The organism is Xanthomonas sp. SI, assembly GCF_014236855.1.
In the GTDB taxonomy this organism is placed as follows: Bacteria; Pseudomonadota; Gammaproteobacteria; order Xanthomonadales; family Xanthomonadaceae; genus Xanthomonas_A.
This window is the reverse complement of the sequence record NZ_CP051261.1, coordinates 3,496,979-3,612,321: the sequence shown is the minus strand read 5'-3', so window position 1 is coordinate 3,612,321 and position 115,343 is coordinate 3,496,979. Positions and strand designations below refer to the sequence as shown.

General features: G+C 68.9%; 91 protein-coding genes (2 of these 91 running past the window's edge). 63 read left to right on the top strand and 28 right to left on the bottom strand.

Going from position 1 to position 115,343, the window contains the following annotated elements; translation table 11 throughout:
* The 3 genes from HEP75_RS15060 to HEP75_RS15050 form a co-directional block, all read right to left on the bottom strand.
* Positions 1–1,312, bottom strand: partial view of a TonB-dependent receptor gene (locus HEP75_RS15060; protein WP_185824067.1) — the 5' portion only. It extends 932 nt beyond the left edge of the window; only the first 1,312 of its 2,244 coding nucleotides appear in the window; it begins with the start codon at positions 1,310–1,312; the stop codon falls past the left edge of the window.
* 81 nt (positions 1,313–1,393) lie between these two features.
* Positions 1,394–2,908 (bottom strand): peptidase S10, encoded by a 1,515-nt coding sequence (locus HEP75_RS15055; RefSeq protein ID WP_185824066.1) that lies wholly within the window; start codon positions 2,906–2,908, stop codon positions 1,394–1,396.
* Positions 2,909–2,911: 3 nt separating this feature from the next.
* Positions 2,912–4,513, bottom strand: coding sequence for a hypothetical protein (locus tag HEP75_RS15050; RefSeq protein ID WP_221899270.1), 1,602 nt, complete (start codon positions 4,511–4,513; stop codon positions 2,912–2,914).
* A 272-nt stretch (positions 4,514–4,785) separates the two neighbouring features.
* Between HEP75_RS15050 and HEP75_RS15045 the strand changes: the two genes are divergently transcribed.
* From HEP75_RS15045 to HEP75_RS15000, 10 genes are all read left to right on the top strand, one after another.
* Positions 4,786–5,589 carry a PAS domain-containing protein gene (locus tag HEP75_RS15045; protein WP_185824064.1) on the top strand — a complete coding sequence of 268 codons (804 nt, stop codon included), beginning with the start codon at positions 4,786–4,788 and terminating at the stop codon, positions 5,587–5,589.
* 388 nt (positions 5,590–5,977) lie between these two features.
* Positions 5,978–6,919, top strand: coding sequence for a ubiquinol oxidase subunit II (gene cyoA / locus HEP75_RS15040; protein ID WP_185813496.1), 942 nt, complete (start codon positions 5,978–5,980; stop codon positions 6,917–6,919).
* Positions 6,919–8,919, top strand: coding sequence for a cytochrome o ubiquinol oxidase subunit I (gene cyoB / locus HEP75_RS15035; protein ID WP_185820663.1), 2,001 nt, complete (start codon positions 6,919–6,921; stop codon positions 8,917–8,919). The genes cyoA and cyoB overlap by 1 nt, the downstream gene beginning before the upstream one ends.
* A 3-nt stretch (positions 8,920–8,922) precedes the next feature.
* Positions 8,923–9,546: a cytochrome o ubiquinol oxidase subunit III gene (gene cyoC / locus HEP75_RS15030; RefSeq protein ID WP_185824063.1), complete on the top strand. Its 624-nt coding sequence runs from the start codon at positions 8,923–8,925 to the stop codon at positions 9,544–9,546.
* On the top strand, positions 9,546–9,881 hold the full coding sequence (gene cyoD / locus HEP75_RS15025) for a cytochrome o ubiquinol oxidase subunit IV (protein WP_185813493.1): 336 nt from the start codon (positions 9,546–9,548) through the stop codon (positions 9,879–9,881). Before cyoC ends, cyoD begins: the two co-directional genes overlap by 1 nt.
* Before the next feature lie 192 nt (positions 9,882–10,073).
* Positions 10,074–11,963, top strand: coding sequence for a tetratricopeptide repeat protein (locus HEP75_RS15020; RefSeq protein WP_185824062.1), 1,890 nt, complete (start codon positions 10,074–10,076; stop codon positions 11,961–11,963).
* A 191-nt stretch (positions 11,964–12,154) separates the two neighbouring features.
* Positions 12,155–12,853 (top strand): hypothetical protein, encoded by a 699-nt coding sequence (locus tag HEP75_RS15015; protein ID WP_221899269.1) that lies wholly within the window; start codon positions 12,155–12,157, stop codon positions 12,851–12,853.
* 300 nt (positions 12,854–13,153) lie between these two features.
* Positions 13,154–14,539, top strand: a complete 1,386-nt coding sequence (gene radA / locus HEP75_RS15010; RefSeq protein WP_185824060.1) for a DNA repair protein RadA — start codon at positions 13,154–13,156, stop codon at positions 14,537–14,539.
* Positions 14,540–14,622: 83 nt separating this feature from the next.
* A complete protein-coding gene (locus HEP75_RS15005) occupies positions 14,623–15,009 on the top strand; it encodes a DUF805 domain-containing protein (RefSeq protein WP_185813489.1) in 387 nt (128 codons plus the stop codon).
* A gap of 188 nt (positions 15,010–15,197) precedes the next feature.
* The gene (locus tag HEP75_RS15000; RefSeq protein WP_185824059.1) at positions 15,198–15,809 is read left to right on the top strand and encodes a hypothetical protein; all 612 of its coding nucleotides are present in this window, start codon (positions 15,198–15,200) and stop codon (positions 15,807–15,809) included.
* A gap of 160 nt (positions 15,810–15,969) precedes the next feature.
* Here the strand turns inward: HEP75_RS15000 and HEP75_RS14995 are convergent, their stop codons facing one another.
* From HEP75_RS14995 to HEP75_RS14970, 6 genes are all read right to left on the bottom strand, one after another.
* Positions 15,970–17,274 (bottom strand): jacalin-like lectin, encoded by a 1,305-nt coding sequence (locus HEP75_RS14995; protein WP_185824058.1) that lies wholly within the window; start codon positions 17,272–17,274, stop codon positions 15,970–15,972.
* A gap of 131 nt (positions 17,275–17,405) precedes the next feature.
* A complete protein-coding gene (locus HEP75_RS14990; RefSeq protein ID WP_185824057.1) occupies positions 17,406–18,710 on the bottom strand; it encodes a histidine-type phosphatase in 1,305 nt (434 codons plus the stop codon).
* A gap of 151 nt (positions 18,711–18,861) precedes the next feature.
* Positions 18,862–21,756, bottom strand: a complete 2,895-nt coding sequence (locus HEP75_RS14985; protein ID WP_185824056.1) for a TonB-dependent receptor — start codon at positions 21,754–21,756, stop codon at positions 18,862–18,864.
* Positions 21,757–22,111: 355 nt separating this feature from the next.
* Positions 22,112–23,122, bottom strand: a complete 1,011-nt coding sequence (locus tag HEP75_RS14980; RefSeq protein WP_185826621.1) for a FecR domain-containing protein — start codon at positions 23,120–23,122, stop codon at positions 22,112–22,114.
* Between the two features lie 65 nt (positions 23,123–23,187).
* A complete protein-coding gene (locus HEP75_RS14975; RefSeq protein ID WP_179570823.1) occupies positions 23,188–23,712 on the bottom strand; it encodes an RNA polymerase sigma factor in 525 nt (174 codons plus the stop codon).
* A 223-nt stretch (positions 23,713–23,935) separates the two neighbouring features.
* A complete protein-coding gene (locus HEP75_RS14970; protein ID WP_185824055.1) occupies positions 23,936–25,660 on the bottom strand; it encodes an IlvD/Edd family dehydratase in 1,725 nt (574 codons plus the stop codon).
* A gap of 174 nt (positions 25,661–25,834) precedes the next feature.
* Between HEP75_RS14970 and HEP75_RS14965 the strand changes: the two genes are divergently transcribed.
* Positions 25,835–26,632: an SDR family oxidoreductase gene (locus HEP75_RS14965; RefSeq protein WP_185824054.1), complete on the top strand. Its 798-nt coding sequence runs from the start codon at positions 25,835–25,837 to the stop codon at positions 26,630–26,632.
* A 269-nt stretch (positions 26,633–26,901) separates the two neighbouring features.
* Here HEP75_RS14965 and HEP75_RS14960 read toward each other — a convergent pair whose 3' ends face one another.
* The gene (locus HEP75_RS14960) at positions 26,902–27,903 is read right to left on the bottom strand and encodes a LysR substrate-binding domain-containing protein (protein WP_185826620.1); all 1,002 of its coding nucleotides are present in this window, start codon (positions 27,901–27,903) and stop codon (positions 26,902–26,904) included.
* A 151-nt stretch (positions 27,904–28,054) separates the two neighbouring features.
* Between HEP75_RS14960 and araD1 the strand changes: the two genes are divergently transcribed.
* The 10 genes from araD1 to HEP75_RS14910 all read left to right on the top strand — a co-directional run bounded on the left by araD1 (position 28,055) and on the right by HEP75_RS14910 (position 40,782).
* Complete coding sequence (araD1, locus tag HEP75_RS14955; protein ID WP_185824053.1) at positions 28,055–29,062, top strand: AraD1 family protein; 1,008 nt, start codon at positions 28,055–28,057, stop codon at positions 29,060–29,062.
* A gap of 19 nt (positions 29,063–29,081) precedes the next feature.
* A complete protein-coding gene (locus tag HEP75_RS14950; RefSeq protein WP_185824052.1) occupies positions 29,082–30,521 on the top strand; it encodes an aldehyde dehydrogenase family protein in 1,440 nt (479 codons plus the stop codon).
* Positions 30,522–30,618: 97 nt separating this feature from the next.
* On the top strand, positions 30,619–31,611 hold the full coding sequence (locus tag HEP75_RS14945) for an ABC transporter substrate-binding protein (RefSeq protein WP_185813480.1): 993 nt from the start codon (positions 30,619–30,621) through the stop codon (positions 31,609–31,611).
* A gap of 12 nt (positions 31,612–31,623) precedes the next feature.
* Entirely contained in the window at positions 31,624–33,138 is a 1,515-nt protein-coding gene (locus tag HEP75_RS14940) for a sugar ABC transporter ATP-binding protein (RefSeq protein WP_185824051.1), read from the top strand.
* The gene (locus HEP75_RS14935) at positions 33,135–34,190 is read left to right on the top strand and encodes an ABC transporter permease (protein WP_058195661.1); all 1,056 of its coding nucleotides are present in this window, start codon (positions 33,135–33,137) and stop codon (positions 34,188–34,190) included. Before HEP75_RS14940 ends, HEP75_RS14935 begins: the two co-directional genes overlap by 4 nt.
* On the top strand, positions 34,187–35,215 hold the full coding sequence (yjfF, locus tag HEP75_RS14930) for a galactofuranose ABC transporter, permease protein YjfF (protein WP_185824050.1): 1,029 nt from the start codon (positions 34,187–34,189) through the stop codon (positions 35,213–35,215). Before HEP75_RS14935 ends, yjfF begins: the two co-directional genes overlap by 4 nt.
* Entirely contained in the window at positions 35,212–37,167 is a 1,956-nt protein-coding gene (locus tag HEP75_RS14925) for a glycoside hydrolase family 127 protein (protein WP_185824049.1), read from the top strand. The genes yjfF and HEP75_RS14925 overlap by 4 nt, the downstream gene beginning before the upstream one ends.
* A complete protein-coding gene (locus HEP75_RS14920) occupies positions 37,143–39,134 on the top strand; it encodes a glycoside hydrolase family 97 protein (RefSeq protein WP_185824048.1) in 1,992 nt (663 codons plus the stop codon). Before HEP75_RS14925 ends, HEP75_RS14920 begins: the two co-directional genes overlap by 25 nt.
* Before the next feature lie 209 nt (positions 39,135–39,343).
* The gene (locus HEP75_RS14915) at positions 39,344–39,964 is read left to right on the top strand and encodes a glutathione S-transferase family protein (protein ID WP_185820641.1); all 621 of its coding nucleotides are present in this window, start codon (positions 39,344–39,346) and stop codon (positions 39,962–39,964) included.
* Positions 39,965–40,062: 98 nt separating this feature from the next.
* Positions 40,063–40,782, top strand: coding sequence for a hypothetical protein (locus tag HEP75_RS14910; protein WP_185824047.1), 720 nt, complete (start codon positions 40,063–40,065; stop codon positions 40,780–40,782).
* Between the two features lie 97 nt (positions 40,783–40,879).
* Here HEP75_RS14910 and HEP75_RS14905 read toward each other — a convergent pair whose 3' ends face one another.
* Positions 40,880–41,146 (bottom strand): DUF2798 domain-containing protein, encoded by a 267-nt coding sequence (locus tag HEP75_RS14905; protein ID WP_185820639.1) that lies wholly within the window; start codon positions 41,144–41,146, stop codon positions 40,880–40,882.
* Positions 41,147–41,286: 140 nt separating this feature from the next.
* Between HEP75_RS14905 and HEP75_RS14900 the strand changes: the two genes are divergently transcribed.
* Entirely contained in the window at positions 41,287–42,216 is a 930-nt protein-coding gene (locus tag HEP75_RS14900) for a LysR family transcriptional regulator (RefSeq protein WP_185824046.1), read from the top strand.
* A 21-nt stretch (positions 42,217–42,237) separates the two neighbouring features.
* On the opposite strand, the gene HEP75_RS14895 is transcribed toward HEP75_RS14900, so the two are convergent.
* Positions 42,238–43,506, bottom strand: a complete 1,269-nt coding sequence (locus HEP75_RS14895; protein ID WP_185824045.1) for a cation:proton antiporter — start codon at positions 43,504–43,506, stop codon at positions 42,238–42,240.
* Between the two features lie 221 nt (positions 43,507–43,727).
* Here HEP75_RS14895 and HEP75_RS14890 point away from each other — a divergent pair, with 221 nt between their 5' ends.
* Positions 43,728–44,891, top strand: coding sequence for a membrane dipeptidase (locus tag HEP75_RS14890; protein WP_185824044.1), 1,164 nt, complete (start codon positions 43,728–43,730; stop codon positions 44,889–44,891).
* Positions 44,892–44,943: 52 nt separating this feature from the next.
* Here HEP75_RS14890 and HEP75_RS14885 read toward each other — a convergent pair whose 3' ends face one another.
* Positions 44,944–45,933, bottom strand: coding sequence for a DJ-1/PfpI family protein (locus HEP75_RS14885; protein ID WP_255423869.1), 990 nt, complete (start codon positions 45,931–45,933; stop codon positions 44,944–44,946).
* 169 nt (positions 45,934–46,102) lie between these two features.
* Complete coding sequence (locus HEP75_RS14880; RefSeq protein ID WP_185824042.1) at positions 46,103–47,239, bottom strand: DJ-1/PfpI family protein; 1,137 nt, start codon at positions 47,237–47,239, stop codon at positions 46,103–46,105.
* Between the two features lie 564 nt (positions 47,240–47,803).
* Here HEP75_RS14880 and fusA point away from each other — a divergent pair.
* Together fusA and HEP75_RS14870 are read left to right on the top strand one after the other, a co-directional pair.
* Positions 47,804–49,867: an elongation factor G gene (gene fusA, locus HEP75_RS14875; RefSeq protein ID WP_185824041.1), complete on the top strand. Its 2,064-nt coding sequence runs from the start codon at positions 47,804–47,806 to the stop codon at positions 49,865–49,867.
* A 128-nt stretch (positions 49,868–49,995) separates the two neighbouring features.
* A complete protein-coding gene (locus tag HEP75_RS14870) occupies positions 49,996–50,469 on the top strand; it encodes a hypothetical protein (protein WP_185824040.1) in 474 nt (157 codons plus the stop codon).
* A gap of 85 nt (positions 50,470–50,554) precedes the next feature.
* Here the strand turns inward: HEP75_RS14870 and HEP75_RS14865 are convergent, their stop codons facing one another.
* Positions 50,555–52,147 carry an alpha-L-arabinofuranosidase C-terminal domain-containing protein gene (locus tag HEP75_RS14865; RefSeq protein WP_185824039.1) on the bottom strand — a complete coding sequence of 531 codons (1,593 nt, stop codon included), beginning with the start codon at positions 52,145–52,147 and terminating at the stop codon, positions 50,555–50,557.
* 619 nt (positions 52,148–52,766) lie between these two features.
* Between HEP75_RS14865 and HEP75_RS14860 the strand changes: the two genes are divergently transcribed.
* On the top strand, positions 52,767–53,819 hold the full coding sequence (locus tag HEP75_RS14860; protein ID WP_185824038.1) for an aldose epimerase family protein: 1,053 nt from the start codon (positions 52,767–52,769) through the stop codon (positions 53,817–53,819).
* A 161-nt stretch (positions 53,820–53,980) separates the two neighbouring features.
* On the opposite strand, the gene ccsA is transcribed toward HEP75_RS14860, so the two are convergent.
* Complete coding sequence (gene ccsA, locus HEP75_RS14855) at positions 53,981–54,775, bottom strand: cytochrome c biogenesis protein CcsA (RefSeq protein WP_185820630.1); 795 nt, start codon at positions 54,773–54,775, stop codon at positions 53,981–53,983.
* Positions 54,776–55,030: 255 nt separating this feature from the next.
* Here ccsA and ffh point away from each other — a divergent pair, with 255 nt between their 5' ends.
* The 7 genes from ffh to rplS all read left to right on the top strand — a co-directional run bounded on the left by ffh (position 55,031) and on the right by rplS (position 61,029).
* Positions 55,031–56,410 (top strand): signal recognition particle protein, encoded by a 1,380-nt coding sequence (gene ffh / locus HEP75_RS14850; protein WP_185824037.1) that lies wholly within the window; start codon positions 55,031–55,033, stop codon positions 56,408–56,410.
* 430 nt (positions 56,411–56,840) lie between these two features.
* On the top strand, positions 56,841–57,911 hold the full coding sequence (locus HEP75_RS14845) for a nitronate monooxygenase (protein ID WP_185824036.1): 1,071 nt from the start codon (positions 56,841–56,843) through the stop codon (positions 57,909–57,911).
* Positions 57,908–58,711, top strand: a complete 804-nt coding sequence (locus HEP75_RS14840; RefSeq protein WP_185824035.1) for an aminotransferase class IV family protein — start codon at positions 57,908–57,910, stop codon at positions 58,709–58,711. Before HEP75_RS14845 ends, HEP75_RS14840 begins: the two co-directional genes overlap by 4 nt.
* A gap of 95 nt (positions 58,712–58,806) precedes the next feature.
* Entirely contained in the window at positions 58,807–59,064 is a 258-nt protein-coding gene (gene rpsP / locus HEP75_RS14835) for a 30S ribosomal protein S16 (RefSeq protein ID WP_046977266.1), read from the top strand.
* A gap of 44 nt (positions 59,065–59,108) precedes the next feature.
* The gene (rimM, locus tag HEP75_RS14830) at positions 59,109–59,621 is read left to right on the top strand and encodes a ribosome maturation factor RimM (protein ID WP_185813458.1); all 513 of its coding nucleotides are present in this window, start codon (positions 59,109–59,111) and stop codon (positions 59,619–59,621) included.
* Between the two features lie 77 nt (positions 59,622–59,698).
* A complete protein-coding gene (gene trmD, locus HEP75_RS14825) occupies positions 59,699–60,481 on the top strand; it encodes a tRNA (guanosine(37)-N1)-methyltransferase TrmD (RefSeq protein ID WP_179570853.1) in 783 nt (260 codons plus the stop codon).
* A 131-nt stretch (positions 60,482–60,612) separates the two neighbouring features.
* Complete coding sequence (gene rplS / locus HEP75_RS14820; protein WP_003470862.1) at positions 60,613–61,029, top strand: 50S ribosomal protein L19; 417 nt, start codon at positions 60,613–60,615, stop codon at positions 61,027–61,029.
* Positions 61,030–61,474: 445 nt separating this feature from the next.
* On the opposite strand, the gene HEP75_RS14815 is transcribed toward rplS, so the two are convergent.
* The gene (locus tag HEP75_RS14815) at positions 61,475–62,935 is read right to left on the bottom strand and encodes an MATE family efflux transporter (protein WP_185824034.1); all 1,461 of its coding nucleotides are present in this window, start codon (positions 62,933–62,935) and stop codon (positions 61,475–61,477) included.
* 184 nt (positions 62,936–63,119) lie between these two features.
* Here HEP75_RS14815 and HEP75_RS14810 point away from each other — a divergent pair, with 184 nt between their 5' ends.
* Complete coding sequence (locus HEP75_RS14810; protein WP_185820625.1) at positions 63,120–63,404, top strand: hypothetical protein; 285 nt, start codon at positions 63,120–63,122, stop codon at positions 63,402–63,404.
* Complete coding sequence (locus HEP75_RS14805; RefSeq protein WP_185820624.1) at positions 63,397–63,804, top strand: RNA-binding S4 domain-containing protein; 408 nt, start codon at positions 63,397–63,399, stop codon at positions 63,802–63,804. Before HEP75_RS14810 ends, HEP75_RS14805 begins: the two co-directional genes overlap by 8 nt.
* A gap of 782 nt (positions 63,805–64,586) precedes the next feature.
* Here the strand turns inward: HEP75_RS14805 and katG are convergent.
* Positions 64,587–66,836 carry a catalase/peroxidase HPI gene (gene katG / locus HEP75_RS14800; protein ID WP_185824033.1) on the bottom strand — a complete coding sequence of 750 codons (2,250 nt, stop codon included), beginning with the start codon at positions 66,834–66,836 and terminating at the stop codon, positions 64,587–64,589.
* Positions 66,837–67,262: 426 nt separating this feature from the next.
* On the opposite strand from katG, the gene HEP75_RS14795 reads away from it, so the two are divergent.
* Together HEP75_RS14795 and HEP75_RS14790 are read left to right on the top strand one after the other, a co-directional pair.
* Positions 67,263–67,958 (top strand): YafY family protein, encoded by a 696-nt coding sequence (locus HEP75_RS14795; RefSeq protein ID WP_185824032.1) that lies wholly within the window; start codon positions 67,263–67,265, stop codon positions 67,956–67,958.
* A gap of 58 nt (positions 67,959–68,016) precedes the next feature.
* Positions 68,017–68,673 (top strand): glutathione S-transferase family protein, encoded by a 657-nt coding sequence (locus HEP75_RS14790; protein WP_185824031.1) that lies wholly within the window; start codon positions 68,017–68,019, stop codon positions 68,671–68,673.
* 383 nt (positions 68,674–69,056) lie between these two features.
* Here the strand turns inward: HEP75_RS14790 and mutS are convergent, their stop codons facing one another.
* On the bottom strand, positions 69,057–71,669 hold the full coding sequence (gene mutS, locus HEP75_RS14785) for a DNA mismatch repair protein MutS (protein ID WP_185824030.1): 2,613 nt from the start codon (positions 71,667–71,669) through the stop codon (positions 69,057–69,059).
* A 448-nt stretch (positions 71,670–72,117) separates the two neighbouring features.
* Between mutS and HEP75_RS14780 the strand changes: the two genes are divergently transcribed.
* The 5 genes from HEP75_RS14780 to HEP75_RS14760 all read left to right on the top strand — a co-directional run bounded on the left by HEP75_RS14780 (position 72,118) and on the right by HEP75_RS14760 (position 80,469).
* The gene (locus HEP75_RS14780; RefSeq protein ID WP_185826619.1) at positions 72,118–74,046 is read left to right on the top strand and encodes an alpha-L-fucosidase; all 1,929 of its coding nucleotides are present in this window, start codon (positions 72,118–72,120) and stop codon (positions 74,044–74,046) included.
* A 194-nt stretch (positions 74,047–74,240) separates the two neighbouring features.
* Positions 74,241–74,756, top strand: a complete 516-nt coding sequence (locus tag HEP75_RS14775) for an RNA polymerase sigma factor (RefSeq protein WP_185826618.1) — start codon at positions 74,241–74,243, stop codon at positions 74,754–74,756.
* Positions 74,757–74,776: 20 nt separating this feature from the next.
* Entirely contained in the window at positions 74,777–75,790 is a 1,014-nt protein-coding gene (locus HEP75_RS14770; protein WP_255423868.1) for a FecR domain-containing protein, read from the top strand.
* Between the two features lie 139 nt (positions 75,791–75,929).
* The gene (locus HEP75_RS14765) at positions 75,930–78,863 is read left to right on the top strand and encodes a TonB-dependent receptor (protein ID WP_185824028.1); all 2,934 of its coding nucleotides are present in this window, start codon (positions 75,930–75,932) and stop codon (positions 78,861–78,863) included.
* 10 nt (positions 78,864–78,873) lie between these two features.
* Positions 78,874–80,469, top strand: a complete 1,596-nt coding sequence (locus HEP75_RS14760; RefSeq protein ID WP_185824027.1) for an alkaline phosphatase D family protein — start codon at positions 78,874–78,876, stop codon at positions 80,467–80,469.
* Between the two features lie 137 nt (positions 80,470–80,606).
* On the opposite strand, the gene galA is transcribed toward HEP75_RS14760, so the two are convergent.
* From galA to HEP75_RS14740, 4 genes are all read right to left on the bottom strand, one after another.
* Positions 80,607–83,162 (bottom strand): beta-galactosidase GalA, encoded by a 2,556-nt coding sequence (gene galA / locus HEP75_RS14755; protein ID WP_185824026.1) that lies wholly within the window; start codon positions 83,160–83,162, stop codon positions 80,607–80,609.
* Positions 83,159–84,340, bottom strand: coding sequence for an arabinogalactan endo-1,4-beta-galactosidase (locus tag HEP75_RS14750; protein ID WP_185824025.1), 1,182 nt, complete (start codon positions 84,338–84,340; stop codon positions 83,159–83,161). The genes galA and HEP75_RS14750 overlap by 4 nt, the downstream gene beginning before the upstream one ends.
* Before the next feature lie 22 nt (positions 84,341–84,362).
* Positions 84,363–87,050 (bottom strand): TonB-dependent receptor, encoded by a 2,688-nt coding sequence (locus HEP75_RS14745; protein WP_185824024.1) that lies wholly within the window; start codon positions 87,048–87,050, stop codon positions 84,363–84,365.
* Between the two features lie 463 nt (positions 87,051–87,513).
* A complete protein-coding gene (locus HEP75_RS14740) occupies positions 87,514–88,410 on the bottom strand; it encodes a LysR family transcriptional regulator (protein WP_185824023.1) in 897 nt (298 codons plus the stop codon).
* A gap of 102 nt (positions 88,411–88,512) precedes the next feature.
* On the opposite strand from HEP75_RS14740, the gene HEP75_RS14735 reads away from it, so the two are divergent.
* Positions 88,513–89,520, top strand: coding sequence for a putative sulfate exporter family transporter (locus HEP75_RS14735; protein ID WP_185824022.1), 1,008 nt, complete (start codon positions 88,513–88,515; stop codon positions 89,518–89,520).
* A gap of 22 nt (positions 89,521–89,542) precedes the next feature.
* Here HEP75_RS14735 and HEP75_RS14730 read toward each other — a convergent pair whose 3' ends face one another.
* A complete protein-coding gene (locus HEP75_RS14730) occupies positions 89,543–90,424 on the bottom strand; it encodes an SDR family oxidoreductase (protein WP_185824021.1) in 882 nt (293 codons plus the stop codon).
* A gap of 254 nt (positions 90,425–90,678) precedes the next feature.
* Between HEP75_RS14730 and HEP75_RS14725 the strand changes: the two genes are divergently transcribed.
* The 3 genes from HEP75_RS14725 (at position 90,679) to HEP75_RS14715 (ending at position 93,334) form a co-directional block, all read left to right on the top strand.
* A complete protein-coding gene (locus tag HEP75_RS14725) occupies positions 90,679–91,056 on the top strand; it encodes a hypothetical protein (protein WP_185824020.1) in 378 nt (125 codons plus the stop codon).
* Between the two features lie 13 nt (positions 91,057–91,069).
* Entirely contained in the window at positions 91,070–92,269 is a 1,200-nt protein-coding gene (locus tag HEP75_RS14720) for a zinc-dependent alcohol dehydrogenase (RefSeq protein ID WP_185824019.1), read from the top strand.
* Positions 92,270–92,332: 63 nt separating this feature from the next.
* A complete protein-coding gene (locus tag HEP75_RS14715; RefSeq protein ID WP_185820607.1) occupies positions 92,333–93,334 on the top strand; it encodes a cation diffusion facilitator family transporter in 1,002 nt (333 codons plus the stop codon).
* Positions 93,335–93,452: 118 nt separating this feature from the next.
* Here HEP75_RS14715 and HEP75_RS14710 read toward each other — a convergent pair whose 3' ends face one another.
* The gene (locus tag HEP75_RS14710) at positions 93,453–95,516 is read right to left on the bottom strand and encodes a 3-hydroxyacyl-CoA dehydrogenase NAD-binding domain-containing protein (protein WP_185824018.1); all 2,064 of its coding nucleotides are present in this window, start codon (positions 95,514–95,516) and stop codon (positions 93,453–93,455) included.
* A 238-nt stretch (positions 95,517–95,754) separates the two neighbouring features.
* On the opposite strand from HEP75_RS14710, the gene rpoE reads away from it, so the two are divergent.
* The 9 genes from rpoE to recO all read left to right on the top strand — a co-directional run bounded on the left by rpoE (position 95,755) and on the right by recO (position 105,020).
* Positions 95,755–96,375 (top strand): RNA polymerase sigma factor RpoE, encoded by a 621-nt coding sequence (gene rpoE / locus HEP75_RS14705; protein ID WP_053835168.1) that lies wholly within the window; start codon positions 95,755–95,757, stop codon positions 96,373–96,375.
* Positions 96,372–97,334 (top strand): sigma-E factor negative regulatory protein, encoded by a 963-nt coding sequence (locus HEP75_RS14700; RefSeq protein WP_185824017.1) that lies wholly within the window; start codon positions 96,372–96,374, stop codon positions 97,332–97,334. Before rpoE ends, HEP75_RS14700 begins: the two co-directional genes overlap by 4 nt.
* A 100-nt stretch (positions 97,335–97,434) precedes the next feature.
* Positions 97,435–98,991 carry a DegQ family serine endoprotease gene (locus tag HEP75_RS14695; protein WP_185824016.1) on the top strand — a complete coding sequence of 519 codons (1,557 nt, stop codon included), beginning with the start codon at positions 97,435–97,437 and terminating at the stop codon, positions 98,989–98,991.
* Positions 98,992–99,205: 214 nt separating this feature from the next.
* Positions 99,206–100,996: a translation elongation factor 4 gene (gene lepA, locus HEP75_RS14690; RefSeq protein ID WP_179565498.1), complete on the top strand. Its 1,791-nt coding sequence runs from the start codon at positions 99,206–99,208 to the stop codon at positions 100,994–100,996.
* A gap of 103 nt (positions 100,997–101,099) precedes the next feature.
* Positions 101,100–101,900 (top strand): signal peptidase I, encoded by an 801-nt coding sequence (gene lepB / locus HEP75_RS14685; protein ID WP_185824015.1) that lies wholly within the window; start codon positions 101,100–101,102, stop codon positions 101,898–101,900.
* Between the two features lie 23 nt (positions 101,901–101,923).
* The gene (locus HEP75_RS14680) at positions 101,924–102,301 is read left to right on the top strand and encodes a DUF4845 domain-containing protein (RefSeq protein WP_179563682.1); all 378 of its coding nucleotides are present in this window, start codon (positions 101,924–101,926) and stop codon (positions 102,299–102,301) included.
* A complete protein-coding gene (gene rnc, locus HEP75_RS14675) occupies positions 102,291–102,971 on the top strand; it encodes a ribonuclease III (protein WP_185824014.1) in 681 nt (226 codons plus the stop codon). Before HEP75_RS14680 ends, rnc begins: the two co-directional genes overlap by 11 nt.
* Positions 102,968–103,870 (top strand): GTPase Era, encoded by a 903-nt coding sequence (gene era / locus HEP75_RS14670; RefSeq protein WP_185813435.1) that lies wholly within the window; start codon positions 102,968–102,970, stop codon positions 103,868–103,870. Before rnc ends, era begins: the two co-directional genes overlap by 4 nt.
* A gap of 349 nt (positions 103,871–104,219) precedes the next feature.
* Complete coding sequence (gene recO / locus HEP75_RS14665; RefSeq protein ID WP_185824013.1) at positions 104,220–105,020, top strand: DNA repair protein RecO; 801 nt, start codon at positions 104,220–104,222, stop codon at positions 105,018–105,020.
* Positions 105,021–105,225: 205 nt separating this feature from the next.
* Here the strand turns inward: recO and HEP75_RS14660 are convergent, their stop codons facing one another.
* The gene (locus tag HEP75_RS14660; protein WP_185824012.1) at positions 105,226–105,936 is read right to left on the bottom strand and encodes a response regulator; all 711 of its coding nucleotides are present in this window, start codon (positions 105,934–105,936) and stop codon (positions 105,226–105,228) included.
* Between the two features lie 288 nt (positions 105,937–106,224).
* Between HEP75_RS14660 and rlmD the strand changes: the two genes are divergently transcribed.
* The 8 genes from rlmD (at position 106,225) to HEP75_RS14620 (ending at position 113,190) form a co-directional block, all read left to right on the top strand.
* Positions 106,225–107,577, top strand: coding sequence for a 23S rRNA (uracil(1939)-C(5))-methyltransferase RlmD (gene rlmD / locus HEP75_RS14655; protein ID WP_185824011.1), 1,353 nt, complete (start codon positions 106,225–106,227; stop codon positions 107,575–107,577).
* A gap of 103 nt (positions 107,578–107,680) precedes the next feature.
* The gene (locus HEP75_RS14650) at positions 107,681–108,187 is read left to right on the top strand and encodes a CYTH domain-containing protein (RefSeq protein WP_185824010.1); all 507 of its coding nucleotides are present in this window, start codon (positions 107,681–107,683) and stop codon (positions 108,185–108,187) included.
* A 121-nt stretch (positions 108,188–108,308) separates the two neighbouring features.
* A complete protein-coding gene (locus HEP75_RS14645) occupies positions 108,309–108,986 on the top strand; it encodes a DsbA family oxidoreductase (RefSeq protein ID WP_185824009.1) in 678 nt (225 codons plus the stop codon).
* Between the two features lie 151 nt (positions 108,987–109,137).
* Positions 109,138–110,145 carry a beta-N-acetylhexosaminidase gene (gene nagZ / locus HEP75_RS14640; protein WP_185824008.1) on the top strand — a complete coding sequence of 336 codons (1,008 nt, stop codon included), beginning with the start codon at positions 109,138–109,140 and terminating at the stop codon, positions 110,143–110,145.
* Positions 110,145–110,699, top strand: coding sequence for a hypoxanthine-guanine phosphoribosyltransferase (locus HEP75_RS14635; RefSeq protein WP_185813428.1), 555 nt, complete (start codon positions 110,145–110,147; stop codon positions 110,697–110,699). Before nagZ ends, HEP75_RS14635 begins: the two co-directional genes overlap by 1 nt.
* A gap of 67 nt (positions 110,700–110,766) precedes the next feature.
* Positions 110,767–111,519, top strand: coding sequence for an S-methyl-5'-thioinosine phosphorylase (locus HEP75_RS14630; RefSeq protein ID WP_185823440.1), 753 nt, complete (start codon positions 110,767–110,769; stop codon positions 111,517–111,519).
* Between the two features lie 89 nt (positions 111,520–111,608).
* Complete coding sequence (locus HEP75_RS14625; RefSeq protein ID WP_003488188.1) at positions 111,609–111,815, top strand: cold-shock protein; 207 nt, start codon at positions 111,609–111,611, stop codon at positions 111,813–111,815.
* A gap of 97 nt (positions 111,816–111,912) precedes the next feature.
* Positions 111,913–113,190: an NAD(P)/FAD-dependent oxidoreductase gene (locus HEP75_RS14620; protein ID WP_185824007.1), complete on the top strand. Its 1,278-nt coding sequence runs from the start codon at positions 111,913–111,915 to the stop codon at positions 113,188–113,190.
* Between the two features lie 179 nt (positions 113,191–113,369).
* Here the strand turns inward: HEP75_RS14620 and pdeM are convergent, their stop codons facing one another.
* Entirely contained in the window at positions 113,370–114,020 is a 651-nt protein-coding gene (pdeM, locus tag HEP75_RS14615; protein WP_185824006.1) for a ligase-associated DNA damage response endonuclease PdeM, read from the bottom strand.
* Positions 114,010–115,343: the 3' portion of a ligase-associated DNA damage response DEXH box helicase gene (locus tag HEP75_RS14610; RefSeq protein WP_185824005.1), read on the bottom strand. It continues 1,207 nt past the right edge of the window; 1,334 of the gene's 2,541 nt are visible here — the last part of the coding sequence; its start codon lies beyond the right edge, outside the window — the gene reads right to left on this strand; its stop codon occupies positions 114,010–114,012. The genes pdeM and HEP75_RS14610 overlap by 11 nt, the downstream gene beginning before the upstream one ends.

Below are 115,343 nucleotides of genomic sequence, written 5' to 3'. Positions count from 1 at the left end.
CGGCGTACACCGCCTTCTCGCGGTAGCTGCTGTCGCCCAGCGAGACCAGCAGCGGGAAGTCGCGGTAGATGGTGCCGCTGGTCTTGTCGGCGATGTAGAAGTTCTGCGTGCTCTTGGCTTCCTCGTCGCTGTAGAACGCGCCGACCTGCCAGTCCAGCGCATGCTCGCCCTGCGAGACCAGGCGCACTTCCTGGGTGGTGCGGTCGGTGTTGTAGCGGTTGTCGATCAGCGAACTGGGGTTGTCGCTGTCCAGGCCGAAGATGCCGGCGAACACCGGCGCGAGCCGGCCGATGGTGGTGTAGCCCACGTCCTGGTAGGCGCGGCTGCGGTGCTGGGCGTAGCCGCTGATGCTGTCCAGCATCGCCCAGCCCAGATCCCAGCTGACCTTGGTGGTGTAGAAGCGCACCTGGCCCTTGAAGGTGTCGCCGCCGCTGATGCGGTCGTGGCCGTACTGGCCGTACAGCGGATGCAGGTCGGGATCGGTGTCGACCACCGAGCTGGAGCCGGTCTCGGTGTCCTGGAACAGCGCCGAGGAACGCACGGTCACCGTGTCGCTGACGTTCCACAGCGCCGAGACGCGGCCGCCGCGCACCTGGCTGTCGTTCTCGTCGCCGCTGTTGGTGTTGTGCACGAAGGCCGGGTCCTGGCGCTGGAACAGGCTGACCCGCAGCGCGAAGCGGTCGGAGAACGGCAGGTTCACCGAGGTGCGCGCGTTGTAGCCGGAACCGCCGTGCGCGGCCGTGGAGCCGCCGGCCTCGACCCGGCCGAAGGTCGCGCTGGTGTCCGGATCGGTCATCACGTACTTGATCAGCCCGCCCATGCTGCTGGCGCCGTACAGCGTGCCCTGCGGGCCGCGCAGCACTTCGATCTGCTGCAGGTCGGACGGATCGAGATCGGGGATCGCGCCGGTGCTGAGCGCCGACCCGTAAGGCACGTCGTCGATGACGATGCCCGAGGTCGGACGGCTACCGAGGCCGGAATCGGTGGCGATGCCGCGCAGCACGATGTTGCTGCTCATCGGCGACTGGATGTAGGACAGGCCGGGCAACTGCGCGAAATAGTCGGCCAGCTTGTAGCTGCCTTCGCTGCTCATCTTCTCGGTGTTGAGTACCTGGATCGACATCGGCACGTCCTGCAGCCGCTCGCTGCGCTTCTGCGCGGTCACGGTGATGGTGTCCAGCTGCTTGGCCGCTGTGGCGCCGTCGTCTTGGGCGAGCGCGATGGACGGCAGCAGCAGGAGCGCGCTGGCCGGGCAGCACAGGGCGCGCGAAATGAACTGGGAGAGACGGTTGCGGCGGGCTACGGATGACATGGGCGGGACTCGTCTGGCGGGCGGTGGGCGGGATGGGTGGAGCGCGAACCACGGGTGCTGCGGGGACTGCGGAATGTCATGTCACCAGGTGCGGCGGACCATCTGCCGGATGTCGTCGGCGAGGCCGGCGGCGGTGTGCTCGACCGTGTACATCATGTGTCCGCCCTCGTAGTAGCGAGTGCGCACCTGCTGCATCGGAAAGCCCGACTGCGCGGCGAGATAATCCATCGCGCCGATCGTGGTCTGGCTGTCGTAGTAGCCATTGCCGACCAGCAGCCGGCACTTCGGATTGGCTACCAGCAGCTGGCGCAGTTGTCCGACCCACGGGTAGTCGCCGAACGGCGATTTGTTGGCGTCCCAGTCCCAGGCGTTGAAGTCGCTGGAGGTCGGCAGCGCGGTGGAGTAGTGGCCCGCCTGCGCGGGGACGTTCAGTACTTGCCGGTAGTAGCGTTCGGCGACGGCGTTGTAGTCGGGCACGCTGCCGGAATTGCCCTGCGCGTCGAGCAGGTAGCGACCATCGCTGGACGCCAGGATCCGGCCCGGGAACAGCTGGCGCGCGTAGGCGACCTTGGACAGCTTCAGGTCGGCCTTGAGCCATGCGTCCGCCGACAGGCCGGTGAAGGACTGCAACGCCTGCGCCACCTCTTCGCGTTGCTGCGCGCTGGCGCGGTTGCCGAGGAACAAGGTACTCAGGTAGCGCTCGCGGCCGTAGGCGGCGGCTTCATCGACGAACTGGGCGAGGCTGCGGCCTTTGCGATCGACCTTGCCGTGGTACCAGCCGAGCGCGGCCAGGGTCGGCAGCGACACCGCGTAGCTGACGATGTTGTCGCGCCGCTGCGCGTATTCCAGGATGTTGGCGGCCTGACCGAGCAGGACGATGCCGTCCACGCCGATGCCGGCGACCTGCAGTTGCGTGGCCGCTTCCGGCGCGCGCAGCGTGCCGTAGCTTTCGCCCAGCAGGTACACCGGCGAGCCGCGCCGGCCGTGCCGGTCCAGCCACGCCGCCACCAGTTGCGCGAGCTGGCGCGCGTCGGCGCGGGTGGAGAACTGGCTGGCCGGCGCCACGCCCTTGGCGACGCGGCTGTAGCCGGTGCTGGCCGGATCGAAGATGACGATGTCGGCAACGTCCAGCGGCGAATAGCGGTTGTCCACCAGCTTGAAGCCGGCGGCGTTGGCCTGCAGGTCGTCGGGCACGGCCAACCGCTGCGGACCGAGCAGGCCGAAATGCAGCGGCGTGCTGGCGGCGATCGGGCCGCCGTTGAAGGCGAAGATCAGCGGCCGCGCGCCGGCGGCGGACTTTGCGACGTAGGCGGTGGAGACCAGGCGTGCCGCCGGGTGCCCCTCGGCGTCAGTAGTGGCATAGGTTTCCACCGTCGCGGCGTAGGCGATGCGCTGGCCGTTGAACACGCCGCGGTGCTGGGTGGTGACCGGCGTGGGCAACGACACCTGGTCCAGCGTGGTTGGATCGACGAAGCCCAGCTCGGCGGCGTGCACGTTGCCGGCAGGCGAGGCCAGCGCCAGGGCCAGCGCCAGCAGCGGCTGCAGCAATCGGGTCTTCGGCGGCACAGGGCCGGGGCGTGCGGTCGTGGAGCGCATGGGCTAGTCCGTGCTGGGAAGCGAGGGAGAGGCGTCGAGGAAGGCCTCGAACGCGCGGCGGCCCTGGGCACGGCTGGCGCGTTCGGAGTACCACATGTGTCCGCCCTGCAGGCACAGGTTGGTCACCCGCGCGGCGTAGCGCGGGCCGGCGGCGCGGGCGGTCTCCACCGAGCTTTCGCAGGGCCAGCCGTCGTAGCGGCCGCGCAGGCTCAGCACGCGCAGCTGCGGGTCCTGGTCCATCGCCTTGCGCAGCGGCGCGTCGGCGCCTTCGGGAAGCTTCTGCGAGAAATCCCACAGTTGCGCCATCCAGTCGTCCGGCATGCCGGACTTCGGGTCGGTGTAGCGCGGCAGCGGGTGGAACGCATTACCGAACGGGCCGCGATACAGCAGGTCGCTCTCGAAGCCGAGCTGCTGGCGCAGATAGCGGTTGAACACGCGCGAGGTGCCGTTCATCAGGCCGGCCATCGGCAGCAGGCTCGGGTCGATGCCCGGCATCCACGGGGCGTCCTTGGCGCGCCGCAGCGCGGTCATGCGCAGGTCGTAGCGGCCCAGCTCGAGGCCCTGGTCGGCGAGCAGGCGGTCGGCGAAATCGGCGGTGGAGATGGTCAGTTGCTTGGCATCGATGTCCTGCGCGCGCAGGCCGCTGAAGCGCGCCAGTGCAGCCAGAATCCGGCGCCGCGATTCCAGCGTCTGCGCCGCCGGCGCGGACAGGAACGGCAGGTAGTCCTGCTGCATCCACGCCTGCGCCTGGGCGACCGCGGCCGTTTCGTCCAGCGCCTGCAGCATGGCGTCGAGGCGATGGTGGTAGTGCGCCGCGGCGGTGAACTGCGGCACGTTCAACGCGTCTTCCGGGTAGGCTGCCGGCGGCGTACCCAGGTCGAAGTTGTAGGACACCAGCACCACGCCGCGTACCGGCATGCCGCGTCGCTGCAACGCTGCGGCGACCAGCATTGCGCGGGTCACGCCATAGCTTTCGCCGGCCAGGTACAGCGGGCGGTCCCAGGCGTCGTGGCGGGTGAGATAGACCCGGATCGCTTCGGCGATGGTTTCGGCATCGCCATGCGAGGTGTACAGCGTCGGCAGGTCCTTGGCGTCGACCGCGCGGCTGTAGCCGGTACCCAGCGGATCGACGAATACCAGATCGCTCGCGCCCAGCCAGCTGTCGGCGTTTTCGACCAGCGGCCGCTCGCTCTGCGCCGGTGCCCAGTCCGGCAGGCGATCTGCGGTATCCAGGCGCCGCGGACCCGCGCCCATGTGCAGCTGCGCGGCATTGGAGCCGGGGCCGCCGTTCCACAGGAAGGTGAGCGGCCGCGTTGCGCCGGCACTGGCCGGGACGCTGTAGCCGACGAAGAACACCGACGCCAGCAGCCGCCCGGTCGGATCGTCGTGGATCGGCAGCAACCCGGCCTCGGCGGCGTAGCGCAGCGTGCCATGGCCCTCGACGGCGACGCTGCCGGCCGAACGCACCTGCACGTCGGCATGCGCCGGCACCACCGCCGCGGCGCTGGCCAAGCCGGCCAGCCACAGCGCCGCCGCAACTGCGAACGGACGCAGCCAGGCAGTGGCGCGACAGCACGATCTGGCGGACGGCATGGACGTCGACATGGTCTGCTTGGTTGTCCCCGGTGCAGCGTGGCGCGGCGCCCGATGCGAGGGCGCGACTGTGGTTGGCTGGCCCGCGTCACCCCCTGGCGCCGCGAGCTCGGTGTTGCTTCAACAGTTTGTTGATATACAAAAATAATTTGTATGTCAAGACCGCGTCACATCGTTCCTGTGCGGAGCTGTGCCGTTGCGCTGCCGTCTCGACGCCCGCCGGCGCAGCCGGCAAGATGGCCGGTGCGCATGCGCCGGGCACTCCTCTGGGACGGAACGATTCGATGGCAACAGCGAAAAAGGGCGGGGCGCCGCACAAGGGCGGGGCACCCGCCGCCAAGCGCAAGCCTGGCAAGGCGCTACCTGCTCCCGCACCTGCGCAAGGGCTGGGCGCGGGGGTGCAGGTGCGCGACCTGTTCGAACTGCTCAAGCCGGTGGTGGCCCTGCTCGGCGGGGTGATCGGCGAGAACATCGAAGTGGTGCTGCACGACCTGTCCGTGCCCGGGGCCTCAGTGCTGGCGATCGCCAACGGCCATGTGTCCGGGCGCAACCTCGGCGACCCGATCCTCAGCGGCCCGCGCGAGGACGCCGGTTTCAGCGAGCTCTACCGCGATGTGGCGGGCACCGGCACGATCAGCTGGGCGATCGTCGACGAGTACCAGACCACCAATGCCGCCGGCCGCCATCTGCGTTCGGCCACGCTGCTGTTCCGCGACGGCGCCGGCCAGCCGGTGGCCGCGCTGTGCCTCAACGCCGACATGACCGTGTTCGAGATGGCCCATGGCTGGCTGGAGCAGATGCTGCACCGGAAGGCCAAGCCGCCGCGCAGCGAGGCGCCCGCCGGCGAGGTCGGGCTGGAGGCGATGATGCAGGAGATCATCGACGACGCGGTCAAGCGCTTCATGAAGCCGCCGGCGCTGATGAACAAGGAAGAGAAGATGTACGCGGTGGAGGCGATGATGCATCGCGGCCTGTTCCTGATCCGCAACAGCGTGGAGCAGGTGGCGGCGGCGTTGGGGGTCAGCCGCTTCACCATCTACAACTACATCGAGCAGATCAAGCAGAAGAAGGCGGCGGCGCGGCCGTAGCGCCGGAGCGGGCAGGGACGCGGCGCCGCTCACGCCGTGGCCGGTCGGGATGCCGACCCTCGTTGAACGAAGAAACGCCGTGCCGAAGCGGCGCCGGCCGCGCCCGATGTCATCTCAAATGTGACGAGATCGGAGTCGCCGGCTGCGCGTCGCGGGCGGGCTGCGGCGATCCGTCGCACGCAGGTGCGGCAATGTGTCGCACGCAAAAACACGCCTGTGCGCACGCTCGGCCTTGTCAATGGCTTTCGGAGATGCCGCACGGCAGCATAAAATGCGTGGTCGATCGCGCATGCCGGCCAGGATGCCGCAGGAAACGCGGAAACGCCCGTCCGGGCCGCTCCCGTTTGCCGTTGCGCGTTCCGCATCCCCTACGCAATTGGATCGTTCGATGATTCCGTTGAAACAACTCCGGCGCTCGCTGCGCTCCGGTCTGTTGCTCCTGCCCGCGCTGCTGCTGGCCGGGTGCGACGCGGCCATTCTCAACCCCAAGGGGCAGATCGGCCACGACGAAAAGACGTTGCTGATCACCTCGGTGGTGTTGATGCTGCTGGTGGTGGTCCCGGTCATCGTGATGACCCTGGCCTTCGCCTGGCGCTACCGCGCGTCCAATACCAAGGCCCGCTACGAGCCGAACTGGTCGCATTCCACCGCGATCGAGGTGGTGGTGTGGTCGATCCCGTGCATGATCATCCTGGTGCTGGCGGTGCTGACCTGGCGCTCCTCGCACGAGCTGGATCCGTACAAGCCGCTGGACTCCAAGGTCAAGCCGATCGTCATCGAGGCGGTGGCGCTGGACTGGAAGTGGATGTTCATCTATCCGGAGCAGGGCATCGCCACGGTCAACGAGATCGCGTTCCCGGTGGATACGCCGCTGAACTTCAAGATCACCTCAGATACGGTGATGAACTCGTTCTTCATCCCGCACCTGGGCACGCAGATCTACGCGATGGCCGGCATGGAGACCAAGCTGCACCTGATCGCCAACGAGCCGGGCGACTATTTCGGCCTGTCGGCGAACTACAGCGGCCACGGCTTCTCGAAGATGGGCTTCACCGCGCACGCCACCGATCGGGCCGGGTTCGACGCCTGGGTGGCCAAGGTCAAGGCCGCGCCGAAGGCGCTGGACCAGGCCGAGTTCCAGATCCTTGCGGCCAACCGCAACGACAAGGCGCAGTACCCGGTGACCTACTACTCGTCGGTGCAGGACGGCATGTTCAAGTCGTTGCTCGACAAATACATGATGGGCAAGGGCCACCACATGGAAGGCCACGACGACCATCCGGCATCGGCTGCTGAGCCGGTCGCCATGTGCACTTCTGGAGACAAGTGATGCTAGGCAAACTCACGCTCGAGGCGGTTCCGTACCACGAGCCGATCATCATGGCCGCCCTCGGCGGCGCCGGCCTGCTCGGCCTGCTGGTGGTCGCAGCGGTCACCAAGTACAAGCTGTGGGGCTATCTCTGGAAGGAGTGGTTCACCTCGGTCGACCACAAGCGCATCGGCGTGATGTACATCCTGGTGGCGCTGGTCATGCTGCTGCGCGGCTTCGCCGATGCGGCGATGATGCGCACCCAGCAGGCGATCGCGCACGGCGGCAACGAGGGCATCTTTCCGCCGCACCACTACGACCAGATCTTCACCGCGCACGGCGTGATCATGATCTTCTTCATGGCCATGCCGTTCATGACCGGCCTGCTGAACCTGATCGTGCCGCTGCAGATCGGCGCGCGCGACGTGGCGTTCCCGTTCCTGAACTCGCTGAGCTTCTGGCTGTTCGTAGCCGGCGCGGCGCTGGTCAACATCTCGCTGGGCGTGGGCGAATTCGCCCAGACCGGCTGGCTGGCGTATCCGCCGCTGTCGGGGCTGGAATACAGTCCAGGGGTCGGCGTCGACTACTACATCTGGGCCTTGCAGATATCGGGTCTAGGCACATTGCTGACCGGCATCAACTTCTTCGTGACGATCATGCGCATGCGCACGCCGGGCATGACCCTGATGCGCATGCCGATCTTCACCTGGACCGCGCTGATCACCAACATCCTGATCATCGCCGCGTTCCCGATCCTGACCGTGGCGCTGGCGCTGCTGGGTGCCGACCGCTACCTGGGCACGCACTTCTTCACCAACGACGGTGGCGGCAACGCCATGATGTACGTCAACCTGATCTGGATCTGGGGCCACCCGGAAGTCTATATCCTGATCCTGCCGGCGTTCGGCATCTTCTCCGAGCTGATCGCCACCTTCAGCAGCAAGCGCCTGTTCGGCTACACCTCGATGGTCTACGCGACCTCGGCGATCGGCGTGCTGTCGTTCATCGTGTGGCTGCATCACTTCTTCACGATGGGCTCGGGCGCCAACGTCAACGCCTTCTTCGGCATCACCACGATGATCATCTCCATCCCCACCGGGGTGAAGATCTTCAACTGGCTGTTCACCATGTTCCGCGGCCGGGTGCGCATGACCGCGCCGGTGCTGTGGACGATCGGCTTCATCATCACCTTCACCATCGGCGGCATGACCGGGGTGATGCTGGCGATCCCGGCCGTGGACTTCGTGCTGCACAACAGCCTGTTCCTGATCGCGCACTTCCATAACGTGATCATCGGCGGCGTGGTGTTCGGCTACCTGGCCGGCCTGACCTACTGGTTCCCGAAGGCGTTCGGCTTCAAGCTCAACGAGACGCTGGGCAAGGCTTCGTTCTGGTGCTGGATCGTCGGCTTCTTCGTCGCCTTCATGCCGCTGTACGTGCTCGGCTTCATGGGCATGACCCGGCGCATGAACAGCTACAACCACCCGGAGTGGGCGCCGTGGCTGATGGTGGCCGCGGCCGGCGCGGCGATCATCGGCATCGGCATCTTCCTGAACCTGGTGCAGATCGGCTACAGCGTCTGGAAGCGCAAGGACAACCTGGACCTGACCGGCGACCCGTGGGGCGGCCGCACGCTGGAGTGGGCCACGTCCTCGCCGCCGCCGTTCTACAACTTCGCCGTGCTGCCGCACATCGACGACCGCGACCAGTTCTGGGAAGACAAGGTCAAGGGCAAGGCCTGGACGCGTCCTGACAAGTACGAACCGATCCACATGCCGCGCAACACCGCGGCCGGGGTCTGGATCGGGGCCTTCAGCGTGGTGCTGGGCTTCGGTTTGATCTGGCACATCTGGTGGATGGCGATCATCGGCCTGGTCGGCATGATCGGCAGCTTCATCGCGCGCACGTTCGACGACGACGTCGATTACTGGGTGCCGGCAGAGGAAGTGGAGCGCATCGAGAACGCGCGTTTCGCCCTGCTGGAACAGCAACAGGCGGCACATGCCGCAAAGGCGGTCTGAACCATGTCCACGACGCTCGACAACCACCACGCCGTGCACGCAGACGGCCACGACGACCACGCCCACCACGACAGCGGCGGCAACACCGTGTTCGGGTTCTGGGTCTACCTGATGAGCGACTGCCTGCTCTTCGCCGGCCTGTTCGCGACCTACGCGGTGCTGGCCGGCGCGACGGTGGACGGCCCCACCGCCAAGGAACTGTTCGACCTGAAGTTCGTGCTGGTGGAAACCTTCCTGCTGCTGTTCAGTAGCCTGAGCTTCGGTCTGGCGATGATCTCCGCGCACAAGCGCAGCCTGGGCGGCCTGTACGGCTGGCTGGCGGTCACCGCGGCGCTGGGCCTGGGCTTCCTGGGCATGGAAATCTACGAGTTCCATCACCTGATCGAAGAGGGCGCCGGCCCCGGCCGCAGTGCGTTCCTGTCCGCGTTCTTCACCCTGGTCGGCACCCACGGTCTGCACGTGGCCTCGGGCCTGCTGTGGATGGCGGTGCTGGTGATCCAGGTCGCCAAGAACGGCCTGACCCCGCGCAACACCACCCGCCTGGCGTGCCTGAGCCTGTTCTGGCACTTCCTGGACGTGATCTGGATCGGCGTGTTCACCATCGTCTACCTGCTGGGAGCGCTGTAATGGCCAACCACTCTTCTTCCGACGCACACGCCGAGTCGCACGGCAGCGGCCTGAAGTCCTACCTGATCGGCTTCGTGATGGCGGTGGTGCTCACCGTGATCCCGTTCGGCATGGTGATGAGCGGCGCGTTCCCCAAGGGCGTGACCGTCATCGTCATCGCGGTGCTGGCCGCGGTGCAGATGCTGGTGCACCTGATCTACTTCCTGCACATGGACCGCTCCGCCGAGCAGCGCTCCAACGTGCACGTGGGCCTGTTCTCGCTGCTGATCATCGGCATCGTGGTGATCGGCTCGCTGTGGGTCATGCACAATCTCAACGTCAACATGATGCATTGAGGGCGCGCAAGCGCCACAACGCAAAAGGCCGCCTCCGGGCGGCCTTTTGCGTTGTGGCGCTCGCCTCGGCGCGAATATTGGCCCGGCGTTGCCGGCAATGGCGCCGATCCATGACCAATGGCATGGAACGCCGCGGCGCAGGCGGCATAGCATCGACGGGTTGTCCGTTCGCCGCACCCCACTGGAGACCCCATGACCAAGTCCACCGCCTGGATGGCGCCGCTGCTGCTGGCCGCCACCGCCGCCTTCCAGGCCTCGGCGCAGACCGCGCCGCCGCAGGACGTGCCGTTCGCCGGCACCCTGAAGATCGACGTCGACGCCACCGACCTGGCGCACCGCATCTTCCGCGTGCGCACCACGATGCCGGCCACGCCGGGTCCGATGACCCTGCTGTATCCGCAGTGGATCCCGGGCAACCACTCGCCGACCGGGCCGATCGACAAGCTGGCCGGGTTGGTGATCAAGGCCAACGGCCAGGTGCTGCCGTGGAAGCGCGACCAGTTCGACGTGTACGCGTTCAAGGTCGAGGTGCCGCAGGGCGCCAGCGAGATCGTCGCCGAGTACCAGTTCCTGTCCTCGCAGGGCGACGGCCAGGGCCGGGTGATGATGACCCCGGAGCTGCTCAACCTGCAGTGGAACACCACCGCGCTGTACCCGGCCGGCTACTACGCGCGCAACATCAAGGCCCAGGCCAGCGTGACCCTGCCACCGGGCTGGAGCTACGCCACCGCGCTGGAGACCGCCACCCGCGTCGGCGACACGGTGACGTTCAAGCCGATCGACTTCGACGACCTGGTCGATTCGCCGATGTTCGCCGGCAAGTACTACAAGCGCATCGCGCTGGACGCCGGCGGCAAGGCGCCGGTGTACCTGAACGTGTTCGCCGACGAGGCCAAGTCGCTGGAGGCCAAGCCCGAGCAGATCAAGGCGCACGCGGCGCTGGTGCAGCAGATGGACAAGCTGTACGGCGCGCGTCATTTCGACCACTACGAATTCCTGCTGGCCCTGACCGAAAAGCTCGGCGGCATCGGCCTGGAGCATCACCGCTCCAGCGAGAACAGCGGCCCGCTCAACTACTTCACCGAGTGGGACAAGAGCTGGGACCGGCGCGACCTGCTTCCGCACGAGTTCAACCATTCCTGGAACGGCAAGTACCGCCGCGGCGTCGATCTGGCCACGCCGAACTTCAACGTGCCGATGGGCGACAGCCTGCTGTGGCTGTACGAAGGCCAGACCCAGTTCTGGGGCGAAGTGCTGTCCGCGCGTTCCGGCCTGTGGACGCAGAGCCAGGCGCGCGACGCGCTCGCCGACGTCGCCGCCACCTACCAGCGCGGCCGCCCCGGCCTGGCCTGGCGCGCGCTGCAGGACACCACCAACGATCCGACCATGTCGCTGCGCCGGCCGCGCGCCTACCGCAGTTACCAGATGAGCGAGGACTACTATTCCGGCGGGCAGATGCTGTGGCTGGAAACCGATGCCAAGCTGCGCGAGCTCAGCGGCAACAAGCGCTCGATCGACGACTTCGCCAAGGCCTTCTTCGGCATGCACGACGGCGCCTGGGACGTGAGTCCGTATACCTTCGAGGACATCGTCGCCACGCTCGACGGCGTGGCCAAGTACGACTGGGCGACGTTCCTGCGCAGCCGCGTCGATGGCCACGGTTCGCTGGTCGGCGGCATCGAGGCCAGCGGCTGGAAGCTGGTCTACAGCGATCAGCCGAACGAGGCGATCAAGACCTACGAAGCGACCAAGAAGGGCGTCGGTCTGACCTATTCGCTGGGCCTGAGCCTGGACGACAAGGGCAGCGTGCAGGACGTGCTGTGGGACGGCCCGGCGTTCGATGCCGGCATCATCGCCGGCAACAGCGTGGTCGCGGTCAACGGCCGCGAGTTCAGCGCCGACACGATCAAGGAGGCGATCACCGCGGCCAAGGGCGGCACCGCGCCGATCGAACTGCTGGTCAAGCGCGGCAACCGCTACGACACGCTGCGCATCGCCTACCACGGCGGCCTGCAGTATCCGCACCTGGAGCGTATCGCCGGCAAGCCGGATCGGTTGAGCGAGCTGTACAAGGCGCGCTGAGCGCTGCGTGCATTCAATGACGCCGACGTTGAATGATGTGGAGAGCGAATGCACATGAAAGCGCGCAGCGGCAAGGGGCGGTCTCGAATCACGCTGAGCGCCCCAGTCGATGATTTCGTCTGGCCGCCGAACGCCAGGGTCCAGATCATGCCGGCACCACAGTTGCCGGCGATTGCCCGGATGTATGCATTGTGCAAAAGATCGCTCAGGAGAAGCCCGTGACAACCATGTTCGTTAATTCCAGCCACAAGGCCATCGCCGGCTCCGTCAAAGGCAGCGTGAGGGGCCTTCTCAGTAGGAGTCAGAGCATCAATTCTTGTGGATGGGCGCTGAGCCTGATTGTTCTGGTAGCAGCCTCAGCGGCGTCAGCCGCGCCAGGCGATGCGCACGCCTTGCAGGTGATGTTACAGGCGTCGTCGCCTGGCTCTGCCGTGGCCTGCACCCGTGACACGCACGGCAACACTGCCTGCACCATTGACGGCACGGCGATCGACGCCGGTGACGACTGCACCTCGAACCTGTCGTTCGGCGCTGTTGGAGCAGAAAACGGCGTCACGCTCAAGGACAGTTTCAAACCAGCCGCAGGCAAGGCCGTCGCCCATGTCGGAGTGAACCAGCTGCTGTGCCTGCGGGCGGCGCAACGCAAGGACGGGGTTTTGGTGCGTGCCCTGGTCATGGCGATTCCAACCCGTACCGTGAAGCTCTGCAAGGGCAACGCGATGTGCAAGGGCGCCGACGCGCCGACCGAATGGAAACGCCCGACAACGGGCATCGCCTGCACACGCAAGCCGGATGGTCACTACGCTGGCGACTGCGCCAGCGGTTGGGTCGATGGCAAGGATATCGAGGAATACTCGATGGGCCTTAAGCCCGAGGACACTGGCGCCTGAGGCACCGACGTCGTGACGGCCTTTCAAGCTGCCAGAGCCGCAGCGACACCCGCCAGTCAAGCGGCGCTGCCAACTGCGCAGCGCCATTGGGTTCGTTACGTACGTGATGTGTGCGTGGCTACAGTTGCAGTTCGCCGATGTTTTGCCGCCGATACGCACGGTTTGTGGCCGATTAGCTTGCCGCCGCCATCGATAGACGCGGCGCCGTCGCGGGCATCGGCGGCGGTCCATGTGCCCAGTCGCGCAACCTGAGACCGCCAGCGCCTATGCTGGTGCCTCCTGGCAGCGGACAAGAGCGAGATGGCAAAAGCGAAAACGGCCTATGTGTGCGGCGACTGCGGCGCCGAGTACACCAAATGGCAAGGCCAGTGCACCGAGTGCGGGGCGTGGAATTCGCTGAGCGAGATCGTGCTGGAAAGCGCGTCGGCGGCGAAGGCGCCGGCCGCGGCGCGGCGCAGCGGCTGGGCCGGCAAGACCGAGGCGCCGAAGATCACCGCGCTCAAGGACGTGGAGCATCGCGACCAGGCGCGCGTGTCCACCGGCATCGGCGAGTTCGACCGGGTGCTTGGCGGCGGCCTGGTCGAAGGCGCGGTGGTGCTGATCGGCGGCGACCCGGGCATCGGCAAGTCGACCCTGCTGCTGCAGGCGCTGGCCAAGATGGCCAGCACGCTGCCGGTGCTGTACGTGACCGGCGAGGAATCGCTCGCCCAGGTCGCCGGCCGCGCGGTGCGCCTGGACCTGCCGCTGGACGGCCTCAACGCGCTGGCCGAGACCGGCATCGAACAGATCTTACAGCAGGCCAGCGCGGCCCAGCCCAAGCTGATCGTGGCCGACTCGGTGCAGACCCTGTGGACCGAATCGTTGACCGCCGCGCCCGGCTCGGTCAGCCAGGTGCGCGAGAGCGCGGCGCGGCTGGTGCGCTATGCCAAGGAGACCGGCACCGCGGTGTTCCTGGTCGGCCACGTGACCAAGGAAGGCGGCATCGCCGGGCCGCGCGTGCTCGAGCACATGGTCGATGCGGTGCTGTATTTCGAGGGCGAGAGCGGCAGCCGTTTCCGCCTGCTGCGCGCGTTCAAGAACCGCTTCGGCGCGGTCAACGAACTGGGCGTGTTCGCGATGGGCGAGAAGGGACTGAAGGAAGTGTCCAATCCGTCGGCGATCTTCCTGTCCGGCAGCAGCACCAACCAGCCCGGCAGCTGCGTGATGGTGACGCGCGAAGGCACGCGGCCGCTGATGGTGGAAGTGCAGGCGCTGGTCGATGCCTCGCCGCTGTCCAATCCGCGGCGGGTGGCGGTGGGCCTGGAGCAGAACCGCCTGGCGATGCTGCTGGCGGTGCTGCATCGGCACGGCGGCATCCTGGTCGGCGACCAGGACGTGTTCGTCAACGTGGTCGGCGGCATCCGCGTGCAGGAGACCGCGGCCGATCTGCCGGTGCTGTTGGCGGTGCTGTCCTCGCTGCGCGACAAGCCGCTGGCGGAGAAGACCATCGCCTTCGGCGAGGTCGGCCTGTCCGGCGAGATCCGCCCGGTGCCCAACGGCGAGGACCGGCTGCGCGAAGCGGCCACGCACGGTTTCAAGCGCGCCATCGTGCCCAAGGCCAATGCGCCCAAGACCGGCGTGGTCAAGGGCATGGAAGTGATCGCGGTGGAGCGCCTGTCGCAGGCGCTGGAGGCGGCGAGCGAGTAGCCGCAAGCGTTTCCCTGCGGCGGCGTTTATGCCACCATGCCGCCCGCTGCAGTGAGGCAGCGGTTCGAAAAAAGGGAAACACAATGGAATGGATGTTGATGCCGCTCAAGCGCTACGCGGATTTTTCCGGGCGTTCGCGGCGCAAGGAGTACTGGATGTTCACGCTGTTGAACATCGTGGTGATCACCGTGCTGATGGTGTTGATGGGAATCGGCGGCGGCGTCGGCGGCCAGAACGGCACCAGCATGCTGTCGCTGGTGGCGGTCGTGTTGCTGGGCCTGTATTCGCTCGCCGTGCTGGTGCCGTCGATCGCGGTGCAGGTGCGCCGTTTCCACGATCAGGGCAAGTCCGGCTGGTACGTGCTGCTGGGCCTGATTCCCTGGCTGGGCGGCGTGGTGATCCTGGTCTTCATGTTCATGGAAGGGGTCAAGGGCGCCAACGCCTACGGCCCGGATCCGAAGCAGGCCTGAGCCGCGTCCGATCCTGCAGCGGCCGGGTCCTGCGGCCCGGTCGCTGCTGCCGGATTGGCGCGCATGCGGCGCGCGTGCCATGGTCGGCCCTGCATCCCGCTGCGGCAGCTGCCACGCCTGCTTGCCGCGGCGCCCGGCGCTGCCGGCATTTCGATTGCAACACTCTCTAAAGGACTGGAACGATGCGCATGATCGTGCGACCGCTGCTGCGGATGGGCCTGTACGCCCTGTTGTGCGTGACCGCTGCGGCCGCCGCCGCAGGGCAGCAGACGAAGGATTATCTGACGGTGCCCGGCCCGTTGCAGTTGGCAGGCGCCGCCTACCATCTGGCCTGGAGCAGCCATCCGCGCCCGGATTTCTACAAGCACGAATACGTGCCGCAGGGGCAGAACGTCGAGCGCTACCAGTCGATGCTGATGCTGGATCTGCTGGACGATCGGTCGGCCACGCCCGAGCAACTGATGGGAATCAAGGTGGCCGAACTGGAGCGGCGCAAGGCGACCGATCCGGTGGTGCACTACACCCCGCTGCTCAGCGAATCCAAGGACCAGGCGCTGCTCGACTTCGTGCTGTCGGCCACCGATGCCGAGGGCAACACGATCGTCGAATGGAATGCGTATCGCTACGTGCCCAGCCCCGCCGGCCACGGCGTGTTGATGATCGGCCTGAGCCGCCGCGCTTACGGCGATACCGAGATCCGTGCGTTGTTCGCGCAGCTCAAGGCCGCGCGTGCGCGCGACATCGAGGCGTTGGCGGCGATGCCGGTGCCGGCGCTGAAACTGCGCGCCGAGACGCCATGATCCGGTCGCACGCGCTGTCGCGACCTGTCCGCTACCGGCGTGCTGGCGTTGGCGCCCTGTCGGATGCGCAGCGGCAAACCCCGCGGCCTGGCGAACGGCGCTCGCCGTAACGAGCGCCATTGCCGTTTGCGCGCGGGCGTGTGGCGTCCCGCCGTCCCTGTCAGTTCTTCCGGTACACCACGCCGAGCTTGTCGATCGCGTCGCCGGCGCGGCCGGTGAAGCCGGCGATGTGCCAGCCGCTGGGCGCGGTCAGCGTGTAGGTCTCGCTGGTCTGCTTGCCCACCTGCACGCTGCGGCCGATGCTGGTGCGCAGGCTCAGCGAGAACACGCGGGTCGTGTCGTTGTACTTGCCGACGCTGACGGTGGCCGAGGTCAGCGTCTCGTTGGCGCCCAGCGACAGAGTGGTCGCCTGTCCGCCAGTGCCGCCGTGCGCGAGCAGCTTGCCGGTGTCCAGGATCACGCCGACGTTATCCAGGCGCTCGGCGCCGCGCAGGGTCACGCCGCTGAGCGGACGCGCGCTGGCGCTGTCGGCCAGATCGTTGAACGGCATGCCGTGCGGGCCGCCGAACTGGTCGCTGGTGCGCACGGCGGTGCCGACCGCCCAGCCGAACTGCGCGTACAGCGGGTAGTGGTCGGACAGCGGCTTGCCGGCGCTGTCGTAGAACTTACCCGGATCGAGCTGGTAGCGGTTGGCGACCAGGGTCAGCTGCGGCGCATCGCGGTACAGGATCTTGTCGACCACTTCGCAGGCGTTGGTCGGCGGCGTGCCGCACAGCAGCGGCTCCGCACCGGCGGCCGGTGCGCTGCCCTTGACCAGTTCCACCCACGGATCAGTCAGCCCGTTGGATGCGATCAGCGTGCGGATGTTGTCGTCGGCGCGGGTGTAGCGGGTGTTGGAATCCATCATCACCAGTACCGCGTTGCCGGCCGACCAGGTCTGGATGAACTGCGAGAGCTGGCCGATATTGGCGCGGCGTGCGGACAGGTCGCTGGCTTCAGTGCCGGCATTGGGATGGGCGTTGTACACGTCCAGCAGCACGCCGTCGGCCAGGCGCACGCGCATGTAGCTGAAGCCCTTCGGGGTCAGGCAGTCGGTGCCGTTGCACTGGTTCCATTTGACCCGGGTGAAGTCGCTGAAGGGATAGTTGCTCAGCGTGTTGAGGCCGTCGCCGATCGCGGCGCCGCCGCTGGTCGGGGTGCGGTAGGGATGCGTGTCGCCGGCATACAGGGTGGCGTGGTAGTTGAAGTCCTCCTGCACGTGGACCAGGCCGTACGGCGCCAGTTTCGGCGCCAGCTGCGCGGTGTTGGCGGACGGGTTGCTGCTGGAGATGCCCTCGGGCAGTCCGGCGACGTTGTAGCTGAGCACGTCGAGCACGCCGGTGTCCGATTGCGCGTGCGCCACGCCGGCACAGGCCATGCTCAGTCCGATGCCGAAGCTCACGAGGGTGCGTAGATGCTGGATCATGAATCGCCTCTTGCGGTGGTGGGGAACAGCGGCTGGCGCGATGGCCAGGGAAGCGGCGCGGAATGCGCCAAACGGCGCCGGATGCGCCGATGCGGCAGCCACGTCGTCGGCCAACGGCCGGAGGCATGGCGTCATTCGCTCAGGAACTGTGGGTCGATCGCCGCGCCGATCAGCGTGGCCAGTGTCGGTAATGGGCAGTCGTAGCCCGGCGTGGCGCTGCTGCAGCCGGGAATGAACACCGGCGCTGACGGCGGTGGCGCCTGCAGCGTCAGCGCACGCCGTTCGCGCAGCTGCGCCAGGCTCTGCGCGGTGTAGCGCAGGCGGATCACGCGCTGCCCATCGGCGCGGCGCCAGCGCTCGAACACCAGCGCGCCGCCGGGCACGGTCTGGTCGGGCTGGTAGCCGGGCAACTGCCAGTGCAGATCGAGCATGCCGGCCAGCAGAGTCAGCGTGCCGTCGTGTCCGGACAGCACCACCAGCCGCGCATCGCCGCCGATCGGTGCGATATGCGCGACGCTGTCGCTGCCTTGCTGCAGCGTGGCCAGTACGCGCGCGGCCAGCGGCGAACTGGCCATGCGCGCCACCGTGGGCGCGCGCAGGCGCAGCGCGAACTCGGCCTGGTGCGGGGCGAACGCGCGCAGCAGGCTGGCTTCGTCCAGGCCTTGCCAGCCCAGCGCGGCGAAGTCCTGGCCGTTGGCCCAGCCCATCAGCAGGCTTTCGCTGATGCCGGAGGCGGCCGACGCCGGACCTTCGACGCCGGGAATCCCGTCGTCGGTATCGCTCATCTGCGCGGCCACCGCGTCCAGGCGCTGCTTGCCGGCACCCGCGTCGGCCGGGCACGGCCGCTGCGCGCACTGCAACAGCAACTGCTGCAGCGTGTCGATCGCATCGCGCTGCGCCGCGTTCCAGGCGTCGGCGTCGCCGCCGATGCGGCCGGCGATGGCCGCGCGCATCAGCGCGGCGGCGGCGGGCGTGCGCAAGGCCGGCGCGCCGTCGAACAGCGGATCGGAGGCGCCGTCGGCGACGCTGTGCACAACGTTCGCGCAACCTGGCGTCAGCGTGCTCGCCAACGCCTGCGCCGAGGCGATGGTGCGCTGGGTGCGATTGGCCCAGTAGTAGGCGCTGGCGCAGGCGTCGCCGGCGAACAATCCCTGCGCTGCATAGAGCGCGTGGTAGTAGGCGCCGAACAACTGCTCCAGGCGCGCGCCGTTCTCGGTCAGGTATCCGGCCGGCACGCCGAAGCGCGGCCATGGGTGCGCCGAATAGCGGCCCAGTTGTTCCGGACTGGACATCGCCGAGCGCACGCCATGGCGTTTGAGGATCAGCACTTTTTCCAGGGTGTCCTGCGGCGCTGCGACTGCGGCGTGCGCGGCGGCGAACGGCAGCAGGGCGAGGACGAGCAGCGCGGCGGCGGCGAGGCGAGGGATCAAGGGCATCGGCATGTTCCGAAAGAGGCGGTACGGCAGAGCGCGGTATGCCGCTGGCCGTGGTACCGGCCGGGAAGACGGGTCGGCGGACAGCGCCGCAGTGGGCGCTGTCGCCATCGCGCGCGACGCCGCACCACGGCGGCGATTGCGCGGGCACGGCTCAGAAACGTGCGCGCAGGCCGACCGACCAGGTGCGGCCGTAGTCGGTGTAGCCGCCGAACAGGTGGTCGCCGACGTACTGGCGCTGCACCTCGCCGGTGAGATTGATCGCGTTGACGAACAGCGACAGGTTGTCGTTGACCTTGTAGGCCAGGTTCGCATCCAGGCTGCCGAACTTGTCGCTGTTGAGCGTGGCGACGTTGGCGGTGCCGACCGCGTTGAGGATGTCGTCGCTCCAGCCGTAGCTGACCCGCGCCATCAGCGGTCCCTTCTCGTAGAACAGCACCGCGTTGTAGGTGTTTTTGGCCACTCCTTCCAGGCTGTCGGTGAAGGTGCCGGTGCCGTCGCGGTAGGTCGCCTCGCTGTCGGTCCAGGTGTAGTTGAGCTGCATGCCCAAGCCATCCAGCGGCGCCGGCAGGCCAGCGAACACCTGCTGGTAGGCCACTTCCGCACCCTTGACCTTGGCCTCGCTGCCGTTGGTCTTGGACGACAGCAGATAGGTCTGGCCCTGGTAGTCCAGGTTCGACATCTGGGTCTGGATGAAGCTGGAGATGTCCTTGTAGAACACGCCGCCGGTCAACGCCGAGGTGCCGTCGATGTACCACTCGAAGGTCAAGTCGTACTGCCACGCTTCGAACGGCTTGAGCCCGGGATTGCCGCCGCTGGCGGTGAGGATCTCGCCGCTGGAGTTGAAGGTGAGCTTGGACGACAGGTCGGTGAGGTCGGGGCGGGTGATGACCTTGGCCGCAGAAGTGCGCAGCACCATGTCCTCGCGCACGTCCCAGGCGGCGTTGAACGAGGGCAGTACGTTGTTGTAGCTGCGCTCGAAATGCACCGGCTGCGCGGTGCCGTCGACGTCGGCATGGCCGTCGGTGGTCTGCTCGGTGCGCACCAGGCGCACGCCGAGATTGCCGCGCAGTGCGCGGCCGGCAAGTTCGCTGCCGAAATCGGCCATCGCATAGGCCGAGCCGATCTTTTCCTTCACTTCATAGGAGTTCTGCAGGTCGGCGCTGTTGGGCGTGTTGGTCAGATCCGCGGCGGTCGGCCAGTTGCCCCAGAAGGTGGATTCGACCGGCGCCAGCCATTGCCGCGGCAGGGTGCCGTTGGCGTCGGCGAGCATGTCGTCCACCGGCAGCGCGGTGAAGTTGCCGGCCGGGAAACGCACGCCGGCGATGCTGTTGAGCAGCAGGTCGGCGCGGTCGTAGCTGCGCGAGCGCTGGCGGTATTTGGCGCCGATCTTGAGGTCGCGGAAGAAGTCGCCGTCGAGCGCGCGCTTGGCGTCGAACTGCAGCGCGTCCTCCTTGTCGCGCGCATCGATCTCGCGCCACTCCAGGCGGCGCCCGGCCACGGTGGCCGGGTTGTTCGGATCGAAGCCGTTGGTGAACGCCCAGTCGGGCACGTTGTCGTCGTCGGCCTGCGGCATCTCCACGCGCATCGACAGATTCGTGCCGCTGCGCAGGCGTGTGCGGCGGATCGGGTCCGAATCGTAGCTGTGCGCCTGCGAGTGGAACGCCACCGCGCCCAGCGTCCAGCGATCGCCGCTCCAGGTGCTGGACAGGCGCGCGCTGCGGTTGTCGTCGGTGATGCCGGAGGTCTCGCGCGAGATCTGCACCTGGCCGTTGCGGTAGTCGAAGCCGGTGATGCCGCCGTGCTCGACGCGAATGTTGCTCAGCTTGGCCAGGCTGTCGAAGCCCACGCCCATGCTGTATTCGTCGTAGTGCACGGTCTGTTTGGCGTACAGCAGGTCCAGGTTGGTCTCCCACGCCGCGCTCGGCTTCCACTGCAGCGAGGCGGCCACGCCGGTGCGCTCGCGTTGCTCCAGTTCCAGCGTCGGGCGCAAGCCGGTCGGCGCGTAGTAGGCGCCGGGCGCGCCCGGCACGCCATTGGGGTAGTAGTCCCAGCTCACTTCGTTGACCCGGTCCTGGCGCAGGCTGCGCTGCGCGTAGGCGCCGGAGATCAGCATGCCGAAGCTGCCATCGGCGTTGACCCAGTTGAACAGGCCGGACACGCGCGGATCGTTGGCGTGGGTGCGCTGCGCCTGGCTCGATTCCAGCGACAGGTTGGTCAGGGTCTTGCCCAGTTCCAGCGGGCGGAACGTGCGCACGTTGACGATGCCGCCGATCGCGCCTTCGTCCAGGTCGGCGGTGGGGCTCTTGATCACTTCCAGGCCGGACACCAGTTCGGCGGGCAGCGTGTCGTAGCGGAACTGGCGGCCGGTCTGCCCGGAGGTGCGCACGTTCTCGTTGACCGCCATGGTCTGGCCGTTGAGCGTGGTGACCTGGAAGTTCGGGCCCAGGCCGCGCACGCGCACGTACACGCCTTCGCCGCGGTCGCGCACGATCGACACGCCGGGCACGCGCTGCAGCGCTTCGGCCACGTTCTGCGCCGGCAGCTTGCCGATGTCCTCGGCGGCGATCACGTCGACCACGCTGTCGGCGTAGCGCTTCTCGCGCAATGCGGCGCTGAGGCTGCCGGCGTAGCTGCCGAGGACCTGGATGCGGTCCAATTCCTTCACCGGTGCGTCGGCCGCGGGTGCGGCGGCCGGCATGGCGGCGGCGGACGCGGCCGGCACCGCCTGCGGGGCGTCGCTCGCCGCGCCTGCGGCTTCGATCGTCACCGTGGTCGGGTTGAGATAGCGGTAGCGCAGGCCGGTGCCGTCGAGCAGTTGCCGCAAGGCCTGCTCCGGCGTGGCGCCGGCGCGGGTGCCGCGGGTCTGCGGATCGCCGGCCACGCCCGCGGCATAGACGAATTGCAATCCGCTCTGCCGCGACAGGGTGTTGAGCGCGCGCGCCAGCGGCTGCGCGGGAATCGCATCGACCGCGGCGGGCGTGGTCTGGGCGCCGGCGGTGCCGGCATGCAGGGCGAGGGCGATGGAAAGGAACAGGGTGCGGCGCATCGTCGTTGTCCAGTGGGAGCGGAAGGTGGGGACGCAGCGCCGCCGCGAAGGGCGAAATGCTGCGTTGTACCTGGACTACGAGGATCGACAGCGACGATCGGGCACCGGTTTTCGATGAATTTTCTGTGACACGTGCGAGGAGGCGAGGGCGAGCCGCTGCTTTCTCATCTGGTTGCGCGCGTGCGCGTGCGCGTGCGAGCGAGCGAACGAACGAACGCTCGTGGCATGACTGGATGCGCGCTAGGCGGTGATGCGTGGTGCGCCTGCGGGCGTGGTGCCGCGGCACTCGCGGTTGCGCACCGATCTCGCCATGCGCGCGGGAATCGGTCGCCGCGGTCGGCGACCGAGGCCTCGATTAGCGTGCGACCGGCTGCGGCGCCGCACGGCTGCCGACCCGGATCCCGTCGGCGCTGGCGGTGACGCGCAACGTCGGCTGGTCGGCGAGGAAGGCGCGCAGCGAGGCGATGTCGTCGCCGCGCAGGTTGCCGGTCAGGCGCATCGCACCGGCGGCGGCATCGTCGATCAGCAGGCGGGTGCGGTTGAGCCGGTTGAAATCCTCGGCCACGTTGGCCAGCGGCTCGTCGCGGAACACGATGCGGCGCTGCCACCAGGCATGCATCGCGGCGACGTCCTCGCTGGCCAGTTCGACGGTGCCACTGGCGTCGTCGATGCGCGCGCTCTGCCCGGCGCGCAGATCGGCCAGCATCGGCTGCCGCGGGCGATCGGCGCGCCAGACGTGCACGCGGCCCTCGGCCACCTCGATGCGTGCCTGTTGCCGGTACAGGGCGATATCGAAGGTGGTGCCGATGTCCTCGACCCGCAGCACGCCGGCCAGCACCTGCAACGGGCGCCGATCCGGCGCGACCACGAAGCTGGCCTGGCCATGCAGCAGCTGCAGGCGCCGGCTCCATGGGGTCATGGTCGCGCGCAGGGCGCTTTGCGCATTGAGGTGTACCACGCTGCGGTCGGCCAGCTGCACGCTGCGCTGCTCGCCGTGCGCGGTGCTGTAGGTCTCAGTGCGCGGCCAAGCCCAGCCGGCCAGCACCGCCACACCGCACAGCGCCGCGGCCAGGCCCATGCCCCAGCCGCGCAGGCGCGCACGCCGGTCTTTCGTGTGGGGAATCTGCGGGGCAGGGCGTTGCGGCCGTTGCGGCAGCGGCAGCGCGATCACGTTGCGCGGCGCCGCGTTGGTGTCGGCGCGACGGTCGGCGTCGAGCAGCGCGTCCACGTCCAGGTCCATGCCGCGCATGGCCTCGCCCAGTTCGCCGGCCACGCGCAGCACCGCCATGTATTCGCGCAGGTGCAGCGGCGATGCGGTCAGCCAGTCCATGAGCTGCGCCTGCTGGGTCGCGTCCAGCGCCTGCATGCGTTGCAGGGCATGCCAGTGCGCGGCCTCGGCAGTGGCGCTGCGCGGCGGGAAGGCGGCCTCGTTCACCAGCTTTCTCCGCTCTCGGCCAGCGCCCGCCGGCACGCCGACAGCCCGCGCACCACGTGCTTCTTGACCATGTGCGCGGACACGCCCATGCGTTCGGCGATCTGCTTATAGCTGAGGCCGTCGCGGTACTGCATCACCAGCACCGCACGGGTGCGTTCGGGCAAGCCGGCCAGCAGGGCCTGCAGGCGCTGTTGCCGCTGCTGTCGCTGTGCCGTGTCTTCCACGTCGTCCCCTGCGGCCAGCAATTGCGAAAACTGCTCCATCTCGTCGATGCGCAGCGGCGCCTGCTTGCGCCGCGCGGCCTGTTCGCGCGCCAGGTTCAGCGCCACCGTGTACAGGTAGGCCTCGGGATTGGCGATCGCCTCGCCCTGGTGCTGATGCGCGCGCAGCAGGCGCAGATAGGTTTCCTGCACCATGTCCTCGGCGTCCTCGTTGGCGCCGCGGCGCACGAAGAAGCCGCGCAGCACCGGACCGTGTTCCGCGAACATGCGCGCCCACGCGCGCTTGGGATGTGCCGCCACCGACCTGCCTTGCCCCTTGGATGCGGCGCAGGCTAGAGGCGGTCGATGACGTTTCGGTGACGCGGCGCGTATCCGGTCCTGTGCAGGGCTTTCGTGCAGGACGCCGATTGCATGCGGCCATGGCCGCATTGAATGCCTGGTTGTAGGAGCGGCTTCAGCCGCGACAGGCGTTACCGATAGATCCTGTCGCGGCTGAAGCCGCTCCTACAACAACGGCGCGCCGCTAATGCGAATCGCGCGCCACGTCGGCGCCGCTGCCGCTGACCAGGAAATCCAGGTCCGCGCCCAGGTGCGCCTGCTGCACGTGCTCCACGTACAGCTTGCTCCAGCCGCGCAGCGGCGTCGGCAGCGGGGTCCATTCGCTGCGCCGGCGCAGCAGTTCCTCGTCGCTGACCTCCAGGTGCAGCGAGCGCCCGGGCACGTCCAGTTCGATGATGTCGCCGTCGCGCACCAGCGCCAGGGTGCCGCCGGTGGCGGCCTCGGGCGAGGCGTGCAGGACCACGGTGCCGTAGGCGGTGCCGCTCATGCGCGCATCGGAGATGCGCACCATGTCGGTGACGCCGGCGCGCAGCAGCTTCGGCGGCAGCGGCATGTTGCCGACCTCGGCCATGCCGGGGTAACCGCGCGGGCCGCAGTTCTTCAGCACCATGATGCAGTCGGCGTCGATGTCCAGCGCCTCGTCGTCGATGCGCGCCTTCATGTCCTCGATGCTTTCGAACACCACCGCGCGGCCGCGGTGCCGCAACAGGTGCGGGGATGCCGCGGAAGGCTTGATCACCGCGCCGTCCGGGGCCAGGTTGCCGCGCAGCACGGCGATGCCGGCCTGTTCGCGGAACGGCGTGTCCAGCGCATGGATCACCTCGCGGTTCCAGCACGGCGCGTCGGCCACGTTCTCGCCCAGGGTGCGGCCGTTGACGGTGAGCGCGTCCAGTTCCAGTTCGGCGCCGAGTTCGCGCATCACCGCCGGCAATCCGCCGGCGTAGTAGAAATCTTCCATCAGGTACTGGCCGGACGGTTTCAGGTTGACCAGGCACGGCAGCCGCGATCCCAACTGGTCCCAATCGTCCAGGCTCAGCGGCACGCCCAGGCGCCCGGCGATCGCCAGCAGGTGGATCACCGCATTGGTGGAGCCGCCGATCGCCGCATTGACCTTGATCGCGTTGGCGAACGCGGAGCGGGTCAGCACCTGCGACATGCGCAGGTCGTCCTCGACCATCTGTACGATGCGCCGGCCGCTGAGTCGCGCCAGCCGCGCGCGGCGCGAATCCACCGCCGGGATCGCCGCGTTTTCCGGCAGCGAGATGCCCAGCGCCTCGACCATGCTGGCCATCGTCGAGGCGGTGCCCATGGTCATGCAGCTGCCCTTGGAGCGCTGCATGCAGGCCTCGGCCTCGACGAACTCGTCCTGGCTCAGGGTGCCGGCGCGGACCATCTCCGACATCTGGATCACCCCGGTGCCCGAACCCAGCGGCTGCCCGCGCCAGTTGCCGGACAGCGACGGGCCGCCGGATAAACCGATCGTCGGCAGGTCCACGCTGGCCGCGCCCATCAGCAGCGACGGGGTGGTCTTGTCGCAGCCCATCAGCAGCACCACGCCGTCCAGCGGATTGGCGCGGATCGATTCCTCCACGTCCATGCTGGCCAGATTGCGGAACAGCATGGCGGTGGGCAGCATCTGCGTCTCGCCCAGCGACATCACCGGGAATTCCAGCGGGAAGCCGCCGGCCTCGTAGACGCCGCGTTTGACGTGCTCGGCCAGCTCGCGCAGGTGGCCGTTGCACGGGGTCAGTTCCGACCAGGTGTTGCAGATGCCGATCACGGGGCGCCCGTCGAACATGTCGTGCGGATGGCCGGCGCTCTTGAGCCAGCTGCGGTAGTAGAAACCCTGCTTGCCTTCGCGACCGAACCACGCCTGGCTGCGGCGGACCGGTTTGGTGGGTGAGCCCATGCTGGCGGAATCCTCGAGACCTGATCGGCCCGGATCGGTGCCTGCGCGGCGTCGCCCGGGGTGCTTTACGTCGGCGATGCTAGCGGGCATATTGATACATGAAAAATAACAAATATCTGACTATGGATATTTGTTTTCATATATCAAAATCTCATCCACCTAGAGCGAAACGGCATGGACAACACGGCAAGCGCGGCGTCTCCCGGCACCGGCAACGCAACCTACGGCAGCCTGCACGGGCGCCGGGTCTTCATCACCGGCGGCGGGTCGGGCATCGGCGCGGCGCTGGTCGAGGCCTTCGCCGGGCAGGGCGCGCAGGTCGCCTTCGTCGACGTGGCCGCCGAGGCCAGCGAAGCGTTGGCCGAGCGCCTGGCCGCGGCCGGCCTGGCCAGGCCGTGGTGGCGCCGCTGCGACGTCACCGACGTGGCCGCGCTGCAGGCGGCGCTGGGCGAGGCCGCCGCCGAGCTGGGCGATTTCCATGTGCTGCTCAACAACGTCGGCAGCGACGACCGCCACGCGCTGGACGCGGTGACCCCGGAGTACTGGGAGCGCTGCGTGGCGATCAATCAGCGCGCCGCGTTCTTCGCGATCCAGGCGCTGGTGCCGGGCATGAAGCGGCTCGGTGGCGGTTCGATCGTCAACCTCGGTTCCACCGGCTGGCAGACCAAGACCGGCGGCTATCCGGTCTACGCCACCGCCAAGTCGTCGGTGAACGGGCTGACCCGTGGCCTGGCGCGCGAACTGGGCGCGGCGCGGATCCGGGTCAACGTGCTGACCCCGGGTTGGGTGATGACCGAGCGCCAGGTCACGCTGTGGCTGGACGAGGCCGGCGAGCGCGAACTGGCGCGCAACCAGTGCCTGCCGGACAAGGTGATGCCGGAAGACATCGCGCGCATGGCGCTGTTCCTGGCCTCGGACGAGTCGCGCGCGATCACCGCGCAGGAATTCGTGGTGGATGCGGGCTGGACCTGAGCGGCGGATGCATTGCCGTCGGGTAGGAGGGGCTTCGGCCCCGACGGTGTCCGCAGGCGGAATGTTGACCGCTGCGTTCGGTCGCGGCTGAAGCCGCTCCTACAGGACTTGCGGCGAGCCGGCTGGGTGCACTGTGGGAGGGGCTTCAGCCCCGATGGTGACCGAAGACGGAATGCTTGCCGCTGCGTTCGGTCGCGGCTGAAGCCGCTCCTACAGGGGCTTGCGGCAAGCTGTCTGGGTGCACTGTAGGAGGGGCTTCAGCCCCGACCTCATCCTTCGGTTGGCGCGTCCGCATCCGCCGGTGCCGGCGCTTCCTCTGCCGGCGCGACGTAGCCGTACACCGGCCCGGCCGCGGCCTGCAGCGCCTCCAGCATGATTCGCGCGCCCGGCGACAGCAGCCAGTCGGTGCGGGTGATGATGCCGAACGCGTCCATCCGGCACGACAGTTCCACCGGCACGATCGCCACGCTGCCGTGGTCGGCGAAATGCCTGGCCACGTCCATCGGCACCACCGCCAGGTAGTCGCTTTGGCGCAGCAGCTGCGGCAGCACCACCAACGCCGAGGTCTCCACCACCCGCTTCGGCGGCTCCAGCCCGGCGTTCTGGAACATCAACTCGAAGCGATGGCGCAGCACGCTGCCGTCCGGCGGCACGATCCAGCCGGTCGCGGCCAGTTCGCGCAGCGCCGGTTGCGGCATTGCCAGGATCGGGTGGCCGGGACGGGCGATGGCGCACACCTCTTCCTCGGCCAGCGCCTGGTAGTGCAGGTTGCGCTTGTCGTGGCGCGCGAACAGCCGCGCCACCACGATGTCGAGCTTGTTCTGCGCCAGTTGCTCCAGCAGCACGTCGCTGCCGTCAACGCGCAGCGCCACGCGCAGCAGCGGATGCTGTTCGGTGACCTGGGCCAGCGCGGCCGGCAGCAGGGTCATCGCCGGCCCGGCGATGGCGCCGACGCTGACGCTGCCGAAATAGCCGGCCTTCAGCGCCTCGATCTCGGCGCCGGCCTCGCCCAGGCTGGACAGGGCGATGCGCGCGTGGCGGATCATCGCCTCGCCATACCAGGTCGGGCGCATGCCGCGCGGCAGGCGTTCGAACAGCGGCACCTCCATCATGTCCTCCAGGTCCTTGAGCAGCTTGGACGCGGCCGGCTGCGACATGTTCAAGGTCTCGGCGGCGCGGTGGATGTTGCCTTCCTCCTCGATCGCCAGCAGCAGCATCAGCTGCCGGGTCTTCAGGCGGGCGCGGACGAACCAGGGCGTGGCGGCAGGCATGGCGGCCCAATGCATATGAATGTTCGTATACATTAAGCCAAAAACGATATTTGTTGCATATAGGTCATCCGGCCAGAATAGAACCGCATCCGCGGCACCGGCGGTCTGTGCTGCCGCGCCGCTCTTTCGTATTCCGACAGGCGACCGATTCATGCGATTGATCCAACTGCTCGACGAGTCCGGCATCCCCAGCGTGGGCGCCGTAGAGGCGAACGGCACCCAGGTGCGCCTGCTGCGCGAAGTCGGTTCGACCTATGCGCTGGCCAACGCCGCGCTCGCCGCCGGCCTCGGCCTGGACGACTACGCCACGCATCAGCTCGGCGACATCGTGCTCGACTATGCCGAACTGTTGGCCAACCACCGCGTGCTGTCGCCGCTGACCCACCCGGACCCGGCGCACTGCCGCGTCACCGGCACCGGCCTGACCCACCTGGGCAGCGCCGCCACCCGCGACGCGATGCACCAGAACCTGCAGCAGCAGGCCGACCAGGGCACGCTCACCGATTCGATGAAGATCTTCCAGCTCGGCGTGGAAGGCGGCATCCCGCGCGACGGCCAGCCCGGCGCGCAGCCGGAATGGTTCTACAAGGGCGACGGCAGCATCCTGGTCGCGCCGGGCGCGCCGTTGCCGTCGCCGGACTTCGCGCTGGACGGCGGCGAGGAGCCGGAACTGGTCGGGCTGTACGTGATCGGCGCCGATGGGGTGCCGTACCGGCTCGGCTTCGCGCTCGGCAACGAGTTCTCCGACCACGTCACCGAACGCCAGAACTATCTGTACCTGGCCCATTCCAAGCTGCGCGCCTGCGCGGTGGGGCCGGAGCTGCGCAGCGGCGAACTGCCGCGCGACCTGCGCGGCAGCAGCCGCATCCGCCGCGGCGATGCGGTGATCTGGGAAAAACCCTTCGTCACTGGCGAGGCCAACATGTGCCACTCGCTGGCCAACCTGGAATACCACCACTTCAAGTACGCCGCGCATCGCGTGCCCGGCGACGTGCACCTGCATTTCTTCGGCACCGCCACGCTGAGCTTCGCCGACGGCGTGCAGGCCGAGCCGGGCGACCGCTTCGAGATCGAACTGCCGGAACTGGGCGCGGCGCTGGTCAATCCGCTGCAGCGGGTGTCGGCCGGGTTCGAACTGGGCGGCGTGCGCGCGCTGTAACCGAGCAAGGGAGGACGACATGAGTCAGCGTTTCCAGAGCTATATCGACGGGCAGTGGCTGGCCGGCGGCGACCTCGCGGCGGACGAGAATCCGTCCGACCTGTCCGCGCCGGTCGGCGAGGTCGGCAGCGTCGATGCCGACGCGGTGCGCGGCGCGATCGCCGCGGCCAACGCGGCGCAGGCCAAGTGGGCGGCGAGCACGCCGCAGCAGCGCGCCGACGCGCTGGACTTCGTCGGCAGCGAGATCCTGGCGCGCAAGCAGGAGCTGGGCACGCTGCTGGCGTCCGAAGAAGGCAAGACCCTGCCGGAGAGCATCGGCGAGGCCGCGCGCGCCGGGCAGATCTTCAAGTTCTTCGCCGGCGAGGCGCTGCGCATTCCCGGCGAAAAGCTCGCCTCCACCCGCCCCGGCGTGGACGTGGAGATCACCCGCGAGCCGGTCGGCACGGTCGGTATCATCGCGCCGTGGAATTTCCCGCTGGCGATCCCGGCGTGGAAGATCGCCCCGGCGCTGGCCTACGGCAACACCGTGGTGTTCAAGCCGGCCGAGATCGTGCCCGGCTGTGCCTGGGCGCTGGCCGAAATCCTCAGCCGCGCCGGCCTGCCCAGCGGCGCGTTCAACCTGGTGATCGGCAGCGGCCGCACCGTCGGCCAGGCGCTGGTCGAGGACCCCGGCATCGATGCGTTGAGCTTCACCGGCTCGGTGCCCACCGGCAACCATCTGCTCAAGCAGGCCGCCGCGCGCGGGCTGAAGATCCAGCTGGAAATGGGCGGCAAGAATCCGCTGGTGGTGCTGGCCGATGCCGACCTGGACCTGGCGGTGGAGATCGCGGTCAACGGCGCGTACTTCTCCACCGGCCAGCGTTGCACCGCCTCCAGCCGCTTGATCGTAGAGCGTGCGGTATACGACGAGTTCGTCGCGCGGGTCAGCAAGCGCCTGGCCACGCTGAAGATCGGCCATGCGCTGACCCCCGGCATCGACATCGGCCCGGTCGCCAGCGCCAGCCAGTTCGCGCAGGACCGCGACTACGTGCGTATCGCCCAGAAAGAAGGCGCCGAGCTGGTGTACGGCGGCGAGGCGCTGGAATGCGAGCACCAGGGCCACTACATGCGCCCGGCGCTGATCGCCGCGCAGCCGCAGCACCGCATCGCGCGCGAGGAAGTGTTCGGCCCGGTTGCGGCGGTGATGCCGGCCGACGATTACGAACACGCGCTGGCGCTGGCCAACGATACCGAATTCGGCCTGTGCGCCGGCATCGCCACGCGCTCGCTGAAGCACGCCACGCATTTCAAGCGGCATGCGCAGGCCGGCATGGTGATGGTCAACCTGCCCACCGCCGGGGTCGATCCGCACGTGCCGTTCGGCGGGCGCAAGGCCTCCAGCTACGGCCCGCGCGAGCAGGGCCGCTATGCGGTGGAGTTCTATACGACGGTCAAGACGGCCTATACATTCGCGGGATGAATTGATCGATCCATTCGCGCGCCTGCCTGGGAGGGTGGGCGGCCGCCGCGGCACGAACGCCGCGCGACCGCCAGCGTGCAACGAACGAGGAGGGGTTATGCAGAAGTCAGGTGTGCGTGCGGCGGTGCTGGGAATGGCGGTACTGCTGGGTGCGGCGTTGAGCGCGTGTTCCGGCGGCGGCAAGGACGCGGCCGGCAAGTCGGGCCAGATCACGGTCGGCTTCAGCCAGGTCGGCGCCGAGAGCGAGTGGCGCACTGCCAATACCGCCTCGGTCAAGCAGGCGATCGAGCAGGCGGGGATGAAGCTGAAGTTCTCCGACGCGCAGCAGAAACAGGAAAACCAGATCAAGGCGCTGCGCTCGTTCATCGCCCAGCGCGTGGACGTGATCGCGTTCTCGCCGGTGGTCGAATCCGGCTGGGAAACCGTGCTGCGCGAAGCCAAGACGGCGAACATCCCGGTGGTGCTGACCGACCGCGCGGTCAAGGTGTCCGACGACAGCCTGTACACCACACTGATCGGCTCGGACTTCGTCGAGGAAGGGCGCAAGGCCGGGCGCTGGCTGCTCGAGCAGTCGCCGCTGAAGGACGGCGACAAGCCGGTGCGCATCGTCGAGCTGCAGGGCACCGTGGGTTCGGCACCGGCGATCGACCGCATGAAGGGCTTCAAGGAAATCATCGCGGCCAACCCGCGCTTCCAGGTGGTGCGCTCGCAGAGCGGCGACTTCACCCGCGCCAAGGGCAAGGAAGTGATGGAGGCGTTCCTGAAGTCGGAAGGGCGCAACATCGACGTGCTGTACGCGCACAACGACGATATGGCGATCGGCGCGATCCAGGCGATCGAGGAAGCCGGGCTGAAGCCGGGCAAGGACATCCTGGTGATCTCCATCGACGGGGTGAAGGGCGCGTTCGAGGCGATGCAGGCCGGCAAGCTCAACGTCACCGTGGAATGCAATCCGCTGCTCGGCCCGCAGCTGGTGCAGGCGATCCGCGACGCCAAGGCCGGCAAGCCGCTGCCCAAGCGCATCGTGGTCGAGGAATCGGTGTACACCCAGGAGCAGGCCGCCGCCGAGCTGCCCAAGCGCAAGTACTGACGGAGCCTGCCGATGAAGCCGGTGGTGCTGCACGCGCAGGGACTGAGCAAGGCCTACGCCGGCGTCGCCGCGCTGGACGACGTGGCGCTGTGCCTGCGCGGCGGCGAGATCCACGCGCTGATGGGCCAGAACGGCGCCGGCAAATCCACCCTGATCAAGCTGCTGACCGGTGCGGTCGCCGCCGATGCCGGGCGCATGGCGCTGGGCGGCGACGCGATCGCGCCGAGCTCGCCGCTGCAGGCGCAGCAGCTGGGCATCAGCACCGTGTACCAGGAAGTGAACCTGTGCCCGAACCTGTCGGTGGCCGAGAACATCTTCGCCGGCCGCTATCCGTTGAAGGGCTGGCCGCGGCGCATCGACTGGCACCGGGTCGAACGCGAGGCGCGTGAGTGCCTGCAGCGGCTGGGCGTGGACATCGACGTGCGCCGCGCGCTGTCCGCCTATCCGGTGGCGGTGCAGCAGATGGTGGCGATCGCGCGCGCGCTGAGCGTGTCGGCGCGGGTGCTGATTCTCGACGAACCCACCTCCAGCCTCGACGAAGGCGAGGTCGCCGAACTGTTCCGGGTGATGCGTGGCCTGCGCGAGCAGGGCATGGCGATCCTGTTCGTGACCCATTTTCTCGACCAGGTGTATGCGGTGTCCGACCGCATCAGCGTGCTGCGCAACGGGCGCCTGGTCGGCGAATACCTGGCCGCGGACCTGCCGGCGCCGCGGCTGATCGCGGCGATGGTCGGGCGCGAACTGGACGTGGCCGCCGCGGCCGCCGCGACGGTGGACGCCGTGCCGACCGAAGACGCGCCGGTGCTGCTGCAGGCACAGGGCCTGGGCCGGCGCGGCCAGTTGCACCCGATCGATTTGCAACTGCGCCGTGGCCAGGTGCTGGGCCTGGCCGGCCTGCTCGGCGCCGGCCGCACCGAGCTGGCGCGGCTGCTGTTCGGCCTGGACCGCGCCGATTGCGGCCGCGTGTCCATCGACGGCAATGAAGTGGCGCTGCGCGGCCCGCCCGACGCGATCCGCCACGGCCTGGCGCTGTGTCCGGAAGAGCGCAAGACCGACGGCATCGTCGCCGAGCTGTCGGTGCGCGAGAACATCGTGCTGGCGCTGCAGGCGCGCATGGGCCTGCGCCGGTTCCTGCCGCTGGCCGAACAGCTGCGCATCGCGCAGGGCTACGTGGACGCGCTGGGCATCAAGACCGCCAGCGTGGAAACCCCGGTCGGGCTGCTGTCCGGCGGCAACCAGCAGAAAGTGGTGCTGGCGCGCTGGCTGGCGACGCGGCCGCGGCTGCTGATCCTCGACGAACCCACCCGCGGCATCGACATCGCCGCCAAGCAGGACATCATGACCCGCATCCTGGCGCTGGCCCGCGAAGGCATGGCGGTGCTGTTCATTTCCGCCGAGGTCGCCGAGATCGAGCGTATCGCCGACCGCATCGCGGTGCTGCGCGAACGCCGCCTGGTCGGCGAACTGCCGGGCGGCTGCGGCGAGCGCGCGGTATTCGAGATGATCGCCGGGAGCGCGGCGGCATGAGCGCGGCGGCCACGTCATCGCCGAGCGCGCCGCGGCTGCCGGCGCGCATCGTCGCCCACCCGCTGTTCTGGCCGCTGGCCACGCTGGCGCTGCTGCTGCTCGGCAACGGCCTGTGGAATCCCGGCTTCCTGGCGCTGCAATGGCGCGACGGGCACCTGTACGGCAACCTGGTGGACATCGGCAACCGCGCCGCGCCGCTGGCGCTGGTCGCGCTGGGCATGACCCTGGTGATCGCGGTGCGCGGCCTGGACATCTCGGTCGGCGCGGTGGTGGCGATCGCCGCAACGGTGGCGGCGTGGATGATCGGCGGCGGCGAGCACAGCCGCTTCCCGCTGTGGGCGGTGATCGTGGCGCCGCTGCTGGTCGCCGCTGCGTGCGGACTGTGGAACGGGTTGCTGGTGGTCAAGGTCGGCATGCAGCCGATCATCGCCACGCTGATCCTGATGGTGGCCGGGCGCGGCGTGGCCCAGCTGATCGGCGACGGCCAGATCCTGACCATCTACTACCCGCCGTATTTCTATCTGGGCAACGGCTTCCTGCTCGGCCTGCCGTTCGCGCTGTTCGTGGTCGCCGCGGTGTTCGCGGTGTTGCAGTTGCTGCTCGGGCGCACCGCGCTGGGCCTGTTCGTGCGCGCGATCGGGCACAACCCGCGCGCGGCGCGCGTGGCCGGGATCAAGGCGCGGCTGATCGCGGTGCTGCTGTACGTGTTCTGCGCGTTCAGCGCCGGCCTGGCCGGGCTGCTGATCAGTTCCAACGTCAAGAGCGCCGATGCCAACAACGCCGGCCAGCTGATGGAGTTGGACGCGATCCTGGCGGTCACCCTCGGCGGCACGCTGCTCGACGGCGGCCGCTTCAGCCTGGCCGGCAGCCTGATCGGCGCGCTGATCATCCAGACCCTGACCGCGACCATCTACGCCATCGGCGTGCCGGCGCAGGTCAACATGCTGATCAAGGCGCTGCTGGTGTTCGCGGTGATGCTGCTGCAGTCGCCGCAGTTCCGCGCCAGCGTGCGCGGCTGGGTGCGGCGTGCCGAGCCGGGAGCACGGCGATGAGCGCGGCCGGCGTCCCGATCCAGAACGCGCGCGGCCTGCGCCGCGTCGGCACGCTGCTGCACGGCGCGCGCCTGCCGCTGGCGATCACCGTAGCCCTGTTCGTGGCCATGGCCGGCGCCGGCGGCGTGCTCTACGATGGCTTCCTGTCGCCGCAGGTGTTCGCCAATCTGCTGATCGACAATGCCTTCCTGTGCATCGCCGCGGTCGGCATGACGTTCGTGATCCTGAGCGGCGGCATCGACCTGTCGGTGGGCGCGGTGATCGCTTTCACCACGGTGCTGTCGGCGTCGCTGGTGCAGCACCATGGCTGGTCGCCGCTGGCGGCGATCCCGCTGGTGTTGCTGCTCGGGGCGCTGTTCGGCGCGTTCATGGGCATGCTGATCCAGCGCTACCGGCTGCAGCCGTTCGTGGTGACCCTGGCCGGCATGTTCCTGGCGCGCGGCGCCAGCTACCTGATCAGCGTCGATTCGATTCCGATCGACGATGCGCTGTACGTGGCCATCGCCCAGTTCCGCGTGCCGATCGGCGCCGGCGCCTCGCTGTCGATCGGCGCACTGATCGCGCTGGCCACGGTGGCGCTGGGCATGTGGCTGGCGCACAGCACGCGCTTCGGCCGCTGCGTGTATGCGCTGGGCGGCAGCGAGGCCTCGGCGCGGCTGATGGGCCTGCCGGTGGCCGCCACCCAGGTCAAGGTCTACGCCTTCAGCGGATTCTGCTCGGCGCTGGCCGGGGTGGTGTGCACGTTCTACATGCTGTCCGGCTACAGCCTGCATGCGCTGGGCCTGGAACTGGATGCGATCGCCGCGGTGGTGATCGGTGGCACCTTGCTGGCCGGCGGCAGCGGCTACGTGATCGGCACGCTGTTCGGCGTGCTGATCCTGGGCGTGATCCAGACCCTGATCGTGTTCGACGGCACGCTCAGCTCGTGGTGGACGCGCATCGTGATCGGCGCGCTGCTGCTGGTGTTCTGCCTTCTGCAACGCGTGTTGACCCGGCGCACGCCGGATTCGGGAGCGGACGCATGACGGAATATGAAGAGGCGGGCCTGGCCTGCACAAGGCGCGATTTCCTGCACTACGGCGGCGCCTCGCTGGCCGCGCTGGGTCTGTTGGCGCAAGGCGAGGCGCTGGCCGCATCGCCTGCGGAGGTAGCAGCGGCCGCGAAACGGCAGCTGGCCGTGCAACTGCGCGAGCAGCCGTTCGCGCTGGGCCAGGTGCAACTGCTCGACGGCCCGTTCCTGCAGGCACGCGAGCGCGATCGCCGCTACCTGATGTCCATTCCCAACGACCGCCTGCTGCACAATTTCCGGCTAGCCGCGGGCCTGGACTCGCAGGCCGAGCCGCTGGGCGGCTGGGAGTCGCCGCACTGCGAGATCCGCGGGCATTTTGCCGGCGGTCATTACCTGTCGGCCTGCGCGCTGCTGTACGCGGCCACCGGCGATGCCGCGCTGAAGGACAAGGCCGATGCGCTGGTCGCCGAACTCGCGCGCTGCCAGCGTGCGGATGGCTACATCGGCGCGTACCCGTCCTCGTTCTACGACCGGCTCGGCCGCCGCGAGGAGGTGTGGGTGCCGATCTACACCGCGCACAAGATCCTGGCCGGGCACCTGGACATGGCCCGCCATGCCGGCAACGCGCAGGCGCTGCGCACCGCGCAGCGCTTCGCCGACTGGCTGGGCGCGTGGATGGACGGCTTCGACGACGCGCAGTGGCAACGCATCCTCGGCGTGGAGTTCGGCGGCGTGCACGAGTCGCTGCTGGAGCTGTACCTGCTCAGCGGCGACGCCAGGTACCAGCGCTGGGCGGCGCGCTACGAGCAGGCCGCGCTGCTGGAACCGCTGGCGCAGCAGCGCGACGCACTGGCCGGCCTGCACGCCAACACCCAGATCCCGAAGATCGTCGCCGCCGCGCGCGCCTACGAGATCGACGGCGAGCCGCGCCAGCGCCAGATCGCCGAATTCTTCTGGCGCACGGTCAGCGGCCACCATGCCTATTGCACCGGCGGCGTCAGCGACTTCGAGATGTTCGGCAAGCCCGACCACTTCGCCGGGCGCCTGAGCGGGCACAGCCACGAGTGCTGCTGCAGCTACAACATGCTCAAGCTGACCCGGCACCTGTACACCTGGCAGCCGGACGCGGCGCTGATGGACTACTACGAGCGCGTGCTGTTCAACGCGCGCCTGGGCACCCAGGACGAAGCCGGCATGATGATGTACTTCGTGCCGATGGATGCCGGCTACTGGAAGCTCTACAACACGCCGTTCGCCTCGTTCTGGTGCTGCACCGGCACCGGCGTGGAGGAGTTCGCCAAGAGCAACGACAGCATCTACTTTCGCGACGATGCCGGCCTCACCGTCAACCTGTTCATCGCCTCGCAACTGGACTGGGCCGAGCGCGGCCTGCGTGTCGTGCAGCGCACCCGGTTCCCGCAGCAGGAAGGCACCGCACTGGAGTTCCAGTGCAAGCGACCGCAGCAGATGACGCTGCGCCTGCGCATCCCGTACTGGGCCACCCAGGGCGTGCGCCTGCGCATCAACGGCAAGGCGCAGACGGTCAAGGCGACACCTGGCAGCTACCTTTCGCTAGAGCGCCGTTTCGCCGACGGCGACCGCATCGAACTGGACCTGCCGATGGCGCTGCACGCCGCGCCGCTACCCGACGAACCCAGCCTGCAGGCGATGATGTACGGTCCGCTGGTGCTGGCTGCGCAGCTGGGCAGCGACGGTATCGACCCGGCGCAGCTGCACGTGTCCGACCAGCGGCCGTCGTTGAACCGGATCGTCGGCCGCCAATTGCCGGCGGTCTACTTCGCGCCGGAACAGCTGTGGGCGCGCAAGCGCGAGGGACAGGAACTGGTGTTCGAGGCCGACGGACTGCAGGGCCCGCTGACCCTGGTGCCGTTCTACCGCATCGCCCACGAGCGTTACGCGGTCTATTGCCGAGCGAGGCCGGTATGGGAAAAGAACCCGCAATTCTGAGCCGCTGGTACAGGGCCTCGGCCGCGATCGCGGCAGCCTGCGCATTGCTGCTGTGCGCGCTGCCGGCGCTGGCCGCCGAGCGCATGGTCGGCGACGTGCTCAGCCCGGACGCCACGCTGCACGCGCAAGTGAGCGTTGACGCGGCCGGCAGCGCGCACTACCGCGTGTTGCGCGACGGGCGCGAGGTGCTGTTGCGCTCGCGGCTGGGCCTGGTCCGCGACGATGCCGATTTCTCCAAGGGCCTGCGCCTGCTCGCGGTGTCGCCGGTCGAGCCGGTGCACGATCGCTACGAACTGCTGACCGGCAAGCGGCGCATCAACGACTACCGCGCCAATCGCCGCGTGTTCTCCTGGCGCGGCGCCAACGGCGAACGCCTGCAGATCGAATTCCAGGTCTCCGACGACGGCGTCGCGTTCCGCTACGACTTCCCGCAGCGCGACCCGAACATCCGCGAGCTGCGCGAGGACGCCACCACGTTCCGCTTCGCCGCCGCCACGCGCGCCTGGTTGCAGCCGATGTCGCCGGCCAAGACCGGCTTCGGCAGGACCAATCCTTCCTACGAGGAGTACTACCTGCAGGACATCACGGTCGGCACGCCGTCGCCGCTCGCGGCCGGCTGGGTGTATCCGGCCCTGTTCCGCCATGAGGCGGACTGGGTGCTGCTCAGCGAGGGTTCGCTCGGCCGCGGCCACGCCGGCAGCCGCCTGCGCGATGTCGCCGACGCGCCCGGCGAGTACGCGATCGGCATGCCCGATCCGCGCGAGGTGCTGCCCGGCGGCGCCGCCAATCCGCGCTTCGCGCTGCCGTGGCGCTCGCCGTGGCGCATCGTCGCGGTCGGCAGCCTGAAGACCATCGCCGAGTCCACGCTCGGCACCGACCTGGCCGATCCGCCCGCGGCCGCGCCGATCGCGCCGCCGCAGCCCGGCAAGGCGTCGTGGAGCTGGCCGCTGCTCGGCGACGGCGCTACGACCTTCGAAGTGCAGAAGCGCTACATCGACTTCGCCGCGCGCATGGGCTGGCGCTACACCTTGATCGATGCCCTGTGGGACACGCAGATCGGTGAAGACAAGCTGCGCGAGCTGATCGCCTACGCGCACAGCAAGCAGGTGTCGATCCTGCTCTGGTACAACTCGGCCGGCAGCTGGAACGAAGCGCCGCAGACCCCGCGCGACCGCATGCTGACCCACGCCAGCCGCATCCGCGAGTTCGCGCGGCTCAAGGCGATGGGCGTGGCCGGGGTGAAGATCGATTTCTTCGGCGGCGACGGGCAGTCGATGATCGGCTACTACCTGGACATCATGCAGGACGCCGCGCCGTACGGGCTGATGCTCAACTTCCATGGCGCCACCTTGCCGCGCGGCTGGCAGCGCACCTGGCCGGACCTGATGACCATGGAGGCGGTGCGCGGGCTGGAATTCGCCACCTTCGAGCAGGTCAACGCCGACCAGGTGCCGGCGCATGCGGCGATGCTGCCGTTCGCGCGCAACGTGTTCGACCCGATGGACTTCACCCCGCTGGCCCTGGTCAAACTCAACGACAAGGTGCAGCGCCGCACCACGCCCGGCTTCGAACTGGCCGAGACGGTGCTGTTCGTGTCCGGCATCCAGCATTACGCCGAGACCCCGGAGAATCTTGAGAAGGCCGCGCCGGAGGTGCAGGCGCTGCTGCGCGAACTGCCCTCGGTGTGGGACGACAGCCGCTACGTGGACGGCTATCCCGGCCGCTTCGCGGTGTTCGCGCGGCGCGGCGGCGCGCGCTGGTACGTGGCCGGCATCAACGCCGATGCGCAACCGCGCACGCTGCGCCTGAACCTGGCGGAGTTGGGCGTGGCCGGTCGCGGCGCGCGCCTGATCGTCGATGGCGACGGCCCGCTGGGCCTGGCCAGCCGGCGCATCGAAGTGGGGCCGACGCAGAACGTCGAGGTGTCGTTGCCGGCGCGCGGCGGCTTCGTGCTGCAGTTCGACTGAGCGCGCTGGCGCCTGCCGCGTGCAGGGGCGGGCACCGCCGCAACGGCGCCCGCGCATGCCGATGGCGGGGATTGCGTGGGTGCCGCACCGAACCGGCAAGACTGAATCCGCGCCATTGCGGCGGCGGCACGACGGTCGCATCGCACGCATCGGCGTCGCAGCTGCGGATGCGGCGGCATAGAATTGGCGCTCGCGACAGGAGCGCTGCCATGCTGAAGATCTGGGGCCGACACAATTCGAGCAACGTGCGCAAGGTGCTGTGGTGCGCCGAGGAAATCGGCGTGGCCTATGAGTCGATCGAGGTCGGCGGCGCGTTCGGCAAGACCGCCGATCCGGCCTACCGCGCATTGAATCCCAACGGCCTGGTGCCGGCGATCGAGGACAACGGCCTGGCGCTGTGGGAATCCAACGCCATCGTGCGCTACCTGGCCGCGCGCTATGCGCCGGACACGCTGTATCCGCAGGATCCGGCCGAACGCGCGCGTGGCGACAAGTGGATGGACTGGACCACGTCGACCTTCGCCGGCCCGTTCCGCGATCTTTTCTGGGGCACGCTGCGCACCGCGCCCGAAGCGCGCGACGCAGCCAGGATCGCCGCGGCGCTGGCGCGTTCGGGCGAATTGCTGGGCATGGCCGATGCGGCGCTGGCGCAGCAGCCGTGGCTGTCGGGCGCGCAGTTCGCGATGGGCGACATCCCGCTGGGCAGCTTCGCCTACGCCTGGTTCGAGATGCCGATCGAACGACCGGCGCTGCCGCACCTGCAGGACTGGTACTCCCGCCTGCAACAGCGTCCGGCCTACCGCAAGGGCGTGATGACGCCGCTGACCTGAGTATGGTGTGGCCTGCGGCCAGCGTTGCCGCGCCCGTTTCGCTGCAGCGGCCATTCCGCTCGCGCGTATCCGCTACCTGACGGCAAGGAGCCGCCACCTTGATCGAAACCCCGAAAATCGTGTTGTGCATTCCCGGCCCGTGGCAGGACCGCTCGGATCTGCTCCCGCGCATCGTCCGCGACAGCGGCGGTTACCTGTTTGCCGGGCAGGTCCTGCTGCACATGGAAAGCGGCGACGCCTTCGAACTGCAATACGAGCCGCGCGACCCACGCATGGCGGACGCGTTTGCTGCCGCCGGGCCGCACTGGCTCGATTCCGACGACATGGCGCGCATCGATGCGCATGCCTCGGTCGTGTACCTGATCGGCGATGGCGGTTCCAGGGCGCGCGCCGAGGCGATGATGCTGGCGGCCGCGGCGCTGCTGGACGCCGGCGGTCTGGGCGTGAAGGTCGAGAGCAGCGGCGTCGCGCACGGTCCGGGAGCGTGGCGCCAGCTGTGCGCGGACCTGGGCTTTTTCAGCGCCCATCGTGCATACGTGTTGAACCTCACCGGCGAGCAGGTGCATTCCTGCGGCATGCACCATTTCGGCATGAAAGACGCGATCGTTGATGCGCAGGCGGCAGACGACCCGGTCGCGCTGCTGCACACCTTCACCTGGTACCTGTTCACCGAAGCGCCGGCGATGCGCGAGGGCCACACCTTCGCCGTCGCCGAGGATGCGCCGCGCTACCGGCTCGACGCCGAACCCAGCGCCCAGTTCCAGCCCGGCGACCTGTTCGCCAATCCCTATGGGCTGTGGCGGCTGACGCCGCTGTGAGCCGGCGATTCAACATGCACCTGTAGGAGCGGCTTCAGCCGCGACAGGGAGCCCATCGCCACCATCGCTGCATCACACGCGGTAGCGCCCAAAACCCTCAACGCGGCACATGCACCGTCGCCGCCACCAGCCGCATCACCAGCGGCCGTACCACCAGGATGCAGCAGAACGCGGTCGGCATCGCCAGCCGATACGCGCCCAGCACGCGCTGCAGATAGTCCTCGCCGAGACCGGCATTGGCCGCGGTGATCACCAGGCACATCAGCATGGCCATGATCGCGGCCATGTAGAAGGCGAACACGAACGGCGTGGTGCGCACGCCCAGTTTCAGGCGGCGTGGCGCGGCGATATCGAAATCCTGCATGGGCGATGCCTCGGTGGTCGTTGCGGCCTGACGGCGCGGGAGGCGGCACGTTAGCAAGCCGATCGCAGCGCCAGTAGGCGAGGGCGGCTTGCGACTTTGTAAACTGCAACTTACGAATGCATCGCGTATAGCTGTAGCCAGTGAACCTTCTTCAGTCCATCCGCAGCTTCATCCATACCGTAGAGGCCGGCAGCGTCGCCGGCGGCGCCAAGGCCTTGGGCGTGAGCGCGGCGGCGGTGAGCCAGAACATCGCGCGGCTGGAAGCGCACCTGGGCGTGCGCCTGCTCAACCGCAGCACGCGCAGCCTGGCGCTGACCGAGCGCGGCGCGCTGTATCTGCAGCAGGTGCGGCGGGTGGAACTGGATCTGGAGCGCGCGCGGCAATCGGTGGCCGATCCGCAGGCCGAGCCGGAAGGGCGGTTGCGCATCGCCAGCACCGCCGCGTTCGGCCGGCATGTGCTGGCGCCGCTGCTGCCGGCGCTGGCGGCGCGGCATCCGCGCCTGTCGATCGAACTGCTGAGCGCCGATCATCGCGTGGACCACGCGCAGGAAGGGGTGGATGTCAGCATCCGCATCGAGCCGCAGTTGCAGGACGGCCTGGTCGCACGGTGCATCGCCGCGGTGCCGTTCGTGTTCTGCGCGGCGCCGGAGTACCTGGCGCGTGCCGGCACGCCGGCGACGCCGGAGCAGTTGAAGGACCACGCCTGCCTGTTGCTGCGCTGGGCGGTGGATGGCCGCTACCTGCGCTGGGGCTTCGTCCGCGACGGGCTGCGCTTCGATGTCGAGGTGGCGCCGGCGCTGGTCGGCGACGACATCGATGCGCTCGCCGCCATGGCCGCGGCCGGCGGCGGCATCACCCGGCTGGCCGCATTCGTGGCGCAGCCTTACCTGCAGCGCGGCGCGTTGCGCGCCTTGTTCGAAGACGCCGCCGGCGCCGCCAACGCCACGCCCGAACCGATGCGGCTGTACCTGTGCGTGGCCGACCGCCGCGATTTCACCCCGAAGGTGCGCGCCCTGCAGGAACACCTCGTCGCCGGCCTGCCGCCGGCGTGGCGCGTGGCGCAGGCCTAGGCCCGCACGACGGGCAGCGGGTTACGGCCTGCCGCCGGCCACCGCCGGCGCCGCCTCGCGCGCGGCGGCGCGGCGCATCACCCAGTTGAACAGCGGCGTGGCCATCAGCGTGGACACGATCGCCATCAGCACCAGGATCGAGAACAGGCCCTGCTCGATGACCCCGGCCTGCAGGCCGATGTTGATGATGATCAGCTCCATCAGCCCGCGCGCGTTCATCAGCGCGCCGATCGCCATCGCGTCGCGGTTGTTCTCGCCGCTGACGCGCGCCGCGGCCCAGCAGGCGATGCCCTTGCCCAGGAACGAGGCGAGCAGGATCGCCACCGCGGCGATCAGGATCTGCGGGTCCAGCAGCACGCTGAGCTGGGTCTTGAGCCCGGAGAAGGTGAAGAACATCGGCAGCAGGAACACCACCACGAACGGCTGCAACTGCTCGCGCAGCTTCTCGGTCAGCGCGCCCTTGGGCAGGCAGGCGCCGAGCAGGAAACCGCCGAACACCGCGTGGATGCCGATCGCGTCCATCGCCCAGGCGCTCGTGCAGAACAGCATCAGCACCACCGCCAGCACGCTGGCGCTGAGCGGCTGGTCGGGGCGCACGTGATCGGCCAGGCGGCGCAGCCAATGCCGGCCGACCAGCATCATGAACAGCGCGTAGCCCACGCCGCCGCCGATCGCCAGGTAGGCGCTGTTCCAGCTGCCGCCGAAGCTGGCCAGTACGATGGCCAGGATGCACCAGGCGGCAGCGTCGTCCACCGCGCCGGCGGTGAGCGCCAGCGTGCCCAGCGAACTGCCGGTGAGGCCGCGCTCGTGGATGATCCGCGCCAGCATCGGGAACGCGGTGATGGCGATGGCCGCGCCCAGGAACAGCGAGGCTTCCAGGGTCTTGGCCTTGGCCGAGAACAGGCCCGGGGTATGCAGCAGCCACGGCACCAGCGCGAACGCGAGCACGAACGGCACCGCGATGCCGGCCAGCGACACGCTCATCGCGCTGCGGTAGCGCGCGCGGAAATGGTCGCCACGGAAGTCGGTGCCGACCAGGAACATGTACAGGCCCACGCCGAACTGCGCGACCACGTACAGCATGTCCAGGGTCTGCTTGGGGAACAGCGCCTGCTGCACGTCCGGCAGCAGCCAGCCGAACAGCGACGGCCCCAGCGCCACGCCTGCGATCATCTCGCCCACCACCTGCGGCTGGCCCACGCGCTTGGCCAACAGGCCGACCAGCCGGCAGATCAGCAGGATCGCCGCCGCCTGCAGAAAGAAATAGACGGACATCTGCGGTGTGGTCATCGGCACGCATCCCTGATATGTCGGCGGATGATAGGAGCGCGGCGCGGAGAAATCCACGCAAGCCGGCTGCACGCCATGCGCGTCTGGCGGTGCGGCGAAGCGCCGACGGTACTTTCGGCACTGACCGCCGCGCGCCGGATGCAGTGCTATGCGGGGCTGCGCGCGTGGCCGTTGGCGGCCACAGGTCGCGTTATCACTTGATTGCAGCGGGAGAGAAAGCGATGAGCGAAGCATGGACGCGGCGGCAATGGCTGGGCCTTTCCGGCAGCGCGCTGCTTGCCGGGCTGCTGCCCACTACGGCGGCGGCGAATGGCGCCGTGGCACCGAAGGCGAAGGACACGGCCGGCAACGGCGCGGACGCAAGCGACGCCGCGGCGCTGTATCGCCGCGCCCTGGTGCTCGACGCCAACACCCTGGCCTCGATCGGCCAGCTGGCCGGCGAAGGCGACAGCGCCGAGCGCATACGCCAGTTGCGCGATTCCGGCGTGACCGCGCTGAAGACCACGCTGGGCGGCGCCGCTGGCGACTTCGAGGAAGCGGTGAAGGACATCGCCGCAGCGCAGGCATTGGTCGAAACCTATCCGCAGCACTTCCTGAAAGTGCTGCGGCACGAGGACCTGCAGCGGGCCAAGCGCGAGAGCCGGATCGCGCTGATCTTCTCCTTCGAATCGGCGGCGATGCTGGAGGACAAGCCCGAACGCATCGATCTGTTCCGCCAGCTCGGCGTGCGCGTGATGCAGCTGTCCTACAACCGTGCCTCGCCGTTCGGCACCGGCTGCCTGGACGGCGATGCCGGCGGCGTCACCGCGCTCGGGCGCGAGGCGATCGTGCGCATGAACCGGCTCGGCGTGGCGCTGGACCTGAGCCATGCCAACGCGCAGACCACCCGCGACGGCATCGCGCTGTCGCAGCGTCCGCCGGTGTTCACCCATGCCGGCTGCAGCGCGGTGTTCGCGCATCCGCGCAACAAGCTCGACCGCGACATGCGCGCGCTGGCCGACAAGGGCGGGGTGATGGGCATCTACATGCTGCCGTTCCTGACCGAGGACAGCCGCCAGCCGCAGCTGGCCGATTATCTGCGGCACATGCGGCATGCGCTGGACGTGTGCGGCGAGGACCACGTCGGCATCGGCACCGATTCGATGTTCTTCCCGGTCACCGAGCAGGATATCCGCGAGATGGACACGCTGATGCAGCAGCGCCGCCACGACGGCGTCGGTGCGCCCGGCGAGAACCGCACCCCGTACCTGCCCGACGTCAACAGCGTGCGCAAGCTCGAACGCGTCGCCGATGGCCTGCTGCGCCACGGCTACAGCGCGCGGGTGACCGAGAAGGTGCTGGGGCTGAACTTCGATCGGGTGTTCGGCGAAATCTGGGCGGCCTGACGCGCGCCGGCATAGCCGTGTTCCAGACTTTCGCGCTTGCGCTCATCGTTCCTCAAGGTTGCCGCGTCCCCTCCGCTTCGACGCCTGCGAGGTGCGTTGAGAAGCGCGAGCGATGCGTACCTGGATTGGTGCCGAACTGGCGCTGAAACGCGCGTCGCAGCTGCTGTTCGTCGCCATAGCCCACGTGCAAGGCGATGCTCTTCAAGGGCAGCCCGGTTTCCTCCAGCGCGCGGCACGCCGCCTCGAGCCGCATCAATTCGACCGTCTTGGCAGGGGTGCGCCCCACCTTGGCCGCATAGATGCGCGCGAAGGTTCGCGGCGCCATGTTTGCACGCTCGGCGAGCTGCGGGACCGACAGGTCCGCGCCCAGGTTCGCTGCCATCCACGCGTGCAGTTCGACGAAGGCATGATCCCGCGTCTGCGCCGCCAGCGGCACGCTGAACTGCGATTGCCCGCCGGCGCGCTTCATGAAAACCACCAGGTGTCTGGCAGCATCGATCGCGACGCGCGGGCCATAATCCTGCTCTATCAGCGCCAATGCGAGATCGATGCCCGAGCTCACCCCGGCCGAGGTCCACAGATTGCCGTCGCGGATGAAGATGCTGTCCGCATCGACCTCCAGTTGCGGATGCCGGCGCTTCAATTTGTCGAGCCAGGCCCAGTGCGTCGCCACGCGCCGGCCATCGAGCTGGCCGGCGGCTGCCAGAAGGAACGCGCCGGTACAGACGGAGCAGAGCCTGCGCACCGATCCGGCGCGCGCGACGATGAAATCGCGCAACGCGGGCACGACCTCGAACTCCTCGCCCGCACAGCCGCCCGGTGCGATCAGCGTGTCGATCGCGACGTTCGCCAGCGCGGAGACCGCGACGGTGACCACCGGCAAGCCCGACCCGGTGACGATCGGGCCGCCCTGTGCCGATGCCACGATCGTGTCATAGCGTGCCGGTGCCCCCGATTCCGCGCTCCGGTTGGCCGTGGCCAGCGCCTGCAACGGACCAGCGAGGTCGAGCAGGTTCATCCCGTCGTAGGCGAGAAGCACCACGCGCAAAGGTCCTTGTGGCTGTCCCACGTGATCGATGCCGATTGGCTTTCCATCCAGGGAAGCTGGAACACTCTGCGCTAGTGAAAACGTCATGGGCTATCGTCCGGTCGCGGCATGTGGCCACCCTGTGACCTGGACTGGATAACGCCGAGAGAGGGAACTGTGCATGTCACTGTGCCGCCTTCAGGTCGCCCCATGGATATTCCATGCCGAGTGCGGACAGGCGCGCGGTGCCGCTGCCATAGCGCTGGGCGATCAGATCGAAAGCGGCAGGCAGCGCCGTGCCGGCAGGGGCAGCCTCGGCCACTACGATGCGCACGTCCGCAGTCAAGGACGATGTCGCCTGTGTCTGCACGCGCAGGCCGCCGCGCAGCCGTACCGGGCCGGCCGTGTCGGAGACAGCGCGGACTTCGTTGCGCATCGTGCGCGACCATGCCTCGGCGTGCAGCGACAGCGCCACCTCATCGTCACCGTCTTGCACCTGTATCGCCACCACATCTTCGTGCTTGACGTGCATGTTGGCGCGGTGCGTTGCTTCGTCCGTCGGCAGAACCTTGAACATGTCGCTGTCATGCGCGGCTTCCCATGACGCAACGCCCAGGCGGTCGGCGGTCGCGCGCGCCGCTTGCGGCCCCGCGATCGTCTGGACCAGCGCAAGGCTGATCGGCAGTGCGGCAGAGACCCCGGCGCTCGAGGCGACATCGCCATCGGCCACATAGCGCAGGTTCGTCAGCCAGGTGACCTGCCGGTAATGCTTCCGACGATCCTGCAGCGAAGCCCAGTGGCCCGTGGCGCGGCGACCGTCGAGTGCGCCGATCTCCGCCAGCAGCTCGACGCCGTCGCAAATCGACACCAACGCGGCGCCGTGCGCGCGTTGCGCCCGCAACCAGGTCGTTTCCTCGGCATGCTTGTCCGCCGTCGCCGGTACGATCACGTAGTCGGCCCCATCGGGGTAGGCCTCGTCGAACGCGGCGACGGTCATGTCGGGCAACAGCGTGAGCGGGCCAGCCTTCAATGGGCGGTCGGTCATGTTCAGGGCGATCACCTTTGCCGCGCCGGATTGCGCGAGTACGCCGTATGGCACGACGAAGTCCGACAGCACGGTCTTGTCCTGGGCGACCACGACGACCACGGGTAGCGCATCCGGATGCTTGCGGACGTGGATGATCGGCAAGCCCGTCACCTGGGCATTCGCTGGCTGCGCTGTCGCCGCAGAACCGGCGGCGGCAACCGACCCACACACCGCGAAGAGGCCGGCGACGCTGACAAGGGCGATGCGGGAGAGGAAGCGGGGACGTTGCGACATGGTGGAATCCGGTGTGGTTGGGATCCCACTCTCTCGGGATTCACGCGTGGCTCAAAGGTCGATCTTCCTTCATTTTCTGCCAAGAGGGGGAATGAGCGTCCGCAACTCCTTTGCGTCCGCTTCCGCGATAACGCTGGCAAGCGGCCCGGGCGCGTCGTTGCACGCGCCGCGCCGGACTGTTCCAGCGGCGTGGTGCCGAATGGATTGACCCGCCTGCGGCGCAGGTCCAGACTTGCGCCCTCATCACACCGTATCGCCCGCCCTCCCATGCCGCACGCACCGCTGCTGATATTGCCGACCGACGCCCTGCGCATCAGCGCAGGCCGGGTGCGCCTGCCTGACGGGATGGACCGAGCCGAGCCGTAGCGCTCCGCCGCCGCCGATCCGCCGCAGACAAGCACCCGATGGGTGCTTTTTTATTGCCTTTTTTCCAGCTGTCCCACCTCCGAAACGCGAAGGAGAACGTGCCATGCACTACGCCGCCGAACCGAAAACCTAGCCGCATGCCCAGTCGCCAACCGGGGCATGCGGCTTCCCCAGTGTTGGCAATGCGGAACCCATCTCATGAACACCCAAATCCTTTCCCGCTGGCGCAACCTCGGCATCATCGCTCACATCGACGCCGGCAAGACCACCCTCACCGAACGCCTGCTGTGGGCCACCGGCGCGATCCATCGCGTCGGCGAAGTCCACGACGGCGCCGCCACCACCGACTTCTCCGATATCGAACGCGCCCGCGGCATCACCATCGGCGCGGCCGCGGTGCAGGCGCAGTGGGCGCCGCGCGGGCAGCCGGCGCATCGGCTCACCCTGATCGACACCCCCGGGCACATCGATTTCGCGATCGAGGTGGAACGCTCGCTGCGCGTGCTCGACGGCGCGGTCGCGGTGTTCTCCGCGGTCGACGGCGTGCAGCCGCAATCGGAAACCGTGTGGCGCCAGGCGCGCCGGCACGGCGTGCCGCTGGTCGCGTTCGTCAACAAGATGGACCGCGCCGGCGCTTCGTTCGATGGCGTGCTGGCGCAGCTGCGCAGCGAGCTCGACGCCACGGTGTGGGCGGTCGGCGTGCCGCTGCCGGGCGATTCCGGCTTCGACGGCTGGGTCGATCTGGTCGGCCGCCGCGTGCTCGCATGGGACGGCGACGGGCGCATGGCCGCGCGCGCATGGAACCCGGACGATGCCGCTGCGTTCGCCGAGGCACGCGAACGGCTGGTCGCCGCGGTGGCCGAGCACGACGACGCGCTGGCGCAGGCCTATCTGGAAGAGCGGACGATCGACGACGACACGCTGCGCGCCGCGTTGCGCCGCGCCACCCTGGCCGGCGCCGGCGTGCCGGTGCTGGCCGGCTCGGCGTTCAAGAGCAAGGGCATCGAGCCGTTGCTGGACGCGATCGTCGACTGGCTGCCGTCGCCGCTGGACCGCCCGCCGGTGCCGGCGACGCGCGACGCGGACGACGTCGGCGGCACCGGCATGGCGCTCGCCGCGCAACTGGCGCCGGATCCGTCCGGCCCGTTGGCGGCGCTGGTGTTCAAGGTCGCGCATACCGCGCAGGGGCCGCTGGCCTTCGTGCGCGTGTATGCGGGCACCTTGCGCGTCGGCGACATGGTGTGGACGTCGCAGGCGCGGCGCTTGCGACGGGTCGGGCGGCTGGCGGTGGTGCAGGCGCAGCGCACCCACGACGTGGCGCAGGCCTGCGCCGGCGAGATCGTGGCCATCCTCGGCTGGAAGGACGCGGCCAGCGGCGAGACGCTCAGCGGCGGCGACGCGCGCTGGGTGCTGGAAAGCATCCGTACGCAACCGCCGGTGCTGGCGTGGCGGCTGGGCGCGGCCAATGCCGCGGAGCTGGTGCGGATGGGGCAGGGACTGGCGCGGCTGGCGCAGGAAGATCCCTCGTTCCGCGTCGACAGCGATGCCGAGACCGGCGAAACCCTGGTCTGGGGCATGGGCGAGCTGCACCTGGAGGTGATGGTGGAGCGTCTGCGCAGCGAGTGGCAGGTGGATGTGCGTACCGGCGCGCCGCGCGTGGCCTACCAGGAAACGCTGCGCGCCGCGGCGCTGGGCGTGGTCGGGCGGCTGTCCAAGCAGAACGGCGGCCATGGCCAGTTTGCGCAGGTGGTGCTGGACCTGGTGCCGCGCACGGACGGGGAGGTCGTTTTCGCCGACCGCAGCCGCGGCGGCGTGGTGCCGAAGGCGTTCGTCGCCGCGACCGAGAAGGGCGTGCGCGCGGCGCTGGCGCAAGGTCCGCGCGGCTACCCGGTGGTGGGCGTGGAGGTGGTGCTGGTCGATGGCCAGGCGCATGCGGTGGATTCGTCGGACATGGCGTTCCAGCGTGCGGCGTCGGAAGCGGTGAAGGCGGCGCTGGCGCAGGCCGGCACGCTGCTGCTGGAGCCGGTGATGGCGTTGGCGATCGACACCCCGGCCGCCAGCGTCGGCGACGTGCTCGGCGATCTGCAGCGGCGCGAAGGACGCGTCGTGGCGATCGCCGAGCGCGGTGCGCGTGCCGACGTGGTCGCGCACGCGCCGCTGGCGCAACTGCAGGCCTACACCACCGCGTTGCGCTCGCTGACCCAGGGCCGCGCGTCGGCGAGCATGACCTTCGACGGCTACGAGGCGGTCAGGGCGGCGTAGATCGCCCGCTTGCGAGAGCTGCTGTACGAGGTCGAGGAGCCGGTTCGCCGGCTCCTCTTTTTTTGCCCGGCGCTTGCGCGCACGCCGCGATCCGGGCTTCATAGGCGCCCCCGATACCGGAGCCGCGCATGCGTCGACTCGTTGCCATCCTTGCCTTCCTGCCTGCGCTCGCCGCGGCGCAGGCGCCGCCGTGCGCGACGCCGCTGCAGGTGGCGCAGCGGCTGTACCAGGCGCGCGATTTCTATCGGCGCCCGCAGAATCTGGACGGGCTGCTGACGCCGTCCTTCGCGCATGCGATCAAGGGTGAGATCGCATGCGCCCAGCGCGAGGCGATCTGCCGCATGGGCGACGATCCATGGACCAACGCGCAGGACGGCGACATCCAGGGCGCGCCGCGCTTCACCCTGGTGTCCGGCGGCTCCCTTGCGACCGTGCTGGAGGTGCGGGTGGACTACCGGCTGGCGCTTGGCGGCTCGTCCACCAAGCCGGGCTCGGTGAAGATCGAGCTGCAGCGCCGCGGCAACGGTTGCTGGGCGGTCAGCGACCTGATCTCGCCGGACGGCGACTCGCTGTTCGCGCGCTTGTCGGAGCCGCAGGAATAAAAAAACCACGCCGACCTGCGCCGGCGTGGTTCGGACGACCTGCCCGCGCCCTGCAGCGGGAGGGTAGGCGCGAAGGCGTCCGCGACTATTGCAGCTTCAGCATCACGATCGCCTTGGCCGGCAGCGCCACCTTCAGCGTGCCGCCCTGCAGGCTGGCGCCGCTAAACGCAGCCGGCTTCACCGCCTGCGGCTGTTCGAAGGTGTTGAGCGCAGTGATCTTCGGCGCGGTGAGGATCTGTCCGCTGACGCCGCTGGCCTGTACGCCGTCCACGCTCACCACCACCTCTGCGGCGCGGTTCGGGTCCAGGTTGGTCAGCGCCACGTAGACGTGGCCGTCCTTCGCCTTGACCGCCGAACCGTGCACCGACGGCACCGTGTACTCGCCGTGCTTGTAGTCGGGCGCCTTGATCTGCAGCGGCAGCGCGGTCGCGTCCTGGTACGGCTTGTACATCGCGAACACGTGGTAGGTCGGGGTCAGCAGCATCTTGTCGCCGTCGGTGAGGATCATCGCCTGCAGCACGTTGATCATCTGCGCGATGTTGGCCATGCGCACGCGGTCGGCATGCTGGACGAAGATGTCCAGGTTGAGCGAGGCCACCAGCGCGTCGCGCAGCGTGTTCTGCTGGCGCAGGAAGCCCGGGTTGACGTTGGGCAGGCCGCTGTACCAGGTGCCCCATTCGTCCACCACCAGCGCGACCTTCTTGCCCGGGTCGTACTTGTCCATGATCGCGCTGTGCTTGCTGATCAGCTCGTCCATCAGCAGCGTGCGCGACAGCGTCTCGATCCACGCGGTCTCGTCGAAATCGGTGGACGAGGCGCGCGGCGGCCAGCCGCCGGGGATGGTGTAGTAGTGCATGCTCAGCCCGTCCATGTACTTGGTGGCCTCGCGCATCATCACTTCGGTCCAGTGGTAGTCGGCATCGCTGGGGCCGGGCGCGATCTTCATGATCTTCTGATCGGCCGGTGCCTTGACGAAGGTCTGGTAGCGGCGATACACGTCGGCGGCGTATTCCACGCGCATGTTGCCGCCGCAGCCCCACAACTCGTTGCCGACGCCGAAGTACGGCACCTTCCACGGTGCCTCGCGGCCGTTGCTGCGGCGCTGGTTGGCCAGCGTGGACTTGGTCGGCGCGGTCATGTACTCGACCCATTGCGCCATCTCGTCCGGCGCGGCGTCGCCGACGTTGCCGGCGACATAGGCCTGGGTGCCGAGCAACTCGGTGAAGTCCATGAACTCATGGGTGCCGAAGCTGTTCGGTTCCTCGACGCCGCCCCAGTGCGTGTTGATGCTGGTCGGGCGCTTGGCGCGCGGGCCGATGCCGTCGCGCCAGTGGTATTCGTCGGCGAAGCAGCCGCCGGGCCAGCGGATGTTGGGCACGTCCAGCGCCTTCAGCGCCGCGACCACGTCGTTGCGGTAGCCGCGGGTGTTGGGGATCTTCGAATCCGGCCCGACCCACACGCCGCCGTAGATGCCGTTGCCCAGGTGTTCGGCGAACTGGCCGAACAGGTTGCGCGAGACCTGCGCACCCGGCTGGTCGGCATGCAGCGTGCCGCGCACCGCGACGTCGGCGGCCTGCGCCAGGCCGGCGCCGAATGTCAGCGCGGCCGCCGCGGCGGCCAGCGGCAGGCGTCGCCGCCAGCGGAGTGCGGCGTTCTTCAGTGAGCGGGTCGAGAGCATCGTGGGTCTCCTGGATGGATGGGGCGGCGGTTCCCCGCAAGGACGCCTTGTCGGTGAGGGGCGGCACTCGCCGCGTGCGGCGCATGCAGTGGGACGACGGGGCCTGGCGTACGCGTAGCGAACAACGACGGTGGCTGCTGGCAGGGCGCGGCACGATGGCGGAGGTATCGGTGCAGATCGCAATCCTTGTGACCGGTGACGGTGCGGCGGCACGGCAGCGGGTCCCCGGCCGCGGTTCGAGCATAGGCAGGCCGGCAGGTTGCGACCAATCACTTAAATCCTCGCTGCTATAGCCGATTCGCATTGCTGGTGCGGCTGTTCGGCGTCGTGCATTGCCGATGCGCTCCCCGATGCGCGCATCGAGGATAGGCGAGCGACCTATAGCGGACCAATGATTTAAATCGGCGTAGCGATATGGGGATTGCAATGATGCGATGCCGCAGATCGCATGCGTGGACTGCGGCATCGCACGCGCCTGGCGGTGGCGCGCGATCGCAGCTGCAAGTGCGCGACGTGGTGCATCGATGCACCAACGCGCGCGGCGATGGCTTGCGAGCGGCCGCGCTGGTTATGCTGCGCGGCACGCGTGGACTCCGCACGCGCCCAACAAGGACCCCGCATGTCATCGATCTTCGGCCAGCTTCCCGACGGTACCGCCATCCAACGTGTGCTCCTGGACAGCGGCGCCGGCTTGCGCGCGGAAGTGCTGACCTACGGCGGCCTGCTGCGTAGCCTCAGCCTGGACACCGCGCGCGGCCGCACCGAGCTGGTCCTCGGGCTGCCGACGCTGGACGCATACCTGCACGACCCGGCGTATCTCGGCGTGCTGGTCGGCCGCTTCGGCAATCGCATCGCCGGCTCGGCATTCAGCGTGGACGGGCAGCGCTACGCGGTCACCGCCAACGAAGGCGCCAATCATCTGCATGGCGGCGCGTGCGGATTCGGGCGCCGGGTGTGGTCGGTGCAGGCGCAGTCCGAGCGCGGCCTGCAACTGCGCTACGACTCGCCGGCCGGCGAGGAAGGCTATCCGGGCAACGTGCAGGTCAGCGCCGAGTTCAAGGTGCACGGGCGCACCCTGGAACTGGAGTTCGCTGCGCAGACCGATGCGCCGACCCCGCTCAATCTCACCCATCATCCGTACTTCAACCTGGCCGGCGATGCCGGCGTGGCGGCCGCCGCGCAGTGGCTGCGGGTACCGGCCGACCGCTACCTGCCGGTGGCCGACGCGGCGTTGCTGCCGACCGGCGAGGTCGCCGCCGTGGCCGGCACGCCGTTCGATTTCCGCAGCCCGCGCGCGATTGGCGACAAGGACGGCGCGGCCGATCCGCAGCTACGCCTGAGCGGCGGCTACGACCACTGCCTGGTGCTGGCCGATCCGCGCGACTGCAGCGCCATCCTGTATTCGCCGCACAGCGGCGTGGCCATGCGCATCGCCAGCGCGATGCCGGCGTTGCAACTGTACGAAGGGCACTGGCTGGACCGCCAGCATCCGGGCCTGGGCCGCGGCGTGTGCCTGGAGCCGCAGGGCTATCCGGATGCGCCGAACCAGCCGGGCTTTCCCGACACCATCCTGCGTCCCGGCCAGGTCTACCGGCACCGCATCGAATACCGCTTCGCCGAGGTCGGCGCGAATGCCGATTGGGCCACAGTAGAGGCGGCATTGGCCGATTGAAGTGTGATGCGGATCGCTGCCAGCAGCGATCGCGCTTCCTGTAGGAGCGGCTTCAGCCGCGACAGATCGTTTCCGCAGCCGGTATTTTCTCGGTGCCGGGTCGCGGCTGAAGCCGCTCCTACAGAAGATGCATTGACATCCCAGATGCCAACTTACAACCGCTACTGCGGATGCCCCAGCACCAGTTCGATGACGAACTTGCTGCCGAAGAACGCCAGCAGCAGCAACAGCATCGCCGCCAGGGTCCAGTGCACCGCCTTGATCCCGCGCCAGCCGTAGCGCCAGCGGCCGAACAGCAGCGCGCCGAACACGATCCACGACAGCACGCTGAGCACGGTCTTCTGCACCAGCCGCTGCGCCAGGAAATCCTGCACGAACAGCACCCCGGTCAGCAGGGTCAGGGTCAGCAGGATGAAGCCGACCACGATGGTGCGAAACAGCAGCGTCTCCAGCGCGGTCAGCGGCGGCAGCGCGCGCAGCCACGGGTGGAAGTCGCGACGGCGCAGCGCGCGCTCCTGCAGCCACAGCATCACCGCCAGCAGCGCGGCGATGCCCAGCGTGGCATAGGCCAGCAGCGCCATCCACGCGTGCAGCTGCAGCCGCCAGTCCAGCACCGGCGCCGGCTCGTGGCCGTGCGAGTGGTAGGCCAGCAGCAGCGCCGCCGACAGCGGGAACACCACCACGCCCAGCGCCGCCATGCGCCCGCTGGCGCCGACCAGCGCAGTCATCAGCGCCATGCCCAGGCTGACCAGCGACAGCGCGGCGAAGAAGTGCATGTCCGGCCCGCCGGCGGTGTGCAGCGCCACCTGCACGTGGTAGCCCGCATGCAGCGCCACCGCCGGCAGCGCCGCCCACAGCCAGGCGCGGCTGCGCTCGACCCGGTCGCGCACCACCGAGCCGACCAGCAGGCCGGTGGCGGTGAGGTACAGCAGGGTCGCGACGAGGATGAAGAACATCGCGCCAGTTTCGCATATCGGGCCTGCGCTCGTGGCAGCGGCCCGGTCGATCGGACGCGCCCTTTCGCGCCGCGCCCACGACAGCACGCCATGCGGCTGCGGCATCGGCGGCACCGGGAGCAAGCCGGCAGGCAGCGGCGCCAGGGCGGACGCCGGCCTGTCGATGCGGCTTCGGACCCGGGCCGGGGCCGGCTCCGGGATCGCCAGCCGGCGCGGCTATAATCGACGACCGTTTCCCGTCTGCGACCCGCCCGCATGTTCGAATCCCTCACCCAACGCCTCTCCGGCACCATGCAGCGCCTGCGCGGCCGCGGCCGCCTGACCGAGGAGAACATCCGCGAAGCCACCCGCGAAGTGCGCATCGCGCTGCTCGAGGCCGACGTCGCGCTGCCGGTGGTGCAGGCCCTGATCGAGCGCATCAAGGTGCGCGCGGTCGGCCAGGAAGTGCTCAAGAGCCTGACCCCGGGCCAGGCGCTGATCAAGGTCGTGCGCGACGAGCTGACCACGGTGATGGGCTCGGCCGCCAGCGACCTCAACCTCAACGTGCCGGCGCCGGCGATCGTGCTGATGGCCGGCCTGCAGGGCGCGGGCAAGACCACCACGGTCGGCAAGCTGGCCAAGCACCTGAAGGAAAAGCGCAAGAAGAAGGTGATGGTGGTCTCGGCCGACGTCTACCGTCCGGCCGCGATCGAGCAGCTCAAGACCCTGGCCGAGCAGGTCGGGGTGCTGTTCTTCCCGTCCGAGGCCTCGCAGCAGCCGGTGGACATCGTCCGCGCCGCGATCGCCGACGCGCGCAAGTCCTTCGTCGACGTGCTGCTGGTCGACACCGCCGGCCGCCTCGCCATCGACGCGGCGATGATGACCGAGATCAAGGCGCTGCACGCCGCGATCAACCCGGCCGAAACCCTGTTCGTGGTCGATGCGATGACCGGCCAGGACGCGGCCAACACCGCCAAGGCGTTCAGCGAAGCGCTGCCGCTGACCGGCGTGGTGCTGACCAAGACCGACGGCGACGCCCGCGGCGGCGCCGCGCTGAGCGTGCGCTACATCACCGGCAAGCCGATCAAGTTCATCGGCGTGGGCGAGAAGCCCGACGGCCTGGACGTGTTCCATCCCGACCGCCTGGCCAGCCGCATCCTGGACATGGGCGACGTGCTGTCGCTGGTCGAGCAGGTCGAGCACCAGGTCGACAAGGACAAGGCGCAGAAGCTGGCCGAGAAGGTCGCCAAGGGCAAGAAGTTCGACCTCAACGACATGCGCGACCAGCTCGAGCAGATGCAGAACATGGGCGGCATTTCCGGGCTGATGGACAAGCTGCCGGGCATGGGCCAGATCCCCGAGCACCTCAAGCAGCAGGTCGCCGGCAACAAGGACGTGCCGCGGATGATCGCGATCATCGGTTCGATGACCAAGAAGGAACGGCGCAATCCGACCCTGCTCAACGGCTCGCGCCGCGCCCGCATCGCGCGCGGTTCCGGCACCCAGCCGGCCGACGTCAACAAGCTGATGAAGCAGTACCAGCAGATGGAAAAGATGATGTCGAAGATGGCCGGCGGCGGCATGAAGGGCCTGATGCGCGGCATGAAGGGCATGATGGGTGGCATGGGCGGCCGCGGCGGCCTGCCGTTCCGCTGAGCGTCCGTAACGGCGACCTCGCAAGGACGCCACATGCGCAAGCCCCTCTCCCCCCGGGAGAGGGGTTGGGGTGAGGGTAGGGGCGAAGCCACTTCGCCATGCATAGAGGGACCAGGGCGAGGGTCGGAGCGAAAGCCACCTCGGAGGATCCGGCGCGAAAGCGTCTCGTTGATTCGAAGAACATGAGGCTTCGCCCTTACCCTCATCCGGCCCTGCGGGCCACCTTCTCCCGGCGGGAGAAGGGAACAGCCCAGCGCGCATAGCCCCTCTCCCCCGGGAGAGGGGTGAGGGTAGGGGCGAAGCCACCTCGCCATCCAATCCAATGCAGCCTCATTCCTCGCATCCAGTGCCTGCTGCACCCCGCAGCCGCTGCGCCGAAACTGGCGATATCATCCGCTGCGCCATCCGCCACGCGCAGTATCGACCCGCCATGAACGATTCGCTGCAACACCGCGTCACCGCGTTCTGCACCCGCTTCGGCCTGCGCGCACCGATCCTGCTGGCACCGATGGCCGGCGCCTGCCCGGTGCCGTTGTCGGTGGCGGTCGCGCAGGCCGGCGGCATGGGCGCGATGGGCGCGGTGCTGTCCTCGGTCGCGGATATCGGCACCTGGATGGACGCGTTTCGGCGCGACACCGATGGACCGGCGCAGGTCAACCTGTGGGTCCCCGATCCGCCGCCGCTGCGCGATGCCGCGGCCGAGGCCGCCACGCGCGCGTTCCTTGCGCAGTGGGGGCCGCCGGTGGAGGCGGCCGCCGGCGATGCCGGTCCAGCCGATTTCGACGCGCAATGCGCCGCGTTGCTGGACGCGCGTCCGGCGGTGGCGTCCTCGATCATGGGCCTGTTCCCACCGGCCTTCGTCGCGCAACTGAAGCGGGCCGGCATCGCCTGGTTCGCCTGCGCCACCACGCTGGACGAGGCGCTGGCGGCGCAGGCGGCAGGTGCCGATGCGGTGGTCGCGCAGGGCGCGGAGGCCGGCGGCCACCGCGGCGCCTTCGATGCGTCGCGCGCCGAGCAGCAGCTGACCGGGCTGTTCGCGCTGCTGCCGCGGCTGGCCGATCACTTGGACGTGCCGGTGATCGCCGCCGGCGGCATCGGCGATGGCCGTGGCATCGCTGCGGCGCTGACCCTAGGGGCCAGCGCCGTGCAGATCGGCACTGCCTTCCTGCGCACCCCGGAGGCGGCGCTGGCGCCAGCCTGGGCCGAGGCGCTGGCGCGCGCCGAGCCGGAACAGACGGTGCCGACCCGTGCGTTTTCCGGTCGCCTTGGCCGTGCGCTGGCCACCGACTACGTGCGTGCCGCGGCCGAGTCGACAGCGCCCCCGCCGCGACCCTACCCGGTGCAGCGCGGGCTGACCGCGCCGATGCGCCAGGTCGCGGTGCGCGAAGGCCGCCTGGCAGCGATGCAGGCCTGGGCCGGGCAGTCGGCGTGGATGGCGCCGGCGCAGCCGGCGGCGACGCTGCTCGACAGCTGGTGGGACCAAGCGCAGGCGCTGCTGTGAGCGTCGCGCTGTTCTGCGAAGGGCGGCCGGCGAGCGCGGACGTCTTGGCCGCGCCGGCGCTGGTCAACTACGGCCACTTCAGCACGATGCAGGTGCGCGACGGCGCAGTGCGCGGCTTCGACCTGCACCTGCGGCGGCTCGATGAGGCCACCCGCACGCTGTTCGGCAGCGAACTGGCGGCCGATCGGATCCGCGCCGAGTTGCGCGCGGCGCTGCAGGCATTCGGCAGCGGCGATGCGTCGCTGCGCGTCAGCGTGTTCGCCCGCGACTTTGATTTCCGCCGCGCCGATGCGGCCTGCACACCGCAACTGCTGGTGTCGCTGGCCGCGCCCGCGCAGGCGGACGCCACGCCCTTGCGGCTGCGCAGCGCGGTGTTCGCGCGCGAACTGTCGCAGATCAAGCACGCCGGCACCTTCGCCTTGTTCCACCAGCGCCGGCTGGCGCTCCAGGCCGGCTACGACGACGCGCTGTTCGTCGATGCGCAGGGCCTGATCGCCGAGGGCTCGACCTGGAACCTGGGCGCCTGGGACGGGCAGGGCGGCGTGGTATGGCCGCAGGCGCCGGCCTTGCGCGGCACCCAGGAACGGCTGCTGCAGGCCGGCCTGGCCGCGCTCGGCATCGCCCAGCAGGTGCGCCCGCTGCACCTGCACGAACTGGCCGGGTGTGCCGCCGCCTTCGCCTGCAACGCGCGCGGCCAGCAGGCCATCGCCGCGGTGGACGGGCAGGCGCTGGGACCGGCCACGGAGCTGTTGAGAATACTGAACGCCGCCGTCGAGACCCAAGCCTGGCAAGCGATCTGACCGATCCGGGGGCGACTTGGCAGCGTTCCGCGCGCCCGCTATAATCGCCGGCTCACCGCGCCATCCTGGCGACTGGGCAACACCGGAAACTCACCATGGTCAAGATTCGCCTTACCCGTGGCGGCGCCAAGAAGCGCCCCTTCTACCACATCATCGTCACCGACGTGCGCAGCGCGCGCGACGGCCGCAACATCGAGCGCCTGGGCTACTACAACCCGGTCGCGCAGGGCGCCGAGCCGCGTATCGTGCTCGACCTGCCGCGCGTGGACCATTGGGTGTCCAACGGCGCGCAGCTGACCGACAAGGTGCGCAACCTGTACCGCGAAGCGAAGGCCCAGGCCACCGCGGCCTGATCCTGCGGGCCGCGCCTGGCGCGGCCCTTTCGGTTTTTGCACCTATGAAAGACAGCCAGCGCCGTATCCTGCTGGGCAGGATCCTGGGCGCCTTCGGCGTACGTGGCGAGGCCAAGCTCGAGTCGTGGACCGAGCCGCGCCTCGCCATTTTTCGCTACCAGCCCTGGATCGTGCGCAAGCCCGACGGCAGCGAAAGCAGCCTCAGCGGCGTGCGCGGCCGCGAATCCAGCAAGCATCTGGTGGTCACCTTGCCCGACGTCACCGATCGCGATGCGGTCGAGGCGCTGCGCGGCACCGAGATCTACGTGGCGCGCGACACACTGCCGCCGCCCAAGCCCGACGAATACTACTGGGTGGACCTGGAAGGCCTGGACGTGCGCACCGTCGACGGCGTGGCCCTGGGCCAGGTCTCGCACCTGTTCTCCAACGGCGCCAACGACGTGCTGGTGGTGCGCGGCGACCGCGAGCGGCTGCTGCCGTTCGTGCAGCCGGACTACGTCAAGTCGGTGGATTTCGACGCCAACCTGATCGTGGTCGACTGGGACCCCGAGTTCTGAGCGAGGCAGGCGCGCATGCGCCTGCTGTGGCCGTTGCTCTGACCAATCCCCAATCCCGACTCCCCAATCCCCGCCCCATGCGCATCGACGTCATCAGCCTGTTCCCCGAGTTCGTCGCCCAGTGCGCCGCGTTCGGCGTGGTCGGGCGTGCGCAGGAGCGCGCGCTGCTGGCGCTGCACGGCTGGAACCCGCGCGACTACGCCACGGGCGGCTACCGCAAGGTGGACGACCGCCCGTTCGGCGGCGGTCCGGGCATGGTGATGATGATCGAGCCGCTGCAGGCCTGCCTGCAGGCGGTGCGCGAAGCCGACCCGCAACCGGCGCCGGTGATCTACCTGAGCCCGCAGGGCGCGCCGCTGACCCAGGCCAAGGCCCGCCAGCTGGCTGCCTTGCCGCGGCTGGTGCTGCTGTGCGGGCGCTACGAAGGCGTGGACGAGCGCTTCGTCGCCGCCGCGGTGGACGAGGAGATCTCGATCGGCGACTACGTGCTGTCCGGCGGCGAACTGGCCGCGGCAGTGCTGGTCGATGCGGTCACCCGGCTGCAGGAGGGCGCGCTGAACGATGCCGAGTCCGCCGCACAGGACAGTTTTGAAGGCCCGGACGGCCTGCTCGACTGCCCGCACTACACCCATCCGCGCGAGCACGCGCTGGGCGAGGTGCCGGCCATCCTGCGCTCCGGCAACCATGCCGCGATCGCGCGCTGGCGGCGCATGCAGGCGCTGGGTCGGACCTGGCTGCGGCGCCCGGACCTGCTGGACGAGGCGGCGCTGAGCGCGGCCGACCGCCGCCTGCTGGAGGAATTCCGCCAGGGCCTGCAGGCCGATCCGGCCCCCGTGCAGGAAAATCCATCCAAGCCCTAGCCATGACGGCGCGACTGGGTTAAAATGCCCGGCTTTCCGGCCTAGCCATCTGCGCTTGGCCCATCCGTATATCGCGCAATCGCCGTGCGGCGACTGCCGGACCACCTCACCAGACACAAGCGGTGCCCACCATGAGCAAGCTCAACAAGACCATCCTGGCCGACTTCGAAGCCGCCCAGATCCAGCGCAAGCTGCCGGAGTTCAACCAGGGCGACACCATCGTCGTCAACGTCAAGGTGAAGGAAGGCAACCGCGAGCGCGTCCAGGCCTACGAAGGCGTGGTGATCGGTACCAAGAACGCCGGCCTGAACTCCTCGTTCACCGTGCGCAAGATCTCCCACGGCTTCGGCGTGGAGCGCGTGTTCCAGAGCCACAGCGCCATCATTGACTCGGTCGAAGTGAAGCGCCGCGGCAAGGTCCGCGCCGGCAAGCTGTACTACCTGCGTGGCCTGGAAGGCAAGGCCGCCCGCATCAAGGAAGATCTGGCCGCCGCTGCGCAGGCCAAGGTCGCGCGTCAGGCCGCTGCGGCCGCCGCCAAGGCCGAGTAATCCCCCCAGCGACTTCGGTCGCTGCCGCAACGGCCGCCTTCGGGCGGCCGTTTGCGTTTGTGGGGCCGGATGCGGTGATTTCGTGGCGTCTGCGCCGTTGCGCTCGATATGACGTGCTTGCGCTGGGCATGACGTGGCTGGAGGTTCCGGTCGGGGCTGAAGCCCCTCCTACAGTGCACCCAGGCAGTTCGCCGCGAGTCCCTGTAGGAGCGGTTTCAACCGCGACCGGGCGAAGCCGCGGACCATCCGCGTGGCTAGAGCGTCGGGTGCTCCAGCGCCGACCGCGTTCCTTCGATGCCGTTTCGGCCGAAGCGAAGCGAGAGCGCTTTCCCGGAGTCGTCGCAGACTATGCGGGAGCGACTTCAGTCGCAACGCGACTTCCCGGGAAACCCATCGCCATCGAGGCCGCTCCCACAGGCGATCGCCTCGATCGAAACGCGGGCGCTCAGCGCGCCGGATCCTGCACGATCGACACATCCGCGACCGCGGCCGGCGGCTGCGCCGGCACTTCCGCCGGATGAGCCATTTCCTCCGGGCGCGGCTGGCTCAGCATCTGCGCCTTGCGCCAGTTGCCCCAGCGGTAATAGGCCAGCGACAAGGCCATCGAGCAGATCGAGCTGGTCGGGAAGCTCCACCACACCGCATCGGCGCCGAACTGCGGCTGCAGCAGCTGCGCGAACGGCACGCGGACGCCCCACAGCGCCAGCGCCAGGATCAGCAGCGGCGGCAGCACCGCGCCGGTGGCGCGGACCACGCCGGAGATCACGAAGGTCACGCCGAAGAACAGGAACGACCACACCGCGATGTGGTTGAGATGGCGCGCGATCTCCAGCGCCGCGCTGTGCGGCGGCAGGAACAGCGCCAGGGTCCAGCGGTCGAGCAGGATCAGCGGCGCGATCAGCGCGCCGGTCAGCAGGAAGTTGAACAGCACGCCCTGCCGCGCAGCCGCCGCAACCCGGTCCCAGCGCTGCGCGCCGACGTTCTGCGCGGCCATCGACGAGCAGGCCGCGCCGATCGCCATCGCCGGCATCTGCACGTAGGTCCACAGCTGCATCGCCGCGCCGTAGGCGGCCGAGGTATCGGTGCCGTAGCCGTTGACCATCGAGATCATCACGATCATCGCCAGCGAGATCAGCACCATCTGCAGGCCCATCGGCACGCCCTTGACCACCAGCGCGCGCAGGATCGTCGGGTCGATGCGGAACAGCCGCGCGTCCTGCCGGCCCAGCCACAGCACATGGCGCTTGTGCCGCAGGTACAGCAGCAGGCCGCTCAGGGCGATGGCCTGGGCGATCAGCGTGGCCCAGGCGGCGCCGGCGATGCCCAGCTTCGGGAACGGCCCCAGCCCGAACAGCAGCAGCGGATTGAAGCCGATGTCCAGCGCCACCGACAGCAGCAGGAAGCGGAACGGGGTGCGCGAGTCGCCGGTGCCGCGCAGCGCCGCCGACAGGAACGCGAACGCGTACAGCAGCGGCATCGCCAGGAAGATCACCCGCAGATAGGCCTCGGCCAACGGCAGCGAGGCGGCGGGCGTGCCCATCGCCGCCAGCAGGTGCCGCGCCAGCCACCAGCCGCAGGCCGCGATCAGCACCGAGATGCCGATGAAGAACGTGGCGCTGGTGCCCATCACCCGCCGCGCCTGGACCACGTCGCCGCGGCCCATCGCCTGGCCGATCAGGATGGTGGCGGCCATGCCGATGCCGAACACCGAGCCGATCAGGAAGAACATGATGCTGTTGGCGTTGGCCGCCGCGGTCAGCGCCGCCTCGCCGAGGTAGCGGCCCACCCAGATCGCATTGACCGACCCGTTCAGCGACTGCGCGATGTTGCCAGCCAGGATCGGCAGCGCGAACAGCAGCAACTGCCGGCCGATCGGGCCTTCGGTGAGCGCGGCGGACTTGGGCATCGCAGGCCTGCACGGACGGAAACGGGGAGCCGCGCACACTAGCACCTGCACGCGAAGCCGGGGAGGCAACGGATGGCAGGTGTGGCGCTGCCGGGAACGTCCTAGGCTGAATGCGTCGCTGCGGGGCCGGCTTGCAGCTGCTGGCACAGCGGTCGGCACACATCACTAACCAAAGGAACTTGCAATGCCGAACTTGCGCCGCAATCTGCAGTGGATCGGATGCAGCGCGCTGGCGCTTGCACTGGCCGCGTGCGCCGACAACGCGCGCTGGGGCGATGCCACGGTGCGGCCCGGCGAGCGACCGGAATGCCTGGTCGGCGAGGACGACAGCGCGCTCCCGCGCCGTGCCGACGGCCTGGCCACCAGCCAGCGCGAGCAGCGCTGCCATCCGCAGGAGTCGCTGCAGTGGTCCAGCGAGCGACACGACGAGCGACCGATGAACGTGGAGTTCCGCAAGCACGATGAATGAACCGCTAGTGCAACCGAGCGTGGTCCGGCTGGATGTCTGGCTGTGGGCCGCACGCTTCTTCAAGACCCGCAGCGTGGCCAAGCAGGCGGTGGAAACCGGCAAGGTCGACGTGGCCGGGCAGCGCCCGAAATCCTCGCGCGCGGTGCGCGTGGGCGAGCAGTTGCGCGTGGAGCGCGGCGAGGAGGTGTTCGAGATCCAGGTGCTGGCGCTCAGCGACGACCGCGGCCCGGCCAGCGTCGCGCAGACGCTGTACCAGGAGAGCGACGCCTCGCGCGAGCGGCGCGCGCAGCAACGCGGGCAACGCAGCGCCGAACGCAACGGCTACCAGGCCCCCGATGGCAAGCCGGATAAGCGCGCACGGCGCCTGATCCGCGCGCTGGGCGATCTGGACGCGTTGTAGTGTCTTTGACGCGGACGGCCGTTTCCGAAGATGCCGCTCGATGCCCGCGGCCCCTCGCTCGCTTTCGCCGGGTGGGGCGCTTTCCCAGGCATCGTGCAGTCGGGACTGAAGTCCCTCCTACAGCGCACCCAGCCAGCACGCCGCAAGTCCCTGTAGGAGCGGCTTCAGCCGCGACGAACGAAACGGTGAACCGATCGGTGTCGGAGAGTGTCGGACTGAAGTCCCTCCCACAGTGCACTCAGCCGGCGCAACGCAGATCCCCCTGTAGGAGCGGCTTCAGCCGCGACGAACGAAGCGACGAACCGAACGGTGTCGGAGAGTGTCGGGACTGAAGTCCCTCCTACAGTGCACTCAGCCGGCGCACCGCAGATCCCCTGTAGGAGCGGCTTCAGCCGCGACGAACGAAGCGGTGAACCGATCGGTATCGGAGAGTGCCGGGACTGAAGTCCCTCCTACAGTGCACCCAGTCGTCGTGCCGCAAATCCCCTGTAGGAGCGGCTTCAGCCGCGACGAGCGAAGTGGTGAACCTGTCGTTGTCGGAAAGTGTCAGAACAGGTGATTTGAGGCCATCCCGAATAACTTCCACGACCCAGCTTCGCATCAGCCGTAGTGTTGCGATATCCATGTCACGACGCTCACGCAAAAAAACGCCCAAGCAAGCCCGGGCGTTTTTGCGTGTCACAAAGCGCAGAAACTGCCGCCATCAACCAGCCCCAGATCACCCGGGCAGGCCCAACCGACCAGCAGCCTGCCCGACGCACCGGGCAGGCCGTCGACCTACCTCAAGCAGCCAGATCGAAACGATCCAGCTGCATCACCTTGCTCCAGGCCGCGACGAAGTCCTGCACGAACTTCTGCTGCGCGTCGGCGCTGGCGTACACCTCGGCAAGAGCACGCAGGATCGCGTTGGAACCGAACACCAGGTCCACGCGCGTACCGGTCCATTTCTGCTCGCCGCTCGCGCGGTCGCGGCCTGCATACAGCTCCTTGCTGTCCGAGGTCGCCTTCCACTCGATCCCCATGTCCAGCAGGTTGGCGAAGAAGTCGTTGCTCAGCGTGTCGGCGCGCTTGGTGAACACGCCGTGCGCCGACTGCCCGACATTGGCGCCGAGCACGCGCAGGCCGCCGACCAGCACGGTCATCTCCGGCGCGGTCAGGGTCAGCAGCTGCGCCTTGTCGATCAGCAGCGCTTCGGCGGAGACCGCGTAGCGGCGCTTGCTGTAGTTGCCGAAGCCGTCTGCCGCCGGTTCGAGCACCGCGAACGATTCGACGTCGGTCTGCGCCTGCGTGGCATCCATGCGCCCGGGGACGAACGGCACGGTCAGCGTCTGCCCCGCGTTCTTCGCGGCCTGCTCGACCGCGGCGGCGCCGCCGAGCACGATCAGGTCGGCCAGCGAGATCTTCTTGCCGCCGCTCTGCGCGCCGTTGAACTGCGTCTGGATGCGCTCCAGCACGGCCAGCACCTGCGCCAGCTGTTCGGGCTGGTTGACCTCCCAATCCTTCTGCGGGGCCAGGCGGATGCGCGCGCCGTTGGCGCCGCCGCGCTTGTCCGAACCGCGGAAGGTGGAGGCCGACGCCCAGGCGGTCGAGACCAGCTGGGCGATGCTCAGGCCCGAACCGAGCAGCGTCTGCTTCAGCGCGGCGATGTCCTGCGCATCGACCAGCGCGTGATCCAGCGCGGGGATCGGATCCTGCCAGACCAGTTCTTCGGCCGGCACCTCGGGACCCAGGTAGCGCGCACGCGGCCCCATGTCGCGGTGGGTCAACTTGAACCAGGCGCGGGCGAAGGCATCGGCGAACTGCTCGGGGTGTTCCAGGAAGCGGCGCGAGATCGCGGCGTAGGCCGGATCGAAGCGCAGCGCCAGGTCGGTGGTGAGCATGGTCGGCAGATGCTTCTTCGACGCATCGTGCGCGTCCGGGATCAGCGCTTCGGCGTTCTTCGCCACCCACTGGTGCGCGCCGGCCGGGCTCTTGCTCAGTTCCCACTCGAACTTGAACAGGTGTTCGAAGAAATCATGGCTCCACTGCGCCGGGGTGCTGGTCCAGGTGACTTCCAGGCCGCTGGTGATGGTGTCGCCGCCCTTGCCGCTGCCGAAGCGGTTGTGCCAGCCCAGGCCCTGCGACTCCAGCTCGCTGGCTTCCGGTTCGGCACCGACATTGTCGGCCGGGCCGGCGCCATGGGTCTTGCCGAAAGTGTGGCCGCCTGCGATCAGCGCCACCGTCTCTTCGTCGTTCATCGCCATGCGCGCGAAGGTGTCGCGGATGTCCTTGGCGGCGAGCAGCGGATCGGGATTGCCGTCCGGGCCTTCCGGATTGACGTAGATCAGGCCCATCTGCACCGCGGCCAACGGATTCTCCAGATCGCGCGTGTGCACGTCGCCATCGGCGTCGTCGTCGGAGACCAGCACGCCGCCGGCCTTGTCCACGCCGTCGGAGCCATGCGCATAGCGCACGTCGCCGCCCAGCCAGGTGGTCTCGCGGCCCCAGTACACGTCCTGGTCCGGCTCCCAGGTGTCTTCGCGGCCGCCGGCGAAACCGAAGGTCTTGAAGCCCATCGATTCCAGCGCGACGTTGCCGGTGAGGATCATCAGGTCGGCCCAGGAAATCGCCTGCCCGTACTTCTGCTTGATCGGCCACAGCAGGCGCCGCGCCTTGTCCAGGCTGACGTTGTCCGGCCAGCTGTTGAGCGGAGCGAAGCGCTGCTGGCCGCGGCCGCCGCCGCCACGGCCATCGCCGGTGCGGTAGGTGCCGGCGCTATGCCAGGCCATGCGGATGAACAACGGGCCGTAGTGGCCGAAGTCGGCCGGCCACCAGTCCTGCGAATCGGTCATCAACGCGCGCAGGTCCTGCTTCAGCGCCTGCAGATCGAGCGCGTTGAACGCCTTGGCGTAATCGAACGTCTCGCCCAGCGGATTGGTTTTGGACGAATGCTGGCTGAGCAGGTCCACGCGCAATTGCTTGGGCCACCAGTCCTTGTTCGTGGTGCCGCTGCTGGCGGCGCTGTGGAACGGGCACTTCGATTCGCTGGTCATGGCTAGGGCTACCTTGATGGACGCTGGGTGGCCGCGCGCCGTGGTCGTGCGGTGCGCGTGATTGCGGGGCCGGGCGCTTGGATGCAGGGAATGCAGGCATGGCGCGCGGCGATTGGAGGACACGATAGGCGGGGGCGTTGCGGTAGGGAATTCGAATGATCCTACGGAATCGATAGGCCGGACCTATAGGATGACGGTGCGTAGCGGTTCGAGGATCGCGGTAGAGCATGTCCGGGTTTTGACCGGATCGCGCCGACCGGCGTCGGCACTCGCTGGACAACGCGCCTGCGGACGAGCCTCGCCTGCCGGCGTGGAGATCGGCGACCTGCAGTATGGGCGCGCCGAGCGCATCGAACGCGTTGCGCAGCGCGACGGCGAACCGCCAAAGCCGCAATCGGAAACCGCAAAGCCCACTATCCTGTCGCGATGACCATCCGTGCGACCCGTTTGCTGCACCTGCTCGACGCCCTGCGCGGACGCCGCCGGCCGGTGGCCGGCGCCGAGCTCGCCACCGCGCTGGGCGTGAGTCTGCGCACGCTGTACCGCGATATCGCGACCTTGCGCGTACAGGGCGCCGACATCCTCGGCGACCCTGGCGTGGGCTACGTGCTGCGTCCCGGCTTCCTGCTGCCGGCGCTGAATTTCACCGAGGACGAACTGGAGGCGTTGACCCTGGGCGCGCGCTGGGTGGCGCGCCAGGCCGATCCGGAACTGGCGCAGGCGGCGCAGCGCGCGGTGGCGCGGATCGCGGCGACGTTGCCCGGCAATCTGCGCCTGTCGATCGAGACCAGCGGGCTGCTGGTGCCTGCCGCCGCAGACGTGCCGCCGCCGGCGCCGTGGCTGCCGGTGCTGCGCCATGGCATCCGCCTCGAGCACGTGCTGCGGATGGACTACACCGATGCCAACGGCGCGGCCTCGCAACGGTTGATCTGGCCGTTCGCGATGGCCTTCTTCGGCGGCTACGGCATGATCGCCGCGTGGTGCGAACTGCGCCGCGATTTCCGCCACTTCCGTGCCGACCGGGTGCTGGCCCTGGCTGACGACGGCGAACGCTATCCCTCGCGCCGGCATCTGCTGATCAAGCGCTGGCGCGCGGCCACCGGCTACGGCGCCGACTGCTGACAACACCTGTCAGCAGGGCAGGACCAGACTGCAGGCTGTTCACCACGGAAGTCTGCCCATGTCCACCGAGATCGTGCTCTACACCCACCCCATGTCGCGCGGCCGCGTCGCCCGCTGGATGCTGGAGGAAACCGGCCTGCCGTACCAGGCGGTCATCCTCGACTACGGCACCACGATGAAGGCGCCGGAGTATCTGGCGATCAACCCGATGGGCAAGGTGCCCGCGCTGCGCCATGGCGACACCGTGGTCACCGAGAACGCGGCGATCTGCGCCTATCTGGCCGATCTGGTGCTGGAGCGGCAACTGGCGCCGCCGCCGGGATCGCCGGCACGCGCCGACTATTACCGCTGGCTGTTCTTCATGGCCGGGCCGGTCGAGGGACTGTTGACCGCGAAGGAAGGTGGCGCGCTGGCGCCGGCACGCAGCGCCGGCTATGGCCGCGAGGCCGATCTGATGCAGACGCTGGAACAGGCGGTCGCGGGCCGCGAGCACCTGGCCGGCGACCGTTTCAGCGCGGCCGACCTGTATACCGCCGCATGCCTGGCGTACTACATGCGCATCGGCCTGCTCGAGCCGCGCCCGGCATTCGCCGCGTTCGCGCAGCGCCATGCCGACCGTCCTGCATTGCTGCGTGCCAGTGCGATCGACGCTGCATTGCTCGCGGCGCATCCGCATCCGGACATGCCGGCAAGCGTGGCGCCGGCGGTCGCCTAGCGAGCGGACGCGATTCGCCGGCGGTTGTGCGTGCTGCGCCGCCGTACCCTCACGCCAACCCCTCTCCCGGCGGGAGAGGGGCTAAAGCGGCTGTTCCCTTCTCCCCTCGGGAGAAGGTGCCCCGCAGGGGCGGATGAGGGTACGGGCGCAGCCTCGTGCACCCAAACTCCGCGAGTCGCTTTGCGCCGTACCCTCACCCCAACCCCTCTCCCGGTGGGAGAGGGGCTAGCTGCTGTTCCTTCTCCCGTCGGGAGAAGGTGCCCCGCAGGGGCGGATGAGGGTCCGGGGCGCAGCCTCGTGCACCCAACACCGCGAGACGCTTCGCGCCGTACCCTCACCCCAACCCCTCTCCCGACGGGAGAGGGGGCTGAAGCCGCACTGCGCTACAGCAGCGACTTGAGCCGGTACAAGGCTTCCAGCGCCTGCTTGGGCGTCAGTTCGTCCGGGTCCAGCGCGGCCAGCGCGTCCTGCGCCGCCGACGAGGCGGCCGCGAACAGGCCGAACTGCTGCGGCGCGTCCAGCGCCTGCGGTGCCATCTGCGAGGCGTGGCTCTCGCCGCCGCGTTGCTCCAGCTCCGCCAGCCGCCGCCGCGCCTGCGCGACGGTGGCTTTCGGCAGGCCGGCCAGCGCCGCCACCTGCAGGCCGAAACTGCGATTGGCCGGGCCGTCCTTGACCGCGTGCATGAACACCAGTTTGTCGCCGTGCTCGACCGCGTCCAGGTGCACGTTGGCGATGCCGCTGGCGCCGCCTTCGACCGATTCGTCGGCCAGCGCAGTGAGCTCGAAATAGTGCGTGGCGAACAGGGTGTAGCAGCGGTTGTGGTGGGCCAAATGGCGCGCCACCGCGTCGGCCAGGGCCAGGCCGTCGTAGGTCGAGGTGCCGCGGCCGATCTCGTCCATCAGCACCAGCGACTGCGCACTGGCGTGGTGCAGGATGTAGCTGGTCTCGGCCATCTCGACCATGAAGGTGGACTGGCCGCGCGCCAGGTCGTCGCCGGCGCCGATGCGGGTCAGGATGCGGTCGATCGGGCCGATCACCGCACGCGTCGCCGGCACGTAGCTGCCGATGTGCGCCAGCAGCACGATCAACGCGTTCTGGCGCATGTAGGTGGATTTACCGCCCATGTTCGGGCCGGTGATGACCAGCATGCGCCGGTCCGGATGCAGGTCCAGGTCGTTGGGTTCGAACGGCTGCTCGCGCACCGCTTCCACCACCGGATGGCGGCCGCGTTCGATGCGCAGGCACGGCGCGGTCTCCAGTTCCGGCTGCGCCCAGTCCAGCGCCTGCGCGCGTTCGGCGAAGCCGGCCAGCACGTCCAGTTCGCTGAGCGCGGCGGCGGCGCGCTTGAGCGGCTCCAGGCGATCGCCCAGCGTGTCCAGCAAGGCTTCGTACAGCAGCTTCTCGCGCGACAGCGAGCGCTCGCGCGCCGACAGCACCTTGTCCTCGAAGTTCTTCAGTTCCTCGGTGATGTAGCGCTCGGCATTGGTCAGCGTCTGTCGCCGCGTGTAGTGCACCGGCGCCTTTTCCGCCTGGCCCTTGCTGATCTCGATGTAGTAGCCGTGCACGCGGTTGTAGCCGACCTTCAGCGTGGCGATGCCGCTGCTGGCGCGCTCGCGCGCTTCCAGGTCGATCAGGAACTGGTCGGCGTGGGTGCTGAGCCGGCGCAGTTCGTCCAGCTCGGCGTCGTAGTCGGCGGCGATGACGCCGCCGTCGCTGAGCTTGAGCGGCGGCTGCTCGGCGATCGCCGAGGCCAGCAGGTGCGCGATCTCGTCGTGCTGGCCCAGTTCCGTGGCCAGCGCGGCCAGCCGCGGCGAATCCAGCGGCGCCAGGATCGTGCGTACCGCCGGCAGCAGGCCCAGGCCGTCGCGCAGCGTGGAGAAGTCGCGCGGGCGCGCCGAGCGCAGCGCGACGCGGGTGAGGATGCGTTCGATGTCGCCGAGCGCGCGGAACGCGTCGCGCAGGTCGGCATCGGCGCCGCGGTCGATCAGCGTGCCGACCGCATGATGGCGCTGCACCAGCACCTCGCGCAGGCGCAGCGGGCGGTGCAGCCAGCGCCGCAGCAGGCGCCCGCCCATCGGCGTGACCGTGCTGTCGAGCACGCCGAGCAATGTGTTGCGGGTATCGCCATCCACGCGCGTGTCCAGCTCCAGGTGGCGGCGTGTGGCGGCGTTCATCGCGATCGCCTCGGCCGCGGTTTCCATCGCGATCGCGGTCAGGTGCGGCAGGCGCTGCTTTTGCGTCTCCTCCACGTAGCCGAGCAGGGCGCCGGCGGCGGCGGTGGCGCGTGGCTTGTCGTCGATGCCGAAGCCGCTGAGATCGTGCAGCTGGAAGAAGTTCAGCAGCTGTCGGCGGCCGCTGTCGGCGTCGAACAGCCACGGCGCGCGGCGGCGCACGCCGCGGCGCTCGCGCAGGAATTCCGGCCACTGGTCCTCGTCGGGCACCAGCAGCTCGGCCGGCTCCAGCCGCGCCAGCTCCGCTTCCAGCGCGTCCTCGCTATCGACCTCGTTGACCAGGAAGCGGCCGCCGGCCAGATCGGCCCAGGCCAGGCCGTAGCCGTGCTTGTTGCGCGCGATCGCCATCAGCAAGGTGTCGCGGCGCTCGTCGAGCAGCGCCTCGTCGGTGACCGTGCCCGGGGTGACCACGCGCACCACCTTGCGCTCGACCAGGCCCTTGGCCAGCGCCGGATCGCCGATCTGCTCGCAGATCGCCACCGACTCGCCCAGCGCCACCAGCCGCGCCAGATAGCCCTCGTAGGCATGCACCGGCACCCCGGCCATCGGGATCGGCGCGCCACCGGAGCTGCCGCGCTGGGTCAGGGTGATGTCCAGCAGCCGCGCCGCCTTGCGCGCGTCGTCGTAGAACAGCTCGTAGAAATCGCCCATGCGGAAGAACAGCAGCAGTTCCGGGTACTCGGACTTGGCGGCGAAGAACTGCTTCATCAGCGGGGTGTGTTCCGCGGCGCTTCCAGGAGATTGGGTTTTTTCTCGATTTTGCATCTGATTCAATGGTTTAAGGAATTTCAGGTTGGCTGGCTGTGGGCAAGTATGGACGTGTGCAGCCAGCAAAGGACAGGGTGGCGCGGCTTCAGCCTGGCTCCATGGCCCGACGCGTCGCCTGCCGATCCACTGTGGAACTCCGGGTGTCTCCCCGTTTCCATGGACAGTTGCAGGAAGCCAATCGGGAGGCAAGGAATGTCCGGTCGGTTTGCAGCACGTGCAATGCCGAGTCCATGCCAAGTACGGTCGAGTCGTCTGGGCGTCAGCTGCAAGTGTCCGTGGAAGCAGGGATCGGCGACAGCGTGCAGTCAATCCACATGCATGCGGCGAAGGATCGCTACACGGATTTACATTCTCCCCATTGCACGACTGTCCGCAGCTTCGGGGGGAGGACTCTTGCGCCGTTGGAAAAGCTAAGATCCGGGCTTGTATAGAGTCGGAGGCGCCAATGATCGATCGTCGTACCTTTCTTGCCACGGGTGTCGTGGCCGTCGCCGCGGGTTTCAGCGCATCCGCCGCCCAGATCGCGGCTGCGCCGCGCCCGAAGGGGCCGGCACCGTGGGGCGCCGTGCCCAGCGCGCGCCAGCTGCGGTGGCATCGGTGGGAGCAATACGCCTTCGTGCATTTTGCGATGAACACCTTTACCGACAAGGAATGGGGCTACGGCGACGAAGATCCGCGCAAGTTCGATCCCAGCGATTTCTCCGCCGACCAGATCGTCGCCGCTGCCAAGGCCGGCAATCTGAAAGGGATCATCTTCACCGCCAAGCATCACGACGGGTTCTGCCTCTGGCCGACCCGCCTGACCGAGCATTGCATTCGTAATTCGCCCTACAAGAACGGCAAGGGCGACATCGTCGGCGAAATGGCGGCGGCATGCCGGCGCGCGGGCATGGCCTTCGGCATCTACCTGTCGCCGTGGGATCGCAACCACGCGGAGTACGGTCGTCCCGGCTATCTCGACTATTTCCGCAAGCAGATCGTCGAACTGTGCACGGGCTATGGCGACTTGTTCGAGTTCTGGTTCGACGGCGCCAATGGCGGCGACGGCTACTACGGTGGAGCGCGCGAAACGCGCAAGCTCGATGCGCCCGCTTACTACGACTGGCCGCGGATGATCGAGCTGGTCCACCAGCACCAGCCGATGGCCTGCACCTTCGATCCGCTCGGCGCCGATATCCGTTGGGTCGGCAACGAGGATGGCGTCGCTGGCGATCCGTGCTGGCCGACCATGCCCAATGCCCCCTACACCCAGGAAAACGGCAATGCCGGCGTGCGCGGGGCGGCGCTGTGGTGGCCGGCCGAAACCAACACCTCGATCCGCCCGGGCTGGTTCTACCATGCCGATGAAGACGGCAAGGTGCGCAGCCCGGAAAACCTGGTGCGCTATTTCGACACCTCGGTCGCGCGCGGCACCAACATGAACCTCAATCTTCCGCCGGACCGGCGCGGTCGCATCGCCGACCACGACGTGGCGGTGCTGCAGAGCTTCGGCGACGCGATCCGCGCCAGCTTCGCCATCGATCTGGCCAAGGGCGCCAAGGCCAGCGCCAGCGCGTCGCGGGGCAAGGGATTCGAGCCGGCGCGCGTGCTAGACCGCCAGGCGGACAGCTACTGGTCTACGCCGGACGGCGTCACTACGCCGACGCTGACGCTGGAACTGTCGGCGGTGCACAGCTTCGACCTGATCCGGCTGCGCGAATACCTGCCGCTGGGCGTACGCGTCACCCGCTTCGCAATCGAAGCCGAGGTCGATGGGCAATGGCAGCGCTTGGCCGAAGCGCAATGCATCGGGGCACAGCGGATCCTGCGACTCGAGCACCCGGTCGCCGCGCGCCGCGTGCGTCTGCTCGTGCTCGATGCGCCGGTCTGCCCGGCGATCAGCGAATTCGCATTGTTCCGCGCGGTTGCGCCAGTTGCGGTCGCGCGGCCGACGGCGAACGCGCCGGACGTGCTGTCCACCGCGGGTTGGCGCATCGTCGAGGCCAGTGCGCCAGGGGCGGAGAAGTTGCTCGACGACGATGCCGGCACGATCTGGAGCGTACCCGCTCCCAAGCCGGGCCATCCCGTACAGGTGACCATCGACCTCGGCGCGCTGCGCCAGGTCGCTGGCTTCAGCCTCACCCCCTCGCGCGCGGTGATGAAGGGCGCGGCGCCGCCAAAGGGCTATCGCGCCGAAAGCAGTGAAGACGGCAAGAACTGGCAGCCGGCCGGTGGCGGCGAGTTGGCCAATATCGCCTATGCGCTCTCGACCCAGCGGCTGAATTTCCCCGAGGTCCGCCAGATCCGCTACCTGCGGCTGTCGTTCGCCGAAACGGCGCTGCCCGCCGAGCGGCTGGCGATCGCCGGTATCGGTGCATTCTCGCGCTTGCGATGAGGGCTTGCGCTCCCTCACCGCCATGCGCGGTGGGGGAGCGCGCATCGCCGGGGCGACGCCCTGATTCATGACGCGAAGGCCGTGTCACGGGACCGACCATGAGCGGCGGCGCCGTACGGCAGCGCTGCGATGCAACCGCGATGTCATCTTGTCGCGCGAAGATCGAACGTTTCCATGTGGTGCGGCCGATCAGCGTGAGCAGCGTCAGGATCTGGGAGAAGAGCTACCAGCTGCGGCATCGCCTGCTGCGCGGCTTCTTCCTTCGCCGCGGCTCGCATGCCGAGGATGCCGAGGACCTGGCGCAGGAGGTCTACCTGCGCCTGCTGCGCACCACCGGCGATAACGCCGAGGCCGTCGCCAATCCCGAGGCGTATCTGTACACCGTGGCGGCCAACCTGGCCCGCGAGCATGCGCGCTCGCGCTCTGCGCTGCCGCCGCTGGAGGATGTCGAGCTGTTGGCCGAAGTCCTGAAGAGCGAAGAGGATGTGGAGGGCGCGTTCGAAAGCAGGCAGCGCTGGAGCGATATCCGCAGGGCCATCGCGCAGCTGCCGCCGGCCACGCAGCGGATGATGGAACTGCACTATCGCGATGGCCTGGAGTGCCCGCAGATCGGTGCGCAGCTGGACGTGTCCGTGCACATGGTGCGCAAGCACATCGGCAAGGGCCTGGACGCCTGCCGCAAGGCGCTGCGCGCCAGGGAGGACGCGTGAACCGGCAGGAGCCGCCAGCCGTGGACGGGACCGTGGCCGAGCAGGCGGCCCGCTGGTTCCTGCTCAACCGCGAGGCGCCACTGAGCGAACCGCAGCGCCTGGCGTTCCTGGACTGGATGCAGCGTTCGCCCGAGCACGTGCGCGAATACCTGCATGCCTTGCACCTGCATCGCCAGGTGGGCGCCGCGATGGGGATGGCGCAGCAGCAGGTGGTGGCTGCCGGTCGCGCAGCGCACGGTGCGCACGGCACCCTGGCCAAGGTGGTGCCGTTGTTTGCCAGCACGCCGCGCACGCAGGCACCGCGCGTGCGCCGCGCGCGCCGTGGCTGGACGCTGGCGGCCGCAGCGGCCTGCATCGCGCTGGGGCTGGGTTTCGGACTGCTGCACCTGCAGTCGCAGACGCTGCTGCTGACGGCCGGACACGGACAGTTGCGCGACCTCAGGCTTGCCGACGGCACCCAGCTGCGTCTCAACGCGGACAGCGTCGTGCGTGTGCGCATGGGCTGGCTGGCGCGGCGCGTGGAGTTGCTGCAGGGCGAAGCCACCTTCGACATCGCCGCGGATCGGCGACCGTTCCTGGTACAGGTGGACGGCCTGCAGATCCGCGATATCGGTACCGTGTTCGATGTGTCGCGGCGCTTGCAGGGCACCCGCATCGGGGTGATGTCCGGCGAGGTGGAGGTCTGGCGCAGCGACGCCGATGCGCGGCGCCTGGCGCAGCTGGACGCCGGCCGGGTGGTGCTGGTCGATCAAGGCAGCGGCGCGGTGCAGCGGCTCGACATGCCGGCCTCGATGCTGCTGGACTGGCAGCAGCGCAAGGTCTCCTTCCTCGACGAACGCCTGGACGAAGTCGCGGCAGCGTTCAATCGCCACAACACGGTGCAGGTGGTGGTCGAGGACGCGGCGGCCGCATCGGTGCGCCTGTCCGGCAGCCTGGACGCGCACCGGGTCGCGGCGCTGCAGGCCTTCCTGCAGCGCGATGCGCGCTTGGCGGTGCGCCGCGATGGCGACACGGTACGGGTCTCCAGCCGCTGAGCGCGAGCGCACGGGCGCTGTCAAAAAAAATTCATCGAATCCGCGTTCTCCACTTCCGCGTTTTCCCGCTCTTTCTTAGGAGAAGCCGCCGTCGATCCGCGACGTGGGCCCGCCGTCCTCTCTCCTCCAAGGAACCGCAATGCGGAAGCAGCTCTACCTGTCGATGGTCCTCGCCCTGTCACCCTGTCTGCTCGCCCAGGCGCGCGCGGCGACACCGGATGGGCTGGAAGTGCGGGTCACCGTGCCGATCGCCGCGCAGCCGTTGGGCCGCGCGCTGGAACAGCTCTCGCGCAACTCGGGCGTGCAGTTCCTGTATTCGCCGGCCGGCACGGCGCGCATGGGCGGCGCGGTGCCGGCGGGCGCCACCGTCAAGCAGGCGCTGGATGCACTGCTGGCCGGTACCGGCCTGACCTATGCGGTGGTGGACGGCAACGTCATCGCCATCGATCCGACCCCGGCGCGCAGCGAACCCAAGCCGGCCGCGCCGCCGCCGCGCGAGGACGAGGGCAGGGTCGCCCCCACCCTGGATGCGGTGAAGGTGATCGCCGCGCACGAGGTGATCGAGCAGAAGAAGACCTCGCCGATGATCCGGGACTCGGTGATCTACGACGAGATGGATAGCTACGGCGACGAGACGCTGGCCGAGAGCCTGATGGCCGCGCCCGGCCTGAGCGCGGTGGAGGACGCGGGCGAGCCGCGCTACGTGACCGTGCGCGGCGTGCAGGCCAACCTCAACTACACGACCATCGACGGCATCGCGATCGCCAGCGTGGGCGCCAGCGGCTCCGGCGAGCGCATGAACAACCTGCAGCTGATTCCCAGCGACGTCGGCACCCGCACCGACATCTACAAGAGCTTCAGCGCCGAGCAGGCGCCCGATGCCATCGGCGGGGTGATCGACATCATCAGCCGCAGCGCGTTCGACCGGTCCGGCAAGTACGTTTTCGCCGATCTAGCCGGCATCTATTCCACCGCCGAAACCGACGTCGGCCGCAGTGCCGGCGGCGACCACAAGACCCTGGGCCACTTCGGCAAGAGTGCCAAGGCGGTGTTCTCCAACCAGTTCGGCGCCGACCAGCAGTTCGGCATCGTGGCGGTGGCGCGCTACGAGCAGCGCTCGCGCAACAGCATCAAACGCTGGGTGGAATCGAACTACTACTACAACGATGCCGGCAAATACCTGACCGACGGCACCACCGAGCCCAGCGAGGCCACCGGCTGGAACGGCCTGCGCGCGCCGGGCAACTTCAGTACCGGCACCTACACCAACTACATCACCAACTTCGGCGGCTCGGCCAAGCTGGAGTGGAAGCCGTCGGACCAGCCCTTCTACGCTTCGCTGCTGCTGTACTCGTACCGGTTCTACGAGAACTCGACGATGAACAAGACCGACCTGTACTCCAATGCCAAGTTCCCGATCCGCGACCAGACCGAGGACAGCGGCACCACCCAGATCAACAGCATCTACATCAAGAACCGGCACGACCGCTGGGACCGCAGCAACCGCGGCGCCATCGCCCATTTCAGCTGGGACGTGGGCGACCTCTCCAAGCTCACCCTGCGCGCCGGCCACACCGAAGAGACGTTCGACAACACCCAGGTCTACTGGGGCGTGCGCGCCTATCCGAGCAACCTGTTCGTCGATTACGCCAACGACAGCCATGGCTTTCCGAACGCGATCGGCGTCTCCGATCCGAGCCTGCTGACCAGCTCGGCGTTCAAGCTCAATCCGGCGCAGGCCTACACCTCGCCGCGCCAGGCGCAGGAGACCGTCGACAACCTGCGGGTGGACTTCACCCACAACATCGATGCCGATGCGCGCGGCTTCGGTGTCGCCGCCGGCGCCGAGTACCGGCACCTGAACATCTGGCAGAACGTGGATTTCGACTACTACAAGACCAGCGCGACGCTCAACGATTATCTTTATCCGGGCGCGACCCTGCTGGGCACCGTGCCGGGCTTTCCGTTGATCGACAACCGCAAGTGGAGCGAGCAGCTGGCGCCAACGCTGGGCGACAACAACGCGGCCTACCCGAACGACAACGTCACCAGCGACTACAAGTACGTCGAGGACATCAGCAACGCTTACGTCTCGGCGCACTACGCCTGGGAGCGGCTGCTGCTGATCGGCGGCCTGCGTTACGACCACACCCGCTTCGATGCGTTCAGCCCGTTCAGCGCCGACGGCGGCAAGACCTATACGGCCGACTTGCGCAAGACCGGCGGCGGCTACGACAACCTGCTGCCGTCGTTGAACGCGACCTTCAAGCTCAGCGAAGACCAGCGCCTGCGTTTCTCGGCCAGCCGCACGCTGGGCCGGCCGACGCCGAGCAATATCGCCCAGGCCACCAACACCAGCTGCGGCGACGACGGCCAGGGCGGAAATTTCTGCACCATCCAGCAGGGCAACGCCGGCCTGGAACCGCGCCGCGCCACCAACCTGGACCTGGCCTGGGACCTGTACTTCAACGGCAACAACGGCCTGGTCTCGGTGGCGCTGTTCGACAAGGTCATCAAGGACGACATCTACACCCTGACCACCTTCCAGACCATCGGCGACATCCGCTACCGGGTGACCCAGCCGATGAATACCGACGAATCCACGCTGCGCGGCGTCGAGTTCTCCATCGCCAACCGCAACCTGCATTGGGGCCGGCAGCGCTTGGACATGTATTTCAACGCCACCCGGCTGGAAGGCCGCACCGACTACCGGATCAGCGACGGCAGCGAGCGCCGCCTCGACCGCCTGCTGTACCAGCCGGACTGGTCGTTGAACGGCTCGCTGATCTGGCGCATGCCGTGGCAGGGCGCGCAACTGCGCGTGTCCGGCACCTACCGCAGCCGCATGCTGGTCGACTTCGGCGATACGCAATGGCTGGACTCGTACTACGACCCGTACATGACCTTCAACCTGGCCTTCAGCCACCGGATCGGCAAACACGTGACGCTGAAGTACGAGGCCAAGAACCTGTTCAACACGCAGCCGACCTACAGCACCGGTCCGAACGGACGCTTCCGTACCGAGATCGACGACTACGGTCGTTTCTTCTACTTCCACCTCATCTACAACTGAGGCGCTGGCCATGACCACATTCGATCGCAGGCGCTTTCTCGCCCTGTCCGGCCTTTCCGCGTTCGGCGCCTGGATGGGCACCGCCTCTGCGCTGGCCGCGCAGACCGACGCCAAGTCCCTGAGCCCGCGCAACCTGCTCGCCGCGCCACGGTTCGCGAGTACGCCGTTCGCCCTCGGCGTGGCCTCCGGCGATCCGGCGCCGGATGGCGTGGTGCTGTGGACGCGGCTGGCGACCGAGCCGCTGGTGTTCGGCGGCGGCATGCCGGCGCGACCGATGGTGGTGGAGTGGCAGGTGGCCAGCGACGAGGGCTTCGGCACGCTGGTGCGGCGCGGCTCGGCGCTGGCCCATCCGGAACTGGGCCATGCGGTGCATGTCGAGCTGGAGGGATTGGCTCCCGGCCGGCCGTACTGGTATCGCTTCAGCGTCGGCGGCCACGCCAGCCCGGTCGGTCGCACCTGCACCTTGCCGGCGGCGGGCGCGAGGGTGGAGCGGGTGCGCTTCGCGGTCGCCGGTTGCCAGCAGTACGAGGAAGGCCACTACACCGCATGGCGGCGCATCGCCGAGGAGCCGCTGGACTTCGTCTTCCACTACGGCGACTACATCTACGAGGGCGAAACCAAGCTGGGCGTGCGCAAGATGAACGGGCGCCCGTTCACCAACCTGCGCAACCACGTCGGCCCGGAGATCTACACCCTGGACGACTATCGGCGCCGCTATGCGCAGTACAAGAGCGATGCGGACCTGCAGGCCGCACACGCGGCGGCGCCGTGGTTCGTGACCTTCGACGATCACGAGGTGGACAACAACTGGGCCGGCGCGGAAGACCAGGACGGCACGCCCAGCGAGGTGTTCGCGCTGCGGCGCGCGCAGGCGTTCCAGGCCTACTACGAGAACATGCCGCTGCGGCGCACGTCGTTGCCGCGCGATGGGCGCATGCAGCTCTACCGGCGCGCGCGCTACGGCGACCTGATGGACCTGCACCTGCTCGATACCCGCCAGTACCGCAGCAAGCAGGTCGACATGGCGCAACGCACGCAGGTGGAGTCGCCGGCGCGCAGCATCGTCGGCGCCAAGCAGGAACAATGGCTGTTCGACGGCCTGGCCGACGCGGCCCCGCGCTGGCATACCATCGCCCACCAGGTGGCGTTGGGCAATTACGCGGAAGAGAAGAATGGCGCGGTGGTGTTCTCCGACGATCAATGGTCCGGCTACCTGGCCAGCCGCCGGCGCCTGCTCGAGCACATCCAGCGGGTCGGCTTCGGCAACGTGGTCACCACCTGCGGCGATGCGCACCGCCATTACGCCAGCGATCTGGTGCAGGACAATGCCGATTCCGGGATCGTCTCCAGCGAATTCCTCGCCACCTCGATCAGTTCCGGTTCCGACGGCCTGGGCGTGGATGCGTCGGCCGAAAGCACGCTGCGGCACAGCCCGCACCTGAAGGCCACCACCGACAAGCGCGGCTATGTGCTGTGCGACGTCACCCGCGATGCGTGGATCGGCGACATGAAGACGCTGGACCAGGTGATGCAGCCGAACGGCACGCTGCAGAGCTGGAAGCGCTATGCCGTGGAACACGGCCGGCCGGGGTTGCAGGATGCCTGACACCGGCGCATGCGGGCTCGCGAGCAAGGCGGGCGCAGGGCGGCTTCCGTGTTACCCACTCGCCCATGCGGCGCAGCAGCGCGGGCGCGGGCCACTAGGTCCGCTGGTTCCGGGACAGGCGCGCTGCATGCCGCGTTTCACGCCAGGAACGCGCGTGCGTTGGACTTCACCGTCCGCAGCGCCAGCCGTGCCGGTGTCAGCCCAGGGGCGCTCGCTTCCAGCACCAGCGTGCCGGCCACGCGGCTGGTCTGCAGCAAGGCCATGCACAGCCCGTTGAAGGCGCGACGGCTGTCGCCCTTGTCGTTCTCGTGGCTGGCCGGATCGCCGTTGCCCAGGCCGATCAGCCGGCCGGCACCGCGGACGGCGAAGCGCACGGCGTTGTCGGCGGTGGGGACGATGCGGCCCTGCGTATCGACGATCTCGACCGCGACCACCGCGACGTCCTCGGCGTCGGCAAGCAACGCGTTGCGGTCGCTGCGCAGGCGTATCGCGGCCGCTGCGCCGACGGTCGTGCGGGTCTGCGCCAGTACCTGCTTGCCGTCGCGATAGCCGCGCGCTTCGATGGTGCCGGGCGCGTACTTCACCCGCCATTCGACGTGGCCGTAGGCGGGCACGGGCTGCAGGCCCTGGCTTGCGCCGTTGACCAGCAGTTCCACCGCGTCCAGGTTGCTGTGGCACCAGACGTCGACCATGCCGTTGTCGCGTTCGTCCAGCATGCCGTCCCAGTTCCAGTGCGGGAACAGGTGCAGCACCGGTTCGCGGGTCCATTGCGCGCGGTAGTACCAGTAGTTGTCCTTGGGGAAGCCGCAGCTGTCGAGGATGCCGAACTGCGAGGCCACGTTCGGCCAGCGGTTGTACGGGGTGGGTTCGCCGCGGTAGTCGAAGCCGGTCCAGACGAAGCCGCCGGCGATGTAAGGCCGCTGCGCGACGTAGCTCCACCAGGCTTCTGCGCTGCTTGCCCACCATGGGTAGTCGAGGTCGTAGGCGCGTGCGTAGCCGCGCGTATCGTCGCTGCGGTAGTTGCCGCGCACGCCGACGGTGCTGCCGGTTTCGCTGCCGTAGATCGGGATGTCGGGATGGCGCGCGTGGAAGGCGTCCATCTGCGGGGTGCGGTAGTTGAAGCCGAGCACGTCCACCACCTGGCCGACGCCGTCGTCGAAGCCCTGGTCCATCGCGAAGGTGGTGGGGCGGGTCGGGTCCAGGCGCCGCACCAGCCGCTGCATGCGCGCGACGATGCGTGCGCCGCGCGCGGTGACCATCTGCGGCTCCTCGTTGCCGAGCGACCACAGCATCACGCAGGGATGGTTGCGGCCGCGCCGCACCATGGTTTCCAGTTCGGCCAGCGCCTCGCTGTCGGAGGACATGCGCCGGGTCTCGTCGATGACCAGCAGGCCGAGCCGGTCGCACAGTTCCAGCACTTCCGGCGCGGCCGGGTTGTGCGAGCTGCGGTACGCGTTGCAGCCCATCGACTTGAGCTGGCGCAGGCGCCATTCGTGCAGGCGCTCGGGAATGGCGGTGCCGACGCCGGCATGGTCCTGATGGTTGTTGGTGCCATGCAGTTTGAACGGCGCGCCGTTGAGCAGCAGGCCGCGCTGCGGGTCGAACTGCAGGCTGCGCACGCCGAAGCGGGTGGTCAGCGCATCGCAGGCGTGGCCGTCGCTGTGCAGGTGGGTGGACAGGGTGTAGCGCTGCGGGGTGTCCGGCGACCACAGCGCGGGCGTGCCGAGATCCAGCGTCTGTTCGACGCGCTGCACCACGCCCGGCGCCACGACGACCGGCGCCGCGGTCGCGCGCGCGACGATGCGCCCGTCCGGCGCGCGGATCAACGAGGTGACGCTGCAGCTGCGCGGTTCGGCGCCGCTGTTGCCGAGTTCGGTGCTGACCAGCGCCTGCGCGGCGCCGCCTTGCCACGGGCTGCGCACGAACACGCCGTCCAGCGGCACGTGCAGCGCATCGGTCTTGCGCAGCCACACGTGGCGATAGATGCCCGCGCCCTCGTAGAACCAGCCTTCGCCGAGGGTCGCGTCCACGCGCACGGCGATGACATTGCGCTTGCCGTAGTCGAGCACGTCGCTGAGATCGACCTCGAAGCCGCAGTAGCCGCTGCCGTTGCGGCCGACGATGTGGCCGTTGCAGAACACGATGCAGTCGCGGAACACGCCATCGAATTCCAGGCAGATCCGCTTGCCCAGGTCGTCGGCCGGAATCTCCAGTTCGCGCCGGTACCAGCCGATGCTGGTCTGCGGGTCGTTGCGGCCAAGCGGCTTGTAGCCGTGCGCGGCCGCCGGATCGTCGGCCAGCATGGCGGCGGAGGCGGGGTCCTGGCGTAGCGGCAGCGCCACCGCCCAGTCGTGCGGCAGGTCGATCGCGTCCCAGCCGCTATCGTCGAAGCCAAGCAGGGCCGCGTCGGCGGTGTCCTTGCCGGCCTTGGCGTAGGTGCGTTGGAACGTACCGAAGTTGAAGTCGCGTGCCGGGTCGTCGGCGTGGCCGAGGTGGAAGCGCCAGCCGAAATCGCACAGCAGGCGTTCGCGCGGCGCTGGCGCATCCTCGTCCAAGCTCAGCGTCGGACCTGCGCCGCTGGCGCTCGCGGCCAGCGCTGCCGGCGCCAGGGCCGCAGCCGCGCCGGGAACGGCCACCTGCACGCCGCCGGCGACCAGCGAACGCAGCAGTTCGCGTCGGCTCAGTTCGATCATGGTTGCGGGTCCTGTGCGTGCGGCGCCGTCGCCGCGTCGGTCCTGGCCTGCGGCGCGGGCCGGTAGGCGTGGCGCATGAAGCCGATGCCGGGCAGCAGTTCGTTGCCATGCGCGAAATCGAAAAAGCTGGCGTTCTCCCACGACGAGCCGGTGCCCCAGCGCGTCTTGCAGCTGCTGCTGGTCCAGGCCGGCTCCCAGTACACGACGCCGCTGCCGCCGTTGTCGATCACCAACTGGGTGAGGTCGACCAGGTAATCCAGTTGCCCTTGCGGCGTGGCCGGGTAGCCGGCGATGAGCGAGTCCTCGCCGAGCAGGTTGTGCGAGGTGTCGCCGCTGGCCAGCGTCCACGGGTAGGCGGTCTCCACCACCATCACGTCGGCGGAGTAGCGTTGGCGCAGGCGCTTGATGGTGGCGCCGAGTTCGTCCATCGATTCGCTGGACCACTTGCGGTAGTAGCTGATGCCGATGAAGTCGAAGTCGCGCACACCGGCCTTGCTCGCCGCGGCGAACCACGGCTCCACGTTCTCCGGTTGGGCGATGTGCAGCATCACCTTCGGTTTGATCGCCGAGCGTGCGCCGGCGTCGCGCACCGCCTGGATGCCGGCGCGCAGCAGCTTTGCATTGCGCGCCCAGTCGATCGGCCGGCGCTTGTCCCACGGCTGGCTGTCCATCAGATCCGAGTTGCTCTCGTTGCCGACCTGCACCAACTCCGGCATCAGCCCGGCGCGGTCCAGCGCGCTCAGCGTGTCGTAGGTGTAGCCGTACAGCGTGCGCGCCAGTTCGTCCTGGTCGGTGATCGCGGCCCAGGCCTTGGGAATCAGCTGCTTCTCGCCATCGGCCCAGTCGTCGGAGTAGTGGAAGTCCAGCAGCACCTGCATGCCCTGCGCGCGGGCGCGGCGGATGGTCTTCTTGACGTCGCTCAAGTCGCTGTAGCGGGTCCAGCGCGCGTCGTTCCACAGGCGCACGCGCACCAGGTTGGCGCCGTGCGCATGGAATAGCGCGAACGGGTCCTGCACCGCGCCGTGTTCGCGGTACTGCACGCCGCAGTCCTCCATTTCGTTGACGTAGGACAGGTCGGCGCCCAGGTACAGCGGGCCGGCGCCAGCGGCGGCCGAGGCGAGGGCGGCGGCGAGGGCCAGCGCGAGCGCTGGCATCCAGTGACGGCGTGTGTGCGGCATGCGATACCTGCGGCAGGTGAACTCAGAACGTGTAGGTCGCTTCCAGGGCGAAGCGGCGGCCGAACAACTGATAGCCGCCATCGTCCTGGTTGGCCAGGCGGTTGCGCTTGTTGTCGCTGTAGGCGCGCAACGGCTCGTTGCTCAGGTTGCCGACCTGGAACTTCAGCCCCAGGTGCTCGCTGAAGCGCCAGGCCAGGCTCAGGTCCACCGTGCCTTCGCTTTCCAGCCGCGCCAGGCGCGCGGCGTTCCAGCCGTACACCACGGTGTAGGGGCTGTGGTACTTGTAGCCCACGCGCGCCTCGAACTTGCTGTTGCTGTACCACAGGTCGAAGGTGCCGGTGTTGCGCGCCAGGCCGCTGAGCGGCAACGGATCGTCGGCCGGCGAGAACTCGTGCAGGTTGGACTCGACGTAGGAGTAGTTCGAGTAGATGCCGAAGTTCTCCATGTGCGGGATGAAGAAGAACGGCGTCTGGAAGGTCAGCTCGGCGCCGTTGATATAGCCGCCGCCGCCGTTGAACGGGCCGCTGATCAGGTAATCGCGCCCGTCGATGGTCTCGTGCTGGGTCTTGTAGCCGATGCTCGAGTCCACCCACTTGCGGTACAGCGCCAGCGCGGCCAGCGCTTCCTTGTGGAAGTACCACTCGTAGGACAGGTCGAGCTGGGTGGCGCGGAACGGATTCAGTTGCGGGTTGCCGCCGCTGCCGGTGAGCTGGCCGATGGTGGTGTTGGGGTCGTCGAGCGCGCGGCCGGTGCGCAGTTCGTCCAGCGGCGGACGCGCGATCACCTTGGCCACCGAGAAGCGCAGGATGCGCGCGTCGTCGAGCAGGAAGTTCAGCGTGGCGCTGGGCAGCACGTCGGTGTAGTCGTTGCTGGCGCTGCTGGGCTGGACCACGCCGCCAACGGTGTCGTAGCCGTCGCTGGTGGTGTCGGTGTGCACCGCGCGCACCCCGACGTTGCCGGTGACGTCGACGCCGAACCATTGCGAACTGAATACCGCCTTGGCGAAGGCCTCGCGCACGTTTTCCTTGACGTTCCAGTGGTCCAGCCGCTGTTCGGCGTTCAGGCTTGGATCGAAGCCGCCGAAGCCGAGCCTGGCGATCGCGTCCAGATCGCCGCCGGTCAACGTCGGCACGTTGAGGTCGGGCATCTGCACTGGATGGATCAGGTCCTGGTAGGCGGAGATCGGCTGGTCGTAGCCCGACTGGAAACTGGTGAAGTGGCGGTTCTCCTTCTCGCGCCGCGCCGCACGCGCGCCGAACTGCAGCGCGGTGATCGGCGAATCCTCGATCGCGCGGCTGGCGCTGAGCGCCAGCGCCGCGATCCGGTCGCGCAGCGCCTGCGGCTCGGTCTGCCCGCTGATGCCCCATTCCGGCGTGTCGGAGCTGGTGCTGATGGTGGGGGTGACGCCGTGGCGGAAATCGAAGGACACGGTGTCCGGATTGCTGCCGAAGCGCACCGCGCGCCAGTTATTGTCGCGCTTGGCCTGCGAGAACGACAGGTCGCCGCCCAGGGTCCACACGTCGCCGCTCCACTTGGCGTTGAGGCCGCCGGCGGCAAGCGTCTTGACCTCGCTGTAGTGGCTGATGACGTGGTCCACCTGCAGGTTGGAATCGGCCAGCGTGGCGGCGACCACGTCGCCGTCGACGATGGTGTAGGACGAGCCCGGCGTGGTGTACGGATTGCTGGCCGAGAAGATGCTGTAGCCGAGGTTGTTGAACCAGTTCTGGCGCTGGTCCTCGTCGATCTTGATTCGCGAATACAGGCCGTCGAGCTTGAGTTCGAGGTTGCCCGAGCGCCACTGCACGGTGCCCATCGCACCGGTGCGGGTCTGTTCGGTCAGCTTGAGCTGGTCGGCAGCGCCCCACGGCGTGTAGTCGACCTTGCCGTCGCCATCGACGTCGCGCGCGTTGCTGTCGTCGGTATAGCCCCAGCTGCCGATCGAGACGCCGGCGTTCTTCTGCTTCTGGTAGGTGGCGCCGAGGGCGATCGCCAGGTTGTCGTTGAAGCGGTGGATCCAGCTGGCGCCGAGGCGGTTGCCCCACGGCGAATAGCCGTCCACGTCCTTGGCCTCGTCGTAGTAGATCGGGCCGGCGGTGCCGACGAAGCTGGGGCCGCTGTGGTCGAGCGGGCTGATCGTGGAGATGTCCACGGTGGCGGCGATGCCGCCGGCCACCAGGTCCGCCGACTGGGTCTTGTAGACCTTGACCGTGGAGACGATCTCGGTGGGGAACACTTCCCAGCGCACCGCGCGGTTGGGTTCGGAGGAGGCGATCTCGCGGCCGTTGACGGTGCCCATGGTCATGCGCGGGCCCAGGCCGCGCACCGTGGCCAGGCTTTCGTTGCCGCGGTCGCGGGTGCCGTTGACGCCGGGCAGGCGCACCAGCGCCTCGGCCACGGTGACGTTGGGCATCTGCCCCATGTTGTCGGCGGAGATCACCTCGACCACGTGGTCGTCGAGCTGCTTGGCCTGCACCGCCTGGTCGAGGCTGGCGCGCTGGCCGATCACCATCACGTTGTCCAGGGTGACCGGCGCCTGCCCAGTATCGCTGTTCGAGGTGCTGGCCGGCGGCGCCGGATCGGCGGCGACGTTCTGCGCGTGGGCGCCGAAGCTGCCGGCCAGGGCCAGGACGATGGCCGCGCCGAGCAGCGTGCGGGCGGCGTGGTGCTGCGCGCGCCGGCTAGCCGGGCGACGGTGTTGTTCAAAAGGCATCTTTGTTCCCTCCCAGGACAAAAGTTACCAAGCAAGTTGAAATGGGACCGGACAATCCGGTCCTCCTGGCCGCGCTGGCAGGTCGCAGGGGTTAGTCCCCGTGCGGATGGTGCGAACGTGCGTCGTGTGGCCGCCTCGCTGCGCGAAGCTTGTTGCGTCCCGGCTGTCGTCGGTGGCGGAGTTTGCCCCCTTGCCGCCGCGCCGATCGCCTGGAACTGGGGCGAGCATAGGAGTGACTGCCATTCCATTCCAATGAAGCATTTACTGCCGGCTATCTTGTTTTGGAATTGATCGCCATGTTGCAAAGCGGCATGGCGCCAGCGCTGCGGAGCGGCCGGAGGTTGCGCGCGGATCCAGTTGCGGCGCGGCAAGGCGGCGCGCCTGTAGTCCAGGCTCAAGACCGGTGCGCGCGCCGACGCGTCTGCGCGTGTGGCGCGCCAGGATCGCCGCGACTGTGTCGGCCTCAGCCAGTTGCGTCCACGGTGTCGCCGCTGTCGAGCAGGGCCGCCGCCGCCGCACCCAGGCTGCGTTCGCGATGGCGCAAGGCGTGGAACGTGCGTGCGCCCAGCGCCATGCCGACGCGCTGCAGGCGGCCGCTCTCCAGCCACGGCGCGGCCGCCAGTTGCGAGATCGCCGCCAGGCTGTGGCCGGCGTGCACCGCCGACAACACCGCCTCGTTCGAGGGCAGGGTCAGCGCCACGCGCAGGCGTTCCGGCGCGACCCCGGCCGCGCGCAGCGCTGCCTCGAACTCCGAGCGCGTACCCGAGCCGGCTTCGCGCATGATCCAGGTGCTGGCCTCGGCCAGTCGCGGCAGGCCCAGGCGCAGGCGTCCGGCCAACGGATGGGTCGGCGCGGCGACCAGCAGCAGGCGGTCGTGGCCGAGCGGAGACAACTGCAACTGCGGATCGTGTACGCCGCCTTCGACGAACCCAAGTTCCGCCCGCCCGTCGATCACCGCGCGCGCCACGCTCTCGGTGTTGCCGACGCTGAGGCGGATCTGGATCTGCGGGAAGCGCGCGTGGAACGCCATCAGCCGCGTCGGCAGCCAGTAGCTGGCCACGGTCTGGCTGGCGTGCAGATCCAGCGTGCCGCGCAGCACGCCGCGCCACTCGCTCAAGGCCAGTTCCGCGGCGCGGGTGCGCGCCAGGATCGCCTTGGCTTCCTCGAAGAACGCCGCGCCGGCGGCGGTCAGCGCGATGCCGCGCCCGACCCGGTCGAACAGCGGCACGCCGTACTGGGTTTCCAGCGCCTTGATCGCGGCGCTGGCCGCCGACGGGGTGCGATGCGCGGCCTGCGCGCCCAGGGTCAGGTGCTGGCGTTCGGCGACGGCGACGAACAGGGCGAGTTGTTCCAGGGTCACGGCGGGATCGTTCGGTTGGACCGAACGAACTATCCAACATTATGCGATGGAATGACAGGATGGTCGGGTGCATCCTGCCGCCACTTCGACAGGGTGGCGGCAATGCACAAGGCACGAGACAAGGGCGCGGCACTGTTGCCTGGGTTGCTGCTGGCGATCGCGGTCGCCGCGCTGGCGTCGCTGGCGGAGCAGGCGCAACTACGCTGGCTGGGCCGGCCGTGGATCGATGCGCTGGTGTTCGCGATCGCGCTCGGCACCGTGTTGCGCACGGCGGTGCGGTTGCCGGCGCGTGCCGACGCCGGCATCGCGTTCGCCGCCAAGCTGCCGCTGGAAGTGGCGATCGTGCTGCTCGGCGCGTCGGTCAGCTTCGGTGCGGTCGGTGCGGCTGGCGGCCTGCTGCTGGGGCTGATCGCGGCCACCGTGTTGTTGGCGATCGGCATCGGCTACGGCATCGGCCGCCTGCTCGGCTTGCCGGCGCGTCTGGCCACGCTGGTGGCCTGCGGCAATGCGATCTGCGGCAACTCGGCGATCGTCGCCGCCGCGCCGGTGATCGACGCCGATTCGGACGAGGTGGCGGCCTCGATCGCGTTCACCGCGGCATTGGGCATCGTGGTAGTGCTGCTCCTGCCGCTGGCGGTGCCGCTGTTCGGCCTGGATCAGCGCCACTACGGCATCCTCGCCGGCATGACCGTGTACGCGGTGCCGCAGGTGCTGGCGGCGACGCTGCCGGTGGGCGCCATCAGCGCGCAGGTCGGCGCGCTGGTCAAACTGATGCGGGTGGTGATGCTGGGGCCGGTGATGCTGCTGCTCGGCCTGACCGCGGGTCGGCCGGGTACCGCGCGCCTGCCGCTGCACCGCTTGCTGCCGTGGTTCGTTCTGGGCTTCGTCGGCATGATGCTGCTGCGCTCCTTGGGCCTGTTGCCGTCGGCACTGGCAGACGCGGCGCAGCGCGTTTCCGCGCTGCTGACCCTGGTGGCGATGGCGGCGCTGGGGCTGTCGGTGAACCTGCGCTCGGTGCTGGCCTCCGGTGGCCGCGTGCTGGCCGCCGGCACGCTGTCGCTGCTGTCGCTGGCGGCCATCAGCGGCTTGATGCTGTACTGGCTGCCGTGATGCCGCGGCAGCCGGAGCATGCTCAGCCGCCCTGGATGCGGCCGCTTTCGCCGGCGCGGTACAGGGTGCCATCGGGATCGCGCGCCGGCATCGGTTGCTTCTGCTGCTCGCCGCGCATCGCCGACATGCGGTCGGCGAGCCGCGGCAGCATGTGCGTCACCGCCGTATTGGCCTTGGCCAGCAGGCCCACCTTGACGTCGCGTCCACCGTGCTCGGCGGCGTGCAGGATGGCTTCGGCGACGCGCATCGGGGTGATCATCGGCTTCGGCAGGGTCGGCTGCTCGCGCATGTAGTTGCGCGCGTGCTGCGGGTAGGGCGTGTCCACCGCGGTGGGCTGGATCAGCACCACCGACACCGGCAGCTTGTCCACGTGCTCCAGCTCGATCCGCAGCGCATCGGTAAAGCCCTTCACCGCATGCTTGGAGGCCGAGTACATGCCTTGCAGCGGCACCACGGCCTCGGATGCTTCGCTGCCCAGGTTGATCAGGCAGCCGTGCGAGGCGACGAGATGCGGCAAGGCGACCAGCGAGCCATGCACCACGCCCCAGAAGTTGACGTCGAACAGGCGCTTGCTGTCCTGGTCGGCCACCTCCGCGAGCTTGCCGTAGATCGCCACGCCGGCATTGTTGATCCAGGTGTCGATGCGGCCATAGCGGCGCAGTGCGGCGCTCGCCGCGGCTTCCAGTTGTTCGCGATCGGCGACGTCGGCGGCGAGCGCGATCGCCTCGCCGCCAGCGTCGCCGATCGTACTGACCACGTCCTCCAGCGTCTCGCGGCTGCGCGCCACCAGCACCAGCTTGGCGCCGCGCTCGGCGGCCATCAGTGCAGTGCACAGGCCAATGCCGCTGGAGGCGCCGGTGATGACCATGACCTGTTGTTCGATGGGATGGTGTTGGTACGCCATGGCGTTGCTCCCAGGACAAGGACGACCCACGCTAGGCCGCACGCCGTGGCTTGGCGGTGAAGCGCAGATCGCTGCCGCGTCAAGGTTCGTACGCAAGCGTTGACGCTGCGTAGCGCGACGTGAGACGCCGGCGAAGCCTGGGTGAAACGCGGATCACATGGCGTTGCCAGCCGCTGCGGATGCTGACCCGTGCAGGCCACTGCGCGCGGCGTGGGACGCCGCCTGGTCTGCCTGGTCACCGTTGGAGCATTCGCATGCAGGCATCTTTTTCCTCTCCGCACGTGCCGCCGTTTCCGCAGCTTCCGGCCACGCAGGTCGTGCGCGGCCTGCGACGCGGCGGTTACGCTTTCGTCTCCGAACAATGCGAGCGGCTGCACAGCGACGTGCAGCTGCAGACCGAGCTGAGCGTGCGTCCCGCGCCCAATGGTTTCGGTTGCGAAACCTTGCTGGCCGTGGAGTACCGCGTGGAAGGCGGCCCACTCGCGCAGGCGGCGGCGAAGCTGGTCGGCGCCGCGCCTGACGCCGTGGTCGCCACGGTCCTGCGCCGGTTCAAGGCGTGGGTCGAATGCGGCGAGGTACCGACCTTGCGCGACAACCCGTCCGCGCGCGAGCGCGATCAATCCCGAGACTGAAGAGGACATGCCCATGCGCGCACTGTGCTGGAACGGCGTGAACGACCTGCGCGTGGAGACGGTGCCCGATCCGCGCATCGTCAATCCGCGCGACGTGATCCTGAAAGTCGGACTCAGCACCACCTGCGGTTCCGACCTGCACTTCATCGATGGCTACATCCCCAGCATGCGCGAGGGCGACGTCATCGGCCACGAGTTCATGGGCGAGGTCGTAGAGGTCGGGCCGCAGGTCAAAACCCTGCGCGTGGGCCAGCGCGTGGTGGTGCCGTCCTTCATTTCCTGCGGCGAGTGCTGGCACTGCGGGCGCCAGGAGTTTTCGCTGTGCGACAACACCAACCCGAACTGGGAGATGCAGGAGCCGCTGCTGGGTCATCCCACCGCCGGCATCTACGGTTACACCCATGCGTTCGGCGGCTATGCCGGGTCGCATGCGGAGTTCATCCGCGTGCCGCATGCCGACGTGGGCTGCTTCCCGATTCCCGACGAAGTGGCCGACGAGGACGCGCTGTTCCTGTCCGACGCCGGGCCAACCGGATTCATGGGCGCGGATTTCTGTCGCATCGAACCGGGCGCCACCGTCGCTGTGTGGGGTTGCGGCGGCGTCGGCCTGATGGCGCAGCAGAGCGCGAAGCTGCTCGGCGCCGAGCGGGTGATCGGCATCGATCGCCTGCCCGAGCGGCTGGCGATGGCGCGCGACGTGCTCGGCGTGGAAACGATCGATTATTCGGCGGTCGACAGCGTGGTCGACATGCTGCGCGAGATGACCGGCGGGCGCGGCCCCGACGCATGCATCGACGCGGTCGGCATGGAAGCGCATGGCACCGGCCTCGGCTATGCCTACGATCGGGTCAAGCAGGCGCTGCACCTGCACACCGATCGCGGGCAGGCGTTGCGCGAGGCGATCCTGGCATGCCGCAAGGGCGGCGTGCTGTCGATCCTGGGCGTGTACGGGCTGATGGACAAGTTCCCGCTGGGCGCGATCATGAACAAGGGGCTGACCGTGCGCACCGCGCAGCAGCACGGGCAGCGCTATGTGCCGCAGCTGCTGGACCTGGCGCGCAGCGGAGCGCTCAAGTCGCGCTTCCTGGCCACCCACAGGATGCCGCTGGAGGATGCGGTGCGCGGCTACGACATGTTCAAGCACAAGCACGAAGGCTGCGTGCGCGCGGTGTTCGTTCCGGGCATGGCGAGCGCGGCGGCGGCCACGGTGTAATAGTCTCCGCGGCGGTGCCGGCCTAAGGTGGCGGACATTCTCCGCAGACGTCACCGGCCAGCCATGGGACACGACCACAGCCACGCACCGACCGAGATCCGCCACGAGAAACCGCTGTGGTGGGCGCTGGGGCTGACCGCCACGTTTCTGTTGGTTGAGATCGCCGGTGCGTTCCTGACCAACAGCCTGGCGTTGCTGTCCGACGCTGCGCACATGGCCACCGACACCCTGGCGCTGATGATCGCGCTGGTCGCGGTGCGGCTGAGCCGGCGCCCGCCCGATGCCAAGCGCACCTACGGTTACGCAAGGCTGGAAGCGCTGGGCGCGCTGTTCAATGGCGGCATGCTGTTCGTGGTCGCCGCCTACATTTTGTGGGAAGCGGTGCAGCGGTTCCGCCAGCCGCAGGACGTGGCCACGGTCGGCATGCTCGGCATCGCCGCGTTCGGCCTGCTGATCAACCTGATCTCGATGCGCCTGCTCAAGGCTGGCAGCGGCGAGAGCCTCAACATGAAGGGCGCCTACCTGGAAGTGTGGAGCGACATGCTCGGCTCGGTGGCGGTGATCGTCGGCGCGCTGGCGATCCGCCTCACCGGCTGGAAGGTGATCGATCCGATCCTGGCAGTGCTGATTGGCCTGTGGGTGCTGCCGCGTACCTGGGTGCTGCTGCGCGAGGCGATCAACGTGCTGTTGGAAGGCGTGCCCAAGGGCGTGGACATGGCCGCGGTGCGTGGCTATCTGCGCGGCGTTGCGGGCGTGGAGGACGTGCACGACCTGCACGTGTGGGCGCTTGCCTCCAGCACCCCGGCACTGACCGCGCACGTGGTGATCGCCGACGGCGCCGATGCCGACGCGTTGCGTGCGGCCCTGTGCGATGGCCTGCATGCGCGCTTCGACATCGACCACATCACCCTGCAGATGGAAGCCGGGCACTGCGGCGCGGAGCCCTGCGGCACGCCGGCGCGCGCTGCATCGGGTACGCACGACGATCATGCGGATCACGATCACCACAAGCACGACGACCATGAGCACCGGCACCGCCATGCACATGGGCATTCGCATTCCTGACACGGGTCGGGCGTCTTTCGTCTCCTGTAGGAGCGGCTTCAGCCGCGACAGGATCTATCGGTAACGCCTGTCGCGGCTGAAGCCGCTCCTACAGTGGCGCAGAGGACGAACGGCGGACTCAGGCCACCCGCTCGCGCAGCGCCGGCGCATCCCAGCCAGGGCGCGGCGCGAAGCGCTCGCCGTAGCGCGCCTGCAGTGCGCGCAGCCGCTCCAGCAGCGCGTCGGCGCCGGCCGCACGGATGTGCTGGATCGGGCCGCCGCGGAACGGGGCGAAGCCGGTGCCGAAGATCACCCCGGCGTCGAGCAGGTCCGCATCGGCGACCACGCCTTCGTGCAGGCAGGCCACCGCCTCGTTGAGCAGCGGCAGGATCAGGCGGTCTTCCAGATCGGCCGGCGCCTGGTAGTCCTTGTCCACTTCCGGCTTCTTCGCGCGCCCGTTCTCCCAGGCGTACAGGCCCTGGCCGTCCTTCTTGCCGCGCTTGCCCGGTTCCACCGTCTGCAGCGCCGCCGGAATCGGCAGGCCCAGGAACGGCGCCAGTTCCGCGCCGACGCCGGCGGCCACGTCCAGGCCCACGGTGTCGATCAGTTCGATCGGCCCCATCGGCATGCCGAACTTCACCGCTGCCTTGTCGATCGCCGGGCCGGGGATGCCCTCGGCGTAGGCGGTGGCCGCTTCCAGCAGGTACGGGAACAGCACCCGGTTGACCAGGAAGCCGGGCGTGCCGGCGACCGGCACCGGCAGCTTGTCGATCGCCTTGCAGAACGCCGCCAGCCGCTTCTGGTTGTCGGCGGCCAGGCCGTCGTGGCAGACGATCTCCACCAGCGGCATCTGCGCCACCGGGTTGAAGTAGTGCAGGCCGGCGAATTGCGCCGGGCGCTGGATGTGCTCGCGCAGTTCGGTCAGCGGGATCGAGGAGGTATTGGTGCTGAGCAGCGCATCCGGCTGCATCCGCGGTTCCAGCGCCTGGTACAGCTCGCGCTTGGCCTGCGGGTTCTCGATGATCGCCTCGATCACCAGGTCGGCCAGCGGCACGCCGTCGCCGGCCAGGTCGCCCTTCAAGCGCGCCGCCACCGCCGGACGCTTGCCGTCGTCCTTGACCCGCTTGGCGAACAATTCGCCGGCGCGGGTCAGGGCCCCATCGATGAAGCGCTGTTCGCGATCCTGCAGCGTCACCTCGAAGCCCTTGTAGGCCGACCACGCGGCGATGTCGCCGCCCATCACTCCGGCGCCGACCACGTGCACGTGGCGGATGCCATGATCCTTCCCGCCCAGCGCCTTGAGCCGCTCGGTGAGGAAGAAGATGCGGATCAGGTTGCGCGCGGTCGGCGTGCTGGCCAGCTTGACCACCGCCTTGCGCTCGGCGTCCAGCCGCGCCTGGATGCTGCCGCCGCCGCTGCGCTCCCATACGCCGATCAGCGCGTACGGCGCGGGATAGTGTTCCTTGCGCGCCTTGCGCGCGACCTGCTTGCGCATCTGCGGCGCCAGCAGTTTGCGCGCCGGCCAGGTGTTGGTGGCCCAGGCGGTGGCGCGCTGCTTGAACGGGCGCGCGCTGCCGGTCAAGGCCAGCGCCACCGCGGTATCGACCAGCACCGCCGGCGCGGCGACCTTGTCGACCAGGCCCATGGCCCGCGCCGCCGACGCCGACACGGTGCGCCCGGTCAGCATCAGGTCCATCGCCGCCGGCGCGCCGATCAGCCGCGGCAGGCGCGCGCTGCCGCCCCAGCCGGGAAAGATGCCGAGCTTGGTCTCGGGCAGGCCGATGCGGGTGGAGCCGTCGCTGGACGCGACCCGGTAGCGGCACGCCAGCGCGATCTCGGTGCCGCCGCCCATGCAGAAGCCGTGGATCGCGGCCACGGTCGGGCAGGGCAGTTCGGCGAGTTTCTGGAAGGTGGCCTGGCCGCGGCGGATCGCGTCGTTGACCGTGCCGCGGCGGTCGAATTCCTGGAATTCCTTCAGATCCGCGCCGGCGATGAAGCCGTTGGCCTTGGCCGAGCGGATCACCACGCCCTTGGGCGGGTCGATGGCGATGCGTTCGAGCAGATCGCCCAGCTCCAGCAGCACGTCCTGCGACAGCGCGTTGACGGGCGCGTCCTGGCGGTCGAGGCTGAGCACGACGACGCCGTCGTCGCGGATATCCGCTTGCCAATGACTGAATCGGAGCCCGTCGAAGCCTGAAAGCATGGGGAGGACCATCCGCTTATGTATGGAGAAGATCGTTATCATCCAGAGGTTGTTTCCGTTGCGTCAAATCCCAATCCACAGGGGAGTGACGCGGGTCCCGCGACCGCTGGCATGCCGCCAGCCTAACGGAATGCGGGTTAACGTCGTGGGGCGGCGGTCCGCAGGGGCGCTGAACTTTTTTCCGAATTGGCGGTCAGATGGTCCGACGTAGGTTGGGCTGACAGGAGTGCGGCCCGTTATGGCCGATGTCGAAACACCTCAGGAGCTGGACCTGGAACTGGTCCGGCGTGTGCAGCGCGGCGAAAGCGCGGCGTTCGATGTGCTGGTACGCAAGTACCAACACCGGATCGTCGGCCTGATCGGGCGCTACATCGCCGACTGGAGCGAATGTCAGGACGTGGCCCAGGACACCTTTATCCGCGCCTACCGCGCGATAGGGAACTTCCGTGGCGACGCCCAGTTTTCTACCTGGTTGCACCGGATCGCCGTGAACACCGCCAAGAACTACCTGGTTGCGCACAACCGCAGGCCGCCCACCGACGACGTCGACGTGCTCGACGCCGAGCAGTTCGACAGCGGCACGCGCTTGCGCGACACCGACACGCCCGAGCGCGAACTGATGCGCCAGGAGCTGGAACAGACGGTGATGAAGGCGGTCAATGCGTTGCCGGAAGAATTGCGAACCGCCATCACCCTGCGCGAGGTGGACGGGATGAGTTACGAGGACATCGCGCAGAAGATGGGTTGCCCGATCGGTACGGTGCGCTCGCGCATCTTCCGTGCGCGGGACGCCATCGACGCCGAACTCCGTCCCCTGCTGGATACCGACAGCGCCACTCGTGAGCGACACCGCGTATGACCGATAGCACTCCCATTCCCCAGGCCGAGCCGACTCCCGGCGCCACGCCGCCGGACAAGTTCGAACTGCACTACCGGCAGCAGCTGTCGGCATTGATCGACGGCGAGCTGCCGGCCGACGAGGCGCGCTTCGTGGTGCGCCGGCTGCAGCACGACGAGGAGCTCGCCGGCTGCCACGAACGCTGGCAGCTGTGCGGCGACATCCTGCGCGGCCGCGTGTGCATGCCTGCGCCGGCCGATTTCGGCGAGCGCGTGCGCCAGGCGGTGGCGGCCGAGGCGCAACGCGCCGAGGTGGCGCGCGCCAGTGATGCCGCCGGCAGCCGCCGTGCCTGGCGCTGGGGCGGCAGCGCGGCGCTGGCGGCCTCGGTCGCCGCGATCGCCTTGTTCATGACCCGCGAGCGCCTGCCCGATGCAGCGCCCGCACCAGCGCCCGTGCAGGTCGCCAGCTCAAGCGCTCCTGCCGCCGCGGCGCCCGCTGTCCCGGTGGCCGCCGTGCCGCAGACGCCGGCACCGGCACCGACAGACCCGCAGGGCGACCTCGGCGCGGCGGTCGCCGCGGCGCCGGCCGTGGCCATCGCCGCGAACCGGCGCCAGGACGCGGCCGTCCGCCGCGGCGCGACCCGCACCCAGCAGGCCGCGCGCAGCAGCGCGGCGCGCGCCGCCGAACCGGTACGCGCGATTGCCGCCGCGGCACCGTCGCGGCCTGCGGCGAGCGCGTTGCCGCCGACGGCCACGGCGGCCGGCCAGGCGCTCGCGCAGCAACATGCCGGCGATCCGTTCGCGCACCAGCCCGCACCGTTGCAGGCGCGGCCATGGCCGCGCTCGGCGCTGGCGCCGGCCGCGTCCGGCGGCGAGTTCACCGCCAGTTTCCCGCGCCAGGGCGCGTCGGCGGCGTTCTATCCGTTCGAGCCGCGGCTGCCGGCCGACGCGGCGCCCGCGCCGTTGCCGCAGCAGCCTTGACCCCAGGCGTCGGTCGAAGCGCGTGCTTCGCTCCGGCGCGCGGTGCCCGCGGCACCGCCGCTGTTTTCCTTCCCTTTCCCGAACCGGAGGCTCGCGTCCGATGACTCACCGTATCCGCAACCATCTGCTGGGCGTGTTGGCCCTGACCCTGCCGCTGGCCGCCTGCGCGCAGCAGCCCGAGTCGGCCGCGCCCGCTGCCGCCGCGCCGGCCGCGCGCGCGGCGCCCGCGCCGCAACTGGTCGCTGGCTTGCCCGATTTCACCAACCTGGTCGAACAGGTCGGTCCCGGCGTGGTCAACGTCGAGACCACGATCAGCCGCAAGGCCGCGGCCACGCGCACCGGCGCCGGCGGCATGCCCGACGATGCGCAGATCCCCGAATTCTTCCGCCGCTTCTTCGGGCCGGAAGGGATGCCCGGCCAACCGGGCATGCCTGGCCAGCAAGGGCCGGACGAAGACGACGCGACCCCCGGCGGCCGCTCGATGGGCTCGGGCTTCATCATCTCGCCCGACGGCTACGTGCTGACCAACCACCACGTGGTCGACGGCGCCAGCGAGGTCAAGGTCAAGCTGACCGACCGCCGCGAATTCACCGCCAAGGTGGTCGGCAGCGACCAGCAGTACGACGTGGCGCTGCTGAAGATCGACGGCAAGAACCTGCCGACGGTGCGCGTGGGCGATTCCAACATGCTCAAGCCCGGGCAGTGGGTGGTGGCGATCGGTTCGCCGTTCGGCCTGGACCACTCGGTCACCGCCGGCATCGTCAGCGCCACCGGACGCAGCAACCCGTACGCCGACCAGCGCTACGTGCCCTTCATCCAGACCGACGTGGCGATCAACCAGGGCAATTCCGGCGGCCCGCTGCTCAACACCCGCGGCGAGGTGGTCGGCATCAACTCGCAGATCTTCTCCGCCTCCGGCGGCTACATGGGCATCAGCTTCGCGATCCCGATCGACCTGGCGATGAGCGCGGTCGAGCAGATCAAGAAGACCGGCAAGGTCAGCCGCGGCATGCTTGGCGTGACCATGCAGCCGAACATCAGCGATGTGGAGGCCAAGGGCCTGGGCCTGACCGACACGCGCGGCGCGCTGGTCAACGGCGTGCAGCCGGGCAGCGGCGCGGCCAAGGCCGGAATCGAGCCGGGCGACTTCATCGTTGCCTTCAACGGGCAGAAGATCAACACGCGCGAGGACCTGCCGCCGCTGGTGGGCATGCTGCCGCCGGGCAGCAAGGCGCGGGTCACCGTGATCCGCGACGGCAAGCCGCGCGATATCAGCGTGACCCTGAGCGAGCTCAGCGACGACGGCATGGCGATGGGCCAGCAGCCGCCGGGCCGCGGTGGCGCGGCGCCGGCGCCGCAGGCCGCGGAGAGCAGCGCGCTGGGCATCAGTGTGGAGGAGATCCCGGCGCCGGTGCGGCAGAAGCTCGGGCTGCGCGCCGACGAGGGCGTGCAGGTGGCGCAGGTGAGCCGCGCGGTGGCGAGCAAGTCGCAGCTGCGTCCGGGCATGATCGTGCTGCAGGTCGGGCGCACTCCGGTGTCCAATGCGGCGCAGTTCCGCAAGCTCACCGCCGGTGCGAAGAAGGGCGACGTGGTGATGCTGCTGGTGCGCGCGCCGGGCAGCCCGGCCAGCCAATTCATCGCGATCAGCGTCGACTGAGCGGTCGATCGCGCTAGTGCCGATGGCGGCCAGCGAACCCAGGTTCGCTGGCCGCCATTGATTTCATTGAGGTTTGTTCCGGGAAACCGTGCCCGCGCCGCCGCGGGCGTCGGTGTGCCGCAGCCGGGGCGCCTGGCTCCCTCCGGCCATGCGATAATGGCCCGTTATCCTGACGACGGTCCTGGCCGCCGCCCACCTCATGTCCTCTGATTCGATGCGGAACATCCGCAATTTCTCCATCATCGCCCACGTCGACCATGGCAAATCGACCCTGGCCGATCGCATCATCCAACTCTGTGGCGGCCTGCAGGCGCGCGAGATGGAAGCGCAGGTGCTCGACTCCAACCCGATCGAGCGCGAGCGCGGCATCACCATCAAGGCCCAGTCCGTGTCCTTGCCGTATACGGCCAAGGACGGGCAGGTCTACCACCTGAACTTCATCGACACCCCCGGCCACGTCGACTTCTCCTACGAAGTCAGCCGCTCGCTGGCCGCCTGCGAGGGCGCGCTGCTGGTGGTCGATGCCGCGCAGGGCGTGGAAGCGCAGTCGGTGGCCAACTGCTACACCGCGGTGGAGCAGGGCCTGGAAGTGGTGCCGGTGCTCAACAAGATCGACCTGCCCACCGCCGATATCGCCCGCGCCAAGGCCGAGATCGAGGCGGTGATCGGCATCGACGCCGAAGACGCGGTGGCGGTCAGCGCCAAGACCGGCTTCAACGTGGACCTGGTGCTGGAGGCGATCGTGCACCGCATCCCGCCGCCCAAGCCGCGCGACACCGACAAGCTGCAGGCGCTGATCATCGACTCGTGGTTCGACAACTACCTGGGCGTGGTCTCGCTGGTGCGGGTGATGCAGGGCGAGATCAAGCCGGGCAGCAAGATTCTGGTGATGTCCACCGGCCGCACCCACCTGGTCGACAAGGTCGGCGTGTTCACCCCCAAGCGCAAGGAACTGCCCGCGCTGGGCGCCGGCGAAGTGGGCTGGATCAACGCCTCGATCAAGGACGTGCACGGCGCGCCGGTCGGCGACACCCTGACCCTGGCCGCCGACCCGGCGCCGCATGCGCTGCCCGGCTTCCAGGAAATGCAGCCGCGCGTGTTCGCCGGCCTGTTCCCGGTCGATGCCGAGGACTACCCGGACCTGCGCGAGGCGCTGGACAAGCTGCGCCTCAACGACGCGGCGCTGCGCTTCGAGCCGGAAAGCTCCGAGGCGATGGGCTTCGGCTTCCGCTGCGGCTTCCTCGGCATGCTGCACATGGAGATCGTGCAGGAGCGGCTGGAGCGCGAGTACGACCTCAACCTGATCTCGACCGCGCCGACCGTGGTCTACGAGGTGCTCAAGACCGACGGCAGCGTGATCCCGATGGACAACCCGTCCAAGCTGCCGCCGCTGAACAACGTGGAAGAGATCCGCGAACCGATCATCCGTGCCAACATCCTGACCCCGCCGGACTACGTCGGCAACATCATCACCCTGTGCGAGGAAAAGCGCGGCAGCCAGATCGGCATCAACTACCTGGGCAGCCAGGTGCAGATCAGCTACGAGCTGCCGATGGCCGAGGTGGTGCTGGATTTCTTCGACAAGCTCAAGTCGGTGTCGCGCGGCTACGCCTCGCTGGACTACCACTTCCTGCGCTTCGATGCGGGCCCGTTCGTGCGCGTGGACACGCTGATCAATGGCGACAAGGTCGATGCGCTGTCGATCATCGTGCACCGCAGCCATGCCGACCGGCGCGGCCGCGAGCTGTGCGAGAAGATGAAGGACCTGATCCCGCGGCAGATGTTCGACGTGGCGATCCAGGCCGCGGTCGGCTCGCAGATCATCTCGCGCAGCACGGTCAAGGCGATGCGCAAGAACGTGCTGGCCAAATGTTATGGTGGCGACGTGTCGCGCAAGAAGAAACTTCTGGAAAAACAGAAGGAAGGCAAGAAGCGCATGAAGCAGGTCGGCCGCGTGGAGATCCCGCAGGAAGCCTTCCTGGCTGTGCTGCAGATGGATAAGTAGCTGGGAATGGTGAATAGGGAATGGGGAATGGGAAGAGCGCGCGCGCTTTTGCCTTTCCGATTCCCCATTCCCGATTCCCGATTCCCATTCCGAAGGAACACGAATGAAATGGTTTGAAATCGCGCTGGTTGTGCTGACCTTCGCCACCGGCATTATCTGGTTGCTGGACAAGTTGTTCTTCGCCAAGCGCCGCGCCGCGCGCGCCGGCCTGCTGGATACCGAGCCGGTGCTCGTCGATTACTCGCGGGCGTTCTTCCCGGTGCTGGCGGTGGTGCTGATCCTGCGCAGCTTCATCGCCGAGCCGTACAAGATTCCGTCCAGCTCGATGATGCCGAACCTGCTGGTCGGCGATTTCATCCTGGTCAACAAGTTCGCCTACGGCTTCCGCCTGCCGATCACCAACCAGAAGGTGATCCCGACCAGCGAGCCCAAGCGCGGCGACGTGGTGGTGTTCAAGCCGCCGCACAAGCCGGACGAGAACTGGATCAAGCGCGTCATCGGCCTGCCCGGCGACCGCATCGGCTTCCATGGCGATACCCTGTACATCAACGGCACGCCGATGAAGTACCAGGTCCGCGGCGAGTACGTGGGCAAGGGCAAGGGCGCGGAGATGACCGGGTCCACGCTGCTCACCGAATACCTGCCGGGCCGCACCCACACCGAGCTGGAATGGCTGGACCGCAACAATCCGGCCGGCCAGGGCGATTGGGTGGTGCCGGCGGGGCAGTATTTCGTGATGGGCGATAATCGCGACAATAGCGAGGACAGCCGCTTCTGGACCCAGACCCACTTCCTGCCCGAGGAGAACCTGCGCGGCAAGGCGTTCCTGGTCTGGCTCAATTGCGAAGGGTGGTTCTGCAGCGGCAGTTTCGATCCCTCGCGGATCGGGACCGGCATCCAGTGATTTCTGGCGTAAGGGGAAGCGCGATGAAGCACAAGCAAAGTGGCATGACGTTGACGTCGTTCGTGATCGTGCTGGCGGTGGTCGGGTTCTTCGCCTACATCGGCATGAAGCTGTTCCCGATGTACATGGAGTACTACGCGGTGCGCTCGGCGATGAAGGGCCTGGCCGCCGAACCGGGCAGCGCCGACATGGATCCGGCGCAGGCGAAGATGCTGCTGTTCCGCCGCCTGGACATCAACAACTCGGACAACGTGAAGCCGGACGACGTCAAGTTCGACCGCATGGATTCGGGCTGGAAGATGCATGTGGCCTACGAAGTGCGCAAGCCGCTGGTCGCCAACCTGGACGTGGTCGGCAAGTTCGACATCACCCAGGACCTGACGACGCGCGGTGGCGAGTAAAACGATCCTGCGCGGCGACCGCATCGGTCACCGCTTCGCCGACCCGCAGCTGCTGGCGCAGGCGCTGACGCATCGCAGCGCCGGCGCGCCGCACAACGAGCGGCTGGAATTCCTCGGCGACAGCATCGTCAACCAGCTGATCGCCGAGGCGCTGTACCAGCGCTGGCCCAAGGCGGACGAAGGCGCGCTGACCCGCGCCCGCGCCGAACTGGTGCGCGAGGCCTCGCTGGCCACCATCGGCCGCCAGCTGGAACTGGGCGAGCGGCTGACCCTGGGGCCGGGCGAGATGAAGTCCGGCGGGCATCGCCGCGATTCGATCCTGGCCGACGCGGTCGAGGCGGTGGTCGCGGCGATCTACCTGGACGCCGGATTCGAGGCCTGCCGTGCGGTGATCCTGCCCTGGTTCGAGACGGCGCTGGCCGCACTGCCGGTGGGCAAGCCGGAGAAGGACGCCAAGACCCGCCTGCAGGAATGGCTGCAGGCGCGGCAGCGGGCGCTGCCGGCGTACGAATTGATCAGCGAAACCGGCGACGAACACGCCAAGCTATTCCGGGTACGCTGCGTACTCGCCGAGCCTGTCCTCACCACCGAGGGCGAGGGCACCTCGCGACGGCTGGCCGAACAACAGGCCGCCGCCGCCGCCATCGAGCAACTGGATTCCAGCAAGTGAACGAGCAAGCCTCCCCTTACCGCAGCGGCAGCGTGGCCGTGATCGGCCGCCCCAACGTGGGCAAGTCCACCCTGACCAACGCCCTGGTGGGCGCCAAGGTCAGCATCGTCTCCAACCGGCCGCAGACCACCCGGCATCGCCTGCTGGGCATCGCCAGCTTCCCGGAAGGGCAGTTGGTGCTGGTCGACACCCCCGGGTTGCACCGCGAGCAGAAGCGCGCGATGAACCGGGTCATGAACCGCGCCGCGCGCGGCTCGCTGGAAGGCGTGGACGCCGGCCTGCTGGTGATCGAGGCCGGGCGCTGGGACGACGAGGACACGCTGGCGTTCAACGTGCTCAACGATTCCGGCATCCCGGTGGTGCTGGTGGTGAACAAGGTCGACCGGCTCAAGGACAAGACCGCGCTGCTGCCGTTCCTGCAGCAGGTCAGCGAGGGCCGCAGCTTCGCCGCGGTGCACCCGATCTCCGCGCTCAAGCGCAAGGGCCTGGAAGCGCTGGTGCGCGACCTGCTGGGGCTGGTGCCGGAAGCGCCGGCGATGTTCGGCGAGGACGAGATCACCGACCGCAGCCAGCGCTTCCTGGCCGGCGAACTGGTCCGCGAGCAGTTGATGCGCCAGCTCGGCGAAGAGCTGCCGTACGCGACCACGGTGGAGATCGAGCGTTTCGCCGAGGACGGCGCGCTGCTGCGCATCGGCGCGGTGATCTGGGTCGAGCGCGAGGGCCAGAAGGCGATCGTGATCGGCAAGGGCGGCACCCGCCTGAAGGACATCGGCGCCAAGGCCCGGCAGCAGATGGAGCGCCTGTTCGGCGCCAAGGTGTTCCTGGAGACCTGGGTGCGCGTGCGCGAGGGCTGGTCGGACGACGAGGCCGCGCTGAAGGCGTTCGGGTACGGGGAGTAGTAGTAAAGCCGGGATTCGGGATTCGGGATGACCAGACGTTCGGCTGTGGAAAGCCGGGATTCGGGATTTTCGCAGGTGCGCCGCACTTCCGCTTTTCTGTAGGAGGGGCTTCAGCCCCGACGCTCTACCGATAACGCGTCGGGGCTGAAGCCCCTCCCACAAAAAACGGCCGAGCCGGAAATACAGCTGCCGCTTCTCTTCGGAACACGGCGCTTTTTTTCATCAGATCGCTTGACAGCGATTTGCCGCCGGACAGCATTCTGGAGTCCCGAGTCCCGAGTCCCGAGTCCCGAGTCCCGAGTCCCGAGTCCCGAGTCCCGAGTCCCGAGTCCCGAGTCCCGAAGCGTCCATGCTCATCGAACACGAACCCGCCTTCGTCCTGCACGCGCGCCCCTGGCGCGAGACCAGTCTGCTGGTCGAGGTTCTGAGCGCGCAGTACGGCCGGCTGGGCGTGCTGGCGCGGGGCGTGCAGGGGCCGAAGAATCAGCCGCTGCGCGCCGCGCTGCAGCCGCTGCAGTCGATCCGCTTCAGCGCGCAGCGCCGCGGCGAGCTGGCCCAGCTGCGTGCGGCCGAGGCGCTGGATACGGCGCCGCGCCTGAGCGGCGACGGCATGCTCGCCGGGTTCTACATCAACGAACTGACCCTGCGCCTGGCGCCGCGCGACGATCCTGCGCCGGACCTGTACCTGGCCTACGCGCGGGTGCGCGCGCGGCTGGGTGCGGAGGCGCCGCTGGCGTGGACGCTGCGCTGCTTCGAGCGCGATCTGCTTGACGCGCTGGGCGTGGGCTTCGACCTGCGCCACGACGGCGACGGCGAGCCGATCGACCCGGCCGCGCGCTACGTACTGGATGCCGAACACGGCCCGCGCCGCCTGCTCAGCGACCGCGGCCACGACCAGCGCAGCGGCATGGCCACCGGCCGCGCGCTGCTGGCGCTGGCTGCCGACGAGATGCCGGTGGCCGAAGACCTGCCCGGCCTGCGCCGCGGCATGCGCGTGGTGTTGATGCACCACCTGGGCGGGCGCGGCCTGAAGTCGTGGGAGATGCTGCAGGACCTGACCCGCCAGCGCCGCGACGCGGAAGCTGTGGAAATGCCGGAGGCGCCTGGTTCAATGGAAGTGCCTGGATCGCCGGTGCCGAAGGCCGATTGAGCCGCGCGTTCGCTGGCCGGCTTCTTGTAGGAGGGGCTTCAGCCCCGACCGCTTCTAGGAGGGGCTTCAGCCCCGACCGCTTCTGCAGCTTGTCGGCTTGCCGACAGTGTTTGTCGCGGCTGAAGCCGCTCCTACAGGGGCGTGCGGCAAGTGCGCCGACGCCCCTGCTTTTGCGAATCCCTAATCCCCAATCCCCAATCCCGGCTCAATGCAGCAACGCCGCCACAGCCTCGCTGAACTGGTTGCGCGCCTGCGACGAGGCCGGGTCGCCTTGCAGCTGGCGGACCGCGCGCGCCAGCCGGGCGGCGCCGACGAAGCCGCAGCTGGCCTGCAGCCGGTGCAGGTGGTTGCGCACCGCCTGCTCGTCGCTGAGCTGCAGCGCCGAGGCGACCGCGTCGCGGGTGCCGGGCAACTCGGCCAGGAACAGTTCGCGCAGCGCGATCAGGTGCGAGCGCTCGCCGTTGAGCGCGACCAGTGCGGTGGTCTCGTCCCAGTCCACCGCCGCCTCTGCCGCGTTCGGCGCGGCGCCGACGCGGCCACGCGCCAGCAAGCGGCGCACCGCCTGCAGCAGGCGTTCGGGACTGAGCGGTTTCAGCAGCACTTCGGCGAAACCGGCGCCGAGCAGGTGCTCGCGGACCGCGCCGCTGGCGTCGGCGGTATGCGCCAGCGCCAGGGTGCCGGGGCGCTGCCGCTGCAGGCGCTGCAGCAGATCGGCGCCGCTGCCGTCGGGCAGGTTGGCGTCGATCAGCCAAAGATCGTGTTCCTGGGCCTGCGCGCTGGTCAGCGCGGAAGCGACGGTGTCGGCCAGATCGACCTGCGCGGGCAGGGATTCCAGCGTCACTTGCAAAAACGTGCGACTGATCGGGTCGTCCTCGACCAGCAAAAGTCGCGTCACAGGGTCCTGGGTCGATGCCATCCTTATGCCTCCATGCGGCCTGGGCGCATCTTAGCGGCTGCGACGATGCGTCGCATCACTTTGCGCCGCCGCCGCCGCGTCCGCAAGCGGGTGCCCCGGGGCCCAGCCGCTGGGGAGCCGCTGGCCGGATCGGCGCAGGCCAGGACAACCCGAGGCGCCGCGCCCGGGCGCTTGCGGGGCGGCGTCGGCGCACGCGCCCGCGCACGGCAGGGCCGCTCCCGGCGCATCGGCAGGCCCTGGCGCATCTGCGACAATGGCCGCCCTTTTCCGCCCGCAGCCTGCCGCCACGTGGCCCGATCCAGAAAACGCCTAGACCGCACCCCGTTCCAGACCGATATCGTCGACCTCAGCCACGACGGCCGCGGCGTCGCCCGCCCCGAGGGCGAGGGCGGCAAGGTCGCCTTCGTCGCCGGCGCGCTGCCCGGCGAGACGGTGCTCGCCGAACCCACCGCGCGCAACCGCCATTTCGACGAGGCGCGCACCCTGCAGGTGCTGCAGGCCTCGCCGCAGCGGGTCGAACCGCGTTGCCCGCATTTCGGGGTCTGCGCCGGCTGCGTGCTGCAGCACCTGGCCGAGGACCAGCAGATCCTGGCCAAGCAGCGGGTGCTGACCGAGAACCTGGAGCGGATCGGCCACGTGACCCCGCAGACGGTGCTGCCGCCGCTGTCCGGCGCACCCTGGGGCTACCGGCGCAAGGGCCGCTTCTCGGTGCGCCGGGTGGAGAAGAAGGACAAAACCCTGGTCGGCTTCCGCGAACTCGATCCGCGCTTCGTCGCCGACCTGTCGGTGTGCCACACGGTGATCCCGCAGATCGGCTTCAAGGTGAGCGCACTGGCCGAACTGGTCGAGAGCCTGGACGGCAAGCGCGACATCCCGCAGATCGAGTTCATCGCTGGCGACGACGCCGTGGCGCTGACCTTCCGCCACATGCAGCCGCTCAGCGCGCGCGACCAGGCGGCGCTGGTGGCGTTCGCCCAGGCCCACGAGTTCGCCATCTTCCTGCAGCCCGGCGGCGTGGACAGCGTGCATCCGCTGTATCCGCAGCAAGTGCCGCTGTCGTTCCGCTTGCCGCAATGGGACGTGGAGCTGGCGTTCCGGCCGCTGGACTTCATCCAGGTCAACGCCTCGCTCAACCAGAAGATGATCGCGCTGGCGCTGACCCTGCTCGACGCGCAGCCCGGCGACCGCGTGCTCGACCTGTTCTGCGGGCTGGGCAATTTCACCCTGCCGCTGGCGCGTACGGTGCGCGAAGTGGTGGGCGTGGAAGGCGACGCGGGGCTGGTGGCGCGGGCGCGCGACAACGCGCAGCGCAACGGCCTGGGCAACGCGCAGTTCTTCGCCGCCGACCTGACCCAGGACCAGCGCCAGGCGCCGTGGATGCAGCAGGGTTTCGACAAGCTGCTGCTCGACCCGCCGCGCTCCGGCGCGATCGAGGTGTTGCGGCAGCTGCCGCTGGAGACGTTCCAGCGCATCGTCTACGTCAGCTGCCACCCCGGCTCGCTGGCGCGCGACGCCGGCTACCTGGTCAACGAGCAGGGCTTCGTGCTGAAGGCCGCCGGCGCGATGGACATGTTCCCGCATACCGCGCATGTGGAGAGCATTGCGGTGTTTGAGAAGCCGGGATTCGGGATCGGGGATTAGGGATTCGTTGGGAAGCCGGGATTCGGGATTAGGGATTCGTAACAGCGCGGTCTGCGCGCTGGCTTATGCTTTGACCAATCCCGAATCCCCAATCCCCAATCCCATGCCCATCGAAATCGAACGCAAATTCCTCGTCACCGGCGACGGTTGGCGCGCCGCGGCGCATCGGGTGATCCCGATGGCGCAGGGCTATATCAACGATCAGGCGGCGATGGACAGCGGCGCGCAGAAGGCCTCGGTGCGGGTCCGCGTCCAGGGCGAGGAGGCGTTCCTCAACCTGAAGTCGCGCGAGCTCGGGCACACCCGCCAGGAGTTCGAATATCCGCTGCCGCTGGACGATGCGCGCGCGCTGCTGGCGCTGTGCGTGGGCGGGCTGATCGACAAGCGCCGGCATCTGGTGCAGCACCAGGGCCATCTGTGGGAAGTGGATGAGTTCCTCGGCGACAACGCCGGGCTGGTGGTCGCCGAGATCGAGCTGCAGAGCGCCGACGAGGCCTTCGCCAAGCCCGACTGGATCGGCGCCGAAGTCACCGACGATGCCCGCTACTACAATTTGGCGCTGGCCTCGCATCCGTTCTGTGAGTGGCCGGGATTGGGGATTCGGGATTAGGGATTCGTTGAAGTGCCGGGATTGGTGATTTGGGATTAGGGATTCGCAAAAGCGGGCCACGTGCGGCGATCGGGTTTATGCTTTTGCGAATCCCCAATCTCGAATCCCGAATCCCCGCCCTATGCGCCTCGATATCTGGTCCGACGTAGTCTGCCCCTGGTGCTGGATCGGCAAGCGCCGGTTGCAGCAAGGCATCGCGGCGCTCGGCGCGGATGCGCCGGCGCTGGAGATCCACTGGCATCCCTACCTGCTCGATCCCGATGCCGGCACCGAGCCGGTGCCGCTGCGCAAGGCGTATGAAGCCAAGTTCGGCGGTGCTGCGCGCACCGAGCAGATCCTGGCGCAGACCCAGGCCACCGCGCGCGCCGAGGGGCTGCCGTTCGACTTCGATCGCGGTCAGGTACGGGTGACCACGCTGCCGGCGCACCGGCTGCTGTGGCTGGCGGCGCGCGAAGGCGATGCCGAGGCGGTAGCCGAGGCGCTGTTCCACGCGCATTTCGCCGAAGGCCGCAACCTGGCCGAGACCGACACGCTGATCGCCGCCGGCGCCGCCGGCGGGCTGCCCGCGGCGCGCGTGCAGGCGCTGCTGGACGGCGACGAGGGCCTGGCCGAGATCCAGGCGCAGCTGCAGCAGGCGCAGGCGATGGGGATCCGCGCGGTGCCGACCTATGTCGTCGACGGCCGCCACGCGATCCAGGGGGCGCAGCCGCCGGAGGTGTTCGCCGAGGCCCTGCGCGGCCTGCTGCCGCCGGCGCCGGATGCGGCGCAGGACCGCGGCCCCGACGGCTGCGCGGTGTAGGCCGGTCACACCACGGCAACCTGGCGCAGCCACAGCGCGTCATCGGCACGCGCTGTCACCGTACCGCGTCGCGTCGGCCTGCCACCGGCGCCGGCATCTGCGACAATGCCGCCCAGGCGCGCTGAACAGCGCTGGCAGGAGAATCCCCCGCATGCTCGCGATCGGCGTCGCCGGTACCGAACTCACCGCCCAGGAACGCGACTGGCTGCAGCACGATGCCGTCGCAGGCGTGGTCCTGTTCAAGCGCAACTTCGCCTCCAAGGCGCAGCTGGTGCAGCTGACCGCGGCGATCCGCGCCGCGGCGCCGCGGCCGCAGCTGATCTGCGTGGACCAGGAGGGCGGGCGCGTGCAGCGCTTCCGCGAGGGCTATAGCGCCTTGCCGCCGCTGCACGGCTTCGGCGCGCTGTATGCGCGCGATCGCGATGCGGCGCTGGCGCTGGCCGAGCAGCATGCCTGGCTGATGGCCAGCGAGGTGCGCGCCAGCGGCGTGGACCTGAGCTTCGCCCCGGTGGTGGATCTGGCGCGCGGCAACCGCGCGATCGGCGACCGCGCCTTCAGCGACGATCCGCAGGTGGTGGCCGCGTTCACCGGCGCCTATGTGCGCGGCATGCACAGCGTCGGCATGGCGGCCACGCTCAAGCACTTCCCCGGCCACGGCACGGTGCTGGAAGACACCCACGTCGACAATGCCGAGGATCCGCGCCCGCTCGAGGTGCTGCGCCAGGAAGACCTGCTGCCGTTCGCCGCCGGCATCGCCGCCGGCGCCGATGCGGTGATGATGGCGCACGTGGTCTACCCGCAGGTGGCGCCGGAACCGGCCGGCTATTCGCCGCGCTGGATCCAGCAGATCCTGCGCCAGGAACTGGGCTTCCGCGGCGTGGTGTTCTCCGACGACATCGGCATGGCCGCCTCGTTCGCTGCCGGCGGTGTCGCCGCGCGCGTGTCCGCGCACCTGGATGCCGGCTGCGACGTGGTCCTGGTCTGCCATCCCGAACTGGTCGAAGAATCGCTGCAGGCCGTGCGCGACCGCCCGCTCAATACCGCTGCGCTGCTCGGCCTGATCGGCCGTGGCGCCCTCGGCTGGGACGGCCTGCTCGCCGATGCCCGCTACGGCCACACCCAATCCCACTTGCTCGCAACCCTCGGAAAAACCGCCTGATGTCCACTCTCACCATCGCCCAGGCCCTGGCCCAGGCAGACCTGCTGGTCGATCGTCCGCAACTCGACCAGGCCATCGCGCGCATGGCCGACGCCATCGCCGCCGACTACCGCGGCGAGATCCCGGTCTACCTGACCATCATGCACGGCGCGCTGCCGTTCGCCGGGCAACTGGCGCTGGAACTGGGCGCGCGCGGCCAGGACCTGCAGCTGGATTACCTGCACGCCACGCGCTACCGCGGCGAGACCGTCGGCGGTGAACTGGTGTGGAAGCACCGCCCGGCCACCGCGCTGTACGGGCGCCGCGTGCTGCTGCTCGACGACATCCTCGACGAAGGCCTGACCCTGCTGGCGGTGCGCCAATGGTGCCTGGAGCAGGGCGCCACCGACGTGCGCATCGCGGCGCTGACGGTCAAGCGCCACGAGCGTTGCGTGGACGGCGTCAGCGCCGACTACGTGGGCGTGGACGTGCCCGACCGCTACGTGTTCGGCTTCGGCATGGACGTCAACGAAGGCCTGCGCAACCTGCCGGCGATCTACGCGATGAAGGAATAAGGCGCCACGCCTTTTCCATCGCGCGCCGGCCTTCGCGGCCGGCGTTCGCGCACGTTCTGATTCGAGGATCCGCATGGACAACATCGCACTGGCCGTGATCGGCGGCACCGGCGTCTACAAACTCGCACAACTGGACGACGTGGAGACCCGCCAGGTCGACACCCGCTACGGCAGTCCGTCCGGGCCGATTCGCATCGGCACGCTGCTCGGCCACCGGGTCGCGTTCCTGGCCCGGCACGGCGAGGGCCATTCGTTGCCGCCGCACAAGATCAATTACCGCGCAAACCTTGCGGCGCTGCAGCAAATCGGCGCCACGCGGGTGCTCGCGCTCAACACCGTCGGCGGCATCGGCGAGCGCTTCGGGCCGCGCGTGCTGGCCTGTCCCGACCAGTTGATCGACTACACCTGGGGCCGCGTCTCCACGCTCAGCGAGGAGCCGGGCAGCGAGGTGCTGCACGTGGATTTCGGCCACCCGTATTCGCCGATGCTGCGCAGCAAGGTGCTGGCCGCCGCGCGCGTGACCGGCGCCGAGGTGGTCGATGGCGGCTGCTACGGCGCCACCCAGGGACCACGACTGGAAACGATTGCAGAGATCGCGCGGCTGCGCCGCGACGGCTGCGATCTGGTCGGCATGACCGGCATGCCGGAAGCGGGCCTGGCACGCGAATTGGGCCTGGAATACGTGTGTTTGGCGATCGTGGCCAACTGGGCCGCGGGCTGCGGCGACGCACAGGAAATCACCCTGGCCGAGGTGCTGGCGAATGTGGAGGCGGCGTCGGCGGGGCTGCCGGAGCTGATCGGCGAACTGGCGCGCGGGTGATTGTCATCGTTGCTCAAGCTTTGCATACTCCGCCGGTGCGGGCTGCCGCACAACCACCACCCATTCATTGCACAAGGTCTCGCATCACCATGCCGAACGGTACCGTCAAGTGGTTCAACGACGCCAAGGGATTTGGCTTTATTTCACCGGAAGACGGCAGCGCCGATGTATTCGCGCACTTCTCCGCGATCAATTCCAAGGGCTTCCGCAGCCTGCAGGAAGGACAGCGTGTCAGCTATGACGTGACCCAGGGTCCGAAGGGCGCGCAGGCCTCCAATATTACGCCTGTCGAGTAACTCACTTGCTCGGCTGAGCTGTTTTTGAGCCCCGCTTCGGCGGGGTTTTTTATGGATGGCGATACCGCCGCGGTGTCGCCCGCAATCAGTGGATGCGATGAAGCAACGGATGCAGATCGGCATCGTCGGCTACGGCACGGCGGGCCAGACCCTGGCGCTGCTGCTGGCGCGCGACGGCCATCGGGTGCAGGTGTTCGAGCGCGCGCCGCAGCCGGGTCCGGTCGGCGCCGGTTTCCTGCTGCAGCCGACCGGGCTGCAGGTGCTGTGGCGGATCGGCCTGCTCGAGCAGGCGCTGGCGCATGGCGCGCCGGTGCGCCGCCTGTACGGCGAGACGCCGTGCGGCCGCGCGGTGATGGACATGCGCTACCGCGACCTGGACACGCGCCTGTTCGGCCTGGGAATGCAACGCGGCGCTTTGTTCTCGCTGCTGGCGCAGGCATGGGACGGCTATGCCGAGCTGCAGCGCGACACGCGCATCGTCGCCATCGACGACGGCCTGCGCCGGGTGCAGGACCAGCACGGGCGCTGGCATGGGCCGTTCGACCTGGTGATCGCCAGCGACGGTTCGGCCTCGGCGTTGCGCGCGCAGGTGCAGGGCACGCGCCTGGACCGGGTCTATCCGTGGGGCGCGCTGTGGTGCCTGCTGCCGCGCGGCGACTGGGCCTTCGCCGACGAACTGCGCCAGCGCTACGTGGCCGCGCGCAAGATGATCGGGCTGCTGCCGGTCGGTACCCGGCCCGGCGATCCCGAGCCGCGCATGAGTTTCTTCTGGAGCCTGCCCACCGCCGATTTCGAGGTCTGGCAGGCGCGCGGCATGGACGCGTGGCTGGACGAGGTCGCGCAGCTGTGGCCGCAGGCGCGCGAGCGCCTCGCCCAGGTGTGCGCACCGGCGCAACTGGCGCGCGCCAGCTATCGCGACGCGGTGCAGCAGCGCTGGTACCGCGGCCGCCTGGTGCTGGCCGGCGACGCGGCGCATTCGATGAGCCCGCAGCTGGGGCAGGGCGTCAACATGGCGCTGATGGATGCGTGGGTGCTGAGCGAAGCCCTGCGCGAAGCGCCAGACCTGGATGCGGCGCTGGCGCGCTATCAGGCGCAACGGCATGCGCACGTGGCGGTGTACCAGTTCTGGAGCCGCTGGCTGACCCCGCTGTTCCAGTCCGAACGCGACCTGGTGGCGCGCGTGCGCGACCTCGGCATGCTCCCGGCCGGGCGCATGCCCGGCGGGCGCGGACACATGCTGCGCGTGCTCAGCGGCACCCAGCACGGCTGGTTCGGCAAGCTGCCGCTGGAGCCGGGATTTCTGCAGGCGCTGGCGGAGACGGCGGCAGTGCCACCGATTGCGGCGGGACCGTCGCACGGCGAACAGGTGCAGTGAGCCAGCGTGTTCGTGCAGGTGGCGACCGACGTCGTTTCTGCGATCGGCCGGCCTGTTGCGAATGCCGCGGCGCTGTCGCTTCCCTGTGGGAGGGACTTCAGTCCCGACGCGATATCGGTAAAACCTTGGGGGCTGAAGTCCCTCCCACAGTGGGCGATCCGAGTCTCCAGGACCGCGCGCTATTCCATCGCCACCGGCAACGCCAGCGCCGCGCCTTCGACGCAGGCGACCAGGCGTTCGCCCGCCCCCAGCACCGGCGCCACGCCGGCGGTGAATTGCGAGAACGCGGGCAGCACCGTCATCCGTTCGCGCAGCCAGAACGCCGGCCAGCGTTGGCGCAGCCCGGGCAGTTTCGCCAGCGGATGCAGGTGTCCGCACAGCACGTGCAGCTGCGCGTGCGGCGCCGGATCGTGGCGCAGCAAGAACGGGCCGTCCTCGACCTGTTCGCCGAGCAGCGCGATGTCCAATCCGGCGCCGGCCAGCGCGCGGTCGTGATTGCCGGCGATCGCGGCCACGCGCAGCTGCGGATGCGCAGCGCGCCAGGCGTGCCAGTCGCGCTGCCAGGCGGCCGCCGGCGCGGCGCCGTGCAGCACGTCGCCGAGGATCCACAGTTCCTGCGCCGCCTGCGCCTGCAGCAGTGCCGCGAGCCGCTGCAGGTCGAGTGCGGTGCCGCCGCTGGGCAGGCCGATGCCGGCGCGGCGGAACACGTCGGCCTTGCCCAGGTGCAGGTCGGCGATCAGCAGCCGGCGGCGCGCCGGCCAGTACAGCGCGCGTTCGCCGAGCAGGGTCATCGGCTCGCCGGCCAGGCGCCAGTCCAGTTCAGCGCGCATGGCGTTGTTCCAGCTGTGCGGCGGCGCGCATCACCCGCGTCTTCCAGTCCTCGGTGCTGAGCTGGCCGCGGATGCTCTCGGCCCACAGCGGGAACGACAGCGGGGTCAGGCTGCGCGGCGTGTACACGGCCAGTTCGCGCGCGGCGCAGTCGTGCAGGGTGGCGGCGAGACGGGTCAGCTCCATCTCGCCCTGCAGCACTTCGCGTTCGGCCTGCGCCAGCAGCAGGTGCCCGGGATCGAAGCGGCTCAGCACGTCGTACAGCAGGCCGCTGGAGGCCTGCAGCTGGCGCAGGCTGCGCGGCGTGCCGCCGGGCAGGCTCGGCGGCAGCAGGCCGGACACGCGCGCGATCTCGCGGAACTGGCGCCGCGCCAGTTCGCCCAGGTTGAGGCTTTCGCGCAGGTCCTCGAACAGGTGCTTGGGGCTGAGCAGCTCGCGCAGCAGGGCGGCGTCGGTGGCGACCTCCTGCGCCGGCGACAGCACCAGCCCGTAGTCGTTGGCGGCGAAGCTGAAAGTGTTGCGTTGGTGCCGGCCCCAGCGCAGCGCCAGCAGCGCGGCCAGGCCTTCGTGCACCTGGCGCCCGGCGAACGGGTAGACGAACACGTGGCGGCCGTCGCGGGCGCGCACGCTTTCCACCAGCAGCCGCTGCGGCGACGGCAGCGCCGACAACGCGCGCTGCAGGCCGAGCAGCGGCGCCAAGGCGCGCAGTTCCTCCTCGCCGCGCGGTTCGGCGAAGACGGCCTCCACTTCATGCGCCAGCGCCGAGGACAGCGGCATGCGCCCGCCCATCCACTTCGGCACGCTGCCGTCGCCGCCCTTGGCCAGGCGCACGTAGGCGGTCATGTCTTCCAGCCGCACCAGCTCCAGCAGGCGCCCGGCGAACTGGAAACGGTCGCCGCGGCGCAGGCGGCCGACGAACTGTTCTTCCACCGCGCCGAGCCGGCCGCCGCGCAGGAAGCGCACCGCGACGCTGCCGTCGCTGGTGATGGTGCCGATCGACAGCCGGTGGCGCAGCGCGATGCGGCGGTCGTGCACGCGGTACACGCCGTCTTCGTCGAGCACCACCTTGCGGTAGTCCGGGTACTGCGCCAGCGCGCGCCCGCCTTGCACGACGAACTCCAGCACGGCGGCCCAGGTCGGCGCATCGAGCGCGGCGAACGCGGCGGTGCCGCGGACTTCGTCGAACAACGCGTCGGCGCGGAAGCCGCCGCCCAGCGCGCAGCTCACGCAATGCTGCGCCAGCACGTCCAGCGACAGCCGCGGGGAAGGGCGCGACTCGATGCGGCCGTGGACGATGGCGCGGCGCGCGGCGGCGTACTCGACCA

Bases quoted from the DNA above. Each gene is read 5' to 3' on its own strand.
- HEP75_RS14990 (WP_185824057.1), bottom strand. From the start codon at position 18,710: ATGCCCTTGATCCCTCGCCTCGCCGCCGCCGCGCTGCTCGTCCTCGCC.
- HEP75_RS14700 (WP_185824017.1), top strand. From the start codon at position 96,372: ATGACCGATAGCACTCCCATTCCCCAGGCCGAGCCGACTCCCGGCGCC.
- HEP75_RS14725 (WP_185824020.1), top strand. From the start codon at position 90,679: ATGCAGGCATCTTTTTCCTCTCCGCACGTGCCGCCGTTTCCGCAGCTT.
- HEP75_RS14860 (WP_185824038.1), top strand. From the start codon at position 52,767: ATGTCATCGATCTTCGGCCAGCTTCCCGACGGTACCGCCATCCAACGT.
- HEP75_RS14905 (WP_185820639.1), bottom strand. From the start codon at position 41,146: ATGCAGGATTTCGATATCGCCGCGCCACGCCGCCTGAAACTGGGCGTG.
- yjfF (WP_185824050.1), top strand. From the start codon at position 34,187: ATGAGCGCGGCCGGCGTCCCGATCCAGAACGCGCGCGGCCTGCGCCGC.
- HEP75_RS14980 (WP_185826621.1), bottom strand. From the start codon at position 23,122: ATGCAGGCGCTGGACGCGACCCAGCAGGCGCAGCTCATGGACTGGCTG.
- HEP75_RS14870 (WP_185824040.1), top strand. From the start codon at position 49,996: ATGCGTCGACTCGTTGCCATCCTTGCCTTCCTGCCTGCGCTCGCCGCG.
- ccsA (WP_185820630.1), bottom strand. From the start codon at position 54,775: ATGTTCTTCATCCTCGTCGCGACCCTGCTGTACCTCACCGCCACCGGC.
- ffh (WP_185824037.1), top strand. From the start codon at position 55,031: ATGTTCGAATCCCTCACCCAACGCCTCTCCGGCACCATGCAGCGCCTG.
- cyoD (WP_185813493.1), top strand. From the start codon at position 9,546: ATGGCCAACCACTCTTCTTCCGACGCACACGCCGAGTCGCACGGCAGC.
- HEP75_RS14920 (WP_185824048.1), top strand. From the start codon at position 37,143: ATGGGAAAAGAACCCGCAATTCTGAGCCGCTGGTACAGGGCCTCGGCC.
- HEP75_RS14730 (WP_185824021.1), bottom strand. From the start codon at position 90,424: ATGGCGTACCAACACCATCCCATCGAACAACAGGTCATGGTCATCACC.
- galA (WP_185824026.1), bottom strand. From the start codon at position 83,162: ATGATCGAACTGAGCCGACGCGAACTGCTGCGTTCGCTGGTCGCCGGC.
- rpoE (WP_053835168.1), top strand. From the start codon at position 95,755: ATGGCCGATGTCGAAACACCTCAGGAGCTGGACCTGGAACTGGTCCGG.
- HEP75_RS14915 (WP_185820641.1), top strand. From the start codon at position 39,344: ATGCTGAAGATCTGGGGCCGACACAATTCGAGCAACGTGCGCAAGGTG.
- HEP75_RS15045 (WP_185824064.1), top strand. From the start codon at position 4,786: ATGGCAACAGCGAAAAAGGGCGGGGCGCCGCACAAGGGCGGGGCACCC.
- HEP75_RS14940 (WP_185824051.1), top strand. From the start codon at position 31,624: ATGAAGCCGGTGGTGCTGCACGCGCAGGGACTGAGCAAGGCCTACGCC.
- HEP75_RS14925 (WP_185824049.1), top strand. From the start codon at position 35,212: ATGACGGAATATGAAGAGGCGGGCCTGGCCTGCACAAGGCGCGATTTC.
- HEP75_RS14805 (WP_185820624.1), top strand. From the start codon at position 63,397: ATGAATGAACCGCTAGTGCAACCGAGCGTGGTCCGGCTGGATGTCTGG.
- HEP75_RS14645 (WP_185824009.1), top strand. From the start codon at position 108,309: ATGCGCCTCGATATCTGGTCCGACGTAGTCTGCCCCTGGTGCTGGATC.
- cyoA (WP_185813496.1), top strand. From the start codon at position 5,978: ATGATTCCGTTGAAACAACTCCGGCGCTCGCTGCGCTCCGGTCTGTTG.
- HEP75_RS14995 (WP_185824058.1), bottom strand. From the start codon at position 17,274: ATGATCCAGCATCTACGCACCCTCGTGAGCTTCGGCATCGGACTGAGC.
- cyoB (WP_185820663.1), top strand. From the start codon at position 6,919: ATGCTAGGCAAACTCACGCTCGAGGCGGTTCCGTACCACGAGCCGATC.
- HEP75_RS14865 (WP_185824039.1), bottom strand. From the start codon at position 52,147: ATGCTCTCGACCCGCTCACTGAAGAACGCCGCACTCCGCTGGCGGCGA.
- HEP75_RS15020 (WP_185824062.1), top strand. From the start codon at position 10,074: ATGACCAAGTCCACCGCCTGGATGGCGCCGCTGCTGCTGGCCGCCACC.
- HEP75_RS14625 (WP_003488188.1), top strand. From the start codon at position 111,609: ATGCCGAACGGTACCGTCAAGTGGTTCAACGACGCCAAGGGATTTGGC.
- nagZ (WP_185824008.1), top strand. From the start codon at position 109,138: ATGCTCGCGATCGGCGTCGCCGGTACCGAACTCACCGCCCAGGAACGC.
- lepA (WP_179565498.1), top strand. From the start codon at position 99,206: ATGCGGAACATCCGCAATTTCTCCATCATCGCCCACGTCGACCATGGC.
- HEP75_RS14780 (WP_185826619.1), top strand. From the start codon at position 72,118: ATGATCGATCGTCGTACCTTTCTTGCCACGGGTGTCGTGGCCGTCGCC.
- HEP75_RS14695 (WP_185824016.1), top strand. From the start codon at position 97,435: ATGACTCACCGTATCCGCAACCATCTGCTGGGCGTGTTGGCCCTGACC.
- HEP75_RS14935 (WP_058195661.1), top strand. From the start codon at position 33,135: ATGAGCGCGGCGGCCACGTCATCGCCGAGCGCGCCGCGGCTGCCGGCG.
- katG (WP_185824033.1), bottom strand. From the start codon at position 66,836: ATGACCAGCGAATCGAAGTGCCCGTTCCACAGCGCCGCCAGCAGCGGC.
- HEP75_RS14795 (WP_185824032.1), top strand. From the start codon at position 67,263: ATGACCATCCGTGCGACCCGTTTGCTGCACCTGCTCGACGCCCTGCGC.
- HEP75_RS14845 (WP_185824036.1), top strand. From the start codon at position 56,841: ATGAACGATTCGCTGCAACACCGCGTCACCGCGTTCTGCACCCGCTTC.
- araD1 (WP_185824053.1), top strand. From the start codon at position 28,055: ATGCGATTGATCCAACTGCTCGACGAGTCCGGCATCCCCAGCGTGGGC.
- mutS (WP_185824030.1), bottom strand. From the start codon at position 71,669: ATGCAAAATCGAGAAAAAACCCAATCTCCTGGAAGCGCCGCGGAACAC.
- HEP75_RS15055 (WP_185824066.1), bottom strand. From the start codon at position 2,908: ATGCGCTCCACGACCGCACGCCCCGGCCCTGTGCCGCCGAAGACCCGA.
- HEP75_RS14880 (WP_185824042.1), bottom strand. From the start codon at position 47,239: ATGTCGCAACGTCCCCGCTTCCTCTCCCGCATCGCCCTTGTCAGCGTC.
- HEP75_RS14895 (WP_185824045.1), bottom strand. From the start codon at position 43,506: ATGACCACACCGCAGATGTCCGTCTATTTCTTTCTGCAGGCGGCGGCG.
- HEP75_RS14680 (WP_179563682.1), top strand. From the start codon at position 101,924: ATGAAGCACAAGCAAAGTGGCATGACGTTGACGTCGTTCGTGATCGTG.
- HEP75_RS14965 (WP_185824054.1), top strand. From the start codon at position 25,835: ATGGACAACACGGCAAGCGCGGCGTCTCCCGGCACCGGCAACGCAACC.
- HEP75_RS14715 (WP_185820607.1), top strand. From the start codon at position 92,333: ATGGGACACGACCACAGCCACGCACCGACCGAGATCCGCCACGAGAAA.
- HEP75_RS15000 (WP_185824059.1), top strand. From the start codon at position 15,198: ATGATCGTGCGACCGCTGCTGCGGATGGGCCTGTACGCCCTGTTGTGC.
- HEP75_RS14620 (WP_185824007.1), top strand. From the start codon at position 111,913: ATGAAGCAACGGATGCAGATCGGCATCGTCGGCTACGGCACGGCGGGC.
- HEP75_RS14810 (WP_185820625.1), top strand. From the start codon at position 63,120: ATGCCGAACTTGCGCCGCAATCTGCAGTGGATCGGATGCAGCGCGCTG.
- HEP75_RS14985 (WP_185824056.1), bottom strand. From the start codon at position 21,756: ATGCGCCGCACCCTGTTCCTTTCCATCGCCCTCGCCCTGCATGCCGGC.
- lepB (WP_185824015.1), top strand. From the start codon at position 101,100: ATGAAATGGTTTGAAATCGCGCTGGTTGTGCTGACCTTCGCCACCGGC.
- recO (WP_185824013.1), top strand. From the start codon at position 104,220: ATGCTCATCGAACACGAACCCGCCTTCGTCCTGCACGCGCGCCCCTGG.
- HEP75_RS14735 (WP_185824022.1), top strand. From the start codon at position 88,513: ATGCACAAGGCACGAGACAAGGGCGCGGCACTGTTGCCTGGGTTGCTG.
- rimM (WP_185813458.1), top strand. From the start codon at position 59,109: ATGAAAGACAGCCAGCGCCGTATCCTGCTGGGCAGGATCCTGGGCGCC.
- HEP75_RS14750 (WP_185824025.1), bottom strand. From the start codon at position 84,340: ATGCCGCACACACGCCGTCACTGGATGCCAGCGCTCGCGCTGGCCCTC.
- HEP75_RS14760 (WP_185824027.1), top strand. From the start codon at position 78,874: ATGACCACATTCGATCGCAGGCGCTTTCTCGCCCTGTCCGGCCTTTCC.
- HEP75_RS14765 (WP_185824028.1), top strand. From the start codon at position 75,930: ATGCGGAAGCAGCTCTACCTGTCGATGGTCCTCGCCCTGTCACCCTGT.
- HEP75_RS14720 (WP_185824019.1), top strand. From the start codon at position 91,070: ATGCGCGCACTGTGCTGGAACGGCGTGAACGACCTGCGCGTGGAGACG.
- HEP75_RS14960 (WP_185826620.1), bottom strand. From the start codon at position 27,903: ATGCCTGCCGCCACGCCCTGGTTCGTCCGCGCCCGCCTGAAGACCCGG.
- HEP75_RS14710 (WP_185824018.1), bottom strand. From the start codon at position 95,516: ATGCTTTCAGGCTTCGACGGGCTCCGATTCAGTCATTGGCAAGCGGAT.
- HEP75_RS14970 (WP_185824055.1), bottom strand. From the start codon at position 25,660: ATGGGCTCACCCACCAAACCGGTCCGCCGCAGCCAGGCGTGGTTCGGT.
- HEP75_RS14790 (WP_185824031.1), top strand. From the start codon at position 68,017: ATGTCCACCGAGATCGTGCTCTACACCCACCCCATGTCGCGCGGCCGC.
- cyoC (WP_185824063.1), top strand. From the start codon at position 8,923: ATGTCCACGACGCTCGACAACCACCACGCCGTGCACGCAGACGGCCAC.
- rpsP (WP_046977266.1), top strand. From the start codon at position 58,807: ATGGTCAAGATTCGCCTTACCCGTGGCGGCGCCAAGAAGCGCCCCTTC.
- HEP75_RS14660 (WP_185824012.1), bottom strand. From the start codon at position 105,936: ATGGCATCGACCCAGGACCCTGTGACGCGACTTTTGCTGGTCGAGGAC.
- HEP75_RS14745 (WP_185824024.1), bottom strand. From the start codon at position 87,050: ATGCCTTTTGAACAACACCGTCGCCCGGCTAGCCGGCGCGCGCAGCAC.
- HEP75_RS15005 (WP_185813489.1), top strand. From the start codon at position 14,623: ATGGAATGGATGTTGATGCCGCTCAAGCGCTACGCGGATTTTTCCGGG.
- HEP75_RS14815 (WP_185824034.1), bottom strand. From the start codon at position 62,935: ATGCCCAAGTCCGCCGCGCTCACCGAAGGCCCGATCGGCCGGCAGTTG.
- trmD (WP_179570853.1), top strand. From the start codon at position 59,699: ATGCGCATCGACGTCATCAGCCTGTTCCCCGAGTTCGTCGCCCAGTGC.
- fusA (WP_185824041.1), top strand. From the start codon at position 47,804: ATGAACACCCAAATCCTTTCCCGCTGGCGCAACCTCGGCATCATCGCT.
- radA (WP_185824060.1), top strand. From the start codon at position 13,154: ATGGCAAAAGCGAAAACGGCCTATGTGTGCGGCGACTGCGGCGCCGAG.
- HEP75_RS14890 (WP_185824044.1), top strand. From the start codon at position 43,728: ATGAGCGAAGCATGGACGCGGCGGCAATGGCTGGGCCTTTCCGGCAGC.
- HEP75_RS14650 (WP_185824010.1), top strand. From the start codon at position 107,681: ATGCCCATCGAAATCGAACGCAAATTCCTCGTCACCGGCGACGGTTGG.
- HEP75_RS14950 (WP_185824052.1), top strand. From the start codon at position 29,082: ATGAGTCAGCGTTTCCAGAGCTATATCGACGGGCAGTGGCTGGCCGGC.
- HEP75_RS14635 (WP_185813428.1), top strand. From the start codon at position 110,145: ATGTCCACTCTCACCATCGCCCAGGCCCTGGCCCAGGCAGACCTGCTG.
- rplS (WP_003470862.1), top strand. From the start codon at position 60,613: ATGAGCAAGCTCAACAAGACCATCCTGGCCGACTTCGAAGCCGCCCAG.
- HEP75_RS15050 (WP_221899270.1), bottom strand. From the start codon at position 4,513: ATGTCGACGTCCATGCCGTCCGCCAGATCGTGCTGTCGCGCCACTGCC.
- pdeM (WP_185824006.1), bottom strand. From the start codon at position 114,020: ATGCGCGCTGAACTGGACTGGCGCCTGGCCGGCGAGCCGATGACCCTG.
- HEP75_RS14945 (WP_185813480.1), top strand. From the start codon at position 30,619: ATGCAGAAGTCAGGTGTGCGTGCGGCGGTGCTGGGAATGGCGGTACTG.